The organism is Candidatus Cloacimonadota bacterium (assembly GCA_034722995.1).
Lineage (GTDB): Bacteria > Cloacimonadota > Cloacimonadia > JGIOTU-2 > JGIOTU-2 > JAGMCF01.
Map to the genome: position 1 here is coordinate 1 of JAYEOL010000008.1, position 87863 is coordinate 87863.

Consider the following 87863-nt stretch of genomic DNA (forward strand, 5'->3'; position numbering starts at 1 on the left):
TTGGCTTATCTGCTGGTGCAAAGCTGTTGCCAATATTAAGTCTTGGCGGAACTGCAAAATACATCAATCATACAATTTATGATAATAAAGGGACTGGATTCGCTTTTGATTTTGGAACTATGCTGCTTTTAAATCCTATACGAATTGGAGCAAGTATTAGCAATCTTGGTGGAAAGTTAACATGGGATACTGACTCTGAAAATGAAGATGAGATTCCAGCTACTTTGCGTGCGGGTGCTTCAATCATTTTCCCTCTTTCTGCCATTGATATATTAGCTGCTGCAGATATTTCTCAAACTATTATTGATGAAGAAGATGCAGAAGGTGATTTTAAACTACATTTTGGAGCAGAAACCTGGATGGCTGATGTTTTAGGGGTCCGTGCTGGTTTAGATGGTGAAGACCTTAATTTCGGTGCTTCTGTTAAATTAAAAAAGTTACGATTTGACTATGCCTTTTGTCCTGATGCTCTTGATGAAGGACCAACTCATAAACTTGGTGTACAAATTCAGTTCTAAGTTTGTTGAGCATTAAAAATACAAAACTTGACAAAAAAGATACTATTTTTAAATTTTTAATGGGAAAATAAAACTTTGTTTTTTGACATATACATAGGGGGTGACAGGCTTCGACAGGGACTGTGGGTACAGGAATAGCATACCGGTGAGATTACCTATTCCGTAAATATGGTAATGCAAAATCTAATTGCAGATGAAAATCTCGCATTAGCTGCTTAAAAAGGTAGCTACATTTGAATTGATGTTGCCATTTGCATCTCTTCAAATGCCGTTTAAAATGGCTTTGATACTGTGATGTCTATAAGCAGTATTGAAATTTATAGACTGGTTCTGAATATGTTTGTCTGCCGTCTTGTTTAGAATGAGATAACACAACAGACTAAGTATGTAGAAGTTCTTGTATCCAAATCTCTGGACGCGGGTTCAACTCCCGCCACCTCCACCAGTCTTCGTTTTGAGCGAAGTGAAAAACGAAGACTGCAACGGCGTATCCGTCAGCTGACGGAGAAGCCGTGCTCTTAATTGCTTCTGGAGTTAAAAAATTCGCTCAAAACTACGCCTGGGCAAAGTTTTAACGAAGACAGACGCCCTGTCAGGCCAAATAATAAGTGGTCAGAATATATTTTATTATGTTTATATTTTAACAAGCATTACTCACGCAGATCGTCATTATACTGGATATACTAAAGATTTAGATAAACGATTAGCAAAGCATAATAATGGAGAAGTAAAACATACCTTAAAATATAAACTTACAAAAAAGAAAATGTCTAAAATAGGAAACATCCATTTTCTTTGAGGATGTCTGTTAAAAATGTCAATTTCATAAATAGGATAAAATTTTATAAAAACTGGAATATTTATAAGATAAAGAAAAAAATGAATGGAGGAATCATGAAAAAAATAGCATTAATTGTAATAATACTAACTTTGGTGTGTATATCTTTATCAGCCAGACAGGTAAAAGAAGGTAGTGAACCATCAACAAAAATGCTGGACATATTTAAGATTCACGATATAGGAGCATTTCAACTTCGTACTTCAAATTATGGTTGTTTGGGTTCTGGAGATGATGTTGTCCCGCAATGGCCATCCCTTGAGTTTCCTAAAGGCTCTGGAATTGACTATCTATATATTGGCGCACTATGGTTTGGAGCCTCAAAGCAAAGAAGAAACGAATATGGACAGATACTTTACTGGCAGAATCCAGAGCATGAAGAAACTGGCACAACAAATATGGGATTTGGACGAGTTATTGATACCTTAACCACAGTAGGATTTGATGGAGATGCTGATATGTATGAATTACTACCTGCTTATAATCCTCTGGAAGAAAACGCACTTGGAGCTCAATATTATCAATACAATTCTTCTGACAGTACGCTTAAGTTTTATTACTCTGATGGTATTCCAAACTATGACGATGATGAAGATGGTCTAATTGATGAAGACCCAATAGGAATGATTGGTTTTCCTTATGACCCGGATAGCATCTTTTGTTTCACAATGCCTTACGACGATGACGGAGACAGTCTTGTAGATGAAGACGGCGGATACTATGGTGCAGAAAATATTATGTCCTATTCTTACGATTACAGCCCATTTGGTACGCCAGGAACAAGATGGTGGGGTGGGTGGAATTTTGGACAAGGTCATACTCCACTTAATATAGCAGTAAAGCAAGAGTCATTCTGTTGGAATGGATATAAAATTGAGAAACTTGCATTACTTAAAACTACTATTTATAATATGAATGAACTGGATACACTCTTTGATTATACTTTAGGATATTTTTTTGACTGTGATATTGGACCACAATCTTGGTCTTCCTCTGCTCGTTCAACTGAAGATGTAAGTACTTATTATCTTGGTGATGAATATGAATTTCCGTATAGTTATGATTATGACGGAGATGGGGGGCTTACGGAAGGATATGCTGCAGCAAAAATATTTTCACCTCAGCTTTATGCAAATTATGCCTGTTGGACCTGGGAAGTAGGTGATGGACCTTATGATGAATCTCCGGCTAGAGACCGCAACGAAAAATACTGGCTAATGACAGATAGAAATCCTAATGAAGATAAGTACATTTCACTAAGAGATTATCCCAATGCACAGGTTAATGACCCTTGTGATACACGATTTCTTTATGCATATTATGGTGATATGAATGGCTTTATTGCACCCACAGACTCAAGCTTGAATATAGCACCCGGTGATTCAGCTGTTATATATTCAACAATTTTCCTTGGTGATAACTTTGATGAATTAACAGAAATTGCTGATATTCTTCAGCAATTCCACGATTCTAATTTTGACCTTGCATTTTTAAATAATTATTACTCAGACCTTTTCTTTTCTGAATATATAGAAGGAAGCTCTCAAAACAAAGCATTGGAAATCTATAATGATACCGGCTCTGAAGTGGCTCTTTCAAATTATAGAATAGCTCAGGCTGTTAATGGCAATGGATGGGAATATTGGCATACTTTTCCTGCTTCGGCATTTTTACCTCAAGGAGATGTGTGGGTAATAACAACCGATGAAGCAGATACGAATTTGCAAAATGTAGCAGATGAAATTCTTTCTTATCCAAGTGTTGTACATTTCAATGGAAATGATGCAAGGGGATTAGAAAAAACAACTGATGGTGGTCAAACCTGGGAACTTATAGATGTCATTGGGATTCCTGATGAAAATCCTGGTGATGGATGGGATGTTGCAGGAATACCTAATGCAACCCAAAATCATACATTAGTAAGAAAGGATTCTGTGTTCAAGGGAAATATTGACTGGACAGTTTCTGCTGGAACCAATTCTGATAACTCGGAATGGATAGTTTATCCAGAGGATACTTTTGAATATCTTGGTTTTCATGGTGAAGGCGGCATACCGCCTACCACATTTGTAAATACTACACAAGGAACTATTGATTCCTGTCGAGTGGGTGCAGGAATTCATTTTAAGTTTTCCGCATCTCCTTTTGCTGCATATTATAAATATCGCCTTGTTTATTATGAAAGAGTTGGAACAGATTCCTTTTGTGTAGAATGGAATGAAGATACCATATTGGATAGTACGGAATGGTATTTTACGGAAGATTATGAAAATCCTGATGAGGTTATATTAAGGGCAGACTATCCTGGTGGAAATCCTTTTGGAAAACCATTTTTACAAGTAAATGAATTTAACGAAGTAACACAACTACAGGTAAAAGCAGTTAATTATGCTGGGATGGAAGACCCTAATTATGCAAAAATGACCTTCTTTGTAAGAGGTCATTTTAAACCTGAAACTTGTCCTTTTATGAGTTCTTGGCAGGAATGGCCAAGCGCATATTATGATGTTATATTAGGTGATATTCGTTTAAATATTACTCCACATATTTATATTCTTGGCGAAAATACTTATTTGACATACTTATCAACCTATCAGGAAGAGATACCATATGAGATTGTGTCTGGAGAGTGTCACTATGCAAATAGGTTTTATATGGATATAAATGAAGACCTTTCTGCAATCTGGTCTGATGATATAAAAATATATCTGAAATGGAGTTATTTAGGAGAATATGAATTTAGTATTTCAAATTGGAGAATATATTATGCAGAACATACATATTCTTATGATGAAAGTTTACCCTATTATCAGTATCAACGTTATTTTTGTGATATAGAATTTATGGATATTCAATTAGATGGGAGTGCAGATGGTATTCCTCCAATTGGAACTGTAATTATTGATGATATTACTGGCGAGGAGTGGATGAGAGTTCCAATTAGTGAGGAACAAGCCTGTACATTGACTAATTTACCATCAGGCTCACATATACTTAAAGTGCGAGCTGTGGATTTACAGGGAGCACTTGACCCAACCCCAGAGATGCTTGAATTTACTCTCCATGAAAAAGTTGAACAAAATGAAAAAGAAGGTGTGCTTATCGTAGATGATACAAAAGCAACTCCGTTATTTGCTGTAGAAGATTCTGTGGATATATTCTATGATAATCTACTTGAGGATTGCCCTCACCAAGTTACTACCTTTGATCTAAATGAAGAGCCATTTCATAATATCGCTGATTTAAATATAGATATTAGGAATGATAACCTCGCACCTTACTTTGCACCATCTGATATTCAGGAATATAAACTAATTCTGTGGCATTCAAATAATCCAAGAGAATTTTATAATGATATAGCCAAAGTTCATCTTATACAACACTATGATTTATTAAGTTTCTATCTCAATAGCGGCGGCAATCTTGTATTTACGGGGTGTGCAAAAGTTTGTGACCCTTATTATGCAAAGACTAATTTCCTACAAGATTATGCTGGATTAGCAGATACTTTATCTGCTTTAAACACCGATGATATTGTTTGGGGTAATCCAAGTGTAAACAATTCTCCAATGGGTGGAGCAAGTGGTTCCGGCTCCTTTGAAGGCATTGAAATTGATTCTCTTAATGTAGTTTATTCATTAGCAGGATATCCGTTCCCTCAGTATTTTGGTCCTACTCCACTTGGTGCTATCGGTAGTGTTACATTCCTGAATATTGTTAATGCTGAAGAAATTTTTACCTGTATTCCTGGACCTAATTTCCCTGATCCCGAACCTTACGATGGTGCTCCAGTTGGTTCAAAATATATCAAAATACCTGGAGTAAATGGTTTAGTCTATATTCTCGGTTTCCCACTTTTCTACTTCCAGGTTGATCAAGGAAAATTGTTCCTGAATAAGGTCTTTGATGAAATTGATTCCTTATGGTCAATTGATGATGAAGGTCCATATACTTACAACTCAAATCAATTATTCCAAAATTATCCTAATCCAATGAGAGGTTCAACCACAATTTCTTTTTCAATTCATCAAAGAGATATAAAGGACGCAGAGATAAAAATATACAACATTAAAGGGCAATTGATAAAAACTTTGGAGTGCATTAACCGTGTTAATGCAAAAGATACAAACTCCCTTCATTCCATATTCTGGAATGGAAAGGACAAGAACAACAAACCTGTTTCATCAGGTATTTACTTCTATAGATTGGAAACAGAAAATTACCAATCTTCTGTTAAGAAGTTACTCCTTTTGCGATAGTATTTTTGCGAATTAATTTAGAAAGACGGCATTTAAAGTTTATCAAAAGGCTGAATGCCGTCTTTCTCTATCTTTAATAAACAATGTTTCGCAATTGTTCCAATTATGAATCCTTCCTGTACAAATGAGGATCCCGATACCATCGGGATGTTACATTAAACTTCCAAAACTTGACAATAAATTAATATTACTGACCTTATAAAATAAATCAAAATGCCACTATAGCTCAGTGGTAGAGCAACTGATTCGTAATCAGTAGGTCGTGGGTTCAAGTCCCGCTGGTGGCTCCATTTTAAATTCGGAATTCGGTGTTCAAAGTATGAATCCTTATAAAAAGAAACTTAATTCAATACGAATGAAATACTTTTTGACAAAAGTAGTAGAGAATCTCTCTCTTCTTTTATCAACAATTGTCATTCTATTTATTTCATCAAGTTTTCTTATAAACCTATTCCAAAATAATTATGCTACCCTAAAAATAATTGTAATTACATTCAAGTCACTTTCTTTACCGGTAATCTTATTTTGCATTATTAATACTATTCGTAATTATCATTCTTTAAAATATATAGCCCAAAGAATATCAAATATTTACCCTGAACACAATGAAGTAATTTTCTCAAGTTTGGAATTAGAGAAAGTAACGACTGATTCACATTATTCCGATGAAATCATCAATGCTAATATTAATTTAGCGAATAAAATTGCAAATGAAATTGATTTTAAAAAGGTATTTCAAACTGAAAAACCTTTTCAATTGATTAAGATTTTTTCATTTGTTCTTGGAATATTTCTAATTTCTTTTTTTATTAATAAAGATGCCTTTTATACTTCCTACTTTGCAATAACTAATATGGAAGAATTTGCTCCCAAATATGACTCAAAAATTTATGTAAAACCAGGTAATATAATCTTACTAAAAGGGAGTAATCAAAAAATTCAAATTGAAAATTATTATCCTGAACTAAATTACACTTTAAATTATGAACAAAATCTCAGATGGAAATCCATTGATTTACAGAAAAATTCCTACATATTTTATAATATTGATGATAGCATAAGGTATTATATTCAAAACGATTTCGCGAAATCTGATTCTTTCATAATAAATATATTAGAAAAGCCAACAATAAAAAAATTAACGGTTGATTACTCATTCCCTGCATATTCAAAACTTTCTAATAAGGTTGAGGATGAGTCTTCTGGAAATATAATTGCATTAAAAGGGACTAAAATCAAATTTAATCTTTTAGTGAATAACAATCTTCTTGACTATCGTATTGTATTTTCTGATGGTCAAACAATAAAATTAAAAAAGATTGATGATTTTCAATACTCAGCCATATTTACTATCACTAAAAGTTTATCATACCACTTCTATTTAGAAGATATTTTACATAACAAAAATCAACAAATTGAGCATACAATCTATGCAGAAGAGGATTTTCCACCAAAAGTTGAAATAATTTCCCCGGCTGAAGATAAGATTTTAGCTCAGAAGCTAAAAGAAGATATTGAATTTATCTCATCTGACGACTTTGGAATAAGTGAATTACAAATTTCTTTCAAAAAAAATAATGAGGAATATACTTTTAGGCCAATTAGAAAAGATATTAATGAAACTAATATGAAAGGTACTTACACTTTTGATGTAAGTGACCAAAATCTTTTGCCTGGCGATGTAATATGCTATTATTTAATCGTATATGATAATTGCACAATTCCAGAAAGACAAAGTGCTAAATCAAAAATTTACTTGCTAAAATTTCCATCTATAGAAGAATTGTACGAAGAAATTCAGAAAGAGCAAGAAGATAAATATGATAATTTATCAGAAAATCTTGAACAAGCACAAAAAACAAAAGAGAAGTTTGATAAACTAAGACGCAAATTTCTTAAAACCGAGGAGTTCAATTGGGAAGAAAAAGAGGATTTAAAATCTATACTAAAAAAACAGAAAGAATTTGCTAAAAAGGCAGAGCAAACCGCTGAAGATTATAAAAAGTTTATTGAACAAATTGAAAAGAATAAAGCAGTATCCGAAGAGACACTTGAAAAAATGAAGCAAATTCAAGAAATAATGCAAGAGATAGCTACACCTGAACTTGAACAAGCAATGCAGAAAATTCAAGAATCTATGAAAAAAATTACTCCGGAACAGATGAAAAAAGCATTAAATAATTTTAAGTTTTCTCAAGAAGAATTCTTAAAAAAGTTAGAAGAAACTCTGAATCTTTTGAAGAGCATAAAATTAGAACAAGATATGCAAAAATGCTTACAGCAAGCAGAAGAGCTGGAAAAATTGCAGAAGGAGTTAAATAAGAAGACAGATGAAAAGGTAGAGGAGAATAAGAATTTAAGCGATTTGGCTGATGAACAAAAAGATATTTCCGAAAAATATAACAATCTTAAAATAAATCTTGATGAACTAATTGCGCAACTTAAAAAAAACAAAGAATCCAGGACAGCTGAGGAATTGCAAAAGGCTCTTGAGCAGATGAAAAAAGACAAACTGTCAGACAATCTTGAAAACGCTACACAACAAATGCAAAATAATAAGCCTATGGGTCTATGCTCAAATCAAAACCGTATACAACAAAGTTTTTCTCAATTAAAACAATCAATCCAAATGGCACAATGTATGATGCAATCAACAATGCAAGAAAAATTCCAATCGTTAATTGAAAAGGCTCTTTTTGAACTAATTTACTTCTCGGAAAAACAAGAGAAAATCCTTGATAATAAATATACTGCTTACGATATTTTAGATATTGAAGTTGCAATGTATGAAGGAATAAAAAATTCAATTAATCAGCTTTACAGTATGCCACTGATAATGCTTACTATAAGTCCAAAATTCCCTGCCCATACCGCTGAAACTTTTAATAGATTTGAACAAATGTTTGAACAAATAAAAGATAGGCGTAACTATAATGTTCAAAAGGATAAACAGGATATTTATGTTTCAATTAATAGAATGATAATTGACCTTTTGCAATCTAAGAATCAGATGCCGCAAGGTGGGGGAGGAGGCATGCAACAATTGCTTCAGCAACTCCAGCAGATGTCTGCGGGACAGAGTTCTATTAATCTGTTAACTCAAGCACTTTTTGAACAGATGCTGACTCAACAGGGTCAGAAATTGACTTCTGAGCAAAGAAATATGTTAAATAGAATTGCAGCAAATGAAAACCAGATCAAAGAAAACTTAGAAAGAATTCTGCGAGATTTTCCTGAAGCTGAAAAACTGTTAGGTAATCTTGAAAATGTTGAAGAAGAACTAAAAGAAGTTGTAAAAAAACTTAATAAGGGTATCATTGATAAAGAATTAGTTGAACAACAGCAGCGAATTCTCTCTAGACTATTAGATGCTCAAAGGTCTATTCATCGCAGAGATTATAGCAAAAAGAGAGAATCTAAAACACCCGAAGAACAGGAATATAAAACCGATATATCGGGACTCAAAATTGATACTGCACATTTCCATGTTAAAGATATTTTAAAATTTATTAATGAAAATTATCCTGAAGAATATCACCATTTAATTAAAGAATATTTAGAAAGAATTCAAAATGAATAATAAGATTGCTTTTGTTTTGTTTCTACTCACTTTTGTTACTATTTTCTCACTATATTCTTATCAAGACAAGGACATAATTAGAATAAGACTGAAACAAGCAGGAAATTTTGAGAAACAGAAAAAATTCCTTCTTGCAGAAACTATGTATAAAGAACTTCTCACACAATTTCCTCATAATAAGGAAGTTATACAAAAATTGTCAAGTCTTTATTTAAGCCAAAAGGAATTTGAAACACTTCAGAGACTTCTGAATAATGAAACAAATTATTTAAGCCCAGAATTTATATCTCTAACCCAAATAGAAATGTATATCAAAATGAATGAACTCTCTGATGCAAAAAATGAAATTGAGAGATTAATCGGTCAAAATAAAGAAAATTACATTCTTTATAATAAGATTGCATTAATTTACAGTAGAAATTCACATTTTAATGAAGCACTTGAGTTATATAAATCAGCTAGAAAGTTATCTAAAAATCCAAAATTATACACCACGGAAATGGCAATGCTCTATCAATATCAAATGGATTTTCAGATGGCAATTGAAGAATACATCAATATGCTTGATAAAAGGTCATACAATTTTGTAAAATACAGACTGGAAAAATTAGGTATCTCTAATGCAGAAGTAATTAAAGCTCTTAATAAGAAGGTGAATAACTCAAAAAACAACTTAGTAAAATCTCTTTTAGCTGAATTTTTACTCAGAAATAATGACTATGAACAAGCCTTTGAAATTTTTAAGGACTTAGGGACTGATGACTTATTGCGGTTTGCTGAATACTGTGAAAAACATGGATTATTTACACTTTGTATAAGAATTTATAAAACAATTCTAACCAATACTTCAAATATAAGGCTGCAACTCACTATTTATGATAGAATAGGGGACTTGTATAGTAAAATTCATGAATACGACTCTGCTTATAACGCTTATACGCAAATTACTAAAATGTACAAAAACATCAAAGGCAATATTTCACAAGATATATTGATGAATGCTTTTACTAATTTAGCAAAATTAGAGTTTTCCGAAAATAATGATACAGAAAAAGCACAAAAATATATTTTACAGGCAAAAAAAATTGCAATTAAGCCAGAAGACAAATTAGATCTCTCTATCTTGCTTGCTGATTGCTACTTATGTAATAATTATTACAAAAAAGCTATTGAAATATACAATAACATCTTAAACAATCAAAATTATCATTCTTCAATTACATCATTAGCAAAGTATAAATTATTTCTTGTTTATATCTATACCAAAGAATACAGTAAGTCAGATTCAGTATTACAAGATTATGTTTTACACAATGAAAAGGATACTTATTTAAATGATATGGTTTCTTTAAATAAACTAATCCAATTAGCAAAAGATAAGTTTTCTTATAGCGATTCACTTAAATTAGAAGATGACATATCTTGTTTTATCAAATCGTTAGAGACATCAAATATTCGTAAAAGTAAATATTATTATGAAAAACTGACAGCATCATATAACGATACAATACTTATTAATTACATAAAAACAAAGATGGCAGATTTCTATTTTTCAAAACTTCAATTTGAAAATTCTTTAAACATTTTTCTTGAGTTATCTGACAACAATGGAATCTATAGTGATTATATTGAAAAACGGATAGGTGATTGTTATTTGAATTTGCAAGATTATGGATTAGCAATTGAGAGTTACAAGAAATACTTAATTAATTTTCCCAATGGCTCATTTGCACCAGAGGTTCGGAAACTCTTAAAAGAGATAGAATCTTAATGTCTGATAAGGGATATTATGTAAACTTATGGATATTTTAGTAATTAGTAAATATAAAGAAAGATAGAACTCCTCCCCTATGATATAATTTTCTTGACAGCAAATTCTATTAACCAATAATTTCAATAAAGAAAACTTTTTTAAAGGGATTTATTATGAAAAGCATGACTGGTTTCGGTAGCGAGGAACTAAACAAAGATGGCTTAAATTTAAAAATCACTGCAAGGTCTCTAAATGATAAATATCTAAATATAAGGTGTAAAACACCACCAGATTTTCCTGAATATGTATCATATAAGATTGAAAGGATGATTCCAAAACTCCTTAGTAGAGGAACAATTTATATTACATTATTTAGGATTAATAAAAAGGAAAAACTTCCGGAAATGTTACTAAAGGAGGATTTACTAAAACAGTATTTTGATTTTATTAATGAGGTCTCAAAAAAATATGCGATAAAAACAAATATTACAATCTCAGATATCTTTAATTTTGAGAAATTATACCAATCCCCTATTGAAGAATATGATTCAGAAGAGTTTTTGGAATTAGTCCTTAAATTGGTCAAAAAAGCTGTTAATAAACTTATAGAAGTTAGACAAAAAGAGGGCGAGGACCTGGAAGAATTTTTCATAAAATCAATTAATCAAATTGAAGTATCCTTATCAGCAATTGAGTTATCATTTCCAGATTATTTGCAAGAACTAAAGTTGAAAACAAAAAGCAATATTGAAGAAATTCTCAAAAACTATCTAAAAAAGATTGATGAGGAAAAAATTATTTCTGAAATTAAATACCTTTGCGAAAAATTAGATATAACTGAAGAAATTGTACGATTTAGAAGTCATCTAAATAAATTTCGTGAATTAATTTCTATAAAGGATAAGCCTATAGGATTTTCATTGATTTTTGTAATACAAGAGATGCAACGAGAGATTTCAACAATTTCGGCAAAGTATAACAACATTTCCGTCTTTCCAGAGATTTTAAAGATAAAAGAAGAAACTGAAAAATGTAAGGAACAAGCATTAAATGTTGAGTAGTCCAAAGGTTCCACCTCCACATCCGCTGGGATTGGTGAAAAAGCCAATATTTTCATGGGTTTCATTTCCTCTCATTGAATTTCCGATACATTCCATATTTGTTTCTGCATTCTTTATACTTGCAGCTATCTTTGTTTTTGCAATCACACATAATCTCTTCTGGGTGCTATTATCACTATTTTTTCTTTTCTCTTCCCTGTTTTCCTATTTTGTGCCTACATACTACGAATTTTATGAAGACTATGTATTCATAAAAGTTCTTGTTTTTAAACGTGAGCGTAAATACTCAGAATTCAAATGTTTTTATGCTGACAAAAAGGGTGTAATGCTTGGTACTTTTGGTAAACCACGAGGACTTGATAGATTCAGAGGTCAGTCTATTAGATTTACAAAAAAGCAAAAAGAAAGAGAAGAGGTGCTGAACTTCCTTGATGAAAAGATAGGAAACCGTTACTAATGACTAACAAAGACAAGTCTGAAGTGATTCTTAATTTCCTTCATAAGAATGCAAACAAAGAATTCACAATTAGAAAATTGGCGAGAATATTCAGAATTAAAAAACGAAATTATTCAAACTTTAAAAAGAGTATACTTCAACTAACAAAGAATGCCAAAATTCGCAGAAAAGGCAAAAAGTATTACTCTACACCTGTTTACAATACAATTGAAGGCACTTTTGATGCGTCAGCTCTTGCAAAAAACTATCCTTTTGCCTTTGTAAGAACTGATAAAGAAGACATTAAAATATACCTTGAGGATTGTCTAAATGCCTATCACAATGATATTGTTGAATTGGTTGTTACAAAGCGCAATCATCGTCGAGTAACTGGAAAAATCCTGAAGATTATAAAGAGAAAAAATGAAACGATAGTTGGAAATTCATATAAATTAAATGATAAATCATTTGTAATTCCTGATAATCAAAAAATAGATAACCATATTAAATTAATTGATTTATCAACAAGTCAAAATGAATTTTTAGAAAAAAAGGTTATCGTTCATATAACAGATTGGGGAAATAGAAAAAGAAACATATATCCAAAAGGTAAAGTAACTGAGATATTAGGGAATGCAAACGACCCAAATATTGATTTTTTATCCGTATTAAACCAATACAATCTTCCAGGAGAGTTCAAGTCCCGATATATCGGGACGGATGAATCACTGAAGTTGCAGGAATTTATTGACAAAGTGGAAATTAGAAGAAGAAAAAACTTTGTAGATATAACAACATTTACAATTGACCCTATAACAGCAAAAGATTTTGATGATGCAATTTCCTTAGAAGAAATAGAAACTGGATATAAACTTTATGTTCACATTTCTGATGTTTCTCATTATGTTAAAGTTGAATCCCCTATCTTTAAAGAAGCATTTAAAAGAGGCACAAGTGTTTACTTACTTCAAAAAGTGATACCAATGCTCCCATCAAATATGAGCAATAATATCTGCAGTTTGCAACCTAGCAAGGATAGACTCGCTATTTCTGTAACAATAGAATATGATAAAAACTTTAACCAAATTAAAGGGGAAATTTATCCTTCTATAATTCGTAGTGATGCCCGACTTAATTATCAGCAAGTAGATAAACTTTTTGAAGGCAGTGATTTTTCGCCACAAAGACTCAAAGGCACTAAGAAAAATTATAACAAAAGCAAAAGTCATTCTTCGTGCCTTAGTGCCTTAGTGGCTAACTCTGAAATTGCGCCAAAAATCAAAGAAGTCTTATTAAAAATGCGACCTCTGGCAAAGCATTTGACAGAATTGAGATATGCAAGAGGAGGACTGGATTTTGACCTGCCGGATTCTGAATTTGAATTTGATGAAAATGGAAGTCCGATAAATATTTTACGAACCAGAGAGACAGAGAGCCATCTGCTTATTGAAGAATTTATGCTTGCAGCAAATCAATATATCGCAGAATTAATTGCAAGAAAGTGTAATTCCGCAATATTTCGCATTCATGAGAAACCTGACCCTGACAAAATGGGCGAGTTCGCTTTGATAGTAAAATCATACAACTATAGCTTAAATTTTACTCAAAAAAATCAAAATTTAGCACTGAAACAGTTTTTGAATTCTATCAAAAATGAAAATCATCATAGAGTTTTTGACAATTTGCTTTTACGAAGCCTTATGAAGGCAAAATATTCTTATAGAAATATTGGACACTTTGGGCTGGCTCTAAAATCTTACACCCATTTCACCTCCCCTATTAGAAGATTTCCTGATCTTGTTGTTCATCATCTTCTTAAACAAAATGTTTTTGGCTGGTCATCCACCAGATTTTCTCTCTCAGATATAAAGTCATTTGCACAAAAATCGTCAGAAATGGAACTGGTAGCAACGAATGCGGAAAGAACTTTAGGAAAATTGAAGAAAAATCGGTTTATGAAAGATAATATTGGAAAAGATTTCAAAGCTTTAATTGTAAATTTCAATAATAAAAATATCTTTATTGAATTGGACAAATACCCAATTGAAGGCTTTATTCCCCTATCTTCTATCACTGATGATTATTATCAATTTAATAGCAATAAATATTGCATAATCGGAAAAAGAAAGAAACGCGGGTTCTTTTTATGCCAGCAAATCCAAGTAAAAGTCAAAAAGGTAGAACACGAAATTGAATTTAAACTCATTCAATAAACATTTAGAAAGAATCAAGTAATGGAAAACGAAATCAAAGAACAAGAAATTGTCAGTTTGTGTAAGTTCCACACCAGTCTGCAGTTAGACGCTATTTCTGAAGTATTGGAAGAAAATAATATTCCTTTTAGTTTTAAAAGAAAAGGGCTTTTTATAAATAGAAGTTTTGAATTCAGTGATTCAAAATCATATATAGAAGTTTATGTTTATAAAAAAGATAAAGAAAAAGCTTCTGAACTAATAGAGCCGATTCTAAAAACCCTTTCGTCTTCAGAGTAAATTAAATCAAATCTAAACATAAGAATTTAGTAATAAACTAATCCACTATTGTAATTGTTTCCAATCCTTTTCTTTTACATTGTTTGTTTATAATTTTATAAGTATTTTGAAAAGCTTTTCTGTATTCTTCCAATTTCTCAAAAGTGTGATGGTCTCCTCTTTTTGTAAACTCCTGTTCTAATACTTTAATTTGTGACTTGTAAAATAATGCTCTCCAGATAAGTTTTTCAATATTTTTTGGGAAGGCTCCTATTTTATCAGGGTCAAATTCACTGATTTCAATTCTCATATAATCTTCAATATTTATCTTTTCAGTCTCGTATAGGACGAGCCTAGACGGAAAATAGGTCAATAGCTTTTTTCAAATCTGCAATATATGTAAAAGCAGGACCGCCACCCATAAGAATTGCAACTGTTGAAGCTTCCAATATTTCCTCTGTTTTTGCACCTGCCTTATATGCCTTTTCAACATGTAAACCAATACAATATCTACATCTTGCAGTTATGGCAGTTCCTATTGCTATCAATTCTTTAGTTTTAACATCAAGTACACCAGGGGATAGAACAGAGTTAATGAATTCATTAAATTTCATCACCTCATTCTTATTATACTTTGATAATTCTTTAATGCCTTCATTGAAGTCACGCAGAGCATCCTTCATTATTTGCCTCCTATTCATTGTTTCCTGTATTTAACCAACAAATCATAATTTAAGATTTTATTTCATGAAATCAGAATTTTTGTCAAATTTTAATTATTCTATCCAAGAAAATTATTGTCTCACTATCGGGTGATATCTAAGCACATCCCAATTTTGTTATTTATCCTTCTTTTCCAAATATCTATACTTCTTATAGAACTTCTAGGGTATGATTTGAGAAGTAGTTTCATTTTGTAACAATTTTTCATATATGTTCTACAATATCCATTGCGAGTTGATAAACTTCAAGTCCTTCAAATCTCATATAAACACGCTCCTCCTTAATGACCCAATGACCTAATGACGGTATTTATTGACCAATATTTATAATCTCCTCACCATATTTTTGTTTCAACTTATCTACTGCCCAGGAAATATTAGCAAACTTTTTCTTATAAACTGAAAAAATTTCTAATTGTATCGGGTCATCGGCGAATTCCATATTTGATAATCTGATACCCAAGAGTCTTATTTTGTGAAAACCAAGGTTAATTTTATCAAACAGGTTAATAACTATCTTGTAGATTTCAGAATCATAATTTACTGCTTGTTCAACTGTATGGTTAAAAGTATTTACTGAAAAATTATCATATTTAACTTTTAGTGTAATTGTATGAGCAGATGCATGTTTCCTTCGCAGACGATAAGCAGTTTTGTGTGTAAGTTGTAAAAGAACTCTGCGCAATTTTTCCTTATTCCCAATATTTTTTGATAAAGTTACTTCATTTCCAATAGATTTTGGTTTAGGTATTTTAGAAACAGGCACAACTGGTGAATTGTCAATTCCTTTTCCCATAGGAGACAATTGTTTACCAACCTTACCAAATCTTCTTATGAGAATTGATTCTGGAAATCTTCCTAAATCTCCAGCAGAGTTCACACCAAAATTTTTTAAGGTGATTGCAGTCTTTTTACCAATTCCAAACACTCTTTCAATTGGTAAACTATTTAATAGACCCTCAACTTTATTCTTTTCAATTATTTTTATTCCTGAAGGTTTATTCATTTCACTGGCAATTTTTGCTAACAATTTATTTGGTGCAATACCAATGGAACAGGTTAAATGTAGCCTCTGGAGAATTTTATTCTGCAATGTCTCAGCAATTTGTTTTTTAGATTTAAAAAAAGGAATACTGCCACTAACATCAAGAAAAGCCTCGTCAACGCTTACAGGCTCAACAATAGGTGCAATTGTATGGCAAATATTTATAATTTTGACAGATTCAAACGCATATTTGTGATAATTTCCTTTTATGAATATTCCAGCAGGACAAAGTTGTTTTGCCTGGTAAATTGGCATTGCGGAATGAATTCCAAATTTTCTTGCTTCATAAGAAGCAGTGCTTACAACACCTTTATTCTCTATCCCACCACCAATGATTACGGGTTTTCCTTTCAATTCTGGATTATCTCTCTGCTCAATCGCTGCAAAGAATGCATCCATATCAATGTGTAAAATTATTCGTTCCATTATGGAAATGAAATCAACGAGTAATAATTTGTTGTCAAAATATTTGTATTAAATACTAAAAGTCTTTTGTTAGTTAAAGATAATAGTAAACACCAACTTTGTTTTATGCTGTGACTTTATTTGCTTGGTTTATATGAGTCCTACTTACATTTATTCTTTGGTTTTATTTCAAGAGCAAACATTTTCTAGTATCAATAAACTTATCACCAACTTCTAATCTATAAAAATAAATCCCTGAACTTAATTCATTTCCTTTCTCATCCTTTCCATCCCATACAATTGACGATTGACGATTGTCTATTGACAATTGTTTTATAAGTTGTCCTTTGGTATTATAGATCTTTATCTCAGTATCATCTATGTTTCTATGGCTAAGAGAAAAAGAAATTGTTGTTGAAGAATTGAAAGGGTTGGGATAGTTCTGGTTTAATTTGGTAGATATAACAGGAACATTATCAACACCTGATCCTATTATAGTAAGAATAACAGGAACAGTAATTGTACCTACATCTGGCTCAGAAGTAAATATAATATCAGCAGTTAAGATTGTTCCCGGCGTCTGTCCATAGCTATACATTCTGAGAGGCCAATCATAACTTTGTCCTGCTACTATTATACCTTCCATTGGTGGTGGCGGAGGTGGTGGCCAATAACCAAGCTTATAACCAAACAGTATATCAGGAGTTCCTTGAGCTAATCCTCCAAGAACCCATGTGCCAAATTCTATATCGCCTGATGTAAACAACCCACCAGCTATTGTTCCAGGGAAATCTCCACTTACACTGTGGATTACTCCAGTAAGAGCTAAAGTATTAAGATCATATTGCTCTACCTGACATCCATCTCCAGTTGAAGTACCTGTGAAAATCCATAAGTATGGTCCACCGGGTGTTATATTATCATAAGCGGAACCATACATGCTTGGTGGTGCATAAATAGTATTAAGCACATTTCCTGACCTATCTACAAGCTTGAGATCTTCTGACCAGTTATTTACCCAGAATGCATCATTATCCTCATCATAAGCAATAGACCTAACTTGAGAAGCAGGACACGGGATGGTATTAACTAAAGTCTGAGTATCAAAATCCATTTGCCAGATATAGTTACTTGCATCACTTCCATAGAAATAGGTTCCATCGTATGCAAGGTCTCTTAAGTCTATTACTCCGGGTATATAGAATATCTCAATAAAGTTACCATCAAGGTCAAACTTCGCAATCTCACCACTTCCACTCCATTTTGTAGTATATAGATAATTTCTATCTGTTTCTGCTGATACCAAGCCAACTAAACCAGAAGGAGTATCTACATCATACGCAAATAATACATCCCAGATATCCTTGGCAGGTGGATTATATGGAACTGTCTGGTTAGGATCAACTTCAGCATAACCTGAATAATCAATCTGTGTTTTACATAATTTTCTCTTATTTATAGTAGTATAAGAATTATCTATAAAATCTTGAATATTATTTTTATATAACTCTGGAAATACAATATGTGAATACCAATGTAGTGGTCCATTACCATCATTGCTAATTGTAAGATAGACTGTAAGCTGGGTATTTGGAACCATGCTCGTATCTACATAAGTAGGATATATTGACATTGTGGGAGCAGTCATTTCTTTGTTAATTTGTATTATTATATTTTCAAGTACTTCTATTCCATTAAGAGTTATTGTATTATAACCTGTTTTAGAAAATATTAAACTATAAATGCCTGCTGGTATACCATACAAGTAATAAAAACCTGTAGAATCAGTGGTTGTTACATATTGACATGCTTCAACTGTAACTTCCTCTAAAGGTCCTCCAGTTGCTGCAATTGTTACTGCGCCTTCAATACCTCCACTTTTAATTAATGTTTCTTCATTACTATTTATGGAATTAATTTTTTCAGAATCTAAATTTTTTGATGAACTAAACACAACTTGAGTTTTATTGTACCCATAGACAGCGTTAAATTCTAAGCATATTAATAGAAGTATAAAAAAGAATAGAACCTTCTTTTTCATCATAAGCCCCTTTTTTCTTTTAATTATTTCTTAAAATTAAATTTTATAGTCAAGAAATATTATTTGAAATTATATTTGATATACTTGTTGTGGTTAACTCCTATTACTCAAATTATTATTTTAAAAATAGACATTTCTTTGTACCAATAACTTTATTACCTACTTCTAATCTATAAAAATAAATGCCTGAACTAACTGGCTTGCCATTCTCATTTTTCCCATCCCATTCAATTGACGATTGACTATTTACTATTGATAATTTTTTCACCAGCTGACCTTTGATATTATAAATTTTTACCAATGAGTTCTCTATGTCTTTGGGTTGCAGGGAGAAAGAAATTATTGTGGAAGTGCAAAAGGGATTGGGATAGTTCTGGAGAATAACATCTTGATAAGAAATATTATTTACACCTTGTGATGGACAATCAATATTTATTATGGCTGCAAAAATAGTATTAAATCCACAAGGCATTCCATCTGGTAGAGAATACCATCCATCCCCGGCACCATTCCAGCCAAAATTGAGATGGTAAGTATTTTCATCACTGTTATAGCCATCACAAATAACCAGATGCCCAGTTCCCGCTCCTTGCGAAATCGCTAACATAGCCGGTCGTGATTCCACCATATCAGTAGAAAGAGCAGTATAAAAACCTGAATTTATTGCCTGAGTATAATTAGCTGTAGCATACCCAAATTTATTTAAGAGAGCTGAACAGGCATTTATTAAAACATCTCCACCAAAAACATATTGATGTTCCACAGATACTCCACAAGCAAAATTTAAAGCTGCTATCAAGGTATCAGTAAGACAGTTATTATTAGAATAGTAATCTCTTATCTGGTCAAGATATACATTTAATTCTGGAAAGGAAGGAAAATCATAAAGCTCATAGTCATCATCAATGTAGATAGGATTTGAATAATAATCGTCAGTATCATCAAAACTCGCATCATTAATGTATTCATGGTAATTAATTATTTGTGCCATTACTAAAGGTAGAAGACCTACTATACATCTGCGATCTCCATAAGGATTAAGCGGACAGAGTATGTTATAAGGATATTCCTGACCCCATTGAGTTTCTACCCAAGGTCCCCATATATCCCGATTTTTATTTGTAACTTGCCATGATTGTTCGGCATGTATGGAATTTGCCAATAATGGTACAAATAGTAACAGTATGCTAATTAAAAACACGATAGATATTTTTTTCATTTTGCTTCCTTTCTAATTACTTTCCTTAAAGTTTATTAATATTTTTTTATTTCAAAAGCAGACATTTCTTTGTATCAATAACTTTATCACCTACTTTTAATCTATAAAAATAAATGCCTGAACTTACTAATTTGCCATTTTCGTCTTTTCCATCCCATTCAATTGTAGTCATTGGACATTGGTCATTTGTCATTGGTATTAATGTCTTTATAAGTTGCCCTTTTATGTTATAAATTTTTATTTGTGTATTCTTTGCCTGCCGGGGCGTATCCGCCAGCTGGCGGAGAAGACCGGTGGCTAAATTAAAAGAAATTGTAGTTGTCCCGACTTTATCGGGATTGAATGGGTTCGGATAGTTCTGGTTTAATTTGGTAGATGTATCAGGAATATCATCAATCCCTTCTTCAATTATTGTGACTGTAACTGGGACAATGATGGTTCCAACATTTGGATCAGAGGTAAATATAACATCAAATTCTAATACTGTTCCAGGTGTTTGTCCTGTAGTGTTTAACAGTAGGCGCCAATCATAACTTTGTCCGGGGGCTATAATACCATCTGTTGTAGTTGTAGAAAAATAAAATAAACTATCATTAGAACAGAAAGAACTACTTGTCTTTTTTTTCAAATTCATTACTATATCTTTTGATTTTGAAGTATTTATAAAAACTTTATTATTCGCATTATTCAAATTAGGATTTACAATATCCACAAACCAATGTATAGGTACATCTCTGTAATTTTGTATTGTGAGATAAACCGCAATACTATCATCAGGAGCCATAATTGTATCTATATAAGTAGGTGATATTGACATTGTAGACAAAGAAGATATATCTAAATTTAAAGTACTGGATGATGGAATACTAACCATTTCTACTATTGGACAAAAATAACTAATATAATAAGTAAACCAGTAATCACCAGGTATTATTGGGAAAATTGTAAATTCACCATTTTCATTTGTATAAGCATTATAATATAAATCCCACTGAGTACTTATAGCATTAACAGTAACACCTTCTATAGGGTTACCACAACTATCAGTTGCTGTTACTACCAATGTGCTGTAATATGGTACTGGCCACGCATAGTAAACAATTACATCATAAATATACCAATAATTGAAATTATATGTATCACCACCATGTGAACGGAATTTAATTTGTATTGTCTCACCTTCATATTGAGACATATCGCAATATTCCCAAATAGTTCCACCTGGTGAACCCCAATCACCATTATAGTCCAAATCCCATTCAAATATCAAAGTTTCTTGTCCATCATTAATAATCCAAATTTCCATCACTTCTCCAAAATCTGTAGCATAATCATGTATATACATATTTACATTTAAACTAATGAAAGTTGCTCCATAGGGTATCCATATTTTTGGAGAAATAAGTGACATATCATAATTGGTAACTGATGGTGACCAGTTTAATTTTGCTGCTTCGCAATCAGAATCCCATTCCCAATTATTCGGAATTAATGGATCTGCTCTCCACCCAGTTAAATGCCAATCTTCATAAAATGTTTCGTAAAATCCACTAGGTATATATGATGTAGCAGTATCTACATTAGAATTTACTGATTCTCCTTCTGAATATACTGCTGTTGCCCAGTATGTATATTCAATTCCTAAATAAACCATATAATCATAATATGTATTTTGAGTATTATCTAAATATACATATCTTCCGAGATCGCTCCGATATAGATAATATCCAATAAGGTTATAATTTCCTTGTGATGGTTCATCCCAACTAAGATCAACACGACCATTATTTCCTATTGCATTAAAATTATTTGGTGGTGGTAGAATTGTATCTTTAATAGCAATATTTGTATCAGCGAAAGAGAATTCTGAACCTATTAATATAATTACAATAAACAGGAATAATATTTTCCTTTTCATCATAAGCCTCCCTTTTTCTTGTAATTATTTCTTAAAATTTAGATTTAATAGTCAAGAAATATTATTTGAAATTATATTTGATATAATTGTTACGGTTAAACTCCTATTACTCAAATAATTATTTTAACAAAATACATTTCTTTGTATCAATAACTTTACTTCCAATTTGTAATTGATAGAAGTAAATCCCGGAACTTATGGATTTGCCATTTTCATCTTTTCCATCCCATTCAATTATAGTCATTGGACATTGGTCATTTATCATTGGAGTAAGAGTTCTTACTAACTGTCCTTTTATATTATAAATTCTTATCTTTGTGTTATTAGCGTCTCTGCGGTAAACAGAAAAGGAAATTGTTGTTGAGCCCCGATTAAATCGGGAACTGAACGGGTTTGGATAGTTTTGGTATAATCTACCATTGGTCTGTTTACTTACAAGGTTATCTTCAATTGAAACATGTGGACCTTCACCATAATTCGTCTCTGTATATGTTACAAGTGCATATTCTTCTTCTGAATCTGTCTTGATTTGAATGTAATAATAATCATTTGGATTTGAAATATTCACAGGGAGATTTATTGGCTGCCATGCTGTCCATTCAATAATACCAACATTGTCAAACCAGGAAAGAGCAACTCCTGCGTCCGGGCAATTGCTGTTTAACCGAATATCAAAAAAATGTGTGCTTGTTGGAAGAGATAATTCATTATGATAGAATGTCCAGTCAGAATCGCCACTAATCCATTCTCCAATATCATCAGAACCAAGATAGTAGGAGCCATATCTGGAATAATAATACCTTATTTCAACAGTCACATCAGTACCATTTTCAGTTTTAATATAACCATATAAAGAATAATTTGTTGTATCTGAATAGCATTTTATTCTTTTCTCAAAATTAGTAATGATATTATCTCCAGAGTCTGGATAGCGTCTATGACAAAGAGACCGATTACCAGCATAAACTTCAGTGCTATCATACCATTCATCTGAACTGTTCACATTCCAGAGTGAGCATCCTTCATCTTCAAAATTTCCAAACCAGATTATTTCCCTTCCAAGACGATATTCCCAATTGTTTGCTGGAGTAATAGAATTAATTGAAGAGATACTTCCATCTTTTTGGAAACGCATTGGATTTGATATCCATATACCATCATTCTCTTCTAATTGAAAATCTTGTTCATATATTTCTGTATTTATTTCCATATTTAATGTATCCAATATAATGTCTGCAGTTATATCTTCTCTATCAACATATAGATAAGTTCCTAAATCTTTTGAGCGTCTCGCAAGATAGTCTAAAATATAAATGCCCAACTCTCCTTGTGCAGGAACAGGAATCCAATCATCAATATAAACGGGGGTAACAGAATATTCGTAAAATCCTGTTTCATTGATTTTAGCATTTAGAACCATTGATGGGAAAGTTTCAGCATAGCTTAGGTCAAAGGCAAAATTTCCCAAAGAATGAGCAATCAATTTTCCATTATATACTTCAAAACCTTGAATAATATGTGGATGATGACAGATAACTAAATCTGCTCCTGAATCAATAGCAAAATGCCTGATTTCAATATCCCACATATGAGGAATATCTATCCGCGGTGTATAATCCTCATCTTCAGCAAAATCTTCAGGATCCCAACCTGCAAACACATTGTATTTATCATAATTACTACCTGGAGATAATGAATACTCGCTCCCTGCATGCATTTCAACAACAATAAGGTCAGCATAATCCTCAACAGCATTTATTTGTTGAGTTATGTAACAAGGCGTCATATAAGCAAAGCCAGGTTTATTATATCCTGCATTAAGATATGGCTGATAATTATTATATTGACCCGTTCTGTCACTTGAAGAAAGAAAGGCAATACTTATACCAGATTTGGAGTAAAAAACTGGCAAATATGCCTCATAAGAATCAGCACCTGCACCAGAAAATACAATATTATTTTCTGCTAAAACATATTGTGTTTCCTGAAGTCCTGGTAGCATATAATCAAGTATATGATTATTTGCTAAAGTGACAACATCAATGCTAGCATAAACCAGACCTGCAACATTTTCAGGAGAGCCTTTAAAATAGATAGGCTTTGTGGGATGATGTACATTATAAGTAGTAAGAGGACACTCCAGATTAGCAACTGTAATATCAGCAGTTTCTCCCAAAATAGACAATGTTGGCTCAAAGATAGCCTCAACTCCATAAGTAGGAATAATTGAATATTCATATCCTCTGGCAAGCATAATATCGCCAACAAAATTCATTGTTACAGGAAAAGTAGTTGGACCTGGGTCAACTTCAATCTGGCAGGTTGCCTGACCCCATAAGTCAGTATCATCTACAACTTCTAACAATACTGTATAAGGATGGTCATCTTGAACTAAAAAAGTATGGAAAGGATTTTGTTCAGTGCTGGTGGAGTCATCACCGAAATTCCAGTAAAACAGATGTTCATCGCTGTCTGGATCAAAAACCTCACCGTAAAATTGAACATCTACATTCCTCTCACCTTTGGAATTTCTATAAATCTTACCAATAGTATAGCTTATCTCAACTTGAGGAGGAATTGGTAAATCATTTGTTATATTTATGATTTCATCAAAATAGACTGTTCCTGTTGGAATGACATCTCTATCATTTACGAAAACTATTCTAGTAATTACAGGCAAATAATCAAACCATGCATACCAATCATCTGCAATCGGAAGTTGATAAATATTCCAGGTCTGCAAAGAAAAATTTCCTTGATACACAGTTACCCATTCCTCAATATTTAGTTCTTCAGAGCCAGCAAAAGAGTAAAACAAAACATTTGTAGAATCCATCACACCAAAACCCTGTATCTCTCCCAGAGTTTGTACATAAACAGAAACCTGCCAGACATCGTCAGAATCAACTACAGTAGGTTCAATCATTTCTATTTTCCAGGTATTTCCGAAAAGTTTAAGTGAGTATGGTGAATCATTATATGTAATAGTTGAATCCAAAGCCCAGTCATCCGGGTCTTCATCTTCTCCTGGATAGGATAGCAGTTCAACTTCGCCATCATCAAAATTCTCAATTATCTCTTCTCGTGAGTTGAAAACCCCAAAAAGATTATATGAAAAACAGAGGATAAAAACAAGGCTGATTAATATAAATAATTTCTTCTTATTATTCATTTTTTAGTTCCTTATATTTGTAGAAATTTAGCCACGAAGATACAAAGTCTGGAGCAAAAAAGAAAACTATTTCATAAGCAGACATTTCTTTGTATCAATTATTTCATCTTCAATTTTAAGTTGATAAAAGTATAAGCCTGAACTTACTAATTTACCATTTTCATCTTTCCCATCCCATTCAATTGTAGTCATCCGCCAGCTGGCGGATTTGCCATTTGTCATTGGTATTAATGTCTTTACAAGCTGACCTTTGGTATTATAGATCTTTATCTCAGTATCATCTATGTTTTTATGGCTAAGAGAAAAAGAGATTGTTGTTGAAGAATTGAAAGGGTTGGGATAGTTTTGGTTTAATTTGGTAGATAGTATTTGAATTTCATCAACTCCTACACTCAATTCAAGATGAATAGGGATAACACTTTGTCCTATATCAGGATTATCCGTATTTACAATAATATCAGCATAATAGTTACCCAATTCTAATCCATCAGTATCTACAGTTACTAATAGTGGAGTAGTAGTGATATGATTAAATGTTCCAGACATTGGCTCTACTGTCAACCAATAAGACATTCCAGGTGTAAGATAAATAATAATATCGGCAATCAATTCTGCTTGAACAATAGGATCAGTAATTGCTGCAAAGGAAGCTGTAGTAAATACTGTTTTGAATATACCTGAATCAAACTGGTTAGCACAGATACCCTGAGGAACTGGATTTGTAATATTGAACAAATCTTCTCCCACATTATCAGTAAACTGGTTTATATATAAGATGTCTTGTACAAAAAAATTATATCCCTCTGCAAGAGAACCATCTACACCTTCTACTGAACCTATAGCAGCTTGGGAAATCAACCAATTATCTTGAACAACACTTCTCATGCCAAGATAATCGTATGGGAATTGTCCTTCAGAGAAATCTCCTGCTGATGGATAGGAAGCCCGTAGATAGTCATGAGCAGAAAGGAATAATGCGCCACCACCTTCAAGATAGACACCAAGATTTATCTCATCATTATCTGTCATACAGTCGTGACCATAGTAACCCCATGATTCACCGCTGAACCAAATAATTACTTCATATTGTTGCATTGTTGCCAAATCAGGTCCATCCTGAGTTAAGTCTGTTATTTCATAATAGGTGTATGCATAGCCTACTACATCAAGAGCTGCCTCGAAGTAAGGCCAAACATCTGTATAACCAGCTGCTGATGAACTTCCATCTCTATCTACACACAAAATGCTCGGTCGTTCCTTTATGACATAATTTATATCTATCGTGAAATCAACAGGTCCCGTACCAGTATTGGAAATGTTTAATGTGTCAATTGCTATATCTCCAATATTGCAAAGCTGGAATTCAAAGCAGGTCGGAGTAAATATAAGTTCTGGAGCAGTCATTATCATATTTAGTATCGTAGTTTGATTAGGAAGGGTTTCAACATCTTCTTCAACCATAACATTATAGTGTTCTAATTCAAAAGTAATATCATATATTCCTGTCATCATAGAATCAATTGAATATTCACCATTTTCATTTGTTAAAACATTGTAATATGGAACTCCTGCTATATTGTCTTCAGCATGCACAGAAACATTTTCAAGAGGATTACCAGAATTATCTGTAACTGTTCCTTGCAATGTTCCATAATCAGGATATATTAAATAATGAAACCATACCATATAAATATACCAGTAATTAAAATTGAATGTATCTTCACCATGTGAACGGAACTTCAATTGAATTGTCTCTCCTGCAAATTGATCCATATTTGTGTATACCCAATCAGTTCCACCTGAAGAACCCCAGTCATCGTTTTCATCCAAATCCCACTCAAATATCATTGTCTCCTGTCCATCATGAATTATCCATATTTCCATCACTTCGCTTGAATCTACACTATAATCATTTATATACATACTTATTGTTAAATCAAATATATGAGTTGAATCTTGAGGTAAAACAAATTGTGGAGATATCAAAGACATATCATAATTGGGTACTGAGGGTGACCAGTTTAATTTTGCTGCTTCGTAATCAGAATCCCATTCCCAATTATTAGGACTCACAGGATATGTTGTCCAGCCTGTTAAATGCCAATCAACATAAAAAAATTCAGGTTCAGGACCAAAACCATAGGGTGTTGCTGTACAAGTATCTGATGGTTCTGATTCACCTTCAGAATATACTGCTGTTACCCAATATGTATATTCAACACATACATATACCATATAATCGTGATATGGGTTTTGAGTATTATCAAAGAAGAAATATCTACCAATATCACTTCGATAAAGATTATATCCAATTAGTGTATAAGTAGATTGAGAAGGTTCATTCCAAGATAGATTATTATGATAAAGACTACCCCAAGCCATAAAATTGATTGGTGGAGGGAAAATGGTATCTTTAATAGCAATATTTGTCTCCGCAAAAGAGAATTTTGACCCTATTAATATAATTACAATAAAAAAGAATAATATTTTCTTTTTCATCATAAGCCTCCCTTTTTCTTTTAATTATTTCTTAAATATTTATATTTTATAGTCAAGAAATATTATTTTTAATTTTATGTGATATATTTGTTATGGTTAAATTCCTATTACTCAAATTACTATTTTAAAAATATACATTTCTTTGTATCAATTATTTCATCTTAAATTTTAAGTTGATAAAAGTATAAGCCTGAACTTACTAATTTACCATTTTCATCCTTATCATCCCTGGAAACTTTTTTAATTTTGAATTTTTAACTGTTTAACAGATTTATTTTCGTAATTCTTCCACATGTCGGGCTATGAGTATCGCATTTCTTGACACCAATTTTAATTAAGATGATTTATGCTTAATAATATTAAATTGGAGGTATTAATGCGATTTTCCAAAGCATTCATTCCTACTCTTAAAGAGAATCCTGCAGAGGCTGAAATTCCCAGCCATAGATTGATGATTCGCAGTGGAATGCTTCGCAAATTAGGTTCTGGAATATATTCTTATCTGCCATTATCACAGAAAGTTATACATAAGATTGAAAGAATTGTGCGAGAAGAACTTGATAAAATTGGGTGTGAAGAGATACTTATGCCAGTTTTGCATCCAAAAGAGATTTGGGAACAATCTGGTAGATGGAATGTTTATGGACCAGAATTAATGCGAATGAAAGATAGACACAACCGAGAATTCGCTCTTGGACCCACGCATGAGGAAGTAATTACTATTCTCGCAAAAAACGAAATAAAATCTTATAAAGAATTACCTATAAATTTATATCAAATTCAGACAAAATTTCGTGACGAAATCCGCCCTCGTTTTGGTATAATGCGTGCTCGTGAATTCATTATGAAGGATGCGTATAGTTTTCATAAGGATAAAGAATGCTTGCTGAAAACTTATGATGAAATGCACAAAGCCTATACACAAATTTTTGAAAGATGTGGTTTAAAAACTGTTGCTGTTGAAGCTGATGTTGGCCCAATTGGAGGGTCGCTTTCTCATGAATTTATGGTTCTGGCTGAAACTGGTGAATCTGAAGTTTTACATTGCAAATGTGGGTACGCTGCAACAAAAGAAAATTGCAAGATCGCTCCTTTGAAAGATAATCCAAACGAAGAAATTAAAAATCTTGAAAAAGTTCACACTCCAAATAAGAAATCAGCAGATGAAGTCAGTAAATTTCTTAAGATTGATAAAAAACAGCTTATTAAAACAATTATATATAAATCTAATGATAAGTTTGTCGCTATTCTAATACGAGGTGATAGAGAAATAAATGATGTAAAGGTCGCTAATTTTCTACAATCAAACAAGTTGGATTTTGCCACAGAAGAAGAAATTGCAAAATATACAAATTCTACTTCAGGATTTGTTGGTCCTGTAGGTCAAAAAAATATTCAAATTTATGCTGATAATAATCTAAGAAATATGAAAAATATGATTACAGGAGCAGATGAAAAGGATTATCATTACAAAAATGTAAACCTTGAAAGGGATACAAAAATAAGCGAATACTCTGATTTTATCCTTGCAAAAAAGGGTGATCCCTGTCCTAAATGTGGTAAACCTATGACATCCTTTCGTGGCATTGAAGTGGGACAAATATTCCAACTCGGAGATAAATACAGTAAAGCAATGAATGCCACTTATACAGCGGAAAATGGAGATGCTGTCCCCTATCAAATGGGTTGTTACGGAATAGGAACTACTCGCACAATGGCTGCTGCAATTGAACAAAACTATGACAAGGATGGCATCATCTGGCCTATTTCAATCGCTCCGTATCAAGTGGAATTGATAAATCTTACCACTGAAGATAAAAAGATAACAAAATTTTGCGATACCCTTTATCAAAAAATCCAAAATATTAATATTGAGATTCTTTTTGATGACAGAGATGTAAGCCCTGGTATCAAATTCAAAGAAGCAGATTTGATTGGAATACCAATCCAGATAATTGTTGGTCAGAAAAATTTTAAATATAAAAAAGTTGAGTTCAAAATTAGAAAAACGGAAGAAAGGATAATTTGCAATTTTGAAGAAATAGAAGATACGCTAAAGGAAATTATAGACAAGTTAATTGGTTGAACTGGTTAAACTAGTTAAATTGGTTGAATTAGTTCACCCCGTTAGATATTTATGTTTTTATATAAATATTATACTATCAGCTTCATCCTTCATAGTACTACGGAGAACGGGCAATTGGTGGATATAAAAAAGAGTTATAAATTTTTTTATAAATTATCTAACGGGGTAAATTGGTAAATCGGTAAATTTAGGGACAAATGCTTCACAATCTATTAAAAAACGAGGATATTATTCTGGCTTCAAAATCTCCAAGAAGAGCATTTCTTCTCCATCAAATTGGTCTTAAATTTTGTCAAATATCTTCGGATATTGAGGAAGTAGAAAATAGAATGTCTCCAGAAGACTTTGTTACTTATTATTCAATGAGAAAAGCAGACAAAGTTTTTAAAACACATCCAAATTCTTTTGTAATCGGAGTTGATACTATTGTATTGATTGATAATAAAATATTAGGAAAACCGAAAAATCGCAAAGCAGCTAAAAAATTTTTACAAAACCTTTCCGGGAATTGTCATATTGTATTAAGTGGTATTTCAATATGCACAAGAAGGCAAAAGATATCAAATATTGAAAGGACTAAAGTATATTTCAACAAAATCTCAGAATCTGATATAGAAGAATATTTAAATACAAATGAACCTATGGATAAAGCAGGGGCTTATGGAATTCAAGGATTTGGAAGCCAGTTTATAAATAAGATTGAAGGTTGCTATTTTAATGTAATGGGTTTTCCAATTCCACTTTTTTATAAGATGTGCAACCGCCTGATCCGTTCAGGCTACCCAATTTCATCGGACGAAGGGTGAATCGGGACATTACAAAATTAAATCATTTGTATAATATTTTTGTTATGCTACTTTGAAAGATTGTCCTAAGGGTTGAAAGTTTTTTACTTCTTGTCGCTCTAATTTTGCTTTTACAAAATGTAAATCATTTGTACCAAATTAAGACGCAAGTGAGGACACTTGCTCTACAATATCAAATATTTCTTCTCTAAACCCTCTGCCAACTTCTTTGCTTCAATTATCTTATAATATGTTTTGCCTATACTTATTTTTACATTACTTCTGTCTCTAATTTTTGTTATATACCTTAAGAGAATTTGTGCAGATAATTTAATTTCGTCAATGTTCAACTCTTGTTTACAATTTATCACCCCAAGAGGTCCTGGAAATCTTTCAGCTTTTAAGGTTAATAAATCATCTGTAATTAAATTGTTTAGTTTTTCATTATCACTTTTTTTGCGTCCTAAAATCAATTTTGTGTTTTCAGAAATACGAAAATGTCTGCCTACATTTAGAAATTTTATATATTTCAAGGAAAACATATCATAACTTATTAAATCCTGTAAACGTTTGCAATAACCCTCATCAGTCAGAAGACATCCTCCAGCAGGAGATGGGTAATTAGTAATCTTAAATTCTTTTGCCAGTTCAATCTGTATTTTTCTACTTTTGCCTTGAATATCGTATAATTCTTCTTTGTTAATCCAGCCTTCCCTAATAGGTTTTGTATCTTGAAGAAGCTTTTGCGAAAGAGGTCTAATTATCAAATCTTTATATTCACAAAGTTTATCAACAGAATTTAAACCTGCAATAGATTGAGACTTTGGTCTTTGCCCCAATACTTCACCTGAAATCATAAAATCTGCATTATATTCTTTTAGCATATCTCCTAATTTATTAAACATATATGCGTGACAATCTATGCAAGGATTTAAGTTTTTCCCATAACTATATTTTGGGCTTTTAATGATATTTAGATATTCCTCTTCCAACTCTCTGATTTGCAATTTCAGCCCCAGCATTTCTGCGGATTTCTCTGCTTTTTTACAATCAAAAAAAGGTGATTCAAAACAAATCGGGATAACTTTGATGCCTTGCTGTTGAACAATTTTTGCGGCTAAAATACTATCTAATCCACCAGAGAATAGGGATAAAGTGGTATAGGATTTTTTATCTTTCATTAGGTGTAATTTTTTTAGAAATATATTAAAAATTTATAAGTTATTTTTCACTTATAAGTTTTTTTTGTTTGTGCGATATTTTGCTTGTTTTTCAAGAAAAGTGGGTTGGGCATGGACATTTTTAACTTCATATTCTTTCGTCTTTAATCTATACTTCTCTTCAATACCACCTTTATTTATTCTATCAAGAATTAGTTTATAATATTTTTCATCGATTTCAGCAGAAATGTATTGTCTATGAAGATTCTTGCATATTTCAATTTCAGAACCACTTCCACCAAAAAGTACTAAAACAATATCATTGTGCATTGTGCAAGATTTGATTAACATTTCAGAAAGCCTTTGTGGAATCTGGCAAACATGAAAGGTTTTCTCTTTACTGACATTTTTAACTAAATCAAAATAGAACCAGTCGTATGGCATTCTCCCTTTAGAACCGTTTGCTAAATTCTTCAAGATTCGCTTATCTGTAGGATTTTTATAAGGAACTGCTACATTCTCTTTGTAAAATTTACTGTTTTTTGTTTTACGACAATGAAGTATACTTCTATGGGCTGTTGTAAAACGCTTTGGGGTGTGTCCAACATTAGTATTGTATGCCCAGACATAATCGGAGACCTCATAGCACGCTTTATCCAAATATTTTACCCTTAAATAAGCGTTCTGTTTAGGATAATTTATTAAAAACATATTCCCTGTATCTTTTAATACTCTCAGAGATTCTTTTGCCAACTCAATATACCATTCAATATACTCATCAAAACTTTTTGTATAAGACTTGTCACCATACTTTATACCAACATTATAATCAGGATCACCATAAACCATATCAATGCTTTTATCTGGTAAATCTTTCAAAAGATCCATTATGTCACCTAAGAATACTCTATCTAAGTAGTTTTTTATCGTTTTAGAATTTTCATTAGCCATTACAAGTACCTTTTGATAAGATTATACTGAGCATTTCTCAAAAATTTTATTGAGCCAATATTGTTTTCATCTGCAAAACTATAGTTATAAAGTCTAAATATTGAACTCCCCTTTTCCTTTTTTCTCAGTACATAGCAACAAGTAATTTGTTTTATATCCAATTTCTTTTCTTTCTTTAATATAGAATAATATTTGAAAGGATGAAATAACTGATAAACCGCAAAATTGTCAGGGAATCCATTTTTCCCTTCAAAAATTGTTATCACTCCTCCAAGTTCCATTGTTAAATCTATTTCCATCTGAAGACTCTGTGCCATAATTTCTTCATTACCTACACAATAGGATAAACCTATCTTTGTCCGCCTAGCGTTATAGACCTTCGGATTGGCTACTATATCTTCGTAAAGAAAATCATGTATTATTCTCTGATTACTAGCTACTGATAATATATTTGATTCACTTTTATCAAACTCATTTAATAAACTTTTGCGATATTTCCAATCAAAGATATTATCCTTGCTGATTGCTTCAAAGAGATGAAATCCATTTTTTATACCCTTTATAAATTTATGCCTCCCCTTTCCTAAATGTAAAATAAAATAATCTTCATCTAATAAAATCCGTGGAAATTTTGAAGTATCATCAAGTTTTGTTACATCAAAGGGATTACCAAATCCATATTTTTTACATACCTGTTTTACTAGTCCATTATCAAAAACAAAGTTGCTTTTCAGCTTGCATATTTTAAATATCTCTATTATTACATCCTGTTTTCTTCCCATATTATTAATCTCCTATTTAACAGTATCATCTCATAAATTTTGTTAAGAATTACTATTTTTCTTATTACTAAAAAAGCTAATCTATTTTCTGTCAAGGATTTCCTAATCAAAATTAATTTTAATTCCAAACCCGACTTTCTTTACAGAATATTCCTTTTCGTCTGACACAAAATTTCCAGCAGGTGCAGAAACATTTCTTGTTTCAAAATTGTAAAAAACTTTTATATCAAAAATAAAAAAGAAGGGATAAATAAGACTGCCTTCAAACTTGAATATGTTATCTTTTCTGCCAGAATGATACGGATCTGTAGAAGGTAAGTATTTAGATTGAAAAAATCTATTCTCAAATTCAAGTGATATAAATAATCTTAAATCTTTTGCAAAATCAAGACTTTTTATTGGAATAGTGATTGCACCATAATAAATATCAGATTCATAAGATGGGTCTCTTATTTCATTCATGCCTGTAATATCATCAAAAGCTTTATCTGCCTGTGCAAGCGATTGTTTGTAAGAGTATCTAAACTTTAATCTAAGATTCTCATAAGGAAAAATTGTAACTGCAAGTAAGTTCTTAAAATCATCTGAATCGTATTCACCAAAATATTTGTTATAATAATTCTGTGAATATTCAAACTGATACCCAAAATGAATTAAATATATCAATTTTAAATTCAAACCAGAACGATAAATATTCTTTGAATATGAAAATTTTCTATAAATATTTTCATCGTCAAGTAGGCTATTATAATGGTTTATATAAATATGTGGAAAATAAAGGTATTTGAGTAAAATATTAAAATTTCGGCTGAAATATTGTTTTAGCTCTGCACCAAAATAGTGATAATTTTTTATGCTGTTATTCCAGAATTTGTTATACTTAAAAATTATCCTATCAATTTGTGTATGTCCTGTAATTAATCTGTGTTTAATTCCCAATTCGTGTCTAACAGATGTAACAATATCATCCACAGAGTTAATATGGAATTTGGCAGGATTTACGGAATGTTTGAAATCGTCAATGCTTTTTGACGAAAGTTTTATTATGTTGCTGTCGTAATAATTTTCTATTTCAATTTTGTTGAGCAGAGAAATATTGTTGAACTCTGCAAAGGAAGGTTCAGATATTGCAATAAAAAAAAATAAGAAAAGAACTCTCTTTATCATTCTTCTGTCACTCCACCCGTGCGTCTCGTTCCCAACGCCCTCGTTGGGAACGGAGAAGGAAGGAATTACATTTTTCATTCTTGTATCACTCCCACTGCTGATTTGTTTATATAAAATCTGAAAATCAACTCACGATTTGCGTCACAATCCTTAATAATAATATGATGCATTCCTTTAGAAAACTTAATAATATTCACATCTCCACTTGAAGGTATCTTATCTTTATAATCTGCAAAAACTGCTTTAGCAGATTTATGGGCTTCTTCCTGAAAAATAGTTAACAATTTTCCATTGTCATACAATTCAAACCGATAATTATATTTCTTCACAATTGGATTATCAAAAACTAAACGACTAATAATTTTTAACAAAACAGGACCTTCAAGGAGTAATCTTATCTCACTTGATTTTGGAATATAATATGTATATTCTTTTTCATTAATAAGCAAAACTCTTACATCATAACTATTCTGTGGACTTATAGCAATATACTCATTTTCAATATTTTTTGTTCTTATTGTGTTATCACGAATCTTAATAAGTAATTGTTGATTTGAAATATTTTTTATAACAATATTATTGATATCTTTATCAGATTTGAATACATATTTATTAAAGGTTGAGATTTTTTCACCTTCTAATCCTCTGGATACATCACTAACTCTGGCAGATTTTTCAACCTTCTTTTCTTCGCTATTGATAATGAATAGATACTTATAACTCAGTTTGTAATCTTCTTCTAAAATTAGCCTTGAATATATTCGTAAACTATCTATATTTGAAGTTCTTATCTTTATTTCTTCTTCTGGAAGTATAAGAAAGTATTTTATAATTTTTCTTACTTTTGAATTGAAGATTAAAAATTCGTCTGCAGTCTTTACATAATTAATTTTTGAAGCATTATTTTTTGCAAGAACAATATTAAACATTAGGATAGCAAAAATCAATATAACTATAAATTTATTTTTCATGGACTAATCCTTGTTTGAAATATTAATTTCCTTTTCTGTAAATTTTTGCTGTTTGTGGTCAAAAAAGATTACAATTAAGATTAATATTACCATAATAGCAAGTGAAATTGCGGTAATAGTGATATTGTAATGTTCTTCCACAAAAACTTTTCCAATTCCGGGTTTAGGTAAAGGAACTGGTGCAATTGGTAAGTCATATATTTCAGCGATTTTAGGAATATCAAGTAAATGGAGAATGGGAACTCCTTTTTCAGCAAAAAGAAACATTGTTCCCTTTACAGGAATATTTTTTGTAGAAACATGCCTATGCAGACCAGGTGATAAAAGTTTGCCATTTATTGCATCACCAAGACTTGACAATCCACCACCGATGTTTACATATAATTTAATCTCATTATTTGAATAATTTGAAAATAGTGACATTTTTTCTTCAATATTTTTTTCAAGGCTATTTTCTTTTATAAATTGAATATTATTTCTTTTAATTGCTTTTATTATCAAATCTCTGCCGACTTTGCTTAATCCTCTTCCTAAATCTCTTCCTCCACCAAGAGAAGCTGCTATACTTTTATATTGGAAAATACCTTTATTATAAAGTAATGACTCAATATCTAACCATGTAAAATCCGGGTCAGTTGTGCCAAACATAGAAGCTCCCACTGAGTTTATAATAACTAAATCTAAATCCAATACTTTGGCAGCACTCATCACTGCAATGTTTAAAGCAGGCATAGAGCCTGTGCAACTGACTGCAACCAAATCGCCCTTTTTCAATTTTGCCTTTTTAAAATAATCAACTATTACAGCAGCAAAATTTGGATTTAGTGTTGTTAGCTTTGCCAGTAAACTTCCCCTATCCGTTGTTATCTCAGTTTCTTTCTCTCCAATTAAAGCTGTCTTATTTGGGTCATTCTGCTCATCAATAAATATATTCTGATTCAACCGATATTTGCGGATTATTTCTTCAGATTCTTTCATTAATTTTGCAGAAGCAAGCTTTTCCTCAAAATACTTTTCTTTAATAAATACACGACTTTTGAAAGACCAAATGAATAGAATTATTGCTATGAGCAAAAGAATTATTAAACTTAGTTTTGATTTTGCACTTGGAATAAACATCTTACTCCTATGAATTATTTGGTATCTGCTCGTAAATTGTAGAGTCCCGATGATATCGGGATCTCAATTGCTCTAAATATCATTTTAATTTAGTACAATTTATCGCAAATGAAGACATTTGCATTACAAATACCCAAAAAGGACTTTACGGACAGACACTATTCAGCCACGAGTTAATACAGAAATTTTCTAAATATTATGTTAAACACTTAGTGGTCTTTGTGCTCTTTGTGTTTCAACTTAGCTAATCATTTTCCCGCCAAAAACAATTATTAATATAAATCTTACTATTACTGCAGCAATACCCATCACAGTTAGAGTAGGGACAATTCCCTGTCTGTCCATTGAATTTGCAATTAATCCTGGAATGATATAACCAATAACCTGAATCGTATAATTACTCGGTAATGTAAAAAACAATCCATATGAACGTGCTACCCATCCAAATATAAAACCCAGGAGAACAGAGATCACCATCCGCCTTCTTCCATAAATAAACATAAATGAACCAAGCAATTTAACAACTCCATAAACAATAAAACTGATCAGTAAAGTTGCAAAGATAGTCCACGGCTGATGAAGATACATTGCAATATAACCGCATACAACTATTCCGCCAGCGGCAACCCCAAAAGTTTCTAAAAAGAAAAGGCTGATAATTACCCCAAAACCAACCGAGACTTCAAACATATAAATCTCCCTTTTCACTGAAATATTTTACTATAATTCTGCCATTTCCGCCAATATTTCCAATCCCAATTAATAATATTTTTCTTGATCTAACCTTTAATACTTGTTTGATAAGATTTTCTCCCTCAATCCAGCCAGGATTACAAATTTTGTCTGAATAAATTTTGTGCTTTAAAGCATAGGATTTTATTCTTGAAGTTTCCTCGCCAATCAAATAAAGCATATCAAATTCAATTTCACTAAGCATCTTAATCAACTGTTTTGAACGGAACATTCGGTCAGCGCGAGTATTTAATATAATTCCAGTATATTCAATATCTATATCCATATTTTTTATGTAATTCATAACAAACTTCGTTGATTCAGGATCGTTGGCAGCAAAAGAATGAGCAAAATAGATTTCCTTGGTTTTATCCTTTAACAAAAATAATTTTGTAGCTCCAATATCTGGATTGACTTTTTTCATACCATTCAGAGCAATCTCTTTTTTTACGCCACAACTTTCACAAACCTTCAAAGACAAAGCTACATTCTCCTTATGTTCAATATAAGAAAATCCTTTCATTTCATCATCTGTTATACTATTGCTTTTCATAAGTTGTATGTTAATGTCTTGCTTATCGGAAATCTGTTTCATAAAAGGAAATAGCTTCTGCTCGGATGTAAAAGCCTTTCCATTTTTAGGTAATGTATTACATATTGATTTTGCAACATTTTTTATGCCTGGTCCCATCACATCAAGATGATCAGGTCTTATATTGGTAATCACCCCAATATCGGATTTGGTCATCTTCTGTTCAGTTATCCATTGATATTCAGGATTAATTGCCATACATTCAAGAACCAATGCATTTATATTTCTTTTAGAAGCAAATCTGAATATCTTTAATTGTTCCCTAATATTTGCACCAAAGTATCTGACAATAGGAATTTCATTTCCATTCTCTAAAATTATTCGTGGCGCAGAACCAGTAGTTTTTGCAATTGTTTTTATGTCTCCTGCTCGTAAACCTGCTGCTATCAACCTTGTAACACTTGATTTTCCACGAGTGCCATTTACATGAATCACCAGAGGAATTCTTCCTCTATATTTTTGATGACGCCTGTATTCAAAAATGGCATAGATTATAAATATTACCAGACTGATTGCTAATATAAGCATAGGACTTTACATTAATATTTAGATTCTATGTCTATTTATAATTAGACACAAAATTTCATATAATTTTTATTCTATCTTTCTCAATCCATCCACCGTTTCCAGATTGTAGTTTTATTAGAACCCAATTTTTATCAAATCTCTCAATCTTAATTTTTAATCCCTCATGTATAGTAAAAACCTGTTGAAAGTCTTTACTGGGTCCACTATATGCAAAAACTGTTTCATCAATGATTACTGCGAAATCTTTGTTATGAAATTCATGCAATCTTGCAACAGTAAATATTAAAAATATCATAAAAAGGATTGAAAGAATGACCATAAAAACTTTTATAACTCTTTTTGTTGACGATTTATTAGCTAAAATTACAAGTACAATCGTAAACATTATTAAAATGAAACATATCAATACAAAGATTGCAAGCATATTTATTGAAAGAAAGTAATACATTTTTTTTAAAATATGCGACAAAAAAGTTTCTTTAGTTTCTTCCTTATCTTTAAGTCTTGATTTTAATAATTCTAAATTAAAAATAAGGTCCTTGTCTAAAGGTCTAAATTTCAATGCTTTTTCATAAAATAATCTTGCAAAACCATAATTTTCAAGCTTAAAATAAGTATTACCTAAATTATAGAACAGATTAAAATTCTTTATCCCTTTTTTCACCAATTCTTCATAAGAATCTCTTGCTTTTTCATATTCCTGATTTTGATATGCGTTGTTAGCTTTTGAAATGTCATATCCGGCAAGTAGTTGCAAATTAATAAAAAATAAAATAATTAACAAAATTACCTTTTTCACTTATTTCTCCTAAACTTCATTTTGCTAATTCTGTGAATTATATCATCCAGATTAGTTAATTCCTCTCTGATTTTTTCTTCATTATATTTACTTCCACCAAAACGAGCTTGGTCTGTCATAACTAAAAAATTTTTAACATCATTGATAAGCCCTTTATCCACACCTTTATTATGGAGAACCTCAACAATGTCTTTTATCTTTGCACTTCCTGATGAAATATTAAATTTATTAGCGATATAATTTTTTAAAGCATTTTCAGCTAACACAAAAAATTTGTCTACTTTTTGCTCTGATATACTCTTTTTAACTTTTACCATATCTTTTTGTAGAATTCTGTTTGCCATTCTTCTCATAAGATACGCTCTATCTTGAAATCTCTTTTTTCTTTCTAAATGGTATATATACGCAAATAAAATACTTAACAAAGACATAAATACTGGTAACCAATAAACAAAATGTTGAAAAACAAAGGGAAAATCCTTTATACTATTTTCTGTTCTAATAAAACAAATATCTAATCCTTGAATATCAATCCCTTCAGGAGTTCTATAATATTCCTTACCAACTATTTTATTACCCGCTTGCACATTGAATTTCAGCATATCAGTTGATATTCTCTTATACTGTTTTTGCTCTGGTTCAAAGTAAGAAAATTTCAATTCTGGAATTTTGTAATCACCGGGTTCAATCGGAATAAGTATATATTTTATAATTTTTTTCCCCTGAGTTTTGTGGGAATCAGTTAGTATGTCAGAAATTTCAGGTGGAAAAGTATCAATATTGTTTATTTTTGGGAAAGAAGAAGGTTCAAACATCTTTATATTTCCTTTTCCTGAAATTGTAACTGTCAAAGTAATAGATTCACCAGCTTTGACTTGTGTAGTGTTAAGATTTGAATTAATATGAAATTCTCCAACAGCTCCAGAAAAGTCTGGAGGCTGGTTTCGTATCGGAAAGCCCTTTGAGTCTATAATAAGTTTATTAGACCTTACATTAACCCTTTTTGTTGTGCCGAAGTCAAAAAAACTTTTGGGCTGAACTTTGTATGCACAAATCAATTCCATAGGTTTAATATGAAATTTTTCTGAATGAGTTGGAAACAATGTAAACTCACTAATTTTGTAGCAATAATATTGTAAACCATTTTTTACTTCAAGATGATACGAAATAGATTGTGCTTGATATGTTTCCTCTTTTATGAATCCTGAAAATTCAGGGAATTGTTCTGCATTTATCCCAACAAGATTTTTTCTGCTATACAATTTATAAGTAACAATTATAGATTCGCCAATATAAGCAACTTTTTTGCTACATACAGCTTCTAAAAATATCTCTCTCCCTGTCCCTTTTGGTGAGGTTACCTTTTGTTCAATATCAAATTTTGAAGGTTTAATTTTAACCTTTATAGTTTTTGTATGATATTCTTTATTTTTATATTTTATAAGGATTGGAGGTATGGTAAATTCACCAGTCTTTAATGGTCTTAAAGTATAAATAAATTTTTTTGAGAGACTTTTACTATACTTACCATTTATAAATTCAATTGAAGTAGAACTTGAGGAAGATTGGCTAACCACCTCAAATTGCGTTAATTGCGGAATGGTTGGTTCGGTCTTAATATCCTTTTCAGATTCAATTTCTATCGTCAAAATTAAGTTATCATCTATACTTAATTCAGTCTTATCTACATACGAGGAAACGGTTATTTCATCGCTTTTTGCAAATGCAGATGAGAAAATAAAAACAAAAATAACAATAAATAATACCTTTTTCATCTGAAAATACCTCACCGCAGACCTGCCCGCCGCACAAGGCTTTGGCAGGCGGGGACACAGAGAACACAGAGATAATTTCTATTTCTTTTTTAACCTCTCATTCCCAAGCCCTCCCCAATCCGAGGAGTCGTCATGGACCACTCCATGACGAACTTAAAACCAACCACTAAATATCTTTTCCAAAGGATCTGCCCGGCTGGTATGAAATGTCAGGGAATGGTCCGTTCTTCGTAGTCCCGATAAATCGGGACGAAGGATGAATCCCTGACAGCGCATAAATTTTCACTCTCCTTTGAGTTCCGACAAGTCGGAATTGACATGTATGTTTCATATTACCAATTTTTTTCAACAGGTTTGATTTTAGTTTTCTTTAACAATTGTTTCACTTTTTTCTTTTGGTTCTCTTTTTCCACTCGTTGCATAGCATCAAGTATTCTTTCTGCCTGCTTTAATTTTTCTTCTGACGCCTTTTGCTGTTGTTCCTGTTGTTTTTTATCTTCTCTTTTCTGCTGTTGTGGCTGCTTCTCTTGAGACTGGTCTTTTTGCTGTTCCGACTTTTGCTTTTGTTTCTGATGTTGTTCTTTCTTACTCTTATCAGATTTTTGTTTCTTATTCTGATTCTGCTGTTGCTGTTGTTTCTGAAGAAATCGCTTTGTTAGTTCATAGTTATATTTTGCATCTGCATTATCAGGATTATCTAAAAGAGAATTTTTGTAATTTTCTAATGCCTTAACATAAGCATGTTTTTGGAAATATGCGTTACCAATATTGTAATATACATTTGATTTATCAATTTTTTCATCTGTCATACTATTTTTATATTCAGTAATGGCTTTATCATATTCCTTATCTTTATAATACGCATTGCCCAGGTTGAAATGAATATTTGTATCATCTGGATATTCAATACTATTCTCTTTATGCAATTTTTTAGCCATTTCAACTTCTTCTTCATTATATTTACGGTTCGCTTTATTATTTTTTATCACTTTACCATAATTTAGAGCAAGTAATTGATTAGCAATTATACAAAAGAGAAGAATCAAAATTAATCTTTTTTTCATACTTTTCCTCAACTTTTTTTTCTTTCCAGAACAAAAAACTCAATCATCAAAAGTATCAAAGCAATAAAAACGAAGTAGCGATATTGTTCCTTATATTGCGAAAATTTTTTTGTGGAAATTTTCTCCTCTTCCAACTTATTAATATCGGATAATATTTCTTTTATTTCACCTTCCCCAGCAGATACTTGGAAGAATAAACCACCAGTTTTTTGGGCAATCATCTCCAGATTTGATGCATCTAATTTAGATAACACAATATTGTTATCTTTATTTTTTAAGTAAACTTTTTTAGCGTGGGATTCCGTCTGAATAGGGATGGGTGCGCCTTTTTGAGTTCCTACACCAATAGTATAAATTATTATATTATGGTCTTTAGCTTCTTTAATCTTTGATTTGAAATCGCCCTGTAGGTTCTCTCCATCGGTAATTAGAACAATTACTTTATTTTGAGTTTCTTTTGAAAAAAGTGGTATAGATTTATCAATTGCTGAAGCAATATCTGTACCTTCATGAGGAATAATTCCAACATCTATCACAGAAGCAAACATCTCAAGAGCAGAATAATCAGATGTTAAAGGACACTGAATAAAACTATCTCCTGCGAATAAAACCAATCCAACTCTGTCACCACTCAATTGATGAAGAAAAGTAATAAAAGCATTTTTTGCTCTTTGAATACGATTAGGAGATAAATCTTCTGCAAGCATACTTTTGGATACATCTATTGCTACGATAATATCTAATCCTTTTTCCTCAAAAATTTGCAATTTCCTCCCCCATTGCGGTCTTGCCGCTGCAAATATCAACAAAACTAAAACAATTATCAAAAGCACATCTTTAAAACTTCTGGATATATGTGAAATATTTAACAACAATTTTTTTTGCATTTTTGAGGACAAGAATCGTGAAAGTAATCTCATTCTTTTCTTAGCAGAAAGATACATCAAGAGAATTATTACTGGAATAATGATCAAAAATATAAAAAAGACTGAATTTCCAAAATGCATAATTATGGCAAACTTTGAAACAAAATTTTTGAGTAAATCAGTTCTAAAACCAATAAGGCAATAGCACAATATAGAAAATAATAAAAAAGAGCATAATATCTATAATGAATTTTTTTAGATATTTCTGTTTTTTCTAATCTGTCAATCTCTTTCATAATCAATTTTAGTTGCTCACTATTTTGCGCTCTATTTGCATTTTTTGTGCCACTTATTTCCGCTATTTTATTCAAGGTCTCAATATCGATGTCCAATTTTTGTGAAACATACTGTCTTCCATAAATCGGATGGTCAATTGGGATTTGCGAATATCCTTCCTTACCCACACCAATTGGATATATTTTAATTTTCAATTCTTTAGCAAGAGTTGCTGCTGTAGTTGGATCAATTTCGCCGGAATTATTCCTCCCATCAGTAAGTAGAATTATCACCTTACTTTTTGCTTTTGAATTCCTCAAACGATTAACTGATGTTGCAATTCCCATTCCTATGGCTGTACCATCTTCCACCATACCGGTCTTGATTTGGTCCAAGAATTTTATCAAGATGTTATGGTCAATTGTAAGTGGGCATTGAGTATAACTTTTTCCACCAAATATTACCAATCCAATTCTGTCATTAGGTCGCATAGAAATGAAATTCTTTGCTTCTTCTTTTGCCACATAAAGTCTATTATTAGGCTGAAAATCTATAGCTCGCATACTTGTTGAAACATCAATTGCTAATATTATGTCAACACCTTTGCCTTTAATCCGTGTAAATTTTTCAGGTACTGCTGGTCTTGCAAGTGCCAATACAAGCAGAGTAAAACATAAAAATCTAAAAATATACCTTAAATAATACAAAAACTTTGTCTTTATTTTATTAATATTAACAAGTCGGGACAAATTAGAAATATCAGAATATAGTAGAGATGGCCTCTTTTTTCTCTTTATCAATATCTCGTAAATTATTAATATTGGAATTAATACAAACAGCCAAAACCAGTGAGGATTAAGAAACTGTATTTTCATTTTTTTCTATAACTTTTGTTTTATCAATCAAATATATTAAATCATCTATAATTTTCTCAGCATCAGATAATGGAGGAATAAATTTTGCATATTTTACCTTGTCGCATTTTACTAAGATATTACAAAATTCTGTACTTTGAGGAATACTACACTTTTTTAAACATCGTCTAATTTCTGTAGTTGTAAATTCCAAAATTTTAAACTCAAATCTATTTTCAAGATACTCACGACATATCCAGGAGATTTCAACATAATATTTTTTTATCTTTCCTTTTAAAAGAAGCTCTTTTGCTTTCAGCCTATTCAGCTTTTTCAATGCGATTATGTGAGCAGGAATAACCTTTTTCCGCTTAGGTGTAAATATTGGCTTCTTGCTTTTCGTCCTATTTATTAGAAATATAACAATAACAATAGCAATAATGACAGCAATCGGCAAAAACAAATCCAGAAATTTAAGGTGTAAACTAACAGGTGGTTTTATATCTTTCAATTCAACACTATCATCAGTGATTGTAGATTTCACATTTATGATAAGTGAGTCAGAAAATACACTTGAGATGTTATTATATTCTACAATTTGAAATTCCAATCCAGGAATAGTTTGTTTTCCGGTATCAAAAAAAACAGAGTTAAATTTGAAATCCGAAATACAAACACTATCTCTTTCAATTATACTTTTGTTATATGATAATATTTCAAAATTTACTGATTTTACTTTTGTAAGAAAATTTACTGACTCTTTTAGGGAATGCTCAATAGTAACATCAAAAAAAACTCTATCGCCAATAAATATTTTTGAGGTATCAGTAAGTGTAGTATCTAAAGTTGTTTTTATATCTCTACAAAAAAGATTAGAAAATAACAACAAGGAAAGTAATAAGAAGAGAGACTGTTTCATCTAATTCGTCGTGCTCGTCTTTTAAAAAATTTTATCAGATTCTCAATATAAGGTTTATCAGTCTCAATATCTACCAAATCTATTTTCATTTTTTTCAATTCATTATTAACTAATTTGAGCTTTTCTTGTGCTAATTTATGAAAATTTTCTTGAAATTGTGGGTCACTTGTATTTATGAAGATTTCTTCATCTGTTTCTGCATCTTGAAGATTAATCAAGCCTAATTTTGGAATATTATATTCTTTTGGGTCAAGTATCCTGATAGCAACAACATCATGTTTTTGTGCAACAATCTGTAATGTTTTGAAATAATCTTGAGCATAAAAATCAGATATAAGGAAAATAATGCTTGTCTTTTTAGACATTTTGTAATAATATTCTAAAGCATTACTAATTGCAGTCTTTTTATTTTTAGGTGTATGGTATAATATTTCACGAACAATTCTCAAAACTGCATTTCTACCTTTTTTTGGTGGAATATATTTTTCTATTTCATTGGAGAATAGCAGTAGTCCAACTTTATCATTATTTTTAATAGCTGAAAAAGCTAATATTGCGCCGATTTCAGCTGAAATTTCCCTCTTTTGCTTAAGATTTGTACCAAATATACCTGAATTACTAACATCAATAATAAGCATTACAGTTAATTCACGAGTCTCTTCAAATTTTTTTATAAATGGATAATTAAATCTGGCAGACACATTCCAGTCAATAAGTTTTACATTATCTCCAGGTTGATAAGCACGCACTTCTGAGAATTCTAAACCCTGTCCTTTGAAAATACTATGATATTCACCAGAAAAAAATTCATTTACCAGACTTCTGGTTGAAATCTCAATTTTCCGAACCTGTTGTAATATCTCTTTTGGAAGCATTTGTAGAAAATTTCAAATTCTAAATTTCCAATGACAAACAAAATGTCAAATTTCTAATGTTTAATATCAATTTTTCTTCTCCATTTGGACCTAAGAGTAATCACTTGATAAATCAAAATTTTTATTATTTGACATTTGAAATTTGGAATTTAATTAGAAGTTTGAAATTTGTTATTTGTAATTTTTATCTGACAAATATCTTCTTAATATCTTATAAATCATAATATTTTAAGGTATCTCTATCTCGTCAAATATCTTATTCACGATATCTTCTGTTGTAATATCTTCGGCTTCAGCTTCATAGGTGAGAATAATTCTATGACGAAGAACATCTTTACCAATTTCCTTTATATCTTCAGGTGAGACATACCCTTTTTGGTCTAATAAGGCATTTGCTTTTGCAGCTCTAACCAGGTAAATTGATGCTCTTGGAGATGCTCCATATTCAATATAATTCTCAATTTCTTTGATGCCATATTCTCCAGAATTCCGTGTAGCAAAGACTAAATTTAGGACATATTCCTTAATCTTTTCATCCACATAAATTTCATTAACAATTTTTCGTGTTTCAAGCACATCTTCAGGTTTAATAACCTTATTAACTTTTATTTCGTGCTGGTCTGCCATACGATTGATAATTTCTTTTTCTTCTATCTTGTCTGGGTAATCAATTTTCAATTTAAGCATAAAACGGTCAACTTGAGCTTCAGGCAAAGGATATGTTCCTTCTTGCTCTATTGGATTCTGTGTTGCTAAAACGAGAAATGGTTCTTCAAGTTTATATGATTTTTCTCCAATTGTAACTTGTCTTTCTTGCATAGCTTCAAGTAATGCGCTTTGAACCTTTGCTGGTGCTCTATTTATCTCATCAGCAAGGATTAAATTGGAGAAAATAGGACCCATTTTAGGGGTAAAAGTTCCATTCTTTTGATTGTATATCAGTGTCCCTGTTAAATCTGCCGGTAGTAGGTCAGGTGTAAATTGAATTCTTCTAAAATCAACACTGATAACTTGTGCTAATGTGCTCACTGCTAATGTCTTTGCAAGACCTGGAACACCTTCCAAAAGAACATGACCATCTGCAAAAAGTCCAATAAGAAGCCTTCTAATCATATATTCCTGACCAACAATAACTTTACCAATCTCATCAAATATTATTTGGACAAAATCCGTATATTCTATTACCTTTTGAGTAATTTCCTTAATATCCATAGCTACTCCAATCTATACATTATATATACTTTATGATTTGGTGATTTTAAAACTTATATGTAGTCTCAAATAAATTTAAAAAAGAAATTCTGGTCATTACCCAATCAATATTCCTTTTTTAATTTTTAGTAAGAATTCTTCTTTATACTGTGACAGAAATTTTTGAATTTTCTCAAGAAATGCTGAAAGAACATCAAAAGAGATACTTTGTCGCTTCATTTTTGTTGTTTGTTGTTGGAGGACATAAATTCCATCCAGTTGCAAAGTATTTAAATCAATTTTCAAATCACCATTAACAACCTCACAAATTACTATAAACAGAGATAGTGGGAAGATAGCTTTAAAGCGTCTGGCAAGGTTTTGTATATTATGTATATACCATTCATCAAGGACCATAGCTGTTGGTATTACAATAAACGGAAAAATTGTTGTTTCAGAAAAATAGCTTTTTCTACCCTGAATGCGATATTTAATATCTAATTTTCTACCAATAACCAATCTCATCTTTTGATTAAACATATTTAGTATCCTTTCATTTTTGATGTTTTTTATATTTTCACATTCAAACTTGAAATTCATAGGGATTTCAGCACGTCCAAGGTAGTTATTCTTGTCTTCAAAAATATCCAGATCTTTAACAATATAGTATATAAATTCAGATAAAGCTGTTTCAAATAATTTTCTATTTTTCAGAAATGTGCTTTCCTCTCTAAATTTCCGTGAAAACAAGAAACTCCTATAATCGCTGTATAACTTAATCTTTTTCTTTAACTCTTCTTCTCCATTTCCTATGATTTTTAGATTTTCAATTTTCCACTTTTTATATTGTATAATAATCTCATTGAGGTACATTGTCTTACGAGCATCTTTCTCTTGTTCAAGGAACTCATAAATTGTTTCTCCATGTCTAAATGTATCCATTATCTTATTTCCTTTTTATGATTTCAACTCTTCATATATTGGGAACTGTGAACACAGCTCTCTTACTTTGTCTCTAATCATTGCTAATTTTTCATCATTATCAAAGTTATCATAAACCTGTTTAATAAATTCAGCAATTTGTATCATTTCATTTTCTTTCATTCCTCTTGTTGTCAAAGCAGGTGTTCCAAGTCTAATTCCGCTTGTAACAAATGGGCTACGAGTATCAAATGGGACAGTATTTTTATTAGCAGTGATTCCAGCTTTATCCAGAGCTTTTTCTATCTTCTTTCCACTTGGTCCTTCACCTTTTTTGCCTAAGTTAATCAGCATCAGATGATTATCAGTTCCACCAGAAACAAGATTAAATCCTCTTTCAATAAGTGCATCCGCAAGAACAGAAGCATTTTTTACAATTTGTCTTTGATATTCCTTAAATTCCTCAGTTTGAGCTTTTTTCAGTGCAATAGCCTTTGCAGCAATAACATGCATTAAAGGACCACCTTGGATTCCTGGCATAACTGTTTTATCTATTATATCTTGATATTTTTTCTTACAAAGAATTATTCCAGCACGAGGACCTCGTAATGTCTTATGGGTTGTCGTTGTAACAAAATCAGCGTATGGAACTGGCGATGGATGAAGACCTGCAACAATTAGCCCGGCAATATGAGCAATATCGGCAACAAGGTAAGCACCGATTTCATCAGCAATCTCTTTAAACTTTTTGAAATCAATTATTCTTGGATATGCTGAGGCACCACACATTATTAATTTAGGTTTTTCCTTTTTTGCAAGTTCCATCAATTCGTTATAATCAAGTTGTTCTGTCTCTTTGTTTACCTCATAATGAACAGCATTATAAAAAATACCTGAAAAGCTAACCGTATGCCCATGTGTAAGATGACCACCATGAGAAAGGCTCATCCCCATAATTTTATCACCCGGTTGTAGAACTGCAAAATAAACTGCCATATTTGCCTGGGAGCCAGAATGTGGTTGCACATTTGCGTGTTCAGCGCCAAATAATTCTTTTGCTCTTTCAATTGCCAGTCTTTCAGCATCATTAACAAAATCACATCCACCATAGTATCTTCCACTCAGTCTGTAAGTCAGTTCCCCAGTCTTTTTGCTTCTTCTATATGGATAACCTTCTGCGTATTTGTTTGTCATAATACAGCCTGTTGCTTCCAATACAGAATAATCTACATAATTTTCTGAAGCAATAAGTTCCAGATTTTCTGACTGCCTTTTTAATTCACCCATAATTGCTTGATAAATTTCTGGGTCAGCTTTTCTTATCTCATCATAATTTATCATTTTTCCTCCGTAAGTTATTAACTGCAAATTAATAAAGAAAAAAGATTACTTTTGTGTGAATATTATAAAACAGTTAATCTAAAAACAATCCATGGTTTTTCTTTATCTATTCTGTGGTATTATTTCATTTCAAAATATTTAATTTTATCAATTCGCCTTTTATGTCTTCCACCATTGAATTCAGTATTAAGCCAGGTCTTAACTATTTCTACGGCTAAATCTTTATTCATAAATTTCCCGGATAAGACCAGAATATTTGCATCATTATGTTGTCTGGAAAGTTTCGCAATTTCAACAGAATTGCAAAGCGCAGCTCTTATTCCTTTAACCTTATTAGCGACAATACTCATACCAATACCGGTTCCACAAATTAGTATACCTCTATCAAATTTTCCTTGTGCAACCTTTTCTGAAGCGGAAAAACCAAAATCTGGATAATCTACAGATTCTTCACTATCAGTTCCAAAATCTTTAACAGAATATTTTTTATCAAAAAATTCAATTAAAGATTTTTTTAATTTATATCCTGCATGGTCAGAAGCAATAATAATTCTCATAACTTATGAAGTTAATGCTCCTAAAAGAATTGAGTAGTATTTTGAATCATCACTATCAGCACGAGAAGTCAAAATACAAGGTACTTTCGTTCCTGCAACAATTGCAGCTAACTCACCTTTTGCGAGATAAGTTAAAGTTTTATAAACCATATTTCCAGCTTCAATATTTGGGAAAATAAATATATCGGCATCGCCAGCAACTTCACTCTTCACCCCTTTAATCCTTACACTTTCTTTTGAGATTGCTAAATCCATCGCTAAAGGTCCATCAATAAAAATATCTTTAAATTGTTTTCTGTCTTGCATTTTTGCGAGTATTGCCGCATCAAGTGTACACGGCATCTTTGGATTTACTTTTTCAACAGCTGCAAGAATAGCAACCTTAGGTTTCTGAATACCAAGTGCATTAGCTACTTGCTTGGAATATTCTATCATTTTTATCTTTTGAGAAAGATCTGGATATGGGATAACAGCAACATCAGAAAGAATCATCAATTTATGATAAGCTGGCAACTCTACAACAGTTACATGTGATAACACTCCTTTAGGCGGCAATAATCCTTTCTTTTTATCTAAAATACCTCTCATATAAGCAGCAGACCCACAAAGTCCTTTCATAAGAAAATCAGCTTTGCCATCATGAATAATTTGAATTGCCTTTTCAATTCCCTCTTTTTCTGAATGGACATCAATAATTTTCATTTGTACAATATCTACATTTTTTTCTTTTGCTACCTCCTTAATCTTTTCTTTTTGACCAGTAACAACCACATTAATGAAGCCATTATTTAATGCTCTGCCTATTGCACCAATAGTATGCGGGTCTTGAGCCATAACAACGGATAAGGTCTTCTTCTCTCTAATATCTAATAAATTCTCAATATCTTTTAAATGACGAATTGGTTTCACACTTCCTCCGTAATATTAGTTAATAGTGATTTTCTTTAGATAGTATTTATTTGCTGTCAAGAATTTCCATAATAACATTAAATTTTTCACAGATTACTTTATTAATATAAATTCAAATTACTTGACACTACATTAGTAAAATTAGTCAAAAAAGATTCTATGGCCCCATCGTCTAGGGGTTAGGACGCCGGATTCTCATTCCGGTAACAGGGGTTCGATTCCCCTTGGGGCTACCACTCTTATTCAACCTATTATTTCCTCTTTTTAATCCATATAGGCTTCCGATATATCGGGAGACTGATATTTCAGTAATTTTCTACTTGATATATTACTCTATTACCTAAAATTTTGTTTATTCAGTTTATTGAACATTTCAATACGCTTCGCCATCAATAATCTTGACAATTTCATATTTCTTTTACCTTTTAACCATAAAGAAATAATATTATAAATATGTTTAATTCCGTCAATATAATCATGCATTATAGGGCAACTGGTAAGAAACTATGCAAAAAATTTTGATAGTTGGGGGAGGTGGTAGAGAACACTCCCTTGGTTGGAAACTATCTCAAAGCAAAGAAATTTCCGAAGTTTTATATGCTCCAGGAAACGCAGGAACTAAAGAGGAAAAAGGAAGAAACATACCAATTAATAGCACAAAAAAAGAAAATTTTCCTGCATTATTAGACTTAATTAAATCCGAAAATATTGATTTGACTCTTATTGGTCCTGAAGCACCATTAGCAGATGGCTTGGTGAATTACCTAAACTCTTCAGGTTATAACAGGGTGTTTGGACCTACGAAAGAAGCAACAAGGCTAGAATCAGATAAGTTCTTTTCTTGCGATTTGATGAAAAAGCTCAATATACCACAAGCAGAATCTATTAAATGCTATTCTACGGATGAAGCAATAAAAGCAATACACAAACTTTCTACTAAAGAAGGCATTGTCTTAAAGGCTCGTGGTCTTACTGGTGGGAAAGGTGTTATCGTATGTGATTCAAAAAAGCAAGCACTCGCAAATATAGTTAATCACACGAAAAAATATGGAGAAGATGTTTTAATTGCTGAAAGATTATTCGGAGAAGAGTTTTCTGTTTTTGGAATCTCAGATGGGAAAAAAGTATTGCCACTGGAAATTTCTATCCAGGACCATAAACCATTATTAGATGAAGATAAGGGACCCAATACAGGCGGTATGGGTGCTTATGCTCCAGCACCTGTTGCTAATGTTGATATGGTTAAGTATATTGCAGAAAATATTATGACACCGATTGTTCAAAAAATGGCAAATGATGGTGTGCCATATAAAGGGCTTTTGTATGGCGGAATGATAATGACAAACGAAGGCCCAAAAGTTCTTGAATTTAATGTTCGTTTTGGTGACCCAGAATCTCAACCTGCAATGATGATGATTAAAAGCAATTTATATGAGGTACTGTCTTTAGCTTTAGAAGGCAAACTATATGATGCAAATATAGAATTTAAGCCAGGAGCATCCTGCTGTGTTGTGATAGCATCAAAAGGTTACCCTAAAAAATACAAAAAAGGCTTCACAATACATGGATTAAAGGCAGCAAACAGTATCAAAAATGTAAAAGTATTTCATGCAGGAACGAAAGCATATCAAGGCTCTATTTTAACAGCTGGCGGGAGAATACTTGGAGTGACTAGTTATTCACCAAAAGGAATTAAAGAAGCACAAAAAATAGCATACAAAGCAGTCTCAAAAATAAATATTGAAGGTGGATTTTACTATAGAAAAGATATAGCTGATAAGGCACTAAAATATGATAAAGATAATTGATTGTGGAAGCCAATTAACACAGAATATTGCTAGACGTATCCGTGAATTAGGTGTTTTTACAGAGATTGTGCCATTCCACACTAAACCAGACAAAGTCTTAACTAAAGGCCTGGAAGGAATTATCATTTCTGGGGGACAGTTTAGTGTTTACGATGAAAATTCTCCACTTTACTCAAAAGATATTCTCAATTCTGATATGCCCATACTTGGAATCTGCTATGGTCAACAATCCATTGCACACATTTTAGGAGGAAAAGTAAGACAGGCAGTTAATAGAGAATACGGAGAAACAAAAGTTAGTATAGTAAAAACAAGTCCTCTTTTTAAGGGCATTCCTAAAAACTTCAAAGTATGGATGAGTCATGGGGATGTTGTAAAAGAAGTGCCAAAAGATTTTAAGATTATTGCAGAGTCTCAAAACAAAGAAATTGCAGCTATGCAGAAGGGAAATATTTACTCTGTCCAATTTCACCCAGAAGTAGACCACACAGAACATGGAAGAAAGATTTTAGATAATTTTCTAACAATTTGCAATGCGGCAAGAACCTGGGACCCAACAAAAGAATACAATAAAATAATCAAAGAAACTAAAGGAAAAACAAAAGGAAAAACCGGGGTCGGTGGTATCAGCGGTGGCGTAGATTCAACGACCCTCTCTGTTTTACTTAATAAAATCGCTGGCAAAAATTATTATCCAATATTCATTGATAATGGACTGTTGAGACTAAACGAGTTAGCAGAAGTAAAATCAATCTTGAATGAATTTAATTTAAATGTAATTTATATAGATTCAAGAAAAAAATTCCTGAAAAAATTAAAGGGTATCACTAATCCAGATGAAAAAAGAAAAATTATTGGCAATGAATTTATCAAAATTTTTGAAGAAGAAGCAAAAAAACTTGATGCAGAATATCTTGCCCAGGGCACTCTTTACCCGGATGTGATTGAAAGTGTCCCACTATATGGCTCATCATCAATAATAAAAAGACACCATAATGTGGGAGGCCTTCCAGAAAAAATGAACCTAAAAATTATTGAGCCTTTCAAAAATTTATTCAAAGATGAAGTAAGAAAAATAGCAAAACAAAAATTAGGATTACCAAAAAAACTTGTTTATAGACATCCATTTCCTGGCCCTGGTTTAGGAGTAAGAATTATTGGAGAAATAACCAAAGAGAAGTTAATGACTCTAAAAAAAGTAGACTCAATCTTTATTGAAGAACTAAAGAAAAGAAATATTTACAATAGCATAAGTCAGGCATTTGCTATCCTAACAAGCACGCAGTCTGTTGGTGTTATGGGAGATGAACACACATATAAAAAAATTATTGCACTAAGAGCAGTAACAACAAAAGACTTTATGACTGCTGATTGGTATGACTTTAATAAGAAAGATTTAACAGCAATTGCCAATAGAATTATAAATGAAGTTGATGGCATCAACAGGGTTGTTTATGACATAACACAAAAACCACCAAGTACAATAGAGTGGGAATAAAGATGCAACTAAAAAAACTATACAATCCAACAGAAGGACAAATGAGAGTAGCTGCTTTAATGTCTGGTACAGGAACGAATTTAGTAAAAATCATTGAGCATGAAAAAAAATTAAATAAAGAAAGGGAAAAATCCCCGTATCATATAGTAGTTATCTTTAGTGATACTTTTGACAGCAATGCAACAAGGATTGGCAAAGACTATGACATTCCTGTCATAACTCATGATATTAAGGGATTTTATTCTGCAAAAAACAAACCAAGAACAGATTTAGAAACAAGAGTTAATTTTGACAATGAAACAGTTAAAGCTTTATCTCCTTATAACATAAAAGCTGCGGTCTATGCTGGATACATGAGTATTGTAACCAAACCATTAATCAATGCATTTCTTGGAATCAATGTTCATCCTGCTGATTTGTCTATAATACAAGGAAATAAAAAAAAATATTCAGGGGCTCATGCTATAAGAAAAGCGATTCTTGCTGGTGAAAAATATCTTAAATCAACAACCCATATAATAGAACCAAGAGTTGATTACGGAAAAATTCTAATGATATCACAACCGCTAAAAGTAGAATTAGGAGATAATTTTGACCCAAATGACAAAGCCATTGTAAAAAAAGTTGAATATGAAAACCAGGAACGTCTTAAAAAGGCAGGCGATTGGATAATTTTTCCTAAAACTCTGCAATATATTGCAGAAGGAAGATACTCAAAAGATAAAACGGGCCACTTATACTTTGATGAAAAGCCAATTCCTAATGGATTAAAAATATAATAAAATGGTAAAACAAAACATAGATGATTATGAACAATTAGAAAAAATAGCCATTCAGCAAGGCAAAAAAGCACTTTCAAAATCTCCTAACTTATTTGACAGAACAAAAACCAAAAAAGGATTTTTCTTTGAATTAAAAGAAAACAATACTGTCCACCCAAACTACTACGCTATACATTGTGTGGATGGTGTTGGCACAAAACTATTTTTGAGTGCATGGTCTGATAATTATTCCTTGCAGCCAATTGATGCTATTGCAATGAACGCTAATGACATGGCTACAGCCATCCATTCATTCCCAGATACTATTGATTTATATCTTGCTGTTCAAACTAATGTAGAGAAAAAGCACATGAATGAAATTATGCAAGGCTTTGTAGCTGCAATTGAAAAAATCCGAATTCCAGATGCACCGTTTAACCCAAATATTGGGAAAATAGAAACAGCATCACTTGATGAAATAATCTCTTTAGGTATCCCGGGTAAGGGATGGGATGTGGGTGTTGTAATGACCGGCTATATTAAAAAAAACAAAGTTCCAAACTTAAACCCAAAACCGGGAAACATAATTGTTGGCGTTTCATCAACAGGTCTTCACAGTAATGGTTACACATTAGCAAGACATGCACTCTTTACCCGAGATGTTGAATACAGAGATGAGTGGAAAAATCAGTATAAAGGAAGATTTCATTTTAATGATAAACCATCTGTCTTGGAAGGAAAAACAGTTATTGAAGCTCTGCAAGTTCCAACAGCTATATATCTAAAGGAGGCTGCGTTAATAGGCCGAAAATTTAATAGCAGAGATATCTATGGAATAAATATTACTGGAAATGGGCTTGCTAACTTTAATCGCGCTGGTCAAAATGTTTCATTTAATATTACAGACCCCTTAGAACCTTTACCTATCCATAAATTATTAATAGAAGAATCAAAATTAAGACCTAAACAAGCATATACAAAACAGAACATGGGTATGGGTTTTGCCTACATAACTCCGGACCTGAAAACAGCTGAAAGTATTGTAAATTTAATCAATGAGAATAAAGAAAACAAGGCTAAGATCATTGGTGAAGTGGGAAAAAACAATAACAAGGAATTACGAACAACAATATACCACCCATATAAAGGTAAGCCATTAGATTTTATAGGCTATAACAACTAAAATATAACTAAGGTAAAAAAATAATAATTAAAATAAAAAATGATAGACAAAAAATTCAAGGAAATAATACAGTCAAATACCGGTTGTACTGTAGTTTTAGCAGGTTCCAGCAGTGACAAAAAACAGATTGATAAAGTTGTTGAGTCGTTAGATAAATATGAAATCCCCTATCAAGTAAGAATCTGTTCGGCACATAAACAGCCAATTAAACTGATGGAAATAATCAAGGAATATAATCAAATTGAAGGTTCAATTTCTTATGTTGCTATTGCTGGAGGAACAGACGCATTATCAGGAATATTATCTTATCATACCTTAGGTCCAGTCATAAGCTGCCCACCAGATGCGCTAAACCAAAGCTGCTTAACAAATCCCCCTGGAAGTTCTAATGTATATATTTCTAAACCAGGTAATGTTGGAAAGTTTATAGCTCAGATGTATTCAGGAATAAATCCAAAATTCAAGAAACTATTAAAACAAAATAATGCAAAAAAAGTTAACTCTCTCGAAGAATCTGATATTAATTTCCAAAGAATGTATGAAAAAAATGAATAAAAACATAATTCAAAATGTAAGATTATTGAAAGAAACCAATATTAAGGGATTAAAAAATAGGTATAAGGGGAAAGTAAGAGACAACTACTTTACAGATGGGAATATGATTATGATAGCGACAGACAGAATATCTGCCTTTGACCATATATTAAGCCGACAAATACCATTTAAGGGCCAAGTTCTTACATCTATAATGAAGCAACAAGCAGATAGTATCTGTGATATTATACCACATAATTACTTTGATATGCCTGACCCCCAGGTTTTAGTGGTCAGGAACTGTAAGCCATATAATATAGAATTGGTAGTAAGAGGCTATATCACAGGGGGTCTATGGAGGGACTATAAAGGCAAAGGACCAATAAAAACAGGAAATCAATATGGTATCACCTTGCCTTTTAGCATGAAAGAAAACCAAAAATTTGCTCAGCCAATTATTACACCTACAACAAAAAGTAAGGAAGATATTCCAGTATCAAGAAAGGAAATAATAAGCAAGATTTTGTTAAGAGACCTAAAAAAAATTGGGAAAAAACAAGGACCAAATCCTTTTTATATCCCTCATCAAGAATATGATTATATAGTTGAAAAAGCTCTTGAAATTTTTAAAAGAGGACAGCAATTAGCTTTAGAAAAGAATCTTATTCTTGTTGATACAAAATATGAATTTGGTTCTATCAACAACAAGCTTTACATTATTGATGAAGTGCACACTCCAGACTCTTCAAGATTTTGGTATGCAGATAGATATGATTTCTTATTTAAAAGAGGAAAGAAACAAAAAGCATTGTCAAAAGAATTTGTAAGAGAATGGTTAATTAAGCAAGGCTATGATGAAACTATCGGTGCATCTTCTTTAACTGACTTAACAAAAGAAATGATTAATGAAACTTTATTAAGATACATAAATCTTTACGAAAAATTAACAGGGAAAGATTTTATTCCTGGAGATATGAGTATGCCTCTTGAAAAAAGAATTACTAATAATCTTAGAATAGCAGGTTATTTAAAATGAAAGACGATTTAAGTGCATTAGAAAATATGGTTTATAGTGGAAGGGGGATAATTATAGGTGTTACCCCTTCTGGAAATACATTTATAAGTTATTTCTTAACTGGAAGAAGCCATTCAAGCCGCGCAAGAAAATTAGTGCAGCAACAAAAAACAAAAATAATAAGAACAGAGGTCACAGACAAACAACAATTAAAACAGGGTGATTTAACTTTGTTATTATACCCAGCTATTATTCCAATAAGAAATACATTAATCGCCGGCAATGGCGCCCAAACACAACTCCTTTATTCTAAAATTAAAAATTCAATGGATAAAATGACTGACAATATCTTTTCTCTTTCTGATATTATGAAAAAAGCATTCAGCGAGCCGTTTTTTGTTTATGACAAAAAAAATGACAAGATGATAGACCTAACAAATTATGAGCCAGACCCACCAAATAATACTCCAAGAATAACAGCAGCAGTTTGTGGCTGGAACGGAACTATGCATATTACCCGTTGTGAAAATACAAGAAAAAATTCAGAAACACACGAAATAATATTGAGTTCTGGCAAAGGGAACTTAATAACCACATATAAAGGCGACAATGAAGAGCCGCTTAAGCCATTTATGGGAAAACCATTAGATGTTATAATTAATTCTGAAACAGCTGATAACCTTGCAGAAAATATTTATTCAGCAATATGTAGCAGAAAAAAACAAAGAAATGATTATATGATAGGTGTTGCTGTAATGTTACAAAACAAAAAAACAAAAGGTTTAGAAACGAAAATAATCAATAAAATTGAGAAGGGGAAATAAAATGAGTAAGAAAATTCAGTTAGGCAGATATGGCGAAAATCCTCATCAAACTGCATGGAAAGAAATTGATGAATCATATGATGGACCGAATGTTTTAACAAAAATTTTACATGGAAAACCGTTAAGTTATAATAATCTACTTGATGCAAACACAGCATTAGAGGTAATGTTAGATTTTCCAAGAGAGCCTGCAGCGGTTGTAGTGAAACATCAGAACCCTTGTGGATTGGCAACCGGTTATGACTTAAAAGAAGCCTTTAAGAATGCCTGGTTTGGTGATGAAGTTAGTGCATTCGGTTCTGTTGTCGGTTATTCACAAAAAGTAGATCAAGATGTAGTAAAACTATTAACTAACAAATTTGTAGAAGTGTTAGTTGCACCTGATTATGATGAATCTGCTTTAACCTGGATTAAGAGAAAGAAATCTAAAAAAAACCTTCGGGTTATTCCAACCGGGAACTTAGAAAACCCACCGAATTTTATAGAAAAACATTATATCAGAGGTGGCGTAATTTCTCAAACACAGAATAATAAAATTTGTCTTGGTGATAAAATTGAGGATATTCTAACAAAACCCAAACTCAGAACCGAGCCAAAAACTGGAACTAAATATAAAATAGGATGTGTAACCAAAAAAAAATTTAAAAATAATATGGAAAACCTTGTAAGATTTGCGATTATTGCAGGGAAACATGTTAAATCAAATGCAATTATTTTAGCATATGAGTACCAAACCGGAAAGTGTAGATTATTAGGCATAGGGGCGGGTCAACCAAACAGGAAAGATTCTGTAGAAAAATTAGTAATTCCAAAAGCAAAAGAAAATTTGATGAGACAATACTTTAGAGAACAAAGTTTGGATTATATTATAACTATGGATAGAATAATTCATGACAAAGAATGTGAAAATAAAATATCAAAAGAAATTGAAGCATATACAAAAAATATTTTATCCTCGGAAAAGATGGTTTTATTTTCTGATGCCTTTTTCCCTTTTAGAGATGGTTTAGTTGCTGCGGCACAATCAGGCATTAGATATATTGTTCAACCAGGAGGCTCAAAAATGGATGAAAGTATTATTAAAGCTGCAAACGAATATGGATTAGCTATGAGTTTCACTGGCATCCGCCATTTCCGACATTGAAAATTTATCAGGAAGGAATATAGCAAAAAATGAATAATAAAAAACCACTTCCAAAAAGTGCCTTTTTTGAATTAATGAAACATGATAAGATATCTTTAACTTTTGATGATGTTTCATTAAAAACAGGATACTCTGAGACACTGCCAAAAGACATCTCTACAAATTCAAAATTTTCAAAGAACATTTCCTTGAATATACCTATAATAAGTGCTGCAATGGATACTGTTACAGAATATCCCTTAGCAATTGAAATGGCAAAGTTAGGCGGTATTGGGGTAATTCATAAAAATCTGACCCCAGAAGAACAAAGTTATCATGTTTCCAGAGTTAAATTTTATCTCAATGGATTAATAGACAAACCAAAATTTGTTTATGAGGACCAAACAATTAGCTCTGTTCTCAAAAGAAGAGAAGAAAAGAATTATGAGTTTCGCACATTCCCAGTATTAAACAGAAATGGAAAATTAACGGGCATATTAACTGGCAATGATTTTGATTTTTGCGATGATTATTCCAGATTAGTAAAAGAGGTAATGACAAAAAATGTAATCACTCTTCCACAAGATGCTGATTTAAATAAAGCCTATACCCTTATGGTAAAAGAGAAAAAAAAGGCATTACCACTTGTTGATAAACAACAAAGACTAATCGCTTTGTATACATTAAAAGACCTTAAGAGAATCAAGAATAAAGAATCTGACCTGTATAATCTTGATGAAAATGGACAGCTAAGAGTTGCCGCTGCAATGGGAGTTGGTAAAAAAGCACTTTTACGGTTAGAAAAATTAGTAAAAGAAAATCTTGATGTAGTTGTTATAGACACAGCCCACGCGGATTCAAAAAAAGTATATGAGACAATAAATGAGATTAAAAATTCATATAGGTTAGATGTTGTTGCAGGAAATATATCTGAACCAGACTCTGCATTAAGACTAATAAAAGCAGGAGTTGATGGAATAAAAGTCGGTCAAGGCCCTGGCTCAATATGTACAACAAGAGTTGTTGCAGGAATCGGGGCTCCCCAACTTACTGCAATATATGAATGCAGCAAGATTGCAGATGAATTTAATATTCCAGTCTGTGCCGACGGCGGGATAAAATTTTCTGGAGATATTGCTAAAGCTATTGGAGCAGGAGCGCATTCTGTTATGATTGGAAATATGCTCGCTGGAACAAAAGAAAGTCCTGGAGAGATTGTCTTTCTAAATGGAAGAAACTGGAAAGATTATAGAGGTATGGGCTCATCAGGAGCTATGAAATTTGAAGGTGCAAGAGAAAGATATAACCAAATAAGTAAGGACAAATTAGTTCCAGAAGGAATTGAAGGGCTAGTGCCTTACAAAGGAAAATTAAAAGATATTATGTTTCAATATGTTGGGGGCCTCAAGAGTGGAATGGGATATGTTGGAGCAAAGGATATTAAAGAAATGAGAGAAAAAGCAGATTTTAGAAGACTTACTCAATCAGGAAAAATAGAGTCACACCCTCACGATGTTTACATAACAAAAGAATCACCTAATTATTCCTTAAAACATGATGTCTAATAAAAATTAAAAAATCAAATAACATCAAATAAAATGTGTGGTATTATTGGTATAATCAGCAATAAACCAGTTTGTGAAGATTTAGTCAGAGGCCTTCACGCTTTACAACATCGGGGTATACAATCTTCTGGAATGATAAGCTATAACTCTCTTAAAAAGAAATTTAGTTCACCTATCAGAGGTCAGGGCTCAAGCACAGAAGTTTTTCGTAATACTAAATTAAGTAACATAGTGGATAATATTGCAATAGGTCACAATCGTTATGCAACATCTGGTGATAATGTTTTAATAGATGCTCAACCAATCTACATCCAAAAACCAGGAGTAGCAATCTCTCACAATGGTCAAATAGCTAATTATTTAAGTTTAAGAAAAAAATTGGAAAAACAACAATCATACTCATTCTTCACAAATTGTGATGTTGAAGCATTGTTGTTTGCCTTATCCCAAAATTTGATAGAAGAGAAATCCTATCAGGCTAAAAATACACCTTCTTTTGTAAAAGAAAAGCTTTTTCCTGCTTTAGAAAAAACAATGAGTACTAAATCAAAATACCATACTATTGGAGCATATTCAACAGTGGCAATTATTTCTAATCATGGTTTGTTAGCATTTAAGGACCCACATGGAGTCAGGCCATTAAGTTTTGCCAAAAAAGAAAAAAATAAGACAATCCAATATGTCTTTACATCTGAAACAACAGCCCTTCATTTTCTAAAGGATTTTCAAGATTCATACGAGCTTAAGCCAGGAGAGGCAATGTTCATTGACTTTGACCTTAATGTTTATCATAAAAAAATAAATCAACAACAAGAAAAGGTTTGCCCGTTTGAGTCGGTTTATTTTGCTCAAGTGGATTCCAAACTAAATGGGCAGCAAGTTTATGATGCACGCTACAAGCTTGGTTCTGCTTTAGCAGAACATTATTCAGAATTAAAAAATATTGTTGATACGGTAATAGCAGTCCCAAAATCTCCAATTCCAGCGGCAATAGCCATTGCTAACAGATGGAATAAACCATATGGTGGAATAATCGCTCGGCCTTCTCACTCTCCAATAAGAGCATTTCAGCAGGACGCTAAAAAAAGAAAAAAATCTATTGATGATAAGCTGCTTTTTATTAAATCACGCATCAACAAAAAAAGCATAGGTTTAGTTGATGATAGTATTGTTCGTGGAGAAACCTCCAAAAAAGTAGTTCATAAACTATATGAATTGGGTGCAAGAGAAGTACATCTATTTTCAACCTATCCACCTTATATAGGAATCTGCGCTGGAGGGATAGACACACCAACACAAGAAGAGCTGCTCTTAAATAATAACAGTAAAGAAGACATAGAACAAGCGAGGAAAAAGATTGGAGCAACAACATTAAATTATCTTCCGCTTGAAAAAATGCTCAAAGCTGTGAATTTAACTTTAGAAACAGCTTGTCTGGGATGCACAAAAAGACAATACCCTTTTGATATGCGAGACTATTCAAGATTTCGGGAACTTCGCAAAAAATATCGCACCCGTCTGGGCGCCGAGACCGATAAAGCAAAATGCCTAACCAAATAAGAATAAAATCCAAAATCCCGGATGCACGGGCTTTGGTCAGAAAAAAGCACATAGAAGACACCATTTTGGGAAAAATTACTGGTATAGAAATTGTTGATGTTTACACACTTGAGGCAAGGATGAGCCATTCTAAATTAGAATCTATTGCTTCAATGCTTTCTAATCCAATAACCCAGGAATCAATTGTCAATAAATATCCAATACAGAATAAATTTGACTGGGCAATAGAAGTTGGCTTCCTTCCAGGGGTTACGGACAACATAGGAAACACAACAAGAGAACTAATTGAAGATTTATTCAAAACTAAATTTCCTCCAACACAAGGAGTATACAGTTCCCAGGTTACATTTATTTCAGGAAAGCTATCCAAAAAACAGATTAAGGATATTGCAGATAACCTATACAATCCATTAATACAAAGAGTTCAGATTAAAAGCTATGACGAAGTTAAGGCTAATGGATTTGGTATTATTGTTCCAAAAGTTAAATTAGACAGAACGCCAAAAGTAAACCTTGTAGATATCCTTAATGCAAGCGATTATGAATTAAGTATAATTGGGAAAAAAGGAATTAAAAATGAGGATGGAAACAGGAACGGTCCATTAGCCTTAGACTTAAAATACATGAAAGCAATACAGGAATATTTCAAAAAGCAAGGCAGAAACCCAAATGATATTGAATTAGAGTCTCTTGCCCAATCATGGTCAGAGCACTGCAAACATACAATCTTTGCAGACCCATTAGATGAAATCACTGATGGTTTATTCAAAACATACATTCAAGGCTCAACTGAAAAAATCAGAAAAAAAAAGGCAGACAAAGACATCTGTGTTTCAGTATTCACAGACAATTCTGGGGCCATAGTCTTTGACGAAAATTATCTAATCACTTGTAAAGTAGAGACTCATAACAGTCCTTCTGCCTTGAATCCTTTTGGTGGTGCTATCACTGGAATAGTTGGGGTTAATCGTGATACAATTGGCTTTGGTCTTGGCGCAAAACCGATAATCAATACATATGGTTATTGTTTTGCTGACCCAAAAAGCAAGGACAGCCTCTACAAAGGTCCAAATTTTACGCAAAAAATGCTTTCTTCAAGGAGAATTCTTGAAGGGGTAATTAATGGAGTCAATGTCGGAGGAAATTGTTCTGGCATTCCCACACCACAAGGCTTTCTTACTTTTGACAAGAATTACAGGGGAAAGCCACTTGTGTTTGTAGGCACGGTTGGCTTAATTCCAAGAAAAAGTGCAAATAGATTATCACACCAAAAAAAGGCACAGCCAGGAGATTACATTATAATGGTTGGTGGTAAAGTTGGGCAGGATGGCATTCATGGTGCCACTTTTTCTTCAGAAATAATGGGTTCAAAAAGTCCTGCAACTGCTGTCCAGATAGGAGACCCAATTACTCAAAAGAAATTAAGTGACGCCCTTGTAAAAGAAGCACGCGACCTTGGATTATACAACAGCATAACTGATAATGGTGCTGGTGGTTTATCCAGCTCTGTTGGAGAAATGGCAAAAGAAAGTAATGGATGCTATGTCAACCTTGGTAAAGTCCCTTCAAAATATTTAGGGCTTGAGCCCTGGAAAATCTGGATTTCTGAATCGCAGGAAAGAATGACTCTTGCAGTACCTGAGGAAAAATGGGATAAATTCTCAAATTTAATGGAAAGGCGCGGTGTAGAAGCAAGCATTATTGGTAAATTTACTGATTCAGGAAAATGTGTTATTGACTATAACGATACGACAATCATGGATATTGATATAAATTTCTTACATAATGGACTGCCAAAACGACCTATGAGAACAGGTTATAGCAAATTAACACATCAGGAGCCAATTATTCCAAAATTGGAAGACCTAACAGACACACTCTACTCAATGCTTAAACGGTTAAACATTGCAAATTTTGAGTTTATTTCGCAACAATATGACCATGAAGTTCAAGGTGGTTCAGTGATAAAACCATTACAAGGAAAAGGCAGAGTAAATGGAGACACTACAGTAACAAGACCACTTTTAGACTCCAATAAAGGAATAATTCTTTCCCAGGGCATCAATCCAAATTATAGCAACATTAGCACATATCATATGGCTGCTTGTGCAATTGACACCGCTGTTAGAAATGCTGTTGCTACTGGCGCAAACCTTGATCACCTTACCTTGTTAGATAATTTCTGTTGGTGCAGTTCTGATGAGCCAAAGAGATTAAGACAATTAAAATACGCGGTTAGGGCATGTTATGATTACTCTGTGGCTTATGGAACCCCATTTATATCTGGTAAAGATAGCATGTTCAATGATTTTAAGGGTTATAATAAAAACAATGAACCAATAAAAATATCAATCCCACCAACATTACTAATATCCTCAATTGGGGTTATAAAAGATTCAAGAAAAGCAATTTCATTAGATGCAAAATTTGCAGGGGATTTAGTTTATGTTTTAGGAGAAAGCAATGAAGAACTTGGGGGCTCTGAATACTTTGCAATGATTGGTGAGCAACAGAGAGGAGAAAAATACATTGGAAATACTGTACCAAGAGTAGATGCTAAAAAAAACAAAAAATTGTATGAGGCATTATCAAAAGCCATAGATAAAAACTTAATTGCATCTTCACAAAGTATCAACAAAGGTGGTCTTGCGATAGCATTAGCGAAAACAGCTATGGGGGGAAGATTAGGATTAGAAGCTTCTTTGGAAAAACTTCCAGGAGACTGTTCAAGAGATGATTTTGCACTCTACTCTGAAAGTCAGGGAAGAATTGTTGTAACAGTAGCACCACAATACAAAAAGGCATTTGAAAAAATCATGAAAGGTAATAATTTTGCTAAAATAGGAACTATCAAAAAAGATAATTCATTTATTGTAAAAGGAAAAAAGGGAAATAAAATAATCGATACAACCACAGACTTGATGTTAAAGTCATACAAATCCACATTTAAAGATTATTAATTCAAGTTTCGCAGGAGTAATGAAAAATATTATAACTTTACTGTTTAAAACCGCACCTGCAGAAGGTAGAGAGACTATAGAAGATAATAGGAATGAATGTAGAAGCATGGGCTTCTTGTAATTACTTTACCAATTTAGGAATTGGTAAAGAGAATCATACCTTGCTTTTTACTAACAGCCCCCTAGCTGACCCACTCTCTTTACCAAGCCCTCTCTCCACTCTCTTTACCAAGCCCTCTCTCCACTCTCTTTACCAAGCCCCAGCTTGGTAAAGCATATTTCACATTCTAATGTCCTCTGATAAAATGCAAAATAATCTTATAAACCATGATAATGCAGCTTAAATCACCAATCTTGAACTTACATGTAACTATTTAAATATCAATATCTTATTGAGATATTGCAAAGATAAAAAATGAATTATTCAGTGATCTCCACTCCTGCGAAATTTGAGTTATTAAACTCATAATAATAATAAAAATAATAAAAATGGCAAAACCAAATGTTTTGGTAATGACTGGATATGGGATTAATTGTGATGAAGAAACTAGCTTTGCCTTTGAAAAAGCAGGAGCAAATTCAGAAATAGTCCACATCAATGATTTAATTGATGGCTATAAAAAACTAAATGATTATCAAATCCTGGTCCTTCCAGGTGGATTTTCTTATGGAGATGACACTGGCTCTGGCAATGCTTTAGCAAATAAAATTAAAAACAATTTCTGGTATGAAATAAAAGATTTTGTTGAGAAAGACCATCTAGCAATAGGAATCTGTAATGGTTTTCAAGTTATGGTTAATCTCGGTCTGCTCCCTGCTTTAGATAAACAATATGGTGAAAGAAATGTTGCACTAATCTACAACAATTCAGCCAGATACATTGACAGATGGGTTGATTTACAATTTAAAGGCAACAGTCCATGGATTAATGGAATAGATAAGATTAGTTTGCCAATAGCACATAAAGAGGGTAAATTCTATACAGAACCAAAAATACTGGCAAAGATTAAGGAACATAACCTAATTGCAGCAAAATATATTAAAGGCAGCATATGTAAATATCAAAGTTTAAAGGCAAATCCAAATGGCTCTCTTGAAGATATTGCAAGTATTACAGATGAATCTAAAAGACTTATTGGAATAATGCCGCATCCTGAAAGAGCCATAGATTTTACTCAACTTCCTAACTGGACATTGTCAAAAGAAAAATATCAAAGAAAGGGGAAAAAACTCCCGGAACAAGGTCCGGAATTACAAATCTTTAGAAACGCAGTAAAATATTTTCAATAATTCTTTTGAAACAATCAGCCTTTTCTGTTATTTATTATCGTATCAATATCATCTTTTTGATGAGCGTCTTACCTTCTGCTTCAAATTTATAGAAGTATATACCTGAACTCATCCCTGTCCCCGCGGACGCGGGGATCTCGAGGACATCCCAATCAACAGTATGATAACCGGCAGGTTTATTTTCATCAACTAAAGTTTTAACTAATTGGCCTTTAATATTGTAAATCTTAATACTCACATGAGCTGGTTTTGGTAATGTATAACTAATTGAAGTTTTTTTAGTAAAAGGATTTGGATAGTTTTGAGTAATGAAAAATTTATTGGTTATTATATCTTTATCAGTTTGATAATTAATGCCATCAAAAGCGAAAATCTGTATATCATCAATATTCCAGCCACAATAAGTCCATCCACCGTCGGTAGGACCCATCACCCAGCGTAAATACACAGTTGGCTGATTATCCGCTTTATCTGAGATGTCTAAATCCATTTGAGTCCATGAATAATCAGTAATCTCAGTTAAATTTTGCCAGACAGTTGTCCAATTAGTACTATCATTACTAACCCTTACATACGCATGGTCGTATGCAGGTTGTTCAACACCTAACCAACGCCAGAACTTCAAGTGCACATTATATAAATCTGAACAATCTATTGCCCGAGTTGTTAAACACTTTTCTGGAAGATTATTTGGATAGTCACCATTAAGATTATATCCATAAACATTATCTCCTGTGTAACCACTTGTTGGGTCTGGATCTCCATGTTGACCACCACCACCAGTTGGTTGACCGAACTCCCAATCTCCTGCAATATTCCAACCTGGGTCCCTGTTAAGACACCACTGGTATCTTAAGGTCGCTTCTCCAATTGCTAACCCCACTTGACGAGTAGTATCACCTAAGTGATTTGTAGTATTAGTAAAAGAAATCGTAGTAAAATGTACACCTTCACTTAAGCTTGTAGCATTACTATTAATTTCAACAATCACCTCTGCAGTGTCAGTTGGTTCAAGAAAACCAGATATATCACCAGAAAGACTTAGCCAATCAGCAATCAGGTTTTGTGTTACTTCATAGTTGATGGATAGAGTATCTCTATTCTTAATTATATATGTTTTACTTAAAGGTGAGAATGGACCACCAACAGGTCCTTCTGATTGGAAATCATCCTCAGGGTTAACCCGCATACCTCTATTTACAGTTAAAGCTTTAGTGCAAAAGTTTGCTGTACCATTCCAGGACGGATCGTCAAATACATAGTCATAAAAATCCAGCCAGGTTGAACCACTAAAGTAATAACTCTCATCCGGATTTGCTGCTGATTCAACAATAGTTCTATACTGAGCTCCAAGCAAGACAGGAACATCAGAGGTTCTGTCATACGGCTGTCCACCAGCAGATAGTTCAAGATAGATGTAAAAATCATCATCTGGATTAAGTCCAACAGGCGTTTCTAAATCTATAGTATGAAATCCTGTATAGTTAATTGTATCGGTTTTTGATGAAAGCTCATCTAACAATACACCACCTTCAAATCGGTCGTAAACTTTTACTGTGTAAATCACATTGTCTACAGCTGTAAAAAAACTCACTGATTCTAACAATTCATTGCCTTCAGATATGAATTTATTAAATGCTTTATTACAACCTGTTTTTGTATCACGCCAACCATGATAGTCATGGTAATAGATATGGTCGTAATGCAAGGGTTCGGTATCTTGAAAGGAAATTGCTCCCATTTCAGGATGTTGACAGCAATGTTTATCATAATAGGAAATCCAGAAATAACCATCAATACCCCAACCTGTTCCCCAACTATTCTTGCATATCCAGGCACCTGGCTCAGGAGCTTCAGTAACTATGCTATCATCCCAACCTATTATAGCAACAGCATGATTGGGGTCCAATGTACTACTTGGTGGTTGATAATGGATATATTCCCAATTAATAAATGATGAATTATAGCACATACAAGTTCCCAGCACACCTTTTTCCATAATCTTGTTCTTTATTGTATTAATGTCGCTTAGATCGGAACCTGCTACATACCACTCAATATCTTTAACATAGTAGAAATGATAACCAGGGTCAAATCTTAACGGAGGGGTGCTGTATGATTGACCATCTATATCTCGCACCGCTCCCTCACTACGAGTGAGATATGCAGAAGTAACTCTGTAGTCACCACCTTCATGCACAGTAAGACCTCCTCCAGTTGGTGGATCTGTATCATCATTATTATGCTGGTTGAATCCATTCCACCAATCAAGATGATATTCTGCAAGATTTGGCTCACCAATTTCTCCGGCAGCAGTCCATGCACCTGTCATCATAAGATTACCCTCTATGGCAGCCATTGCACCATGACACCAGCAGGTTCCTCCTTGTTGATTCTTAATTGAAGTTACATAATTTTCTCCGTTAACATCACGTAAATCAAAAGTGGATGGTGGGTCCGCGAAAGACTTCATAGTAATAATTAAAAAGATAAATAGTAAAATTAAAAATAATATTGCTTTTTTCATAGTCCTTCCTGTATTTTATTCTCTTTTGAAATAGAGCGAATCAACCATTGCGAATCCACCAGCTGGCGGACATTCGCAAGGTTTGGAGTTTACCCCGTGAGATAGTAAACATCTAACGGGGTTTACGGACGGAAAGTAATTACTAAGATAACAAAAGCAAGTAGATGTTTTTCACATCTGTGCTTCGTGATAATCTAAATCTCAGATACCGTATTACGAATTACTTTTGTAAATTAAGTAAATTTGTATCAAGAAAGAAAAATTTTTAACTCTGAAATACAAATTAACAGTTTGCTTTAAGGTTTATTTTTTTCTCCTTTTCAAAACCACTCTAATTGTATAGATGATAAAAACTATCATAAATATCTTTAATCCCTTTAAGATTATTTTTGTTTTATCAAGTATTTCAACAAATTTAGCATTATCACCCTTTATTTCAATATAGCCAACCGGGCTGGCATCAACTTTCATTCCCAATCCACCACCTTTGCCATTTCTTCCTTTTTTAGCACCTTCTTTTTCTGTTTCAGCCTCTTCTAACGGTTCTGGTTTTTCCTTTTTCTTAGCTTCCATTTCGCCGAAACCTCCACCACCTCCACCTTGAAATCGTACAGAAGCCACGGGAATTATTGATACATTATCTACCTTTTTCACATCACCAAATATTGATTTTACATTAGCAGTTTTCTCAATATTTTCTTTAATTTCCGCGATTAACTTTTTTATTTCCATCTAATCCTCCCGTATTTTTTTATTAATATGAGTTATGCAAAATAACATTTTATTGTCATTCCGCACTTGATTCGGAATCCAAAATCCTTTATTTCATTGGATTCCCGTCCCCAATTTCTTGAGGACAAGCTTTCACTGGAATGACAAATAAAGCCAAATTAACAATTTTGCATATCTCATTTTTTTATTAATTTATTATGAGATTACACAAAAAAGTAAAATACAAAATAAATTAACTTAATTTCAAAATCCAAATTTCTAATGTCAAATAAATGCCAAAGTTTAAACGTCAAAGTCATTGTTTCCGTGTTGATTTATTTATGGAGAGATAAAAAAATTAAGTTGGGTTTATTGGTTTTTTTCAATAAATTTTTGTTTCACCGTTTCATGTTATAGGCAGATCCTTTGAATAACTGTGAAACTACCTTTGATACCATTCTAACCTGACTGTTGATTTCACCAAGAAATGGTCAATATTTTGATTTTTCTTGTTTGTAATTTGTCGTTTGAAATTTTATTTGAAATTAGAAATTAGATATTTGGAATTATTTATCAAGTTTTGCATAAACGGAACTAAATGAATAAATCATACTTAACTTTTGATAACATCTTATACGAAACTTGAGTAAATTAGTTTTATATAATTTTTTAGCTTATCAAGATTCATCCTATTCTCTTTTTGATATTTTGCAAAAGCCCACCACTTTCAATGATTTTTTGCATTTGTGTCGGTAGAGGTGGAAACTTAAAAGTTCTATCCCCTACCTTTAATTCGCCTACCTTCTCATCAATCTCAATCTTATTTCCTTCCTTATAATAATCAACTGCGTCCGGACATTCTATCAAAAGCAATCCTTGATTAGTGCCACTACGATAGAATATACGAGCAAAGGATTTGGCGATAATAGCTCTTATACCAACATATTTCAGACCAAGCCCGGGTTGTTCTCTTGAGGAACCACAACCAAAATTCTTACCTGCCAAAATTATATCACTTTTTTGAACCTCTCTTGAAAAGTTTGTGTCCAAATCTTCAAAAAGATGTTCTTTTATAAAATCAAGGTCTGATGATTCATAAGTATATTTTCCAGGGAACATCAAATCCGTATTAATATTGTCTTGATTATAGTAAAATACTTTCATAATATCTCCAAAAACTAAACTGATTTCTTATATTAAATCTAATGGTTGGGGCAATGCGTAGCGCGGAATTTTATTGCACTTCCTTTCTGTTTTGTCCTGAATCCCGCATTTCGTATAGGTTTTGTTATCTTCTGGTCTTTTTCATTTATCTTCTTTTTGAATATCGAACACTGAACACTGATTAACGATTTTTGATTTTTTTGTGATTGAAAAAATATTTATAATTTTAGATTTTTTTGTGCAGTTTCAATGCTCTTGACAAAAATTGAAATCAATTCATTATTCTCTTTTTTTGCCTTTATTATTTTACTTTCAGTTTTATACAATTTGCTTCGGTGAATTATTTTCAGACAAACATAAGTTTCTCGCAGTTCTTTTAAAATTACTTTTACTTTATGGATGAAGTCTTTTTTCGACTCTGCACTTTGTGCTTCTCCATAATTCAATGAAACTGATGTCCCGGAACGAACCAATTGTCCGGATAAATGATTCCCTGCCTTTGAATTGGGCATTTCGTTTACAATTTCAATTATCAAAACTGAAAATTCAATCAATCGTTCTTCTAAATCATATTTATTCATAATTCATAAACTTCTTAAATCATTATTCGTTAATCAATATTCGATATTCAATTTATTGTTCTGTTTTTTCTTGACTTGAATCTAACATTTCTTATCTATTATTTTCCAATACAAAAATAGGTGAAGCCATTAGCTTTTGTCTTTTCAGGGTCATATTGGTTTCTGCCATCAAAGATTACTTTTTGTTTGAGCGTATTTTTTATCTTTTGAAAATCAGGGTGACGAAATTGACGCCATTCTGTTATAAGAACTAAAGCATCTGCATCTCCCAGAGCCTGATATTGGTCATTAAAATATTTAATGAATGGATTATTGCCGAATACTTTTTTTGCTTCCTTAATTGCCTTTGGGTCATAGGCTTGAATTTTTGCACCCCGTTTAATTAGTTCATTAATTATAATTATTGATGGAGCTTCTCGTACATCATCAGTCATTGGTTTAAAAGAAAGACCCCAGATAGCAAATACCTTGCCTTTCAAATCTTTCCCAAAATGTGCACATATTTTATCAATCATTATCTGTTTCTGTTTATAATTTACATTTTCAACTGCTTCTAATATTTGTGATGATGAATTGTTTTCTTGTGAAATTTTTATAAGAGCCTTTATATCCTTTGGAAAACAAGAACCGCCATATCCAACACCTGGATAAAGAAATTTATAACCAATTCGTGAGTCAGAACCTATTCCTATTCTTACATCTTCAACATTAGCACCGACTTTTTCACACAGATTTGCTATTTCATTCATAAATGAAATTTTTGTAGCAAGCATTGCATTTGCAGTATATTTTGTCAATTCAGCAGAACGAATACTCATAAAGATGACGCGATTGCTTCTAAAAGTAAATGATGAGTAAAGGTCATTCATAATATCCTTTGCTTTCTCACTATCAGCTCCAACTATAATTCTATCCGGCTTCAGAAAATCTTCTATAGCCATTCCTTCTTTCAAAAATTCAGGGTTAGACACGACATCAAAATCATAATTCAATTCTCGTTTTTCTAATTCAGACTTTATCGTTTCTTTTACTAAATCTGCGGTACCAACTGGAACGGTGGATTTGTCAATCACAACTTTGTAGCCATTAATATATTTCCCAATATCTTTTGCTACAGTTAGCACATATTGAAGGTCTGCTGAACCGTCTTCGTTTGGCGGGGTTCCAACAGCGATAAATATCACTAAGGATTCTTCAACTGCTTTTTTTATATCAGTAATAAAAGATATACGATTCCCCTTTATATTTCTTTCTACCATCTCTTTTAACCCATACTCAAAAATTGGCATCACCCCATGATTCAACATATCAATTTTTTCTTGATTATTATCAACGCAGATGACCTCACTTCCCATTTCTGCAAAGCAAGTGCCAGTAACTAAACCAACATAGCCTGTGCCCACTACAGCGATTTTCATATTTATTTATCCTTTCTGTGGTATTTGTTGTAAAAATATTCAATAGTTTTCATTATTCCATCTTTTAAAGTTGTTTGAGGATACCAGTTTAGAATATTCCTTGCTCGGGAAATATCAAGACAACTTTTGTGGATATCTCCAGGTCTAGCCCCTAATTTTTTCGGCTGAATATCTGAATTCGTAAGTTCTGCAATCTGATGATAAAGTTCTCCAGTTGAAGTCTCATTATTTGTACCAATATTCACAAGTTCATTGTCTCCTTTTTCAAGACCAATTAAATTTGATTTTACAACATCACCAACAAAGACATAATCACGAATCATTCCGTCAGGATTTTCCGGATAAGCATAAAGATTAGAAATCTTATCTTGCAAGATATTTTCAATAAAAATAGATACAACCCCTGCTTCGCCATGTGGAATTTGGCGAGGTCCATAAACATTTGCATACCGTAGAACAAGATATTTTAAGCCAAACTGATGGTTATAATAATGGAGATATTTCTCAACCGAAAATTTTGCAATTGCATAAGGTGAAACTGGTTTAGGGACATAATTTTCTGTTGTGGGATATTCCTCTGCATCGCCATAAATTGCACCGCCAGTGGAAGAAAAAATTACTCTCTTGACTCCATACTTTACTGAATTTTGCAAAACATTAATTGTGCCTAAAATATTCACCTCTGCATCAAAAATAGGGTCTTTCGCAGAAACTGGTACGCTAATTTGCGCAGCATGATGATTTACAATATCCGGTTTTTCAGTTTTGAAAATATTTTCTAATCCTTTATCACAAATATCAATATGATAAAATTTAGCTTTTGGATTTATATTATCTGGATTTCCCGTTGAGAGATTATCTACAATAACAACTTGATGATCATCCTCTATATAAGCATCTGAAATATGTGATGCAATAAAGCCTGCACCGCCTGTTACAAAGATTTTCATACTATCTCCAAAGAAATTTTTAGCCACCCAGATTAAATAGCTTACTACTAAGTAAAGATACACCTTACAGTGCAAGCCATATTTAATCGGGCAAGCGAAACTACACCCGTTCTCCGTAGTCCCGATTTAATCGGGACGAAGGGTGAATAAAAAAACACAAAAAATTAGTAAATTAGTAAACTTGTTAATTGGTGTACTTATTTATCTGTCAATTTACTAATTCACAAATTCACTAATTTTATAACACTCATCGCCAAATACAATATTACTTTTCGTGTGATTTTGTGTGTTTTTGTGGCTCATTTTATTTCGCTAGTTATACAAAATGCTTCAAAACTTCCATTACTCTTAAAGCAGTTTTTCCATCCCAGAATTTTGGAATAGTTCGTTCTTTACAATACCCCCCTAAGATAGATTTTACAGCTTTTATAATTTTTTGGGTATCATTTCCAACCAATTGATTTGTTCCTTGCTTGATTGTAATTGGTCTTTCGGTATTTTCACGGATAGTTATACAAGGCACACCAAAAACTGTGGTTTCTTCTTGAATTCCACCTGAATCAGTAAGAACAAGTTTTGCATCCTTTTCTAACTTAAGAAAATCAAGATAGCCTACAGGTTCTATAAACTTAAGGTTTTTCATATTCTCAAACTGTGATTTCAAAGAGAATTGCTTAATCTGTTTACGAGAACGCGGATGTATTGGAAAAATTAAGGGAATTTTTTTTTCAATCTCTTCAAAAGCAGTGATTATCTTCTCAAAACTCTTTTTATTATCAACATTGCTTGGTCTATGTAAAGTTATTAAACCATAATTATTTGAAGTTATATTTAACTGTTCAAGAATATTTGATCTTTCGGCAAGCTTTTCGTATCTTCTTAGAGAATCAATCATTGCATTACCAACAAAGAAGATTCTCTCATCTGAAACACCTTCTTTTTTAAGATTCTCATTTGCATCAAGAGACGGTGTCAACAAAATCTCTGAAATAGAGTCAGTTAAGACACGATTAATCTCTTCGGGCATTCGTCTATCATAGGAGCGAAGTCCAGCTTCAAGATGTGCTACGGGAATATGTAATTTTACTGAATCCAAAGCACAGGCAATAGTAGAATTAACATCGCCAGCTACCATTACAAGACCTGGTTGTTCATTCAAGAGGACTTTTTCAAATTCAATCATTATGCGAGATGTTTGTTCACCGTGTGTTCCTGAGCCTACTCCTAAATAGGTATCAGGCTCTGGTAGACCTAATTCTTCAAAAAATATTTCTGAAAGATTATTGTCATAATGTTGTCCTGTATGAACTATAAGTGGATGAAAATTTTGTTCGGATTTTAAGGCAAAATAAATAGGAGCAATTTTCATATAATTTGGTCTTGCTCCTACTACTAAAATTATTTTCACAACGAATTAGTATCTTTTAAATCTATTATTGAAATCTTTTCTATCTGATTTAGTCCTTTGAGCATCTTTCATGCTCAACTGTACTTTACCATCAGTATCAATATTAATAACTTTAACATAGACCTTATCGCCAACTTTTACAACATCTTCAACATGTTCTGTTCGTTTATTTTCCAGGTTTGATACATGCACAAGTCCCTCTGTCCGAGGTAAAAATTCAACAAAAGCCCCGAAATCTCTAATATTTTTTACGGTTCCGAGATATACTTTTCCCACTTCTGGCTCTTCAATAATACTTAAAATTTTTTTCTTTGCTTTTTCAATAGAAGATTTATCAGATGACGCAATCTGAACCAAGCCATCATCTCCAATATCAATAGTCACGCCAGTTTCTTCAATTATTTTTCTGATAACTTTTCCCTGTGGACCTATAATGTCGCCGATTTTCTCGGTCTTTACCTTAATAATCTCAATTTTAGGCGCTATTTTGGAAACTTCGGTTCTTGGTTTATCAATTGTTTGTTTCATTTTATCTAAGATGAAGAGACGCGCATTTTTAGCTTTTTCCAAAGCTTCAGCCATAATTTCTCTTGTGATTCCCTCTACTTTTATATCCATTTGAAAAGCTGTAATTCCTTTTTCTGTACCAGTAACCTTAAAATCCATATCACCGTAATGGTCTTCCGTTCCAATAATATCTGTAAGGATAATATGTTCATTATTTTCAAGAATCAATCCATTTGCAACACCAGCCACAGCTCTGGAAATTGGCACGCCTGCAGCCATCAAGGCTAAGGTCCCACTGCATACAGTTGCCATTGAAGAAGAGCCATTAGACTCTAAAATATCAGATACTATCCTGATAGTATAAGGAAATTTTTGCTCATTTTCAGGGATTACTGGGGATAGAGATCTTTCAGCAAGATTGCCATGTCCCAATTCTCTTCTTCCTGGACCTCGTAAATACTTTACTTCACCAACGCTAAAAGGTGGAAAGTTATAATGCAAAAAGAAACGTTTTTTATACTCCTCATCCAATTCATCAATAACTTTCTCATCCGAACTTGTACCAAGTGTTACCACGCCCAAAGATTGTGTTTCTCCACGAGTAAAAAGTGCAGAACCATGAGCATAAGGCAAAACATCAATTTCGCAGGTAATTGGTCTAATTTCATCAAACCCCCGACCATCAATTCTTCGCCGTTCTTTAATAATTTGTGAACGAACCAATTGTTTAAAAAGGTTATCAAAAGCAGTTTTAATCATCATCTGTTTCTTCTCAAAATCATCTGGAGAAAGTTTCTCTGCGTATTGACTCAATATATCATCCAATAAGTCACCTGCGGCTTTCTGCCTATCTTGTTTTGATGATAAGTTCATTGCATCTTTTAATTTGTCAGTTGCGAGTCCAGAAATCTCACTTACTATATCTTCATCTACTAGATCACATTCAAAGTCTTTCTTTTCTTTACTTGCTTTTGCAATAAACTCTTTTTCAAATTCAACAATTTTCTTAATTTCATTATTAGCAATCTCTAAAGCCTGGAGCATCTTCTTCTCTGAAATTTCTTTAGCGTTTCCCTCAACCATCATAATTGCATTCTCTTTTCCGGCAACAGCTAATTCAAGTTCTGAATTTTCTAATTGTTCAGTAGTAGGATTAACAATAAATTTATCATTAACTAATCCGATATTAACTCCAGCAATTGGACCGTGAAAGGGAATTTCAGATATAGATAATGCAACAGAAGCTCCAATCATTCCCAGAATATCAGGAGAATTGACTTTATCATAAGAAAGAACTGTTGCAATTATTTGCAACTCGTTGCGAAAGCCCTCTGGGAAAAGTGGTCTAATTGGTCTATCAATAAGTCTCGCAGAAAGTGTAGCAGTTGTTGATGGTCTCGCTTCTCTTTTAAAGAATCCTCCTGGAATCTTTCCTGCTGCATACATCTTCTCAACAAAATCAACGCTCAAAGGAAAGAAATCTATATCCGCTTTTCTTTCCTTTGAAACTGCTGCGGTCACTAAAACTACCGTCCCACCATATTGAACCAATACTGAACCGCTTGTTTGTTTAGCCATTCTCCCTGTTTCCAGAATCAGACTTCTTCCAGCAAAATCAGTTTCCATACGAATTATCTTATTATTATACATTGTTTCCTTTCTTAATATTTAGCCACAAACACAAAAAACTTGTGAATTAGTAAATTTGTAAATCAGTGAACTAGTTAATTGACAGGCGAATAGATAATCAAATAAATAATTAATCAGTTTACTAATTCACTATATTACTTTCTTAAGTTAAGTGCTTTAATTAGTTTTCTATAACGATTGACATTCTTTTTTTTGATGTAATCTAAGAGTCTTCTTCTTCTGCCAATCAATTGCAGAAGTCCCCTTCTGGAGTGATGATCCTTTTTATGAATTTTTAAATGCTCAGTAATACTAAAGATTCGTTGTGTGAGAAGGGCTATCTGTACTTCAGCAGAGCCTGTATCCGTTTCATGTATTCTAAACTCTTGCATTATTGATTTTTTAGTTTCCTTATTCAATGGCACCTTTCCTCCTAAATTTATTTTAAGGATTTAACGAAATCCCTTAAGACATCCTGTAAGTTGGGATATCCAATTTCTTGTAAATAATATCTAACTCGGGCTGTAGGCTTGTCAATATTAATAATTCTATTCAAATCAATTGGAGTAGCAATAATTACTGAATCACAATCAGTATTGTTGATAGTTTCTTCTAAATCATTTATCTGTTTGGCAGAATATCCCATAGCAGGCAGTAATAAACCTATTTCAGGATATTTCTCAAAAGTTTTAGTAATAGTTCCAACAGTAAATGGTCTGGGGTCAACTAATTCTTTACAACCGAACTTTTTGGCGGCAACTATCCCTGCTCCATATTTCATCTCACCGTGTGTCAAAGTTGGTCCATCTTCAACAACTAATACTCTCTTACCTTTGATGATTTCTGGTTTATCTACAGAAATTGGTGAAGCAGCATCAACAACCACTGCTTTCGGATTTATCTTCTGTATATTTTCTCTTACTGTAAGAATATCATTGTTATTAGCGGAATCTATTTTATTGATTACAACCACATCAGCCAATCGGAGATTGGTCTCGCCTGGATAATATTTTAATTCATGTCCAGCACGATGTGGGTCAACTACGGTTATTTGCAAATCAGTTTTATAAAAAGATATATCATTATTTCCACCATCCCAAATAATAATATCACTTTCTTTTTCTGCTTCATGCAAAATGGCTTCATAGTCAACTCCGGCATAAACTACAGTATTATTATTAATGTGTGGTTCATATTCTTCTCTTTCTTCTATGGTACAATTATATTTATCTAAATCTTCATAAGTCTCAAATCTTTGTAATTTCTGCTTTACCAGATTTCCATAAGGCATAGGATGTCTAATAACAACTATCTTCTTTCCCATTACTTTCAAAACATCAATAACTCGGCGTGTTGTCTGGCTTTTTCCACAACCAGTTCTTACTGCACATATTGATATTACAGGTTTGATAGACTTAATTTGAGCGTTTTTAGCTCCCATTAGCATAAAGTCAGCACCACAAGCATTAACAAATGATGCTTTATGCATAACATATTCATGTTGTACATCACTATAAGCAAAGACCACTAAATCCACATCTTTTGACTTTATTAAATCTCCTAATTCTGACTCTGAATGAATTGATATACCTTTGGGATAAAGACTTCCAGCTAATTCAGCAGGATATTTTCTATCATCAATATCTGGAATCTGAGTAGCAGTAAAAGCTACAACTTCATATTGCTCATTATCACGAAAGTAGATATTGAAATTATGAAAATCTCTTCCAGCAGCACCCATAATGATAACTTTTCGCTTCCCGGAATGAATGGGATTTATCATGCCAGAGGCAGATCCTTTTAGGACATTTCTTTTTAACATTTTCTGTTTCCTTCCAAATTCCAATTTTGAGTCTTTAACAAAAGTATAGATTGTTTGTGTCAAGGAAAATTATTAAATGAATATATTTATTAATCAAATCAAAAAATCATACATTAATGAGGATTTAATTATTGTAAACCGATGTAAGCCGTCTTGTCACAACCAATCTTGTCATTTTCCAACTTGATCGGGAAATCTAAAAACCTATTTCCTACCTATATCAAGACAGTATCAACTTGAATTAATTTGAGCAAAGCGAAACTTGATTTAGGTTTTAGTTGCATTTTTATATTAAAAAATTTGACAACAGAAATCTTAGACTTATATTATGAACATAAGTTCATAAAGGAAAATAATGACAAGACCAAGAATAGAGCGAAGAGTAGAAGAGCCGCCGAGATTCCAGCGGTTCAAACCTGTTGGAATTCCTGCAAGGTTATTAGAGCAGATTCCGTTAACTTTAGATGAATTTGAAGCATTGAGATTGGCAGACTATAAAGACCTGGAACATGAAGCAGCTGCGAATCAAATGGAAATCTCCCGTCCAACTTTTACAAGATTAATTGATGCAGCAAGAAAAAAAGTGGCAAAAGCAATTGTAGAGGGGAAAGAAATCTTTATTATGGGGGGAGCAATCTATTTTAGAAATAATATTGTAAAATGTCTCAATTGTGGAACTATTATTCCTATTGATTTTGAAAGCAATGTTGATGTCAAATGTCCTAATTGTGGCGGAACAGATTTTGTCAATCTGGCACAGCAATTTGGTTTTGGGCAATGCCATAGAGGTAGGCATAGACATGGCAGAAGATAAAAAGATTAAAGAATAAAAATTAAAATGGAAGGAGGCTAAAATGCCAAGAGGTGATAGAACAGGTCCTGACGGAATGGGACCAATGACAGGTAGAGGATTGGGTTATTGTGCTGGTTATTCAAGTCCTGGATTCACAAAAGGTGTTCCCCGCGGTGGTGCTGGTTATGGCCGTGGTTACGGTCGTGGTTATGGCTTCGGTCGTGGAAGAGGATTTGGTAGAGGCTACTATCCGAACCCTTATATAGGTAATGCGCCTTATTACCCATATCCAAATCCTACACCATATACACCAGAAAATGAAAAGCAGGTTCTTGAGAATGAACTTAAAATGATGAAGGATGAAATGAAATCGATTGAAAAGCGTCTTGAGGAACTCAAAACCAAGAAGTAAAAAGAATATTACCACGGGAATTTCACAAGAGAAGCACGAAAGTAAATTTTGAAATCTTTTGTCTTGTGCCAATCTTGTGTAACTCCTGTGGTAAAATATTAATGGAGGAAAGTAAAATGCCAAGAAGAGACGGTACAGGTCCAGAAGGCCTAGGACCAGGAACAGGCAGAAGAAGAGGACCTTGCTTTGGAACTTTATATAATAAGAAAGGTCATATATCTATCTGGCGTTCAATGATATTGCCAGCAGTAGGTTTTATAATAAATGATGCACGAAAACCAGATGGAATTACTCAACGAACCGTTCGCAGCTTAATATCGCATTTTAAGAATAAAAAACAAATTCAACAAGATAAAGAAGACAAAAAAGTCATAAACGCTGATTTTAAAGTAGTTGAAGCTGAGAAAGGAGATAAAAATGCCAAGAGGTGACGGAACAGGTCCTCAAGGAAGAGGACCAGGAACTGGTAGAGGACAGGGGGTCGGCAGAGGATTAAGCAACACGGGTAGACTAGGCAGCAACAAAGGCGGTGCTTACGGACCAGGTGGTTATTGCATTTGTGCAAAATGCAAAACAAAAGTTCCACATCAACAAGGAACAAAATGCACAACAATCAAATGCCCAAATTGTGGTCATACTATGATTCGTGAAGAGCTCTTAAATGCGAAAAAATAGACAAAACTCATCTCACTTTCATCTATGTCACAAAACCCCTAATTGACAAAACATAGGTTCTACACAATGTGCTCATTAAGAAAATGTTAATCCGCCAGCTGGCTGATCATTCTGAATGTAACACCTGTCCGCCTCCCGTCTATGCTCCCCGATGAAATCGGGGGGATTGACAGGTGAGACGAATCTCATCAAGCAATTGTTCTAAAACTCAGGATTTTTCTTTGATGATGACGAAAAAGATGAAATTACATCTGTGGATAACACAGCAACCGCAGAAGTATCTCACGGTGCTGGTCCTCAAACTGCTCAGAAATCATTTGAATTAAATCCTGATATTTTAATTACTGGAAATGGACCCGGAGGAAATGCAGCAAGAGTGTTACAAAATTCTAATATTAAAATTTATATTGGCGCTGGCAATATGACTGTAAAAGAAGCTTATGATGCTTATAAAAATGGTGAATTGAAAGAATATTAAAACTCGATAAAACTTCCGAAGTTTCAAAAACTTCGGAAGTTTTGGGGAGGATTAAATGAAAAAAATAAGAGTAGCTTTTGCCACTGACGATGGCAAAACATTTATGGGTAGGCATTTTGGTGATTCTAATTTTTATGATATTTATGAATTTGATGAAAACCGGGCGAACTTTGTCGAAAGGATTGATAATACAGTCGATGAAAAGGAAAAGGTTCACGCAGATCCCAAAAAGGCAAAAGGCATTGCCAAACTTTTAATGGATGAAAATGTAAAAGTTGTTGTCTCAAAAATTTTCGGACCCAATATAAAGAGAATAAGAAAAAAATTTGTATGTATTGTTATAAATGATGATTCTCTTGAAGATAGTATGAACCGTATTTGTAAAAACATCAGACTTGTTATGGATGAATGGGAAAAAGGTGAAAAAAGAAAGCATTTAACTTTCAGAAAAAAGAGAGAGTTATGAATTCTCAAATAAAAAATTGGGAGCAAAAACAAGGTGTAAAATTCTTAAGTAAGATCGGGGTGAAGAAAAACTTCGTGCTTCTTGATTTCGGTGCTAGGATTGGTCATTATAGTATTCCAGCTGCACTTGTTGTTGGTAGAAAAGGCAAAGTATTTGCTCTGGATAAGAATGAATCCGCTCTGGATGAATTAAAAGAGAAATCAGAAAAACTTTCTTTGGAAAATATTGAAATTGTAAAAACCGATGGCAGATTGCAAATTGATTTTCCCGACAGCTACTTTGATGCTGTGCTTTTGTATGATATCCTTCACTTTTTGAGTAAGAATCAAAGAAAAATTCTATTTACCGAAATCTTGCGTGTATTAAAAAAAGATGGACTAGTTTCTGTTTATCCAAAACATATTAATAATGATTATCCAATGAGAGAATTGGAAAATCTAACTATTACAGATATAATTAGAGAGATAGAAGAATTCGGGTTAGATTTTTCCAAAAAGATATGCGAGACCATAAGCCACGATGATTTTCTAAATTATGGATGTGTTATTAATTTTAAAAAGGAGCGAAAATAAATAGAACTGAATATATAAATAAAATGTTCCATTCTTAAAGGAATAAGAAAAGGATAATACAGTGAAACTATTAATGATCTATGCAGATAAATTCGCATATAAAATATAAAACAAGTATCAAAAATTTAGAATCTGTGGAGAAACTTGTTGAGAACAAGCAGATAGAAAATGCTTTGGTTGGATTCATTCAAGTTGAGCAACAAGATGAGGATGATATTTCAAAAATAGAAACTAAAATGATCAAAAACCTGAAATGGGCAGCCAAGAAGAATGATGCAAACAAAATTGTTCTGCATTCTTTTGCGCATCTCTCTTTGAGCAAAGCAGATGAATCAATAACTAAAGAACTGTTTAATCGTGCAGAACAAAGATTAGAAAAATCAGGTTATGAAACTTCTCAAACTCCATTTGGATATTTTTTAGATTTAGATATTCAAGCTCCGGGTAAATCATTAGCGAGAATTTTTAAGGAATTCTAAATGATTGAAAAGGCTGCTGAACTTATAAAAAATGCGAATCATGTGACCGCCTTTACTGGAGCGGGAATTTCTGTGGAAAGCGGAATTCCACCATTTCGCGGTGAAAATGGTTTGTGGAGTAAGTTTGATCCTGTTTTTCTGGACATTAATTATTTTCATAAATATCCTCTTAAATCGTGGAAATTGATTAAGGAAATTTTCTATGATTTTTTCGGGAAAGCAAAACCGAATGCTGCTCATTTTGCTCTTGCTGAAATGGAGAAAATGGGATATACAAAAGCTGTTATAACTCAAAACATCGATAATCTTCATCAAATGGCAGGAAGCAAAGAAATTTATGAATTTCATGGAAATTCCAGAAATCTGGTTTGCACTAAATGTGGTTTGAAATTTTTTGTATCTGAAATCGGTCTGAATAAATTACCACCAAAATGCAAAGAGTGCGGAGGAATATTGAAGCCTGATTTCATCTTCTTTGGAGAACCAATACCCGAACCAGCGCGTTCACAATCCTTTGCTGAAACAGAAAAAGCAGATGTTTTTATTCTCATCGGAACTACCGGTGAAATTATGCCAGCTTCTATGATTCCTTACGAAGCAAAAAATAATGATGTTAAAATTATTGAAGTGAATACAAAATCTTCCAATTATACAAACAGTATTACAGATATTTTCTTGGAAGGGAAAGCAACTGAAATAATGGGAGAATTACTTGGATTTTTAAAGGAGAAGTATAATGGAACATTTAACAAAAGAGACTTTTCAAGAAAAAGTTTTTAATTATGGTAAAAACAAAGATTGGAAATTTGAAGGTGACCTTCCTTGTGTAATAGATTTCTACGCTGATTGGTGTGCACCATGTAAAATAGTAACTCCCATTTTGGAGGAATTAGCAGAAGGATATAAAGGTAAGGTAAACATCTATAAAATAGATACAGCAGAACAGCAGGAATTAGCAGCTGCTTTTGGGATTCGTAGTATTCCTTCTCTTCTTTTTTGTCCAAAAGAAGGTAAACCACAAATGGCAATGGGAGCACTTCCTAAAGAATCTTTTAAGAAAGCGTTCAAAGATGTATTAAAAGTTGAATAATTAGCTAAACATTAAAACTATGAAAGAGTAAGATAAAATCGTTTAAATTTAGAAAAAATTAAGGCGGAAAATTAAATGCACATATCTAAACGAGTAAGACAAATCAAAAAATCTGCAATCCACGAAATGACAAGATTATCAAAAGAAATTGATGATGTTGCATTTCTGTCCTGGGCAAAACCTACTTCTGGAACTCCGCAACATATTAGAAACGCTGCTGTTTCTGCAATTCATAAAGGACTAACCGGTGGATACTCCCAAAGCGAAGGCCAGCACTCCAAATAGAACAGTTAAATAAAAAAATGAAAATTTCAGTTGCAAGTGGGAAAGGTGGAACTGGGAAGACAACTTTTGCTGTAAATTTCTCTCTTTTTCTTAATAATATTAAAAAAAATAAAATCGTTTTGGTTGACCTTGATGTTGAGGAACCAGACTGCCATATTTTTTTAAGGGCTATAAATTCTAACCGGAAAAAGTGTTTCCGAGAAATTCCTAAAGTAAACGAAAAATGCAATCTATGCGGCAAATGTGCTGAGATATGCGAGTTTAACGCTATTGCTGTAGCAAATACGGAAGTAATAATCTTTCCAGACCTTTGTCACAGCTGCTATGCTTGCATTGAATTATGCCCTCAAGAAGCTTTTAATATTGAAAATATTGAAATGGGTGAAATCCATTGGGGTATTATCACTTCAAATAATTTTTACTTTGTTGAAGGTAAATTAAAAATTGGTGAGGTAATGGCAGTTCCTATGATAAAACAGACAAAAAACTTTTCAATAGAAAAATTTGGAGAAAATAGCTATTTCATTTTTGACTCACCTCCAGGAACTTCCTGTCCCGTTATTGAAGCAACAAAAGATTCAGATTTTGTGGTTTTGGTAACCGAGTCAACTCCATTTGGCCTATATGATTTAAAACTTGCTGTAGAAACTATGCAAAAACTAAGAAAAAAATTTGGAGTTGTAATAAACAAAGCAGGAATAGGAAATCAAGAGGTATATCACTATTGTAAAGATGAAAAGATTCCAATCTTAGGTGAAATCCCCTATTCGAGAGGAATTGCTGAGTTGTATTCGCAGGGTAGAGATATAATAAGTATCCCTTTTATCAAGGAAAGTTTTAGGAAAATTGAAGAAAAAATTATAAATCTTGTATGAAAGAATTAGTAATTATCAGTGGAAAAGGTGGAACCGGTAAGACATCGTTTGCTGCTTCTTTTGCATATTTAGCTGGGGAAAATGCTGTTCTCGCAGATTATGATGTGGACGCATCTGATTTACACATTCTATTGGAACCCAAAATTAAGAAAACTTACCAATTCTACGGTGGTAAAAAAGCAAACATCATAAGGGAAAAATGTATTGGATGTGGAAAATGCCAGGAAATATGCAGATTTGACGCGGTCAAAAATGTAGATGATAAATTTGAGATAAACAAAATTGACTGTGAAGGATGTGGATATTGTTATAGAATCTGTCCAGTAGATGCAATTAAATTTGAAGATAATCTATCTGGAAAATGGTATATTTCAAAAACAAGACGGAATTCCACTCTGGTCTTTGCCAAACTTGGTATCGCAGAAGAAAATTCAGGGAAATTAGTTTCAAAAATAAAAGAAGTGGCCCATAATTTGGCAAATGAAAATAATAAAGATTTGCTGATTTCTGATGGTGCGCCAGGAATAGGCTGTCCTGTAATCGCTTCCCTATCTAATGCAAATTATGTTCTGATAGTGACCGAGCCATCTCTCTCCGGATTTCATGATTTGAAAAGAATTCTTGAACTTGTTAAGCACTTCGGGTATTCAGCTGGATGTATTATCAATAAATACGATATAAATGAGAATATAACAAAAGAGATAGAAATTTTTTCTCATAATAATGAATTAGAGATTATTGGAAAAATCCCCTATTCTGACTCTTTCCCGAAATCTTTAGTTCTGAAACAAACAGTGGTTGAATATGATAAATTGGACATTGGTAAAACCGTTGAAAGATGTTGGTCAAAGCTTCAAACAAAATTATGAAAAATAAAAAATGATCTAACAGCCACAAAACCACACAAAAATTCACAAAAGTAGTTATTAAAATTCTATCTTTGTTCTGTGTTTTTTTGTGAGATTTCGTGGCTAACCTATGGAGGAAAAGTGAAAATAGCATTTACAACAACAGGTAAAGGCTGGGATGCTCAAGTAGATAGGCGCTTTGGGCGTGCAAATGGATTCTTCATATTTGATGAAGATTCAGATAAGGAAAAGTATATCTCAAATAAACAAAACATGAACGCAATGGGAGGAGCTGGAGTTCAGTCAGCACAAAATATTATCAATCTAAAAATCGATGCGTTAGTAACTGGAAATATGGGTCCGAGAGCATTTCAAATACTAAATTCTGCTGGAATAAAAATCTATCTTGCAGAAGAAAATTTGACAATAAAAGAAGCTTACGATGCATTTCGCAATAATGAATTAAAAGAACTTGCAGATCCGAATGTCTCAAGCCATTGGACATAATTCAATTAAAATTTATATTGTAAATAATAATATGTGATATGCAAAATAGGGAATTTCCCTTCATTTGTCATTCCCGTGAAAACGGGAATCCAATAATATAAAGGATTTTGGATTCCGCATTAAGTACGGAATGACGATAAAATTGTATTTCGCATATCTCATTAAATAATAATTATTTAGGAGAAAATTAATATGCAAAAGAATAATGAAGTTGAAAAAGAAAAACAAGAAAGATATCTCAAAGAGAATATTGAGAGGATAAAGCATAAAATAATTATTCTCAGTGGAAAGGGTGGAGTTGGTAAAAGCACAGTGGCTGTAAATTTAGCTTATAGCTTAGCAGAAAAAGGGAAAAAAGTAGGCATTCTTGATGTAGATATTCACGGAC

The 87863-nt window shown here is 32.5% G+C and carries 76 protein-coding genes, 2 tRNA genes, 1 other RNA gene and 1 pseudogene; 41 read left to right on the forward strand and 39 right to left on the reverse strand.

All coding sequences use genetic code 11. From position 1 onward, the window contains the following. The 8 genes from U9R23_00925 to U9R23_00960 form a co-directional block, all read left to right on the forward strand. Positions 1-518: hypothetical protein (locus tag U9R23_00925; GenBank protein ID MEA3475002.1), on the forward strand; the 518-nt coding region annotated here is incomplete at its 5' end. Between the two features lie 96 nt (positions 519-614). Then, positions 615-963, forward strand: a transfer-messenger RNA (tmRNA) gene (gene ssrA / locus U9R23_00930). A gap of 174 nt (positions 964-1137) precedes the next feature. Further along, positions 1138-1317 carry a GIY-YIG nuclease family protein gene (locus tag U9R23_00935; protein MEA3475003.1) on the forward strand — a complete coding sequence of 60 codons (180 nt, stop codon included), beginning with the start codon at positions 1138-1140 and terminating at the stop codon, positions 1315-1317. Positions 1318-1412: 95 nt separating this feature from the next. Then, complete coding sequence (locus U9R23_00940; protein ID MEA3475004.1) at positions 1413-5615, forward strand: lamin tail domain-containing protein; 4203 nt, start codon at positions 1413-1415, stop codon at positions 5613-5615. 215 nt (positions 5616-5830) lie between these two features. Then, positions 5831-5905: transfer RNA gene (locus U9R23_00945), tRNA-Thr, on the forward strand. 29 nt (positions 5906-5934) lie between these two features. After that, a complete protein-coding gene (locus U9R23_00950; protein ID MEA3475005.1) occupies positions 5935-9195 on the forward strand; it encodes a DUF4175 family protein in 3261 nt (1086 codons plus the stop codon). After that, positions 9188-10966: a hypothetical protein gene (locus U9R23_00955; GenBank protein MEA3475006.1), complete on the forward strand. Its 1779-nt coding sequence runs from the start codon at positions 9188-9190 to the stop codon at positions 10964-10966. The genes U9R23_00950 and U9R23_00955 overlap by 8 nt, the downstream gene beginning before the upstream one ends. A gap of 155 nt (positions 10967-11121) precedes the next feature. Continuing rightward, positions 11122-12009: a DUF1732 domain-containing protein gene (locus U9R23_00960; GenBank protein MEA3475007.1), complete on the forward strand. Its 888-nt coding sequence runs from the start codon at positions 11122-11124 to the stop codon at positions 12007-12009. Here the strand turns inward: U9R23_00960 and U9R23_00965 are convergent. Next, positions 11995-12156, reverse strand: coding sequence for a hypothetical protein (locus tag U9R23_00965; protein MEA3475008.1), 162 nt, complete (start codon positions 12154-12156; stop codon positions 11995-11997). The two genes, U9R23_00960 and U9R23_00965, sit on opposite strands and share 15 nt — an antisense overlap. Before the next feature lie 64 nt (positions 12157-12220). On the opposite strand from U9R23_00965, the gene U9R23_00970 reads away from it, so the two are divergent. The 3 genes from U9R23_00970 to U9R23_00980 are packed head-to-tail and all read left to right on the forward strand — an operon-like array spanning position 12221 to position 14937. Continuing rightward, on the forward strand, positions 12221-12466 hold the full coding sequence (locus U9R23_00970; protein ID MEA3475009.1) for a hypothetical protein: 246 nt from the start codon (positions 12221-12223) through the stop codon (positions 12464-12466). Then, the gene (gene rnr / locus U9R23_00975) at positions 12466-14658 is read left to right on the forward strand and encodes a ribonuclease R (GenBank protein ID MEA3475010.1); all 2193 of its coding nucleotides are present in this window, start codon (positions 12466-12468) and stop codon (positions 14656-14658) included. Before U9R23_00970 ends, rnr begins: the two co-directional genes overlap by 1 nt. A gap of 21 nt (positions 14659-14679) precedes the next feature. Beyond that, positions 14680-14937 carry a hypothetical protein gene (locus tag U9R23_00980; protein ID MEA3475011.1) on the forward strand — a complete coding sequence of 86 codons (258 nt, stop codon included), beginning with the start codon at positions 14680-14682 and terminating at the stop codon, positions 14935-14937. Between the two features lie 37 nt (positions 14938-14974). Here U9R23_00980 and U9R23_00985 read toward each other — a convergent pair whose 3' ends face one another. The 8 genes from U9R23_00985 to U9R23_01020 form a co-directional block, all read right to left on the reverse strand. Continuing rightward, positions 14975-15226 carry a hypothetical protein gene (locus tag U9R23_00985; GenBank protein ID MEA3475012.1) on the reverse strand — a complete coding sequence of 84 codons (252 nt, stop codon included), beginning with the start codon at positions 15224-15226 and terminating at the stop codon, positions 14975-14977. A 43-nt stretch (positions 15227-15269) separates the two neighbouring features. Continuing rightward, a complete protein-coding gene (locus U9R23_00990) occupies positions 15270-15599 on the reverse strand; it encodes a carboxymuconolactone decarboxylase family protein (GenBank protein ID MEA3475013.1) in 330 nt (109 codons plus the stop codon). Positions 15600-15948: 349 nt separating this feature from the next. Further along, positions 15949-17109, reverse strand: coding sequence for a DNA polymerase IV (locus U9R23_00995; GenBank protein MEA3475014.1), 1161 nt, complete (start codon positions 17107-17109; stop codon positions 15949-15951). A 163-nt stretch (positions 17110-17272) separates the two neighbouring features. Further along, a complete protein-coding gene (locus tag U9R23_01000) occupies positions 17273-19129 on the reverse strand; it encodes a T9SS type A sorting domain-containing protein (GenBank protein ID MEA3475015.1) in 1857 nt (618 codons plus the stop codon). Positions 19130-19244: 115 nt separating this feature from the next. Continuing rightward, positions 19245-20348 carry a C10 family peptidase gene (locus U9R23_01005; GenBank protein MEA3475016.1) on the reverse strand — a complete coding sequence of 368 codons (1104 nt, stop codon included), beginning with the start codon at positions 20346-20348 and terminating at the stop codon, positions 19245-19247. A gap of 46 nt (positions 20349-20394) precedes the next feature. Further along, positions 20395-22266 carry a FlgD immunoglobulin-like domain containing protein gene (locus U9R23_01010; protein ID MEA3475017.1) on the reverse strand — a complete coding sequence of 624 codons (1872 nt, stop codon included), beginning with the start codon at positions 22264-22266 and terminating at the stop codon, positions 20395-20397. Between the two features lie 118 nt (positions 22267-22384). Next, complete coding sequence (locus U9R23_01015) at positions 22385-25438, reverse strand: CapA family protein (protein ID MEA3475018.1); 3054 nt, start codon at positions 25436-25438, stop codon at positions 22385-22387. A gap of 66 nt (positions 25439-25504) precedes the next feature. Beyond that, the gene (locus U9R23_01020; GenBank protein MEA3475019.1) at positions 25505-27937 is read right to left on the reverse strand and encodes a carboxypeptidase regulatory-like domain-containing protein; all 2433 of its coding nucleotides are present in this window, start codon (positions 27935-27937) and stop codon (positions 25505-25507) included. A 376-nt stretch (positions 27938-28313) separates the two neighbouring features. Between U9R23_01020 and U9R23_01025 the strand changes: the two genes are divergently transcribed. Both U9R23_01025 and U9R23_01030 read left to right on the forward strand, forming a co-directional pair. After that, entirely contained in the window at positions 28314-30023 is a 1710-nt protein-coding gene (locus U9R23_01025; protein ID MEA3475020.1) for a proline--tRNA ligase, read from the forward strand. A gap of 197 nt (positions 30024-30220) precedes the next feature. Further along, positions 30221-30829 (forward strand): nucleoside triphosphate pyrophosphatase, encoded by a 609-nt coding sequence (locus U9R23_01030; protein MEA3475021.1) that lies wholly within the window; start codon positions 30221-30223, stop codon positions 30827-30829. A 164-nt stretch (positions 30830-30993) separates the two neighbouring features. On the opposite strand, the gene U9R23_01035 is transcribed toward U9R23_01030, so the two are convergent. The 20 genes from U9R23_01035 to U9R23_01130 all read right to left on the reverse strand — a co-directional run bounded on the left by U9R23_01035 (position 30994) and on the right by U9R23_01130 (position 51157). Further along, positions 30994-31989, reverse strand: a complete 996-nt coding sequence (locus tag U9R23_01035; GenBank protein ID MEA3475022.1) for a DUF814 domain-containing protein — start codon at positions 31987-31989, stop codon at positions 30994-30996. A gap of 51 nt (positions 31990-32040) precedes the next feature. Beyond that, a complete protein-coding gene (locus U9R23_01040) occupies positions 32041-32919 on the reverse strand; it encodes a site-specific DNA-methyltransferase (protein ID MEA3475023.1) in 879 nt (292 codons plus the stop codon). Then, positions 32919-33701, reverse strand: coding sequence for a hypothetical protein (locus U9R23_01045; protein MEA3475024.1), 783 nt, complete (start codon positions 33699-33701; stop codon positions 32919-32921). Before U9R23_01045 ends, U9R23_01040 begins: the two co-directional genes overlap by 1 nt. Positions 33702-33803: 102 nt before the next feature. Beyond that, on the reverse strand, positions 33804-34868 hold the full coding sequence (locus tag U9R23_01050) for a hypothetical protein (GenBank protein ID MEA3475025.1): 1065 nt from the start codon (positions 34866-34868) through the stop codon (positions 33804-33806). Between the two features lie 74 nt (positions 34869-34942). Continuing rightward, a complete protein-coding gene (locus U9R23_01055; GenBank protein MEA3475026.1) occupies positions 34943-35839 on the reverse strand; it encodes a hypothetical protein in 897 nt (298 codons plus the stop codon). A 3-nt stretch (positions 35840-35842) separates the two neighbouring features. Next, entirely contained in the window at positions 35843-36958 is a 1116-nt protein-coding gene (gene pgsW, locus U9R23_01060; protein MEA3475027.1) for a poly-gamma-glutamate system protein, read from the reverse strand. A 240-nt stretch (positions 36959-37198) separates the two neighbouring features. Beyond that, positions 37199-37648, reverse strand: a complete 450-nt coding sequence (pgsC, locus tag U9R23_01065; GenBank protein MEA3475028.1) for a poly-gamma-glutamate biosynthesis protein PgsC — start codon at positions 37646-37648, stop codon at positions 37199-37201. Further along, positions 37641-38810 carry a poly-gamma-glutamate synthase PgsB gene (pgsB, locus tag U9R23_01070; GenBank protein MEA3475029.1) on the reverse strand — a complete coding sequence of 390 codons (1170 nt, stop codon included), beginning with the start codon at positions 38808-38810 and terminating at the stop codon, positions 37641-37643. The genes pgsC and pgsB overlap by 8 nt, the downstream gene beginning before the upstream one ends. 55 nt (positions 38811-38865) lie before the next feature. Next, positions 38866-39609: a tetratricopeptide repeat protein gene (locus U9R23_01075; GenBank protein ID MEA3475030.1), complete on the reverse strand. Its 744-nt coding sequence runs from the start codon at positions 39607-39609 to the stop codon at positions 38866-38868. Then, positions 39606-41384 (reverse strand): BatD family protein, encoded by a 1779-nt coding sequence (locus tag U9R23_01080; protein ID MEA3475031.1) that lies wholly within the window; start codon positions 41382-41384, stop codon positions 39606-39608. The genes U9R23_01075 and U9R23_01080 overlap by 4 nt, the downstream gene beginning before the upstream one ends. A 332-nt stretch (positions 41385-41716) precedes the next feature. After that, positions 41717-42448, reverse strand: a complete 732-nt coding sequence (locus U9R23_01085; GenBank protein ID MEA3475032.1) for a tetratricopeptide repeat protein — start codon at positions 42446-42448, stop codon at positions 41717-41719. 8 nt (positions 42449-42456) lie between these two features. Next, positions 42457-43335 carry a VWA domain-containing protein gene (locus U9R23_01090; protein ID MEA3475033.1) on the reverse strand — a complete coding sequence of 293 codons (879 nt, stop codon included), beginning with the start codon at positions 43333-43335 and terminating at the stop codon, positions 42457-42459. A 122-nt stretch (positions 43336-43457) separates the two neighbouring features. Next, positions 43458-44465 carry a VWA domain-containing protein gene (locus U9R23_01095; protein ID MEA3475034.1) on the reverse strand — a complete coding sequence of 336 codons (1008 nt, stop codon included), beginning with the start codon at positions 44463-44465 and terminating at the stop codon, positions 43458-43460. Next, a complete protein-coding gene (locus U9R23_01100) occupies positions 44446-45363 on the reverse strand; it encodes a hypothetical protein (protein ID MEA3475035.1) in 918 nt (305 codons plus the stop codon). Before U9R23_01100 ends, U9R23_01095 begins: the two co-directional genes overlap by 20 nt. Then, a complete protein-coding gene (locus tag U9R23_01105) occupies positions 45360-46238 on the reverse strand; it encodes a DUF58 domain-containing protein (GenBank protein MEA3475036.1) in 879 nt (292 codons plus the stop codon). Before U9R23_01105 ends, U9R23_01100 begins: the two co-directional genes overlap by 4 nt. Before the next feature lie 228 nt (positions 46239-46466). After that, positions 46467-47450 carry an AAA family ATPase gene (locus tag U9R23_01110; protein ID MEA3475037.1) on the reverse strand — a complete coding sequence of 328 codons (984 nt, stop codon included), beginning with the start codon at positions 47448-47450 and terminating at the stop codon, positions 46467-46469. Between the two features lie 96 nt (positions 47451-47546). Then, positions 47547-48371 (reverse strand): Bpu10I family restriction endonuclease, encoded by an 825-nt coding sequence (locus U9R23_01115; protein ID MEA3475038.1) that lies wholly within the window; start codon positions 48369-48371, stop codon positions 47547-47549. Positions 48372-48386: 15 nt separating this feature from the next. Further along, positions 48387-49691 carry a serine hydroxymethyltransferase gene (glyA, locus tag U9R23_01120; GenBank protein ID MEA3475039.1) on the reverse strand — a complete coding sequence of 435 codons (1305 nt, stop codon included), beginning with the start codon at positions 49689-49691 and terminating at the stop codon, positions 48387-48389. Positions 49692-49810: 119 nt separating this feature from the next. After that, entirely contained in the window at positions 49811-50248 is a 438-nt protein-coding gene (gene rpiB, locus U9R23_01125; GenBank protein MEA3475040.1) for a ribose 5-phosphate isomerase B, read from the reverse strand. A 3-nt stretch (positions 50249-50251) separates the two neighbouring features. Then, positions 50252-51157 carry a bifunctional enoyl-CoA hydratase/phosphate acetyltransferase gene (locus U9R23_01130; GenBank protein ID MEA3475041.1) on the reverse strand — a complete coding sequence of 302 codons (906 nt, stop codon included), beginning with the start codon at positions 51155-51157 and terminating at the stop codon, positions 50252-50254. Between the two features lie 161 nt (positions 51158-51318). Here U9R23_01130 and U9R23_01135 point away from each other — a divergent pair. The 13 genes from U9R23_01135 (at position 51319) to U9R23_01195 (ending at position 67278) form a co-directional block, all read left to right on the forward strand. Beyond that, positions 51319-51393, forward strand: a tRNA-Glu gene (locus U9R23_01135). A gap of 270 nt (positions 51394-51663) precedes the next feature. Beyond that, positions 51664-52965 carry a phosphoribosylamine--glycine ligase gene (gene purD / locus U9R23_01140; GenBank protein MEA3475042.1) on the forward strand — a complete coding sequence of 434 codons (1302 nt, stop codon included), beginning with the start codon at positions 51664-51666 and terminating at the stop codon, positions 52963-52965. Next, positions 52949-54463 carry a glutamine-hydrolyzing GMP synthase gene (guaA, locus tag U9R23_01145; protein ID MEA3475043.1) on the forward strand — a complete coding sequence of 505 codons (1515 nt, stop codon included), beginning with the start codon at positions 52949-52951 and terminating at the stop codon, positions 54461-54463. The genes purD and guaA overlap by 17 nt, the downstream gene beginning before the upstream one ends. Before the next feature lie 2 nt (positions 54464-54465). Beyond that, positions 54466-55242, forward strand: a complete 777-nt coding sequence (locus tag U9R23_01150; GenBank protein MEA3475044.1) for a formyltransferase family protein — start codon at positions 54466-54468, stop codon at positions 55240-55242. 4 nt (positions 55243-55246) lie between these two features. Then, entirely contained in the window at positions 55247-56407 is a 1161-nt protein-coding gene (locus tag U9R23_01155; protein MEA3475045.1) for an AIR synthase-related protein, read from the forward strand. A 39-nt stretch (positions 56408-56446) separates the two neighbouring features. Beyond that, positions 56447-56962, forward strand: coding sequence for an AIR carboxylase family protein (locus U9R23_01160; GenBank protein ID MEA3475046.1), 516 nt, complete (start codon positions 56447-56449; stop codon positions 56960-56962). Continuing rightward, a complete protein-coding gene (locus tag U9R23_01165; protein MEA3475047.1) occupies positions 56955-57977 on the forward strand; it encodes a phosphoribosylaminoimidazolesuccinocarboxamide synthase in 1023 nt (340 codons plus the stop codon). The genes U9R23_01160 and U9R23_01165 overlap by 8 nt, the downstream gene beginning before the upstream one ends. Continuing rightward, positions 57974-58780, forward strand: a complete 807-nt coding sequence (locus U9R23_01170; protein MEA3475048.1) for an IMP cyclohydrolase — start codon at positions 57974-57976, stop codon at positions 58778-58780. Before U9R23_01165 ends, U9R23_01170 begins: the two co-directional genes overlap by 4 nt. Before the next feature lies 1 nt (position 58781). Next, complete coding sequence (locus tag U9R23_01175) at positions 58782-59924, forward strand: IMP cyclohydrolase (GenBank protein MEA3475049.1); 1143 nt, start codon at positions 58782-58784, stop codon at positions 59922-59924. A gap of 29 nt (positions 59925-59953) precedes the next feature. Beyond that, positions 59954-61468, forward strand: a complete 1515-nt coding sequence (gene guaB, locus U9R23_01180) for an IMP dehydrogenase (protein MEA3475050.1) — start codon at positions 59954-59956, stop codon at positions 61466-61468. 33 nt (positions 61469-61501) lie between these two features. Beyond that, a complete protein-coding gene (locus U9R23_01185) occupies positions 61502-63028 on the forward strand; it encodes an amidophosphoribosyltransferase (GenBank protein MEA3475051.1) in 1527 nt (508 codons plus the stop codon). After that, positions 63013-65988 carry an AIR synthase-related protein gene (locus tag U9R23_01190; protein MEA3475052.1) on the forward strand — a complete coding sequence of 992 codons (2976 nt, stop codon included), beginning with the start codon at positions 63013-63015 and terminating at the stop codon, positions 65986-65988. Before U9R23_01185 ends, U9R23_01190 begins: the two co-directional genes overlap by 16 nt. Positions 65989-66477: 489 nt before the next feature. Next, complete coding sequence (locus U9R23_01195; GenBank protein ID MEA3475053.1) at positions 66478-67278, forward strand: phosphoribosylformylglycinamidine synthase subunit PurQ; 801 nt, start codon at positions 66478-66480, stop codon at positions 67276-67278. A 34-nt stretch (positions 67279-67312) separates the two neighbouring features. Here the strand turns inward: U9R23_01195 and U9R23_01200 are convergent, their stop codons facing one another. The 10 genes from U9R23_01200 to U9R23_01245 all read right to left on the reverse strand — a co-directional run bounded on the left by U9R23_01200 (position 67313) and on the right by U9R23_01245 (position 79956). Then, the gene (locus U9R23_01200) at positions 67313-69805 is read right to left on the reverse strand and encodes a lectin like domain-containing protein (GenBank protein ID MEA3475054.1); all 2493 of its coding nucleotides are present in this window, start codon (positions 69803-69805) and stop codon (positions 67313-67315) included. A gap of 303 nt (positions 69806-70108) precedes the next feature. Beyond that, positions 70109-70537 (reverse strand): spore germination protein GerW family protein, encoded by a 429-nt coding sequence (locus U9R23_01205; protein MEA3475055.1) that lies wholly within the window; start codon positions 70535-70537, stop codon positions 70109-70111. A gap of 663 nt (positions 70538-71200) precedes the next feature. Beyond that, positions 71201-71680, reverse strand: a complete 480-nt coding sequence (locus tag U9R23_01210; GenBank protein ID MEA3475056.1) for a 3-isopropylmalate dehydratase — start codon at positions 71678-71680, stop codon at positions 71201-71203. A gap of 218 nt (positions 71681-71898) precedes the next feature. Further along, positions 71899-72261: a four helix bundle protein gene (locus U9R23_01215; protein MEA3475057.1), complete on the reverse strand. Its 363-nt coding sequence runs from the start codon at positions 72259-72261 to the stop codon at positions 71899-71901. 98 nt (positions 72262-72359) lie between these two features. Beyond that, positions 72360-73679: a UDP-glucose/GDP-mannose dehydrogenase family protein gene (locus U9R23_01220; protein MEA3475058.1), complete on the reverse strand. Its 1320-nt coding sequence runs from the start codon at positions 73677-73679 to the stop codon at positions 72360-72362. A gap of 2 nt (positions 73680-73681) precedes the next feature. Continuing rightward, complete coding sequence (locus U9R23_01225; GenBank protein ID MEA3475059.1) at positions 73682-74629, reverse strand: NAD-dependent epimerase/dehydratase family protein; 948 nt, start codon at positions 74627-74629, stop codon at positions 73682-73684. A 316-nt stretch (positions 74630-74945) separates the two neighbouring features. Further along, the gene (gene wecB / locus U9R23_01230; GenBank protein MEA3475060.1) at positions 74946-76037 is read right to left on the reverse strand and encodes a UDP-N-acetylglucosamine 2-epimerase (non-hydrolyzing); all 1092 of its coding nucleotides are present in this window, start codon (positions 76035-76037) and stop codon (positions 74946-74948) included. Between the two features lie 6 nt (positions 76038-76043). Further along, positions 76044-78194, reverse strand: coding sequence for a polyribonucleotide nucleotidyltransferase (gene pnp / locus U9R23_01235; GenBank protein ID MEA3475061.1), 2151 nt, complete (start codon positions 78192-78194; stop codon positions 76044-76046). A gap of 134 nt (positions 78195-78328) precedes the next feature. Next, the gene (gene rpsO / locus U9R23_01240; GenBank protein MEA3475062.1) at positions 78329-78598 is read right to left on the reverse strand and encodes a 30S ribosomal protein S15; all 270 of its coding nucleotides are present in this window, start codon (positions 78596-78598) and stop codon (positions 78329-78331) included. A gap of 14 nt (positions 78599-78612) precedes the next feature. Further along, positions 78613-79956 carry a cyclic 2,3-diphosphoglycerate synthase gene (locus U9R23_01245; GenBank protein MEA3475063.1) on the reverse strand — a complete coding sequence of 448 codons (1344 nt, stop codon included), beginning with the start codon at positions 79954-79956 and terminating at the stop codon, positions 78613-78615. 394 nt (positions 79957-80350) lie between these two features. Between U9R23_01245 and U9R23_01250 the strand changes: the two genes are divergently transcribed. The 15 genes and pseudogenes from U9R23_01250 to U9R23_01320 form a co-directional block, all read left to right on the forward strand. Beyond that, positions 80351-80809, forward strand: coding sequence for a DUF134 domain-containing protein (locus tag U9R23_01250; GenBank protein MEA3475064.1), 459 nt, complete (start codon positions 80351-80353; stop codon positions 80807-80809). Between the two features lie 40 nt (positions 80810-80849). Next, complete coding sequence (locus tag U9R23_01255; protein ID MEA3475065.1) at positions 80850-81200, forward strand: DUF5320 domain-containing protein; 351 nt, start codon at positions 80850-80852, stop codon at positions 81198-81200. A gap of 116 nt (positions 81201-81316) precedes the next feature. Then, positions 81317-81631: a DUF5320 domain-containing protein gene (locus tag U9R23_01260; protein ID MEA3475066.1), complete on the forward strand. Its 315-nt coding sequence runs from the start codon at positions 81317-81319 to the stop codon at positions 81629-81631. Continuing rightward, positions 81618-81875, forward strand: coding sequence for a DUF5320 domain-containing protein (locus U9R23_01265; protein ID MEA3475067.1), 258 nt, complete (start codon positions 81618-81620; stop codon positions 81873-81875). The genes U9R23_01260 and U9R23_01265 overlap by 14 nt, the downstream gene beginning before the upstream one ends. Positions 81876-82107: 232 nt before the next feature. Next, positions 82108-82353, forward strand: a pseudogene (locus tag U9R23_01270) (NifB/NifX family molybdenum-iron cluster-binding protein). A 55-nt stretch (positions 82354-82408) separates the two neighbouring features. Further along, the gene (locus U9R23_01275) at positions 82409-82819 is read left to right on the forward strand and encodes a NifB/NifX family molybdenum-iron cluster-binding protein (GenBank protein ID MEA3475068.1); all 411 of its coding nucleotides are present in this window, start codon (positions 82409-82411) and stop codon (positions 82817-82819) included. Beyond that, the gene (locus U9R23_01280; GenBank protein ID MEA3475069.1) at positions 82816-83391 is read left to right on the forward strand and encodes a class I SAM-dependent methyltransferase; all 576 of its coding nucleotides are present in this window, start codon (positions 82816-82818) and stop codon (positions 83389-83391) included. The genes U9R23_01275 and U9R23_01280 overlap by 4 nt, the downstream gene beginning before the upstream one ends. A gap of 80 nt (positions 83392-83471) precedes the next feature. Next, on the forward strand, positions 83472-83870 hold the full coding sequence (locus tag U9R23_01285) for a threonyl-tRNA synthetase editing domain-containing protein (protein MEA3475070.1): 399 nt from the start codon (positions 83472-83474) through the stop codon (positions 83868-83870). Continuing rightward, positions 83871-84650, forward strand: a complete 780-nt coding sequence (locus tag U9R23_01290) for an NAD-dependent deacylase (GenBank protein MEA3475071.1) — start codon at positions 83871-83873, stop codon at positions 84648-84650. It abuts the gene before it with no gap. Continuing rightward, complete coding sequence (gene trxA, locus U9R23_01295) at positions 84604-84960, forward strand: thioredoxin (protein MEA3475072.1); 357 nt, start codon at positions 84604-84606, stop codon at positions 84958-84960. Before U9R23_01290 ends, trxA begins: the two co-directional genes overlap by 47 nt. A 75-nt stretch (positions 84961-85035) precedes the next feature. Next, positions 85036-85245 (forward strand): hypothetical protein, encoded by a 210-nt coding sequence (locus tag U9R23_01300; GenBank protein ID MEA3475073.1) that lies wholly within the window; start codon positions 85036-85038, stop codon positions 85243-85245. A 17-nt stretch (positions 85246-85262) separates the two neighbouring features. Beyond that, positions 85263-86120 (forward strand): ATP-binding protein, encoded by an 858-nt coding sequence (locus U9R23_01305; protein MEA3475074.1) that lies wholly within the window; start codon positions 85263-85265, stop codon positions 86118-86120. Then, a complete protein-coding gene (locus U9R23_01310; protein ID MEA3475075.1) occupies positions 86117-86989 on the forward strand; it encodes an ATP-binding protein in 873 nt (290 codons plus the stop codon). The genes U9R23_01305 and U9R23_01310 overlap by 4 nt, the downstream gene beginning before the upstream one ends. Before the next feature lie 120 nt (positions 86990-87109). Continuing rightward, positions 87110-87475 (forward strand): NifB/NifX family molybdenum-iron cluster-binding protein, encoded by a 366-nt coding sequence (locus tag U9R23_01315; GenBank protein MEA3475076.1) that lies wholly within the window; start codon positions 87110-87112, stop codon positions 87473-87475. 192 nt (positions 87476-87667) lie between these two features. After that, on the forward strand, positions 87668-87863 hold a 196-nt coding region (locus U9R23_01320; protein ID MEA3475077.1), incomplete at its 3' end, for a P-loop NTPase.

Bases quoted from the DNA above. Each gene is read 5' to 3' on its own strand.
- U9R23_00940 (MEA3475004.1), top strand. From the start codon at position 1,413: ATGAAAAAAATAGCATTAATTGTAATAATACTAACTTTGGTGTGTATA.
- U9R23_00950 (MEA3475005.1), top strand. From the start codon at position 5,935: ATGAATCCTTATAAAAAGAAACTTAATTCAATACGAATGAAATACTTT.
- U9R23_00955 (MEA3475006.1), top strand. From the start codon at position 9,188: ATGAATAATAAGATTGCTTTTGTTTTGTTTCTACTCACTTTTGTTACT.
- U9R23_00960 (MEA3475007.1), top strand. From the start codon at position 11,122: ATGAAAAGCATGACTGGTTTCGGTAGCGAGGAACTAAACAAAGATGGC.
- rnr (MEA3475010.1), top strand. From the start codon at position 12,466: ATGACTAACAAAGACAAGTCTGAAGTGATTCTTAATTTCCTTCATAAG.
- U9R23_00980 (MEA3475011.1), top strand. From the start codon at position 14,680: ATGGAAAACGAAATCAAAGAACAAGAAATTGTCAGTTTGTGTAAGTTC.
- U9R23_00985 (MEA3475012.1), bottom strand. From the start codon at position 15,226: ATGAGAATTGAAATCAGTGAATTTGACCCTGATAAAATAGGAGCCTTC.
- U9R23_00990 (MEA3475013.1), bottom strand. From the start codon at position 15,599: ATGAAGGATGCTCTGCGTGACTTCAATGAAGGCATTAAAGAATTATCA.
- U9R23_00995 (MEA3475014.1), bottom strand. From the start codon at position 17,109: ATGGAACGAATAATTTTACACATTGATATGGATGCATTCTTTGCAGCG.
- U9R23_01000 (MEA3475015.1), bottom strand. From the start codon at position 19,129: ATGAAAAAGAAGGTTCTATTCTTTTTTATACTTCTATTAATATGCTTA.
- U9R23_01005 (MEA3475016.1), bottom strand. From the start codon at position 20,348: ATGAAAAAAATATCTATCGTGTTTTTAATTAGCATACTGTTACTATTT.
- U9R23_01010 (MEA3475017.1), bottom strand. From the start codon at position 22,266: ATGAAAAGGAAAATATTATTCCTGTTTATTGTAATTATATTAATAGGT.
- U9R23_01015 (MEA3475018.1), bottom strand. From the start codon at position 25,438: ATGAATAATAAGAAGAAATTATTTATATTAATCAGCCTTGTTTTTATC.
- U9R23_01020 (MEA3475019.1), bottom strand. From the start codon at position 27,937: ATGAAAAAGAAAATATTATTCTTTTTTATTGTAATTATATTAATAGGG.
- U9R23_01025 (MEA3475020.1), top strand. From the start codon at position 28,314: ATGCGATTTTCCAAAGCATTCATTCCTACTCTTAAAGAGAATCCTGCA.
- U9R23_01030 (MEA3475021.1), top strand. From the start codon at position 30,221: ATGCTTCACAATCTATTAAAAAACGAGGATATTATTCTGGCTTCAAAA.
- U9R23_01035 (MEA3475022.1), bottom strand. From the start codon at position 31,989: ATGAAAGATAAAAAATCCTATACCACTTTATCCCTATTCTCTGGTGGA.
- U9R23_01040 (MEA3475023.1), bottom strand. From the start codon at position 32,919: ATGGCTAATGAAAATTCTAAAACGATAAAAAACTACTTAGATAGAGTA.
- U9R23_01045 (MEA3475024.1), bottom strand. From the start codon at position 33,701: ATGGGAAGAAAACAGGATGTAATAATAGAGATATTTAAAATATGCAAG.
- U9R23_01050 (MEA3475025.1), bottom strand. From the start codon at position 34,868: ATGATAAAGAGAGTTCTTTTCTTATTTTTTTTTATTGCAATATCTGAA.
- U9R23_01055 (MEA3475026.1), bottom strand. From the start codon at position 35,839: ATGAAAAATAAATTTATAGTTATATTGATTTTTGCTATCCTAATGTTT.
- pgsW (MEA3475027.1), bottom strand. From the start codon at position 36,958: ATGTTTATTCCAAGTGCAAAATCAAAACTAAGTTTAATAATTCTTTTG.
- pgsC (MEA3475028.1), bottom strand. From the start codon at position 37,648: ATGTTTGAAGTCTCGGTTGGTTTTGGGGTAATTATCAGCCTTTTCTTT.
- pgsB (MEA3475029.1), bottom strand. From the start codon at position 38,810: ATGCTTATATTAGCAATCAGTCTGGTAATATTTATAATCTATGCCATT.
- U9R23_01080 (MEA3475031.1), bottom strand. From the start codon at position 41,384: ATGAAAAAGGTATTATTTATTGTTATTTTTGTTTTTATTTTCTCATCT.
- U9R23_01085 (MEA3475032.1), bottom strand. From the start codon at position 42,448: ATGAAAAAAAGATTAATTTTGATTCTTCTCTTTTGTATAATTGCTAAT.
- U9R23_01090 (MEA3475033.1), bottom strand. From the start codon at position 43,335: ATGCAAAAAAAATTGTTGTTAAATATTTCACATATATCCAGAAGTTTT.
- U9R23_01095 (MEA3475034.1), bottom strand. From the start codon at position 44,465: ATGAAAATACAGTTTCTTAATCCTCACTGGTTTTGGCTGTTTGTATTA.
- U9R23_01100 (MEA3475035.1), bottom strand. From the start codon at position 45,363: ATGAAACAGTCTCTCTTCTTATTACTTTCCTTGTTGTTATTTTCTAAT.
- U9R23_01105 (MEA3475036.1), bottom strand. From the start codon at position 46,238: ATGCTTCCAAAAGAGATATTACAACAGGTTCGGAAAATTGAGATTTCA.
- U9R23_01110 (MEA3475037.1), bottom strand. From the start codon at position 47,450: ATGGATATTAAGGAAATTACTCAAAAGGTAATAGAATATACGGATTTT.
- U9R23_01115 (MEA3475038.1), bottom strand. From the start codon at position 48,371: ATGGATACATTTAGACATGGAGAAACAATTTATGAGTTCCTTGAACAA.
- glyA (MEA3475039.1), bottom strand. From the start codon at position 49,691: ATGATAAATTATGATGAGATAAGAAAAGCTGACCCAGAAATTTATCAA.
- rpiB (MEA3475040.1), bottom strand. From the start codon at position 50,248: ATGAGAATTATTATTGCTTCTGACCATGCAGGATATAAATTAAAAAAA.
- purD (MEA3475042.1), top strand. From the start codon at position 51,664: ATGCAAAAAATTTTGATAGTTGGGGGAGGTGGTAGAGAACACTCCCTT.
- guaA (MEA3475043.1), top strand. From the start codon at position 52,949: ATGATAAAGATAATTGATTGTGGAAGCCAATTAACACAGAATATTGCT.
- U9R23_01150 (MEA3475044.1), top strand. From the start codon at position 54,466: ATGCAACTAAAAAAACTATACAATCCAACAGAAGGACAAATGAGAGTA.
- U9R23_01155 (MEA3475045.1), top strand. From the start codon at position 55,247: ATGGTAAAACAAAACATAGATGATTATGAACAATTAGAAAAAATAGCC.
- U9R23_01160 (MEA3475046.1), top strand. From the start codon at position 56,447: ATGATAGACAAAAAATTCAAGGAAATAATACAGTCAAATACCGGTTGT.
- U9R23_01165 (MEA3475047.1), top strand. From the start codon at position 56,955: ATGAATAAAAACATAATTCAAAATGTAAGATTATTGAAAGAAACCAAT.
- U9R23_01170 (MEA3475048.1), top strand. From the start codon at position 57,974: ATGAAAGACGATTTAAGTGCATTAGAAAATATGGTTTATAGTGGAAGG.
- U9R23_01175 (MEA3475049.1), top strand. From the start codon at position 58,782: ATGAGTAAGAAAATTCAGTTAGGCAGATATGGCGAAAATCCTCATCAA.
- guaB (MEA3475050.1), top strand. From the start codon at position 59,954: ATGAATAATAAAAAACCACTTCCAAAAAGTGCCTTTTTTGAATTAATG.
- U9R23_01185 (MEA3475051.1), top strand. From the start codon at position 61,502: ATGTGTGGTATTATTGGTATAATCAGCAATAAACCAGTTTGTGAAGAT.
- U9R23_01190 (MEA3475052.1), top strand. From the start codon at position 63,013: ATGCCTAACCAAATAAGAATAAAATCCAAAATCCCGGATGCACGGGCT.
- U9R23_01195 (MEA3475053.1), top strand. From the start codon at position 66,478: ATGGCAAAACCAAATGTTTTGGTAATGACTGGATATGGGATTAATTGT.
- U9R23_01200 (MEA3475054.1), bottom strand. From the start codon at position 69,805: ATGAAAAAAGCAATATTATTTTTAATTTTACTATTTATCTTTTTAATT.
- U9R23_01205 (MEA3475055.1), bottom strand. From the start codon at position 70,537: ATGGAAATAAAAAAGTTAATCGCGGAAATTAAAGAAAATATTGAGAAA.
- U9R23_01210 (MEA3475056.1), bottom strand. From the start codon at position 71,680: ATGAAAGTATTTTACTATAATCAAGACAATATTAATACGGATTTGATG.
- U9R23_01215 (MEA3475057.1), bottom strand. From the start codon at position 72,261: ATGAATAAATATGATTTAGAAGAACGATTGATTGAATTTTCAGTTTTG.
- U9R23_01220 (MEA3475058.1), bottom strand. From the start codon at position 73,679: ATGAAAATCGCTGTAGTGGGCACAGGCTATGTTGGTTTAGTTACTGGC.
- U9R23_01225 (MEA3475059.1), bottom strand. From the start codon at position 74,629: ATGAAAATCTTTGTAACAGGCGGTGCAGGCTTTATTGCATCACATATT.
- pnp (MEA3475061.1), bottom strand. From the start codon at position 78,194: ATGTATAATAATAAGATAATTCGTATGGAAACTGATTTTGCTGGAAGA.
- U9R23_01245 (MEA3475063.1), bottom strand. From the start codon at position 79,956: ATGATAAATCCCATTCATTCCGGGAAGCGAAAAGTTATCATTATGGGT.
- U9R23_01250 (MEA3475064.1), top strand. From the start codon at position 80,351: ATGACAAGACCAAGAATAGAGCGAAGAGTAGAAGAGCCGCCGAGATTC.
- U9R23_01255 (MEA3475065.1), top strand. From the start codon at position 80,850: ATGCCAAGAGGTGATAGAACAGGTCCTGACGGAATGGGACCAATGACA.
- U9R23_01260 (MEA3475066.1), top strand. From the start codon at position 81,317: ATGCCAAGAAGAGACGGTACAGGTCCAGAAGGCCTAGGACCAGGAACA.
- U9R23_01265 (MEA3475067.1), top strand. From the start codon at position 81,618: ATGCCAAGAGGTGACGGAACAGGTCCTCAAGGAAGAGGACCAGGAACT.
- U9R23_01275 (MEA3475068.1), top strand. From the start codon at position 82,409: ATGAAAAAAATAAGAGTAGCTTTTGCCACTGACGATGGCAAAACATTT.
- U9R23_01280 (MEA3475069.1), top strand. From the start codon at position 82,816: ATGAATTCTCAAATAAAAAATTGGGAGCAAAAACAAGGTGTAAAATTC.
- U9R23_01285 (MEA3475070.1), top strand. From the start codon at position 83,472: ATGCAGATAAATTCGCATATAAAATATAAAACAAGTATCAAAAATTTA.
- U9R23_01290 (MEA3475071.1), top strand. From the start codon at position 83,871: ATGATTGAAAAGGCTGCTGAACTTATAAAAAATGCGAATCATGTGACC.
- U9R23_01300 (MEA3475073.1), top strand. From the start codon at position 85,036: ATGCACATATCTAAACGAGTAAGACAAATCAAAAAATCTGCAATCCAC.
- U9R23_01305 (MEA3475074.1), top strand. From the start codon at position 85,263: ATGAAAATTTCAGTTGCAAGTGGGAAAGGTGGAACTGGGAAGACAACT.
- U9R23_01310 (MEA3475075.1), top strand. From the start codon at position 86,117: ATGAAAGAATTAGTAATTATCAGTGGAAAAGGTGGAACCGGTAAGACA.